The sequence below is a fragment of the Candidatus Eisenbacteria bacterium genome, assembly GCA_018831195.1.
GTDB lineage: Bacteria > Eisenbacteria > RBG-16-71-46 > CAIMUX01 > JAHJDP01 > JAHJDP01.
The window spans coordinates 1-115,343 of record JAHJDP010000012.1; the positions used below are offsets into that span (position 1 = coordinate 1).

General features: G+C 56.3%; 104 protein-coding genes, 6 tRNA genes, 1 other RNA gene and 2 pseudogenes (1 of these 113 running past the window's edge). 21 read left to right on the plus strand and 92 right to left on the minus strand.

The features are described 5' to 3' along the window. The coding region (locus KJ970_01425) for a hypothetical protein (protein ID MBU2689563.1) at positions 1-342 on the minus strand (342 nt) is incomplete at its 3' end. 288 nt (positions 343-630) lie between these two features. Next, a complete protein-coding gene (locus KJ970_01430) occupies positions 631-1,818 on the minus strand; it encodes a pyridoxal phosphate-dependent aminotransferase (GenBank protein ID MBU2689564.1) in 1,188 nt (395 codons plus the stop codon). 319 nt (positions 1,819-2,137) lie between these two features. On the opposite strand from KJ970_01430, the gene KJ970_01435 reads away from it, so the two are divergent. From KJ970_01435 to KJ970_01455, 5 genes are all read left to right on the plus strand, one after another. Continuing rightward, positions 2,138-3,250 carry a Gfo/Idh/MocA family oxidoreductase gene (locus KJ970_01435; protein MBU2689565.1) on the plus strand — a complete coding sequence of 371 codons (1,113 nt, stop codon included), beginning with the start codon at positions 2,138-2,140 and terminating at the stop codon, positions 3,248-3,250. Further along, positions 3,247-4,359, plus strand: coding sequence for a DegT/DnrJ/EryC1/StrS family aminotransferase (locus tag KJ970_01440; GenBank protein MBU2689566.1), 1,113 nt, complete (start codon positions 3,247-3,249; stop codon positions 4,357-4,359). Before KJ970_01435 ends, KJ970_01440 begins: the two co-directional genes overlap by 4 nt. 263 nt (positions 4,360-4,622) lie before the next feature. After that, a complete protein-coding gene (locus KJ970_01445) occupies positions 4,623-5,864 on the plus strand; it encodes a hypothetical protein (protein MBU2689567.1) in 1,242 nt (413 codons plus the stop codon). A gap of 14 nt (positions 5,865-5,878) precedes the next feature. After that, positions 5,879-6,718, plus strand: coding sequence for a hypothetical protein (locus tag KJ970_01450; GenBank protein MBU2689568.1), 840 nt, complete (start codon positions 5,879-5,881; stop codon positions 6,716-6,718). Positions 6,719-6,744: 26 nt separating this feature from the next. Beyond that, on the plus strand, positions 6,745-6,957 hold the full coding sequence (locus tag KJ970_01455) for a hypothetical protein (protein ID MBU2689569.1): 213 nt from the start codon (positions 6,745-6,747) through the stop codon (positions 6,955-6,957). On the opposite strand, the gene KJ970_01460 is transcribed toward KJ970_01455, so the two are convergent. Beyond that, positions 6,928-7,332, minus strand: a complete 405-nt coding sequence (locus KJ970_01460; protein ID MBU2689570.1) for a hypothetical protein — start codon at positions 7,330-7,332, stop codon at positions 6,928-6,930. The genes KJ970_01455 and KJ970_01460 overlap by 30 nt on opposite strands. A gap of 66 nt (positions 7,333-7,398) precedes the next feature. Between KJ970_01460 and KJ970_01465 the strand changes: the two genes are divergently transcribed. Together KJ970_01465 and KJ970_01470 are read left to right on the plus strand one after the other, a co-directional pair. Continuing rightward, positions 7,399-8,103, plus strand: a complete 705-nt coding sequence (locus KJ970_01465) for a cytochrome c3 family protein (protein MBU2689571.1) — start codon at positions 7,399-7,401, stop codon at positions 8,101-8,103. Positions 8,104-8,305: 202 nt separating this feature from the next. Next, positions 8,306-9,325 (plus strand): rhodanese-like domain-containing protein, encoded by a 1,020-nt coding sequence (locus KJ970_01470; protein MBU2689572.1) that lies wholly within the window; start codon positions 8,306-8,308, stop codon positions 9,323-9,325. Positions 9,326-9,463: 138 nt separating this feature from the next. Here KJ970_01470 and KJ970_01475 read toward each other — a convergent pair whose 3' ends face one another. From KJ970_01475 to KJ970_01550, 16 genes are all read right to left on the minus strand, one after another. Beyond that, a complete protein-coding gene (locus KJ970_01475) occupies positions 9,464-10,165 on the minus strand; it encodes a cytochrome c biogenesis protein CcdA (protein ID MBU2689573.1) in 702 nt (233 codons plus the stop codon). Next, complete coding sequence (locus KJ970_01480) at positions 10,155-10,601, minus strand: thioredoxin family protein (GenBank protein ID MBU2689574.1); 447 nt, start codon at positions 10,599-10,601, stop codon at positions 10,155-10,157. Before KJ970_01480 ends, KJ970_01475 begins: the two co-directional genes overlap by 11 nt. 105 nt (positions 10,602-10,706) lie before the next feature. Then, the gene (locus KJ970_01485; GenBank protein MBU2689575.1) at positions 10,707-10,940 is read right to left on the minus strand and encodes a TM0996/MTH895 family glutaredoxin-like protein; all 234 of its coding nucleotides are present in this window, start codon (positions 10,938-10,940) and stop codon (positions 10,707-10,709) included. Between the two features lie 15 nt (positions 10,941-10,955). After that, entirely contained in the window at positions 10,956-12,251 is a 1,296-nt protein-coding gene (locus tag KJ970_01490; GenBank protein MBU2689576.1) for a permease, read from the minus strand. Positions 12,252-12,314: 63 nt separating this feature from the next. Then, positions 12,315-12,635 (minus strand): metalloregulator ArsR/SmtB family transcription factor, encoded by a 321-nt coding sequence (locus tag KJ970_01495; protein MBU2689577.1) that lies wholly within the window; start codon positions 12,633-12,635, stop codon positions 12,315-12,317. Positions 12,636-12,851: 216 nt separating this feature from the next. Beyond that, positions 12,852-14,381, minus strand: coding sequence for an NADH-quinone oxidoreductase subunit N (locus KJ970_01500; protein MBU2689578.1), 1,530 nt, complete (start codon positions 14,379-14,381; stop codon positions 12,852-12,854). A 27-nt stretch (positions 14,382-14,408) separates the two neighbouring features. Beyond that, a complete protein-coding gene (locus KJ970_01505; protein ID MBU2689579.1) occupies positions 14,409-15,872 on the minus strand; it encodes an NADH-quinone oxidoreductase subunit M in 1,464 nt (487 codons plus the stop codon). A gap of 51 nt (positions 15,873-15,923) precedes the next feature. Beyond that, positions 15,924-17,954, minus strand: a complete 2,031-nt coding sequence (gene nuoL / locus KJ970_01510; protein MBU2689580.1) for an NADH-quinone oxidoreductase subunit L — start codon at positions 17,952-17,954, stop codon at positions 15,924-15,926. 47 nt (positions 17,955-18,001) lie between these two features. Further along, on the minus strand, positions 18,002-18,307 hold the full coding sequence (gene nuoK, locus KJ970_01515; GenBank protein ID MBU2689581.1) for an NADH-quinone oxidoreductase subunit NuoK: 306 nt from the start codon (positions 18,305-18,307) through the stop codon (positions 18,002-18,004). Then, complete coding sequence (locus KJ970_01520) at positions 18,304-18,804, minus strand: NADH-quinone oxidoreductase subunit J (protein MBU2689582.1); 501 nt, start codon at positions 18,802-18,804, stop codon at positions 18,304-18,306. The genes nuoK and KJ970_01520 overlap by 4 nt, the downstream gene beginning before the upstream one ends. 9 nt (positions 18,805-18,813) lie before the next feature. Further along, positions 18,814-19,464 carry a 4Fe-4S dicluster domain-containing protein gene (locus tag KJ970_01525; GenBank protein ID MBU2689583.1) on the minus strand — a complete coding sequence of 217 codons (651 nt, stop codon included), beginning with the start codon at positions 19,462-19,464 and terminating at the stop codon, positions 18,814-18,816. Positions 19,465-19,474: 10 nt separating this feature from the next. Next, entirely contained in the window at positions 19,475-20,476 is a 1,002-nt protein-coding gene (nuoH, locus tag KJ970_01530) for an NADH-quinone oxidoreductase subunit NuoH (GenBank protein ID MBU2689584.1), read from the minus strand. Between the two features lie 96 nt (positions 20,477-20,572). Further along, entirely contained in the window at positions 20,573-21,787 is a 1,215-nt protein-coding gene (locus KJ970_01535) for an NADH-quinone oxidoreductase subunit D (GenBank protein MBU2689585.1), read from the minus strand. Then, a complete protein-coding gene (locus tag KJ970_01540) occupies positions 21,744-22,223 on the minus strand; it encodes an NADH-quinone oxidoreductase subunit C (protein MBU2689586.1) in 480 nt (159 codons plus the stop codon). The genes KJ970_01535 and KJ970_01540 overlap by 44 nt, the downstream gene beginning before the upstream one ends. Before the next feature lie 54 nt (positions 22,224-22,277). Then, a complete protein-coding gene (locus tag KJ970_01545) occupies positions 22,278-22,811 on the minus strand; it encodes an NADH-quinone oxidoreductase subunit B (protein MBU2689587.1) in 534 nt (177 codons plus the stop codon). Continuing rightward, complete coding sequence (locus tag KJ970_01550) at positions 22,808-23,242, minus strand: NADH-quinone oxidoreductase subunit A (GenBank protein MBU2689588.1); 435 nt, start codon at positions 23,240-23,242, stop codon at positions 22,808-22,810. Before KJ970_01550 ends, KJ970_01545 begins: the two co-directional genes overlap by 4 nt. Positions 23,243-23,389: 147 nt before the next feature. Between KJ970_01550 and KJ970_01555 the strand changes: the two genes are divergently transcribed. Further along, a complete protein-coding gene (locus KJ970_01555) occupies positions 23,390-23,899 on the plus strand; it encodes an RNA methyltransferase (GenBank protein MBU2689589.1) in 510 nt (169 codons plus the stop codon). Here KJ970_01555 and KJ970_01560 read toward each other — a convergent pair. Both KJ970_01560 and KJ970_01565 read right to left on the minus strand, forming a co-directional pair. Next, positions 23,853-24,644, minus strand: a complete 792-nt coding sequence (locus KJ970_01560) for a protein phosphatase 2C domain-containing protein (protein ID MBU2689590.1) — start codon at positions 24,642-24,644, stop codon at positions 23,853-23,855. The genes KJ970_01555 and KJ970_01560 overlap by 47 nt on opposite strands. 174 nt (positions 24,645-24,818) lie before the next feature. Next, positions 24,819-25,097 (minus strand): hypothetical protein, encoded by a 279-nt coding sequence (locus tag KJ970_01565; protein MBU2689591.1) that lies wholly within the window; start codon positions 25,095-25,097, stop codon positions 24,819-24,821. Between the two features lie 190 nt (positions 25,098-25,287). Between KJ970_01565 and KJ970_01570 the strand changes: the two genes are divergently transcribed. Next, complete coding sequence (locus KJ970_01570; protein ID MBU2689592.1) at positions 25,288-27,270, plus strand: DUF3857 domain-containing protein; 1,983 nt, start codon at positions 25,288-25,290, stop codon at positions 27,268-27,270. Positions 27,271-27,280: 10 nt separating this feature from the next. On the opposite strand, the gene KJ970_01575 is transcribed toward KJ970_01570, so the two are convergent. The 4 genes from KJ970_01575 to KJ970_01590 are packed head-to-tail and all read right to left on the minus strand — an operon-like array spanning position 27,281 to position 34,941. After that, positions 27,281-27,811, minus strand: coding sequence for an O-acetyl-ADP-ribose deacetylase (locus tag KJ970_01575; protein MBU2689593.1), 531 nt, complete (start codon positions 27,809-27,811; stop codon positions 27,281-27,283). 2 nt (positions 27,812-27,813) lie between these two features. Beyond that, positions 27,814-32,448: an Ig-like domain-containing protein gene (locus KJ970_01580; protein MBU2689594.1), complete on the minus strand. Its 4,635-nt coding sequence runs from the start codon at positions 32,446-32,448 to the stop codon at positions 27,814-27,816. 4 nt (positions 32,449-32,452) lie between these two features. After that, positions 32,453-33,547 (minus strand): hypothetical protein, encoded by a 1,095-nt coding sequence (locus tag KJ970_01585; GenBank protein ID MBU2689595.1) that lies wholly within the window; start codon positions 33,545-33,547, stop codon positions 32,453-32,455. Beyond that, complete coding sequence (locus tag KJ970_01590; protein MBU2689596.1) at positions 33,544-34,941, minus strand: peptidoglycan-binding protein; 1,398 nt, start codon at positions 34,939-34,941, stop codon at positions 33,544-33,546. The genes KJ970_01585 and KJ970_01590 overlap by 4 nt, the downstream gene beginning before the upstream one ends. A 137-nt stretch (positions 34,942-35,078) precedes the next feature. Between KJ970_01590 and KJ970_01595 the strand changes: the two genes are divergently transcribed. After that, complete coding sequence (locus KJ970_01595; GenBank protein ID MBU2689597.1) at positions 35,079-35,423, plus strand: hypothetical protein; 345 nt, start codon at positions 35,079-35,081, stop codon at positions 35,421-35,423. Between the two features lie 64 nt (positions 35,424-35,487). On the opposite strand, the gene KJ970_01600 is transcribed toward KJ970_01595, so the two are convergent. The 9 genes from KJ970_01600 to KJ970_01640 are packed head-to-tail and all read right to left on the minus strand — an operon-like array spanning position 35,488 to position 44,946. Beyond that, on the minus strand, positions 35,488-35,655 hold the full coding sequence (locus KJ970_01600; GenBank protein ID MBU2689598.1) for a hypothetical protein: 168 nt from the start codon (positions 35,653-35,655) through the stop codon (positions 35,488-35,490). Further along, positions 35,652-36,362, minus strand: coding sequence for a cytochrome c biogenesis protein CcsA (gene ccsA, locus KJ970_01605; protein MBU2689599.1), 711 nt, complete (start codon positions 36,360-36,362; stop codon positions 35,652-35,654). Before ccsA ends, KJ970_01600 begins: the two co-directional genes overlap by 4 nt. 29 nt (positions 36,363-36,391) lie before the next feature. Then, entirely contained in the window at positions 36,392-37,081 is a 690-nt protein-coding gene (locus KJ970_01610; GenBank protein ID MBU2689600.1) for a heme exporter protein CcmB, read from the minus strand. Next, on the minus strand, positions 37,078-37,833 hold the full coding sequence (ccmA, locus tag KJ970_01615) for a heme ABC exporter ATP-binding protein CcmA (protein MBU2689601.1): 756 nt from the start codon (positions 37,831-37,833) through the stop codon (positions 37,078-37,080). The genes KJ970_01610 and ccmA overlap by 4 nt, the downstream gene beginning before the upstream one ends. Further along, a complete protein-coding gene (locus KJ970_01620) occupies positions 37,830-39,803 on the minus strand; it encodes a heme lyase CcmF/NrfE family subunit (GenBank protein MBU2689602.1) in 1,974 nt (657 codons plus the stop codon). The genes ccmA and KJ970_01620 overlap by 4 nt, the downstream gene beginning before the upstream one ends. 43 nt (positions 39,804-39,846) lie before the next feature. Next, entirely contained in the window at positions 39,847-40,287 is a 441-nt protein-coding gene (locus tag KJ970_01625; protein ID MBU2689603.1) for a cytochrome c maturation protein CcmE, read from the minus strand. Next, positions 40,284-41,123 (minus strand): PHP domain-containing protein, encoded by an 840-nt coding sequence (locus KJ970_01630; GenBank protein ID MBU2689604.1) that lies wholly within the window; start codon positions 41,121-41,123, stop codon positions 40,284-40,286. Before KJ970_01630 ends, KJ970_01625 begins: the two co-directional genes overlap by 4 nt. A 39-nt stretch (positions 41,124-41,162) precedes the next feature. After that, entirely contained in the window at positions 41,163-44,636 is a 3,474-nt protein-coding gene (locus KJ970_01635) for a DNA polymerase III subunit alpha (GenBank protein ID MBU2689605.1), read from the minus strand. Between the two features lie 49 nt (positions 44,637-44,685). Further along, entirely contained in the window at positions 44,686-44,946 is a 261-nt protein-coding gene (locus KJ970_01640) for a hypothetical protein (protein MBU2689606.1), read from the minus strand. A 59-nt stretch (positions 44,947-45,005) separates the two neighbouring features. Here KJ970_01640 and KJ970_01645 point away from each other — a divergent pair, with 59 nt between their 5' ends. After that, a complete protein-coding gene (locus KJ970_01645) occupies positions 45,006-45,440 on the plus strand; it encodes a hypothetical protein (protein MBU2689607.1) in 435 nt (144 codons plus the stop codon). 103 nt (positions 45,441-45,543) lie between these two features. After that, on the plus strand, positions 45,544-46,137 hold the full coding sequence (locus tag KJ970_01650) for a zf-TFIIB domain-containing protein (GenBank protein MBU2689608.1): 594 nt from the start codon (positions 45,544-45,546) through the stop codon (positions 46,135-46,137). 23 nt (positions 46,138-46,160) lie between these two features. Here KJ970_01650 and KJ970_01655 read toward each other — a convergent pair whose 3' ends face one another. From KJ970_01655 to trkA, 5 genes are read right to left on the minus strand one after another with little or no spacing between them, the layout of a single operon-like run. Continuing rightward, positions 46,161-47,186, minus strand: coding sequence for a hypothetical protein (locus KJ970_01655; protein MBU2689609.1), 1,026 nt, complete (start codon positions 47,184-47,186; stop codon positions 46,161-46,163). After that, on the minus strand, positions 47,186-48,448 hold the full coding sequence (locus tag KJ970_01660) for a hemolysin family protein (GenBank protein MBU2689610.1): 1,263 nt from the start codon (positions 48,446-48,448) through the stop codon (positions 47,186-47,188). Before KJ970_01660 ends, KJ970_01655 begins: the two co-directional genes overlap by 1 nt. Then, positions 48,445-49,689: a hemolysin family protein gene (locus KJ970_01665; protein ID MBU2689611.1), complete on the minus strand. Its 1,245-nt coding sequence runs from the start codon at positions 49,687-49,689 to the stop codon at positions 48,445-48,447. Before KJ970_01665 ends, KJ970_01660 begins: the two co-directional genes overlap by 4 nt. A 58-nt stretch (positions 49,690-49,747) precedes the next feature. Continuing rightward, positions 49,748-51,199, minus strand: a complete 1,452-nt coding sequence (locus KJ970_01670; protein ID MBU2689612.1) for a TrkH family potassium uptake protein — start codon at positions 51,197-51,199, stop codon at positions 49,748-49,750. Further along, positions 51,196-52,533, minus strand: a complete 1,338-nt coding sequence (trkA, locus tag KJ970_01675) for a Trk system potassium transporter TrkA (GenBank protein ID MBU2689613.1) — start codon at positions 52,531-52,533, stop codon at positions 51,196-51,198. Before trkA ends, KJ970_01670 begins: the two co-directional genes overlap by 4 nt. A 193-nt stretch (positions 52,534-52,726) precedes the next feature. Between trkA and KJ970_01680 the strand changes: the two genes are divergently transcribed. Genes KJ970_01680 through KJ970_01705 form a run of 6 tightly spaced genes read left to right on the plus strand, consistent with a single transcriptional unit; the run spans position 52,727 to position 60,822 of the window. Further along, the gene (locus tag KJ970_01680; protein MBU2689614.1) at positions 52,727-54,547 is read left to right on the plus strand and encodes a SurA N-terminal domain-containing protein; all 1,821 of its coding nucleotides are present in this window, start codon (positions 52,727-52,729) and stop codon (positions 54,545-54,547) included. A gap of 5 nt (positions 54,548-54,552) precedes the next feature. Beyond that, positions 54,553-55,827 (plus strand): glycosyltransferase family 4 protein, encoded by a 1,275-nt coding sequence (locus KJ970_01685; GenBank protein MBU2689615.1) that lies wholly within the window; start codon positions 54,553-54,555, stop codon positions 55,825-55,827. Next, positions 55,824-57,206: a polysaccharide biosynthesis C-terminal domain-containing protein gene (locus KJ970_01690; protein ID MBU2689616.1), complete on the plus strand. Its 1,383-nt coding sequence runs from the start codon at positions 55,824-55,826 to the stop codon at positions 57,204-57,206. Before KJ970_01685 ends, KJ970_01690 begins: the two co-directional genes overlap by 4 nt. Next, positions 57,184-58,209 (plus strand): GNAT family N-acetyltransferase, encoded by a 1,026-nt coding sequence (locus tag KJ970_01695; GenBank protein MBU2689617.1) that lies wholly within the window; start codon positions 57,184-57,186, stop codon positions 58,207-58,209. The genes KJ970_01690 and KJ970_01695 overlap by 23 nt, the downstream gene beginning before the upstream one ends. A 21-nt stretch (positions 58,210-58,230) precedes the next feature. Then, positions 58,231-59,436, plus strand: a complete 1,206-nt coding sequence (locus tag KJ970_01700) for a DegT/DnrJ/EryC1/StrS aminotransferase family protein (GenBank protein ID MBU2689618.1) — start codon at positions 58,231-58,233, stop codon at positions 59,434-59,436. A 12-nt stretch (positions 59,437-59,448) separates the two neighbouring features. Beyond that, the gene (locus tag KJ970_01705; protein MBU2689619.1) at positions 59,449-60,822 is read left to right on the plus strand and encodes a hypothetical protein; all 1,374 of its coding nucleotides are present in this window, start codon (positions 59,449-59,451) and stop codon (positions 60,820-60,822) included. Here KJ970_01705 and KJ970_01710 read toward each other — a convergent pair. The 7 genes and pseudogenes from KJ970_01710 to groL form a co-directional block, all read right to left on the minus strand. After that, positions 60,811-61,338 carry a LytR C-terminal domain-containing protein gene (locus KJ970_01710; GenBank protein ID MBU2689620.1) on the minus strand — a complete coding sequence of 176 codons (528 nt, stop codon included), beginning with the start codon at positions 61,336-61,338 and terminating at the stop codon, positions 60,811-60,813. The genes KJ970_01705 and KJ970_01710 overlap by 12 nt on opposite strands. Further along, positions 61,335-62,498: an NTP transferase domain-containing protein gene (locus KJ970_01715; GenBank protein MBU2689621.1), complete on the minus strand. Its 1,164-nt coding sequence runs from the start codon at positions 62,496-62,498 to the stop codon at positions 61,335-61,337. Before KJ970_01715 ends, KJ970_01710 begins: the two co-directional genes overlap by 4 nt. Position 62,499: 1 nt before the next feature. After that, positions 62,500-63,408: a pantoate--beta-alanine ligase gene (panC, locus tag KJ970_01720; protein MBU2689622.1), complete on the minus strand. Its 909-nt coding sequence runs from the start codon at positions 63,406-63,408 to the stop codon at positions 62,500-62,502. A 4-nt stretch (positions 63,409-63,412) separates the two neighbouring features. Then, positions 63,413-64,211, minus strand: a pseudogene (gene panB, locus KJ970_01725) (3-methyl-2-oxobutanoate hydroxymethyltransferase). Positions 64,212-64,290: 79 nt separating this feature from the next. Then, positions 64,291-64,980: a deoxynucleoside kinase gene (locus KJ970_01730; GenBank protein ID MBU2689623.1), complete on the minus strand. Its 690-nt coding sequence runs from the start codon at positions 64,978-64,980 to the stop codon at positions 64,291-64,293. Positions 64,981-65,028: 48 nt separating this feature from the next. Next, positions 65,029-65,550 carry a 2-amino-4-hydroxy-6-hydroxymethyldihydropteridine diphosphokinase gene (gene folK, locus KJ970_01735; protein ID MBU2689624.1) on the minus strand — a complete coding sequence of 174 codons (522 nt, stop codon included), beginning with the start codon at positions 65,548-65,550 and terminating at the stop codon, positions 65,029-65,031. Positions 65,551-65,751: 201 nt separating this feature from the next. After that, a complete protein-coding gene (gene groL, locus KJ970_01740; protein MBU2689625.1) occupies positions 65,752-67,350 on the minus strand; it encodes a chaperonin GroEL in 1,599 nt (532 codons plus the stop codon). A 443-nt stretch (positions 67,351-67,793) separates the two neighbouring features. Between groL and KJ970_01745 the strand changes: the two genes are divergently transcribed. Further along, on the plus strand, positions 67,794-68,399 hold the full coding sequence (locus KJ970_01745) for a lysophospholipid acyltransferase family protein (GenBank protein ID MBU2689626.1): 606 nt from the start codon (positions 67,794-67,796) through the stop codon (positions 68,397-68,399). A gap of 41 nt (positions 68,400-68,440) precedes the next feature. Beyond that, positions 68,441-69,721, plus strand: a complete 1,281-nt coding sequence (locus KJ970_01750) for a glycosyltransferase family 4 protein (protein MBU2689627.1) — start codon at positions 68,441-68,443, stop codon at positions 69,719-69,721. Between the two features lie 20 nt (positions 69,722-69,741). Here the strand turns inward: KJ970_01750 and KJ970_01755 are convergent, their stop codons facing one another. From KJ970_01755 to fusA, 6 genes are read right to left on the minus strand one after another with little or no spacing between them, the layout of a single operon-like run. Beyond that, positions 69,742-70,557: a type III pantothenate kinase gene (locus tag KJ970_01755; protein ID MBU2689628.1), complete on the minus strand. Its 816-nt coding sequence runs from the start codon at positions 70,555-70,557 to the stop codon at positions 69,742-69,744. Beyond that, a complete protein-coding gene (gene tatC, locus KJ970_01760) occupies positions 70,554-71,330 on the minus strand; it encodes a twin-arginine translocase subunit TatC (GenBank protein ID MBU2689629.1) in 777 nt (258 codons plus the stop codon). Before tatC ends, KJ970_01755 begins: the two co-directional genes overlap by 4 nt. An 11-nt stretch (positions 71,331-71,341) precedes the next feature. Then, entirely contained in the window at positions 71,342-74,962 is a 3,621-nt protein-coding gene (gene smc, locus KJ970_01765) for a chromosome segregation protein SMC (protein MBU2689630.1), read from the minus strand. 41 nt (positions 74,963-75,003) lie between these two features. After that, the gene (locus KJ970_01770; protein ID MBU2689631.1) at positions 75,004-76,992 is read right to left on the minus strand and encodes an SPOR domain-containing protein; all 1,989 of its coding nucleotides are present in this window, start codon (positions 76,990-76,992) and stop codon (positions 75,004-75,006) included. Positions 76,993-77,001: 9 nt separating this feature from the next. Next, the gene (gene selA / locus KJ970_01775) at positions 77,002-78,417 is read right to left on the minus strand and encodes an L-seryl-tRNA(Sec) selenium transferase (protein ID MBU2689632.1); all 1,416 of its coding nucleotides are present in this window, start codon (positions 78,415-78,417) and stop codon (positions 77,002-77,004) included. A gap of 54 nt (positions 78,418-78,471) precedes the next feature. After that, positions 78,472-80,538 carry an elongation factor G gene (gene fusA / locus KJ970_01780; protein ID MBU2689633.1) on the minus strand — a complete coding sequence of 689 codons (2,067 nt, stop codon included), beginning with the start codon at positions 80,536-80,538 and terminating at the stop codon, positions 78,472-78,474. Positions 80,539-80,661: 123 nt separating this feature from the next. On the opposite strand from fusA, the gene KJ970_01785 reads away from it, so the two are divergent. Beyond that, positions 80,662-81,423, plus strand: coding sequence for an energy transducer TonB (locus KJ970_01785; GenBank protein MBU2689634.1), 762 nt, complete (start codon positions 80,662-80,664; stop codon positions 81,421-81,423). A gap of 4 nt (positions 81,424-81,427) precedes the next feature. Here KJ970_01785 and KJ970_01790 read toward each other — a convergent pair whose 3' ends face one another. The 40 genes and pseudogenes from KJ970_01790 to KJ970_01985 all read right to left on the minus strand — a co-directional run. Beyond that, a complete protein-coding gene (locus KJ970_01790) occupies positions 81,428-82,549 on the minus strand; it encodes an ABC transporter substrate-binding protein (protein MBU2689635.1) in 1,122 nt (373 codons plus the stop codon). Further along, positions 82,542-83,078, minus strand: coding sequence for a gamma carbonic anhydrase family protein (locus KJ970_01795; GenBank protein MBU2689636.1), 537 nt, complete (start codon positions 83,076-83,078; stop codon positions 82,542-82,544). Before KJ970_01795 ends, KJ970_01790 begins: the two co-directional genes overlap by 8 nt. A gap of 18 nt (positions 83,079-83,096) precedes the next feature. Continuing rightward, the gene (locus tag KJ970_01800) at positions 83,097-83,609 is read right to left on the minus strand and encodes a bifunctional nuclease family protein (GenBank protein ID MBU2689637.1); all 513 of its coding nucleotides are present in this window, start codon (positions 83,607-83,609) and stop codon (positions 83,097-83,099) included. Between the two features lie 45 nt (positions 83,610-83,654). Next, positions 83,655-84,881 (minus strand): peptidyl-prolyl cis-trans isomerase, encoded by a 1,227-nt coding sequence (locus KJ970_01805; protein ID MBU2689638.1) that lies wholly within the window; start codon positions 84,879-84,881, stop codon positions 83,655-83,657. A 20-nt stretch (positions 84,882-84,901) separates the two neighbouring features. Further along, entirely contained in the window at positions 84,902-85,354 is a 453-nt protein-coding gene (gene rplI, locus KJ970_01810; GenBank protein ID MBU2689639.1) for a 50S ribosomal protein L9, read from the minus strand. A gap of 89 nt (positions 85,355-85,443) precedes the next feature. After that, positions 85,444-85,683: a 30S ribosomal protein S18 gene (rpsR, locus tag KJ970_01815; GenBank protein MBU2689640.1), complete on the minus strand. Its 240-nt coding sequence runs from the start codon at positions 85,681-85,683 to the stop codon at positions 85,444-85,446. Positions 85,684-85,697: 14 nt separating this feature from the next. Continuing rightward, complete coding sequence (locus tag KJ970_01820; protein ID MBU2689641.1) at positions 85,698-86,198, minus strand: single-stranded DNA-binding protein; 501 nt, start codon at positions 86,196-86,198, stop codon at positions 85,698-85,700. A 22-nt stretch (positions 86,199-86,220) separates the two neighbouring features. Next, complete coding sequence (gene rpsF, locus KJ970_01825; protein MBU2689642.1) at positions 86,221-86,754, minus strand: 30S ribosomal protein S6; 534 nt, start codon at positions 86,752-86,754, stop codon at positions 86,221-86,223. A gap of 90 nt (positions 86,755-86,844) precedes the next feature. Then, positions 86,845-88,929 carry a sodium-translocating pyrophosphatase gene (locus tag KJ970_01830; protein ID MBU2689643.1) on the minus strand — a complete coding sequence of 695 codons (2,085 nt, stop codon included), beginning with the start codon at positions 88,927-88,929 and terminating at the stop codon, positions 86,845-86,847. Between the two features lie 12 nt (positions 88,930-88,941). Then, positions 88,942-89,601 carry an aminoacyl-tRNA hydrolase gene (gene pth / locus KJ970_01835; protein ID MBU2689644.1) on the minus strand — a complete coding sequence of 220 codons (660 nt, stop codon included), beginning with the start codon at positions 89,599-89,601 and terminating at the stop codon, positions 88,942-88,944. A gap of 9 nt (positions 89,602-89,610) precedes the next feature. Next, positions 89,611-90,282 (minus strand): 50S ribosomal protein L25, encoded by a 672-nt coding sequence (locus KJ970_01840; protein ID MBU2689645.1) that lies wholly within the window; start codon positions 90,280-90,282, stop codon positions 89,611-89,613. A 77-nt stretch (positions 90,283-90,359) separates the two neighbouring features. After that, positions 90,360-91,292: a ribose-phosphate pyrophosphokinase gene (locus KJ970_01845; GenBank protein MBU2689646.1), complete on the minus strand. Its 933-nt coding sequence runs from the start codon at positions 91,290-91,292 to the stop codon at positions 90,360-90,362. Positions 91,293-91,384: 92 nt separating this feature from the next. Next, a tRNA-Gln gene (locus KJ970_01850) sits at positions 91,385-91,456 on the minus strand. Between the two features lie 155 nt (positions 91,457-91,611). Further along, on the minus strand, positions 91,612-91,881 hold the full coding sequence (locus KJ970_01855; GenBank protein MBU2689647.1) for a SpoVG family protein: 270 nt from the start codon (positions 91,879-91,881) through the stop codon (positions 91,612-91,614). Between the two features lie 135 nt (positions 91,882-92,016). After that, positions 92,017-92,928 (minus strand): 4-(cytidine 5'-diphospho)-2-C-methyl-D-erythritol kinase, encoded by a 912-nt coding sequence (gene ispE, locus KJ970_01860; protein ID MBU2689648.1) that lies wholly within the window; start codon positions 92,926-92,928, stop codon positions 92,017-92,019. Continuing rightward, positions 92,928-93,854: a decaprenyl-phosphate phosphoribosyltransferase gene (locus KJ970_01865; GenBank protein MBU2689649.1), complete on the minus strand. Its 927-nt coding sequence runs from the start codon at positions 93,852-93,854 to the stop codon at positions 92,928-92,930. The genes ispE and KJ970_01865 overlap by 1 nt, the downstream gene beginning before the upstream one ends. Beyond that, positions 93,806-94,654: a dTDP-4-dehydrorhamnose reductase gene (rfbD, locus tag KJ970_01870; protein MBU2689650.1), complete on the minus strand. Its 849-nt coding sequence runs from the start codon at positions 94,652-94,654 to the stop codon at positions 93,806-93,808. The genes KJ970_01865 and rfbD overlap by 49 nt, the downstream gene beginning before the upstream one ends. Positions 94,655-94,694: 40 nt before the next feature. Next, the gene (alaS, locus tag KJ970_01875; protein ID MBU2689651.1) at positions 94,695-97,298 is read right to left on the minus strand and encodes an alanine--tRNA ligase; all 2,604 of its coding nucleotides are present in this window, start codon (positions 97,296-97,298) and stop codon (positions 94,695-94,697) included. A gap of 50 nt (positions 97,299-97,348) precedes the next feature. Then, the gene (locus tag KJ970_01880; GenBank protein MBU2689652.1) at positions 97,349-97,852 is read right to left on the minus strand and encodes a recombination regulator RecX; all 504 of its coding nucleotides are present in this window, start codon (positions 97,850-97,852) and stop codon (positions 97,349-97,351) included. Then, positions 97,849-98,931, minus strand: coding sequence for a recombinase RecA (recA, locus tag KJ970_01885; protein ID MBU2689653.1), 1,083 nt, complete (start codon positions 98,929-98,931; stop codon positions 97,849-97,851). The genes KJ970_01880 and recA overlap by 4 nt, the downstream gene beginning before the upstream one ends. A gap of 3 nt (positions 98,932-98,934) precedes the next feature. Then, positions 98,935-99,552, minus strand: coding sequence for an RNA 2',3'-cyclic phosphodiesterase (thpR, locus tag KJ970_01890; protein MBU2689654.1), 618 nt, complete (start codon positions 99,550-99,552; stop codon positions 98,935-98,937). Beyond that, a complete protein-coding gene (locus KJ970_01895) occupies positions 99,542-100,810 on the minus strand; it encodes a CinA family nicotinamide mononucleotide deamidase-related protein (protein ID MBU2689655.1) in 1,269 nt (422 codons plus the stop codon). Before KJ970_01895 ends, thpR begins: the two co-directional genes overlap by 11 nt. A gap of 13 nt (positions 100,811-100,823) precedes the next feature. Then, a complete protein-coding gene (locus tag KJ970_01900; GenBank protein ID MBU2689656.1) occupies positions 100,824-101,327 on the minus strand; it encodes a phosphatidylglycerophosphatase A in 504 nt (167 codons plus the stop codon). Between the two features lie 112 nt (positions 101,328-101,439). Next, on the minus strand, positions 101,440-102,027 hold the full coding sequence (locus KJ970_01905; protein MBU2689657.1) for a gliding-motility protein MglA: 588 nt from the start codon (positions 102,025-102,027) through the stop codon (positions 101,440-101,442). A 97-nt stretch (positions 102,028-102,124) separates the two neighbouring features. Beyond that, entirely contained in the window at positions 102,125-102,616 is a 492-nt protein-coding gene (locus KJ970_01910; protein ID MBU2689658.1) for a roadblock/LC7 domain-containing protein, read from the minus strand. 96 nt (positions 102,617-102,712) lie between these two features. After that, positions 102,713-103,309, minus strand: a complete 597-nt coding sequence (gene recR / locus KJ970_01915; GenBank protein MBU2689659.1) for a recombination mediator RecR — start codon at positions 103,307-103,309, stop codon at positions 102,713-102,715. Between the two features lie 22 nt (positions 103,310-103,331). Beyond that, complete coding sequence (locus KJ970_01920) at positions 103,332-103,643, minus strand: YbaB/EbfC family nucleoid-associated protein (protein ID MBU2689660.1); 312 nt, start codon at positions 103,641-103,643, stop codon at positions 103,332-103,334. Positions 103,644-103,678: 35 nt separating this feature from the next. Further along, positions 103,679-105,352 (minus strand): annotated as a pseudogene (dnaX, locus tag KJ970_01925) (DNA polymerase III subunit gamma/tau). Positions 105,353-105,425: 73 nt separating this feature from the next. Further along, positions 105,426-105,691: signal recognition particle sRNA large type (gene ffs, locus KJ970_01930), an RNA gene on the minus strand. A 55-nt stretch (positions 105,692-105,746) separates the two neighbouring features. Next, positions 105,747-105,819, minus strand: a tRNA-Ala gene (locus KJ970_01935). Positions 105,820-105,825: 6 nt separating this feature from the next. Next, positions 105,826-105,915, minus strand: a tRNA-Ser gene (locus tag KJ970_01940). Positions 105,916-106,026: 111 nt separating this feature from the next. Continuing rightward, positions 106,027-106,113: transfer RNA gene (locus KJ970_01945), tRNA-Ser, on the minus strand. Then, positions 106,067-106,576, minus strand: coding sequence for a nucleoside deaminase (locus KJ970_01950; GenBank protein ID MBU2689661.1), 510 nt, complete (start codon positions 106,574-106,576; stop codon positions 106,067-106,069). Before KJ970_01950 ends, KJ970_01945 begins: the two co-directional genes overlap by 47 nt. Positions 106,577-106,597: 21 nt before the next feature. Next, a complete protein-coding gene (locus tag KJ970_01955; GenBank protein MBU2689662.1) occupies positions 106,598-107,344 on the minus strand; it encodes a hypothetical protein in 747 nt (248 codons plus the stop codon). A gap of 61 nt (positions 107,345-107,405) precedes the next feature. Continuing rightward, positions 107,406-107,479, minus strand: a tRNA-Arg gene (locus KJ970_01960). Between the two features lie 37 nt (positions 107,480-107,516). Further along, positions 107,517-107,603, minus strand: a tRNA-Ser gene (locus KJ970_01965). A 102-nt stretch (positions 107,604-107,705) separates the two neighbouring features. After that, the gene (gene mnmA, locus KJ970_01970) at positions 107,706-108,890 is read right to left on the minus strand and encodes a tRNA 2-thiouridine(34) synthase MnmA (GenBank protein MBU2689663.1); all 1,185 of its coding nucleotides are present in this window, start codon (positions 108,888-108,890) and stop codon (positions 107,706-107,708) included. A 118-nt stretch (positions 108,891-109,008) separates the two neighbouring features. Next, on the minus strand, positions 109,009-110,184 hold the full coding sequence (locus KJ970_01975; protein MBU2689664.1) for a tetratricopeptide repeat protein: 1,176 nt from the start codon (positions 110,182-110,184) through the stop codon (positions 109,009-109,011). A gap of 134 nt (positions 110,185-110,318) precedes the next feature. Further along, positions 110,319-111,053 carry a tetratricopeptide repeat protein gene (locus KJ970_01980; protein MBU2689665.1) on the minus strand — a complete coding sequence of 245 codons (735 nt, stop codon included), beginning with the start codon at positions 111,051-111,053 and terminating at the stop codon, positions 110,319-110,321. A 282-nt stretch (positions 111,054-111,335) separates the two neighbouring features. Continuing rightward, on the minus strand, positions 111,336-115,343 hold the 3' portion of the coding sequence (locus KJ970_01985) for a hypothetical protein (GenBank protein ID MBU2689666.1). It continues 813 nt past the right edge of the window; the window shows 4,008 of its 4,821 coding nt (coding positions 814-4,821); the start codon falls outside the window, past its right edge — the gene reads right to left on this strand; its stop codon occupies positions 111,336-111,338.

Here is a 115,343-nt window from a genome sequence, read left to right on the forward strand (position 1 = left end):
CAGCCAGCCGATGGTGCGGTCGATCTGGGTATCGATGCGGGCGGCGGTCAGAAGGTGTGAATGGAATTGCTGAGCCTCCTCCGGCTTCAGGCTTGTGCGGGTATTATAATGAGGGACCGGGTCGAGCAGTGCCTTGGGAAATAGAGCATCCCCGCGGTCGAGCCGGCGCTTGCGCTTGGGCACCGGATGCTTCGACGGGCTCACGCTGCGATCACTGGCGCGATCAACGCCGCGATCAACGCCGCGATCAACGCCGCGATCAACGGCGCCTTCAGCGAAGTCCGCCTGCCGGGTATCAGAATCGAGGTGGCCGATACTGAATGAAAAGTCCTCTCGGGTCATTGATTGTGGTCCTCAGAGATTTATGATACCGAACGTATGTATGGTATACTGCGGCAATGTCGAAAAAGTTTCAACCCCTAAAATCATTATTTTGAATTTTTTTTTATGGGCTCATAGGAAAAGGTACTATGTTGTCATTTAAGGGATTACGGATTTTACTGGATGTCCTGTTTGAATCGATATTCGAGGATTCACCGATGGAGGCGGGTGATCAGCAGGGGTTGGGTTGATTCGACTGGGTCCGGGCCGATTTGGCTCGGTTCGGATTCACCGACGCAGCCGATTTACCTACCCGGCCTCCATCCGACTCGCCAAACGTCGCACACCTTCGCGGGTCGCGTCGGGAGCCACACAGGTATAACAAAGGCGGACCCAATTCTCATATCCGGCGCCGCAGGATGACCCCGGGGTCAAAACAACCCCATCTTCCAGGCAATCCTCCAAGAATCCCCCAATCCCCCGGTCATCCAAATGGGGCGAGGCATCGAAGAAGAGAAAGGTCGATCCCTCGGGCCGCGGCAGGCTGAGGAGATCGGCCATCTCGTCGCCAATCTCCTGGTACTGCGCGCGGGCCCTGTCCAGCCACGCTCCCCCACTCTGAATCGCCCGCATCCCGGCGATCTGGCCGGCCGTCGGGGCGCTGTAAATGAGATGGGTTGAAACTTTGAGAATCGCGTCCATGATCACTTGCGGCCCGACAAGGTACCCGGCCCGATTTCCCGCCATGCCGTACGTTTTCGAAAACGAGAAAGCGGTGAGGGTGCGCTCGGGAGCGAAACGGGCGATCGAGATATGTGGTTTTGTATAAGCGAGGTATTCATAAACCTCGTCGGAGAAGATCCAAAGATTCTTTGCGGATGCCCAAGACGCCAGCGCCTGTAATATTTCTTCGGAGAGCACGGCCCCGGTCGGATTGTTCGGGGTCGACACATAAATCGCGGCGGTGCGCGGTGTGTACTTGGCCTGCACGGCGGCGAGGGCTTCATCCGCCGTTGAAATTTTATTAGCTGGTGGGCAGTCGCATACAATTCGGTCATAAAAAGGCACTTCGACAGGCGTCCCCCGAAAGGTGCGAACGATATTCCGGATGAGGGGCCAGAAGGGCGAGAGGATCAGGACCTCGTCCCCTTCGGAGATCGTCGCGCCGATTGCCGATGCGAGGGCGCCTGTCGCCCCGGCGGTCATAATGACAGAATCTTTTGTACAAGGGATCTTGTTTTCGGCGACCACCTTTGCAGCGACCGTCTCAATAACCTCCCTGATGCCGCGGGGGGCCGTATAACGGTGGAGACCATCGTGCTCGAGAGAAAGAAGGTTCTCCATCCGGCCGCCTTCGAACGGCTCCATCCAGGTGTCCCCAACATGCAGCGGGAATAGTGGCCCCTTGTGTTTCGCGAGCTTCTGCGCCAGGGGCGAGAATGTGAAACCGCTGGGGATTTGGGTGACGGCGGGTACGATCCTAGGGTAATGGGGCATGACCCATCCTTTCCTTCCAGAGTGATTCAAGATATCCCATCCTAACACTCCCTCAGGTGATCGCGACTACCGGCTGTGGATTCCGGTTTGTGGTGGAAGTCTCCAAAATGAGGTCCATCACCCACACGGCACTTCCCCACCTACCCCCAAACGACTATCATGAGTAGAACTGCGCGAAAATGAGTATCGGTTTCCAGCCTAAACCCGTTGCGGCCGGACACCTTTATTTCGCCCGGATCCGGGGACGATAATCGGAGCCAAGCGCTTACGATAATTCCTGCAAGCCCCCGCAGACCAGCAAACCCAGGAGGCCCGAAAAATGCCAAAAGAGCTGGGTGTCGCCCTCATCGGCTGCGGCAAGATCAGCCGCAAGCATATCCACTGTCTCAAAGCCGTCGATGGGTATCAGGTCCGCCTCGCCTGCGACTCCGATCCCGCACGCGCCCAAAAGATCGCCGCCGGCCTCGACAACTGCGACGCGACAACCGACTTCAACGCGGCCCTCGCCCGCCAAGACATCGACCTCGTCACCATCTGCACCCCCAGCGGACTGCACGCCTCGATGGCCATTGAAGCGGCCAAAAACAAAAAACACGTCATCGTCGAAAAGCCGATGGCGCTGCGTCTCGATGAAGCCGACGAGATGCTCGATGCCTGCGACAAGAACGGCGTCCGTCTCTATGTGGTGAAACAAAACCGCTACAACCGCCCCATCGTCAAACTGAAAGAGGCGATCCAAAGCGGCCGCATGGGCCGCCCCTTCCTCGGCGGCATCCGTGTCCTCTGGCAGCGCGATCAGGCCTATTACGATTCGGAACCCTGGCGCGGCACCTGGGCCATGGACGGCGGCGTCATCATGAACCAGGCGAGCCACCACGTCGACCTCCTGATCTGGATGATGGGCGATGTGATGAGCGTCATGGCGGCCTGCCGCCGCGTGAGCCATGAGATCGAGACCGAAGACACCGCCGTCGCCGTGCTGAAATTCCGCGGCGGCGGGATGGCGACCATCCAAGCCACAACCTGCATTCAACCTAAGGATTTAGAGGGATCTCTTTCCATTTACGGTGAGAAAGGATCCGTCGAAATCGGCGGCTTCGCGGCGAACGAAATCCGCCGTTGGGAATTCGCCGACGACGACAAATGGCACGACGACGTAAAAGCAAATTGGGCCGCCAATCCCAAAGATCTTTTCGCCTACAACCACCAGGAGTTTTACAAAGACGTCCTCAATACCCTTCAGAAGGGCGGTCGCGCCCTGATCGACGGGATGGAGGGGCGTAGAACATTGGAAGTGATCCACGCGATTTATGAGTCGTTTGAAACGGGTCGCGAGGTCTTTTTGCGTTTTCAACCACAGTGGTGCCGCTTGGGAGCGGTGCCTACCGAGACCAGTTCCTTTGGCCCGGGATCTAGAGGAGGTTGGCTGTGAAGATTCCCTTGGTTGATCTGAGAGCCCAGTACCATACTCTCCGGCCGGATATTCAAGAGGCCGTCACGGAGGTCATCGAATCGATGGCCTTTATCGGCGGGCCGGCCGTATCGCAATTCGAGAGGGCTTTTGCCGATTACTGCCAAACATCATCTGCCGTGGGCTGCAGCTCCGGCACCACCGCCCTGCATCTCGCCTTCATGGGCTTGGGAATCAAACCGGGCGACGAGGTCATCGTCCCCAGCCACACCTTTATCGCCACGGCGGAGATGCTCCCCCTCCTCGGCGCCAAGGTCCGCTTCGCCGAGATCGATGAGACAACGTACAACATTGATCCGAACTCGGTCCGCGAGCTGATCAACGAGCGCACGCGCCTCGTCGTCGCCGTTCACCTCTATGGGCAGCCGGCTGATATGGATTCCCTGCGCGCCATCTGCGATGAACACGATATCATGCTGATGGAGGATGCGGCCCAGGCGCACGGTGCGCTCTACAAGGGCCGCCGTGTGGGCGGCCTCGCGACACCGGCCGCCTTCAGCTTCTATCCCGGCAAAAATCTGGGCGCTTATGGCGACGCCGGCATCGTGACAGCGGCATCGGAAGAGATGGCGACGCAGATGAGCAATCTCGCCAATCATGGCCGGCGGGACAAATACCTCCATAATGAGGAGGGATTCAACTACCGGATGGATACAATCCAGGCGGCCGTGCTCCTCGTGAAACTCCGTCACCTCGACAAGTGGAATGAAGCGCGGCGTCATTGGGCGAGCCGTTACACAGAGAAACTCGCTGCGGTTGAAGAGGTGATCACCCCAAGAGTTTCCCCTGATGTCGAGCCTGTCTTTCACCTCTACGTGATCCGGGTACCCCGGCGGGATGCGGTGCTGGCTGAACTCCATCAGGCCGGTATCGGCGCCGGCATACATTACCCGGTACCGTTGCACCTGCAGCCGGCCTATCGGCATATTGGAATGCAGAAAGGTGACCTGCCGATCACCGAGCGCGTGGCCTCAGAGATCATCTCGCTGCCGATGTTCGCCGAGCTGGATGAGGAGAAAGTCGACAAAGTTGTAGAGGCGCTGAAGGCCGCCATCCAACGGACGAGCTGAGACAGGCTTATGGGTGGGACATTAATCCCAGTAATATACTGGGGATGAATGTTCCACCTGTTATATCCTTAAAGGCTCCAAATAAACCAAAACAGACGCAAGATTACGTATTCAACATAAACATTACTTTTTCCTACTGTTTTACTTCCGAAGAATTAGCCAAACTCATTTAACCTTGACAATTATTTATCAGCTTTGTTAACTAACTTATTGGCCGCTATTGAATGATCCACGACGTTTTAACCCATTCTACAGGAGTCAGAATGAACTTCAGACGGTCCATACTCATTGTTGTGTGTATCGGGTTACTCATCTATTTCCCGAAATCGTCTTTGGCCTCTGGCTCTTTGTCCGGTCATGCAGGCATCGTGACCTATTCCTATGGGGATACGGCGGAAACGGGACAATCCGAACTTCTCACCCAGCTCAGCTTCAAAGTCGAAGATGATTCGGGTTTCGCCCTCCGATTCAACGGCCGCATGCGAGAGCCCCTGACCGATGGCCCCATAGAAGATTGGAATCTCTACCGCGGCACGCTCGAGTGGGCATCCCATAGGAAGAGGCTCTCCATGACGGTGGGACGCCGGTTGTTGTACACCGGTATTCTGCGGGGGATTCAGGACGGCCTCGTCATTGAAATGCGAAGACTCCACCGGCCGACCGGCCTCAATGTGACGCTGGCTGTCGGCAAGGAGGCCTCCCACGGACTCGAAACCGGCCCGGCGGATAATCCGAATCCCTGGACCCTCGGAGTGATCGCCTCCGTTCATCCCCTCCGCACCCTCGATATAAAACTCAGCTCGCGATTCAACCTGGAGGATAAAGAAGAAGGCGCGGCCTTTTCGGATATTCTCGGCGTCTCGGCCGGATGGAGACCCGTGCGGACCCTCCTTCTCGACGGATTGTTGGAACATGATAGCACCCGGGAGCGCGTTGAGCGAGGCCAAACGAGGATCTCCTACTCCTCTGCAGATTATACATTATCCGCCGAGTATCTTTATGCCGCTTCTCCCTGGATCCCCGCGGATTCATGGTTCTCGCGATTCGATGAATTGATTGAATCCTATTCCCAATACCGCGTCGGTTTTGATGCGGGCGTGCCCTCCGTCGATTGGCTCTCCGCCGGTCTCTATTGGATTGCGCAAGAGGGTGATGAACGCAGTATCAACGGCTACTTCTCCGCCTGGCGGGATCTGACTCTGGGTTATCGATTCTCGGGTGATGGGGATACCCGCAAGGGCGGTGTGTACGGAAACGCAGGCCGCCATCTTACCGGCAAGATCCGCATCGACGCCGGGGCCGATTTCTCTAAATACAAAATCTACAGTCTCTATGATCAGCCCGCCTACGGTTCATACCTGCGGCTCGGATATGATCCGACCATCGCTTTGCATCTCTTCAGCGAGGTCCAATATCGGAAAGATCAGCTCATGGATAAAGACTTCCGCCTGCTCATGGGGGCAAGCTACCGATTCAATTTGTCATACGGGAACAGAGCCAATTAGGGGAGCGAGAGATCATGTCTGGATTGACCAAAGCCGGTACTCTTCTAGCGCTAAGCCTCACGTTTCTTCTCGTATCCCAGGAAGTGGCGGGCGTTGAGAGGTTGTCCTTCTCTCACCGCCTCCATATCGAGGATGCGGAGTTGACCTGCGCCGACTGCCACGCCATCAGGGGCGAAGGAGAATCGATGGCCGGATATCGCCGGGCGGGCATGCAGGCCTGTGCCAACTGCCACGATATTGAAGATGATGCGGGTTGTACACTTTGTCATTCCGATAAAGAGATATCCCCAAGTTATGATCTCCCCTCTATTCAATATTTTTCTCATGTGAACCATTCGGGTGATCGTTTCGACTGCGCCGCCTGCCATCCCGGGGTTGCCCAATCCGAAACGCTTGATGCTCTCCCCCTGCCCGCCTCCGGCGCCTGTGGAGATTGCCACGCCAAAGAAGGCATCAAACCATCGGATCACACCTTCGATTGGGAGCACCATCATGGCCCCCGGGCCACTTTGGATTCGCAATCCTGCGATCTTTGCCATCAGGAGCAGCAGGATTGCCTGACCTGTCATGAGGGCGACAATCTGAGCGCCGAAAAATCCCCGCACCCCCTCTCCTACCTCTACAGCCATGGCCCCGACGCAAGATTGGAGAGCACGCGCTGTGAAAGCTGCCACAGGGATCAGGTATTTTGTATGGAATGTCATGCATCCTACAGCGTCAAACCGCTGTTTCATGACAAGGCCGGATGGCTTTCGGGCGCCCACGGCGCCGAGGCGAGACGGGATTTGGGCCAGTGCATTCTCTGCCATGAAGAGGCGGAGGCCAGTGTTTTATGTGGGTCATGTCACAATTAGCGGCAGGCTCGGAAAGGATGAGACAGATGAACCGGATCCTCACTTCCTGGAAGCTTATGGGGATATCGCTTGTATTGATGGCGCTGGCGTGGGGTTGTTCCGAGCTGGCCGACCCACCGAACCGTCCCGGAGCCGGTGGCTCTCAGAATTGTATAAGCTGCCACACAAATGAGGCCGTCCTCATAGCGGTCGCCGAACCCGACACTTCATCAGGCGAAGAACCAACGGGCGAAGGGTGAGGCGGCGAAGTCACCCCGCTGGAAGCGTGGGAGAAGGTTGTTATTCAGGGTTCCAATGGTGATGCGTTCTTTGCCTCCATTCATGGGAGAATCGGTTGTATCGAGTGCCACGGCGGTACGACCAGTGGCTCGAAGGAAGAGGCGCACGAGGGCGTCGTCCGGGATCCATCGGAGGATCCAATCGCGGCCTGTGGCAACGCTGATTGCCACCCGAGTATCGCCGGCAACGCGGTCAATTCGATCCACTACAAGGTTTCCGGTATGAAAGGGAAAGTCAGCCGCAGAGCCGGTTGTCCGGTTGACGACAATGAGAATCTCAGCGCCGGTTTTAACGCCGCCTGTTTCAAATGCCATACCACCTGCGGCCAATGCCACGTCAGCCGGCCGACCTCGGTCGAAGGCGGATTCATCGCCAATCATAAATTCGACCGAACACCTTCAATGATCAATCAATGCACCGCCTGCCACGGCTCCAGGATCGGCGAGGAATACCGGGGCAAGCACAGGGACCAGATCCCCGGCTATAAATTTGATGTTCACTATGGGAAAAACGCGCAGCTCGGCGGCAAACATTGTGTGAATTGCCATACCGGCAACGAGATGCACAATGGCATGGGCGAGGAACGTTTCGCGGTGAGTGAGATGCCCCGCTGCGAAGATTGCCATGGATCCGTCAGTGAGGCGAACGTATACCATGAAGAGCACTGGGGCGAGTTGAGCTGCTCGGTGTGCCATTCGCAAGACTACAAGAACTGTAATTCGTGCCACCCACCTACAGGACTGGACACGCCATCTTATCTGAGATTCAAAATCGGCAAGAACCCCCTGCCGGATTCCCGGAGTTATGAATATGTCACCTTGCGGCATATCCCGATTGCGAAAGACAGTTTCACGGGATGGGGATTTCCGGACCTCCCGGAATTCAATGTGATGCCGACATGGAAATACGCTGTCCCTCATAATATCCAACGATGGACGGCGAGGACGGATACAACCGGTGGTGTGAGTTGTTCGGCCGTTTGCCATAATTCCCCGGCGACCCCGGAGGGCTTTTTCCTGAGGCAGGTGGATTTGAACCTCCTGCCGGATGAAGCGGCGGCGAATGCCCCCTATATTGTACCGGATACACCTCCGGATCAGTGGTAGGCGGGAATAGAGGTATTGCATACGGTGTCAATACGTGTGCATACTAAGCGGTTATGCCAGGGCTCTACCCGATCGATCGGGTACCGGCCTTGACATAAAGGAAGCACCTATCCAACCTCTTGGATGGGTTTTTGGGAGAGTCTCCCATGTTGGCACGGAGCAGCTGGGTGGGGGCTCGGACTTCATGAAGGAGGCAGAGTTAATGAGAAAGTTCACGGCATTCGCCATGGTTATGGCTGTGTGCATGATGGTTGTATTCTCGTTTGGTTGCAGCGATGACGATGACAACGGTGGAACCACACCGGTCGCGACCGAACTTGAAAAGTTGGTCGAATACATGACAACAAACAATCTCGATCTACCCGCCATGATGGCCAGCTGGACGATCACAGCTCAGTCCCTCATGGATAATGGGCCTGAGAATTACTTCATCATGGATATTCGTACGTCGGATCTTTATGGCCCCGACTCCTCGGGCGCCAACGGCGTGGTCGACTTTGAGGACGGGCACATCGCGGGCGCCCATAAGGTCGCCATGGCCGATGTCGTCACATATGAAGCGGCCAACAATACCACCAATCTCCCGGTTGTCGTCTATTGTTATACTGGACATACCGCCGGACACGCGGTGATGGCCCTCCGCCTGAGCGGCGAAACCGATGCCAAATCAATGCTCTGGGGTTTCAGCGCCTGGAACAGTGATTTTGATTTGTGGACCAATAACACCGGCAATGTCGCCTTGGATTATCCGGATGCCTGGGCAACGACGGCGCCCCCGGATCTCCCTTCCAATACCGGACATCCGACCCTCAACACCGGCGAAGCGACCGGCGCGGCAATCCTGGCCTATCAACTCAATCATGCCGTTCTGGATGGACTCAATGGCATCACCAAGACGGATGTCCTGTCCGCCTACGAAGACTATCATGTCATCTGCTATTGGGCCGAAGCCGATTGGACCCATTACGGACATATCACCGGCGCCTATCAGGTCACCCCGGGAACGCTGGGACTCGAGACGCTCAATATCCTCGATCCGGCCGGCGTCAATGTGATTTATTGCTGGTCGGGTCAGTCCGCATCCATGGTCGCCGCCTGGTTGAACGTTTTGGGTTATGACGGCAGAACACTGAGATACGGCGCCAACGGCATGATTTACGATGATCTGGAAACGAGCAAATGGAGTGGGTCGCTGGACTTCGATTATGTGACCGGTCCCTAAACTCAACGGCGAATATTAAGGATCGAATCATCGCAGGGGGCGGGATCTCATGATCCTGCCCCCTGCTTTAGATCCTGTTCGATCCATGTTCTACAAAGTTCTTCGATGGAAATGTAAAGAATCTCGCCTACTTTTCGATTACGGGGCCGTGTAGACCAGGTAGATCCCGCCAAGAATGACAAGCAGGCCGCAGGCCTGGCGTAGAAGCACAGCCCCGCGTGAGCCTTCGTGCCAATTCAAATAGCGTTGAACAAGCTGGGCCGAGGTGCCGGCCATGACGATGACCGAACAATGACCGATGCCGTAAAGAAGCAATAGCGCCACACCGTAGAGCCAGCTCGTTGAGGCGACCTTGAGGGTGACTCCCAGCATCGGGGCCATATAAGCGAATGTGCAGGGCCCCACGCCAACACCAAAAAAAAGGCCGAGGATAAACGCCCCCAAAACGCCCTTCCCGCGTGGCCCGGAAGGTCCGCCGCCCGTCCAGGGAATCGGCACAACACCTAGGAAGTGAAGCCCAAGGAAAAGAAAGATAAGGGCGAGCCCATAATTCACATAGCGGCCAACATCGCCGAGCATCCGCCCGAGGGCTGCCGTTATACCGCCGACGATCCCGATGGTGACCAAAATACCCACAGCGAAAACCACAGCGATGGTGAAGGCGCGTTGCCCGGAAGACTCACCCTGCTTGCCGATAAAGGCGACGACAAGCGGGATGCTGGCGAGATGGCAAGGACTCAGGATGATGCTGAGAACACCCCAGAGAAAGGCGGCGCTGAGGGCAATAGGCGCGGAGCCATGAACGGCAGTGGTGAGAGTAGCGAAAAGATCATCCATCAGTTGACCTCTTGCTCTGTGGAGTTTGAGAAGTCAACTCAACACCCAGTTCCTTCCACTGATCGAGAATAACCTGCTTGGCCATGAAACCCTCATGACGCACCCGTTCCGCACCCGAGGCGTCGATAAAGATCTGGGTCGGGATAACCCGGATTCCCCACTTCTGCCCGGCATCGGGATTTTTCCGGATATCGATAAACTCAACGATAAGTGAACCCTCATACTCCTCAGATAACTCTTCCAAAATAGGAGCCATCTTTTTGCATGGAATGCACTGCCCGGATCCGAGATCAATGAGGCGAGGCAAGGCCACCTGCTCGGATGGCGCCAAGACATGACCTGCATCCGATGCCGCATCCCGCCGCTGCGTCTCCTTCAGAACAAATACGGCGGCAAAGACAAGGATTGTGGCGGCAATAATTAGAGCTTTCTTAATCATGGGATATCTTTCTCTTCTATTATATGATGGTTTTGTTCAACCAATCGGTTGTCCCGCGTATGGTGCCACCGAAAGGGTGTTGAATCATACCCGTTCCCTGTGACGCTAATATAACAAGGCCTTGATCTCCTCAAGTGAAAGCACCTTGCCGCTGCTCTTGAGTTCTCCATCGATGGCGAGCCCTGGAGTCATCATCGCCCCCATGCGGGCGATCTCGTTGATGTTGGTGACCTTCACGAGCTCGTATTCGATGCCGAGGGTCTTGGCGGCGGCTTCGGCATTTTCCGCGAGCTTTTTGCATTTGGGGCAACCGGTGCCCAGGATTTGAATTGTTTTCATTGGTTGTCCTTTTATCTATATCAGGCCATAAAGGATTCCGCTGACGGTCGCCATGACCACAACGAGTGTGACGTACACAACGGTTTTTTTCGTGCCGATGACGCTCCGGATAACGAGCATATTGGGAAGGCTGAGCGCAGGTCCGGCAAGGAGCAGCGCCAGCGCCGGCCCCTTGCCCATGCCGTTTCCAAGGAGACCTTGGAGAATCGGGACTTCGGTCAAGGTGGCAAAGTACATGAACGCACCGGCGACGGAGGCAAAGAGGTTTGCACGAATTGAGTTTCCGCCGACGGCGGTGTTCACCCATTCGCCCGGAATGAGCCCCTCGTGACCCGGGCGCCCAAGCAGGACACCCGCGACGAGGACGCCTAAAAGAAGGAGCGGAAGGATCTGCTTGGCAAAGCCCCACGAGGAAGAAAACCAGTCATTGAGTTCTCCCACAGAGGTGCTGGTGAGGATAGCAAGTGAGAGAATAGCGCCCGCGAAAGGAATCATGGGCATGCGGGGGAAGAGCGCCGCAAGAATGAGCACGAGTGCGAATGAGAGGGCGATCTGCCACCAAGGTGTCCGAAACCAAGCGATGAGAATGACACCCAGCCCAAGGGCAAAGACACCTGTGATGAGCCAGCGCATAGCATAGATCAGGCTCCAAAGCCCCCCGGGTTCTGCTGGTCGCGCCCAATTGGCAAAGACCAGGATGCCGACCATGGAGGCGAAATATAGAGCGTCCTGGTAAAGGCTTCGCGCCGGCTTTTCATCTATGGCAACTTGGACATTTTTGACCCGCTCTTCTGGATCATTTCGGAAGATAGCGTGCATGAGGAGACCAATAACGACGCTGAAAACGATGGCGCCGACGGCCCGCGCGGCGCCCAGTTCAAGCCCCAAGACGCGCGCGGTCAGTATGATGGCCAAGACATTGATCGCGGGGCCGGAATAGAGGAAGGCGGTTGCAGGACCAAGCCCGGCTCCCCGTCGATAGATACCGGCAAAAAGGGGCAGCACCGTGCAGGAACAGACAGCTAGAATCGTTCCGGAGACCGCCGCAACGCTGTAGGCCAAGACCTTGTTGGCCTCTGCGCCGAGGTAACGCATGACGGAGGCCTGGCTCACGAAAGTCGCAATGGCCCCCGCGATGAAGAAAGCGGGGATGAGGCACAGCAGAACGTGCTCCTGTGCATACCACTTCACAAGGTGCAGCGCCTCCAATATAGAGGTGTCAAAACGGATGCCCCCCACGGGGAGCCAAAAGCAGGCAAGAAAGACCGCCACAATGACGAGGAGGGGCTTCCATTCGTGTTTCCAGCTCATCCCTTCTCCTGACTCCCTTATCCAGACTCAGAAGCAAAATAACCGATAATATAAACAAAAATGTTATCTTGCCAATTTCACGCTTTCTTTCGCTCGTGATTCCAGAATCGATTCAACACAGGCAAAAAAATTCAGCACGCAAGGGACAAGCAGCGAATAAAAAACCTGCGATCCCCGCTTATCATCCCGGACGATGCCCGCATTCTTAAGCACGGAGAGGTGCTTGGACACGGTCGATACATCGGCCTCCACCATCTCGGTAAGCTCGCAGACACAACGCTCCCCATGTGAGAGCTCCTCGACAATGAAAAGCCGTGTCGGATGCGCCATCGCTTTGATGATGGTCGCGCGGGCTTCGAATCGGGCCTTTTGTATAGCTTTCAAATTATCCTCCTCTTGGCTATTTGCCTATTATGCCAAATTGCCAAGAATTGTCAAGCTGAAGGGCTGCGGCATCGGCACAGTTTACATTAGGAAACAGCGCTAACTGCAATTATTTCTATGTTTTACACGATTACCTTATAAGCGGAAAAACAAGATGAGCCTGTCGTGAAGTGATCATCCATGGCGGACCCCGAAGTCACAGGTGCGACTGGCGGCTTAGAACAGGAACCCAACGCTCGATTCAACCCACCGTTGCAACGGCGCCCAATAAATTCCCAGCAGCACCGTTGGCACGGCCAGCATGACCAGCATGACCGAATAGAGTGGAATCACATGCGCCGACAAATGGGCGGGAGCCGGGGTCTCAATACCAGCCTCTTCATCTTCCGTGCGAGCAAGGAACATCGCCCTCAAGATCCTGGCGTAATAGAAAAGTGAAACAACGCTGTTGAGTACGCCGATCACAGCCAGTTTATAAAATCCGGCCTTGATAACCGCTGCAAAGAGATAAAATTTTCCGATGAAACCTCCGAAGGGGGGAACACCGGTGAGAGAGAAAAGGAAGACGCCCATAAGAATGGCGACCATGGGGAATTTCCGGCCGAGTCCGATATAGGATGTGATCTGATCTTCCGATTCAATCCGGTCGCGGAGGGAGATAATCACGAGGAAAGCGCCGAGATTCATGAGGAGATAGATCGCAAAGTAGAAGAGAGCGGCGAAAAGACCGTCATGATTCAGTGTCGACAACCCCATCAGGACGTACCCCGCGTGGGCGATCGATGAATAAGCCAGAAGACGCTTCATAGACTTCTGATGCAGCGCGACAAAGTTCCCCAGCGTCATCGTCACGATCGAGAGGAACATCAACACCCGCTGCCAGTCCACCGCGCCCAAGGCCGCCCCGCTCAAACCGGAAACGCCGAAGAAGACGAAACGGATCAGCAAAGCGAAGCCGGCGGCCTTCGAGGCAACCGATAAAAAGGCGGTCATCGGCGTATTGGCGCCCTCATAAACATCCGGCGTCCAGAAATGGAAAGGAACAGCGGAGATCTTGTATCCGATACCGACCAGCACCAGTGAGGTGCCGACATACATCGCCAGATTCGCACCCTCGATGAGGTTCTGCGTTAGGGCGAGGAGATCCAGCGTGCCGGTCAGCCCGTAGAGTATCGAGATGCCGAACAACATCGCGCCGGAGGACACGGAGCCGAAGAGGACATATTTCAGAGCGGCCTCGGAACCCTTCCGGTCGCCTTTGACAAAACCGACCAAAACATAGGATAGATAGCTCACAACCTCCATTGAAATGTAAAACATCAGGAGGTTCGTGCTGGATGACATCAAGAAAAGCCCCATGCAGAGCAGGAGCAGCAATCCGACATACTCACCCAGCCGGCGTCCTTTCAGCTCTGAGCTCTTCCAGCTCATCAAAATGGTGATGGCCGCGGTAGCGAGAAAGATAACTTTGAAGAAAACGGCTATCGGATCGGCGACAACCATCCCTGAGAAAAGGCGGACACCGGCGGAGCCATCCGCCGTCAACCGTCCCTGGCTCATGAGGGTGATCACAAGGACGCAGAACAGCCCAATGACGCCCACGGGACCCGTCCAGCGGGATTGTTCGCGCCCCATCGCCAGATCCATAAAGAAGACAACCAGGAACACTCCCAAAAGGGAGAGTTCGGGAAGAAAATATCTCAGGCTGTCCATCGTTCCGACACTATTGTAGACGAGTTCGCTCATCGTCTCCCTCGCATGGCTAGGATTTGGTTATGGTTGAACAATCCCGGCCAAGTGGTTAATGGTGACTTGCATCAGATCAAGAATCGGTTTGGGATAGACACCCAAAATGATCACGATGATTCCCAGGGGAACAAGCGTGAAAAGCTCGCGTCCGGTCATGTCCGGCAGATTCAGATACTTCTCGTTCGGCTTGCCCAGGAACATCCGCTGCAATGTCCAGAGGATATAGCCCGCGGTCAGAACAATACCGATCGCCGCGATGATCGCCGCCCAGCGGTAAACCGGGAAGGTGCCGAGGAAGACTAAGGCCTCACTGATGAAACTGCTCAATCCCGGCAAACCCAGGGAGGCGAAAAAGGCCAGCGAGAAGATCCCTGCATAGACCGGCATGATCGTCGCCAGACCGCCGAACCCATCGATATCGCGGTGATGGGCGCGGTCATAGATCACACCGACCAAAAGGAATAACATGGCCGTGGTTGTTCCATGGTTGAACATCTGAAGGACGCCGCCGGTGAGACCGGCGATTGACAAGGCCGCAGAACCGAGCAGCACATATCCCATATGGCTGACCGACGAGTAGGCGACGAGCTTTTTGACATCCTTCTGCGCCATAGCGCAGAGGGCGCCATAGACAATGTTGATGATCCCCAAGATGGCCAGCGGGATCGCATAGGATCGCGTCGCTTCGGGGAAGATCGAGAAGCAGACACGGAGGATGCCGTATCCGCCCATCTTCAATAGAACGCCGGCAAGGATAACACTGATGGCGGTCGGCGCCTCAACATGCGCATCCGGAAGCCATGTATGAAAGGGGAAGACCGGCACTTTGATGGCGAAACCGATGAAGAGGGCCGCCCAAACCCACATTTGGAATGTTCGGGCATATCCTCCCTGCTCCATGAGAACCGTCATATCGAATGTATGCGAACCTCCATAGAAGTAGAGGGCCAGGATACCCAGAAGCATCAGAACACTGCCGAGGAGTGTATAGAGGAAAAACTTGATCGCCGCGTATTCACGGCGGGGGCCGCCCCAAATCCCAATGAGGAAGTACATCGGAAGCAACATCACTTCCCAGAAAACATAGAAAAGGAAGAAATCGAGAGCGACGAAGACGCCGAGCATTCCTGTCTCAAGAAGAAGGAAGAGAGCGAAGTAGCCTTTGACGGCCTTATTGATACCCCAGGAGGCGAAGATGCAAAGGAACCCGAGAAGCGCCGTCAGGATGATCAGGGTGATGCTCAGCCCATCCACACCGATAAAGAAGTTGATATTGTACGATCCGATCCACACCGCCCTCTCGACGAATTGCAGCTCCGAGGTGGTGCGGTCGAATTGAAGAAAGAGGACCACGGACAGGATCAGGGAGATCCCCGTCGCGACAGCCGCGATAATCTTGATGAGCTGGTGCTTATCTCGCGGCACCAGAATAATCAACACCATCCCGATGATTGGGATAAACGTCAGCCAGCTAAGAAGACCGCTCATGTGCGACTGCCTCCTGCACTAAGTTTCAAAAACCCACGCCCTCTCTCCCCCCTAGAAGGGATCGAAGATCCTGAGCATCATCAGGATGATCGAGATGGCGATAAGACCAAGTGCGTAATTCTGGAACCGTCCCGTCTGAACCCTTCGAAGAACGCCTCCAAAAGCCTTAACAGAATAACCAACACCATTGACGAGCCCATCGATCACCTTGAGATCGAATCGACCGATGAAAAATGAAAGGACACGGGTCAACCAAGCGCTGCCGTTGACCATGCCATCAATAATCTTCAGATCGAACCGGCCCATCCCACGGCTGATCGCAAGAAGCGGTCTCACGAAGGCAACCGAGTAAAATTCATCAAAGTAATATTTCCGCGACAGCAAAATGTACAGGGGTCGCAAGCGTGCACCCCAGGCTTCCGCGGAAAGCAATTTCCGGCCGTACATGAGCCATGAGAAAAGAATGCCGATGAGGACAACGGCGATACCGCCGAACATCGCCACATAATGGGCAAGGTGCTCTGTGTGCCCGCCGGCATGGGCCGCCGCTTCACCGGCCGCCGCGCCGTGCGCCGCCTCTGTTATGGCATGCGCCGCGCCCTCTCCCCCCGCATACAATCCCATCTGCGGAACCTGAACCAACTTTTCAAACCACCCGCCCCAAGCCGAAACAATCGACAAGATGGCCAGCAAGGCCAGTGGAACCGTGATCACCCAGGGAGACTCATGGGCATGATCGTATTTCTTCTGATCCCGAGGACTACCGAGGAAGGTCAGGAAAATGATCCTGAACATATAGAAGGCCGTGATACCGGCTCCCAGCAGGAGCAGGATAAAGATGACCATATGGGCGGGGTTTTCAAGACCGAAGACCAGCGCCGCCGCCAGAATCTTGTCTTTGCTGAAGAAGCCGGAGAAGGGCGGGATACCGGAGATCGCGATCGTCGCAATCAAAAATGTCCAGAAGGTGATCGGCATCTTTTTGCGCAAGCCACCCATCTCCGGCATCTCTTGTGTATGCAAGGCGTGGATGACACTGCCGGATCCGAGGAAAAGGAGTGACTTGAAATAGGCATGGGTCATCAGATGGAAGAGACCGGCCACCATACCGCCCACACCAAGGGCGGCGATCATGTACCCCAGCTGGCTGATGGTCGAATAAGCCAGCGCCTTTTTGATGTCGGTTTGTACAATCGCGACCGTTGCCCCCAGCATCGCCGTGACGAGACCTATATAGGCGACGAGAAGAAGAGCATCGGGCGTCAGCATCGGGAAGAGACGGCCCACCATATAGACACCGGCGGCGACCATCGTCGCGGCATGAATCAAGGCGCTGACCGGGGTGGGGCCCTCCATCGCATCGGGCAGCCAGACGTGCAGCGGGAACTGGGCGCTCTTGCCGACTGCGCCGCCGAAAAGGAACATGCCGGCTACGGTGAGCCGGGTGCCGGAGATGGCGCCATGCGCCACGGCGTTGAAAATCTCATGAAAGTTAAAGGTTCCCAAGGATGAATAAATGATCATGATGCCGATGAACATAAAAACATCCCCGATGCGCGTCGTCAGGAATGCCTTTTTCCCGGCATCGGAAGCTGAATCCTTTTCATACCAAAAGCCGATCAAGAGGTAGGAAGAGAGGCCGACGAGTTCCCAAAAGACATAGAGGGCGATCAGATTATCGCAGAGAACAATGCCCAGCATCGAGAAAGTAAAGAGACCCAAATAACCGAAGTAGCGGCCGTATCTCTCATCCCCATGCATGTAGCCGATCGAATAGAGGTGGACGAGAGTGCTGACGACGGTGACGACCATCAACATGACAATCGTCAAGTTGTCGACCAGAAATCCCATTGCGACCTGCAAATCATTTAAATGGATCCAGCCCCAAGAATGAGTAAAGAGAAAATGGGGATCCATCCCACTTAGCATGCGCGCAAAGATGGCCGCTGAGAGGATCAACGAAACCGCGACCAATCCGGTGGACAGCCAATCCCCCTTCCTTGGAAGGAAGCGCCCGAAGAAGATCTGGATCCCGAAGCCAAGCAGCGGCAAACATAGGATCAAGATGAGTGTATTGGACATACTCCCCAGTTCCTCCCCGTCTTCTTCTTCATCCGCAAACCTCTGCCCTAGCCCTTCATCGAATCGACTTCATCAACATTGATATTATGATGGAGCCGGAAGATGTTGAGGATGATGGCAAGTGCGATGGCCGCCTCAGCCGCTGCAAGGACAATGACAAACAGCGCCACTACCTGGCCGTCGATCCCCGGGCCCAAATAGCGCGCAAAGGCTATGAAATTGATGTTGGCCGAGTTCAATATCAACTCGATCCCCATTAGAATCATGACGGCGTTTCTTCGCGTCAGGACCGTATAGACTCCCAATACGAACAAGATCGCGCCAACGCTGAGGTAGGATTGAAGACCGATCATGATTCTTTCTCCGTCCGGGCCAAAAGCGCCGCTCCCATCAGCACACCTAGGAGGAGGATGGAAACAACTTCAAATGGCAGCAAGTAATCGGTCATAATCTGCTTGCCGAGTTCCGGCGCCGTGGGCGTCCACACTTTCTCTTCCACGACAGACCATGGCGTTGCATAAATCATAACCAGCAGGATGGCCAGCAAGGCGGCGCAAAGAATCGCGGCGGGAAGCCTCTGCACGGCCGCGCCCTTCATATCGATCTTGCCGATTCGCTGGGTCAGCATGACGCCGAACAACAACAGCACGAGAATCCCACCGACATAGACCATGATCTGCGCACCGGCGATAAAATCGGCCTGAAGTAGAACGTACAATCCCGCCACGCCGCAAAAAGTGACCAGCAACGAGAAAACGGCATGGATGATGCGGGGCGTAAAGGCCACGACAATCCCGGAAAAAACAGCCAGGAGTCCGAAAACCAAGAAAATGATATCCCGTAGCTCCACAGCTCCCCCCTACTCAATCTTCCCACCGGCGCCCTCATCACCGCCGGTTTTCTTCGCCTGATCTGATGACGCCGGCGGAGATGTTTGCCCCTGCACCCTGGTAGCCGTTCCCTCTTCCTTCACTTCGGCTTCCGTGGCTGCTTGCGCCGCGGCCGCTTTGGCCGCCTTTTCTTTGGCTGCGGATTCGGCGTCGCGTTCGGCCGCCTGCTTATCGGCTTCGGTGGCGAAGTAACGCCACATCCCCTTCCGCTCGGGAACAGCGAGCTCAAAATCGTGACTCATCGTGAGGCAATGTGTCGGACAGGGTTCGGTGCAAAGTCCGCAGACCATGCATTCAGAATTATTCACGTCATACTGTATCACCCAAAGCTTAAGCGGCGTCCCATCTGATGCTTGCCCGACGTTTTCCTTCGCCCGCTTAACGGTTTGGATATGGATGCAACTGATCGGACAGGCCCTCACGCAGGCGCTGCACCCGGTGCAATCCTCAATCCGATTATGAAGAATGCCGCGGAATCGTTCCGCGATCGGCGGCATCACCTCTGGATACATCTCCGTCACCGGTTTTGTAAAGGCATTCTTCCCGGTGACCTTCATCCCGATGAGAGTTGAGGCAATAGCCTGATAAATGTTTGTGAAATATCTCTTCCCCGCACTCATATCGCCACCCTCAAAACACCAGCATTTGGAGGCCCACCGCCAACATCAGGATAAAGGAGGCGGGAATCAAAACTTTCCAACAGACATACATCAGTTGGTCCACCCTCAACCGGGGAAGGGTCCACCGCAACCACATCATTATAAGAATGAGGATGAAGGTCTTTATAAGGAAGTTGATCAATCCCGGAATGGGCAGAAGATGATGCGGGAGAATTCCCGAACCGCCGCCCAGGAACGCGGCCGCCGCTATTGCGGCCACAACGAACATATTCGCGAATTCCGCAAGAAAAAAGAGGGCGAACTTCATACCGCTGTATTCGGTGTTGTACCCCCCGACCAGCTCGGATTCAGCTTCCGGCAGATCAAACGGCGTCCGGTTAATTTCGGCCAGTGAAGCTATGAAATAGACAATCGCGCTCAGGAAAAGGAAGGGTGACCGGAAAATGTTCCATTTCCAGATCCCCCCTTCTTGGAAAGCCGACATCTCAGTGAGACTCAGAGAGCCGACAAACATAATCACTCCGATCAAACTCAAGGCGACCGGGATCTCATAAGAAACTATCTGGGAGGCGGCGCGCATGGCTCCGTAGAGGGACCATTTATTGTTCGATGCCCAGCCACCCATGATGATACCTACAACGCCGAGGGAGGATATCGCGAGAACATAAAAAACGCCGATGTTCAGGTCAGCCGCCGCCAAATTCGAACCAAAGGCGAGGGCTGCAAAGGAAGCAAAAGTCGCCGTCATGACAATGATCGGCGCGACTGTGAAGAGCAGGCGGTCCGCCTCTTTCGGAATGAGATCCTCTTTTGTTATGAGCTTGAGCGAATCGGCGATGGTCTGAGCCCACCCGAATTTGCCTCCGACATAGATCGGTCCGTACCGGCTCTGTATCCTCGCGGCGACCTTCCGCTCGAGCCAGACAAGATAGAGCCCAAGGAAAGCCAGCCAGGCCAAGAGAACCACCGCCCAAAACAGCATGGACAGGGCATAGACCAGATTCGGCGGCATGCCCCCGAAAATGGTGTAGGTGGCCATCAATTGATCAGCCCACTCTTTCACCCCGTTTGCTCCCTTCCCCTATCCTCTCCCGCGAAGGAGACGAACTTAACGATCGACATCCCCCAGAACAATATCGATAGAACCGATAATGGCCACCAGGTCCGCCAGCATCACACCCGGAGCAATGGCCTGAAGGATGGCCAGATTGGCAAAACTCGCCGACCGGGCTTTGCACCGGTAAGCCTTTGCCGATCCGTCACTGATGATGTAGTAACCCATCTCACCCCGGGGATTCTCGACCCGCACATAGACCTCGCCCTTCGGCGGCTTGATGATCTTCGGTATATTCTCCGCGATGGCCGCGCCGGCCGGAATACGCTCGATGGCCTGGCGGATGATTTTGCACGATTCCTTCATCTCGCGCATCCGGACGATGTACCGGTCCCAACAATCACCGAGCTGCCCCTGAGCGCCCGTTCCGACCGGGATATTAAAATCAAAACGATCGTATATTGAATAGGGATCATTCTTCCGCAGATCCCATTTCATTCCCGATCCCCTCAACATCGGTCCGGTGAGACCATAGTTGATAGCCATATCCAACGGAATGACGCCGACATTGGCGGTGCGTTCGATGAAGATTTTGTTATACGAAAGAAGGTTATCATAATCGATCAGCTTGGGTTCGAAGTAATCGACGAAGTCGCGGATCATGTCGATCATCTTCGGTGTGAGATCGCCGCTGACGCCGCCGATGCGATAATAATTGTATGTTAGGCGGGCTCCACAAACAGCTTCAAAAATATTTAAGATAACCTCCCGTTCACGGAAGGCATAGATGATCGGTGTCACGGCGCCCAAATCCAATGCATAGGAACCAAAGGAGACAAGGTGAGAAGCGATCCGGCCCAATTCGGCGATAATCACGCGAATATACTCGGCTCTCTCCGGTACTTCGAGTCCCATCAGTTTTTCCACGGCAAGCGCATAGCCGTGATTGCAATTCATTGAAGCGAGATAATCCATCCGGTCGGTGTAGGGCATGGTTCCGGGATAGCCGACCAATTCACTGCATTTTTCAAAACACCGATGTAGATAACCGATGAAGGGCCGGGCCTTTTTTATGATCTCCCCATCCGTAGTGATTTCCACCCTCAGAACGCCGTGGGTGGACGGATGCTGCGGGCCCATATTGATGAGCATCTCATCGGTTCCAAAATCCTCTGGGGATTGAGGAACCCGCGATGGGTTGAACTCCAAGGTCTTCGTATCAACCTTAGGGCTTGTTTGTGACGCCTCGATAGGTTTCCGGGGTAACATAATCCTTCCTTAACGGATGGCCTTCCCAATCAAAAGGCAACAGAATCCTTCTCAAGTCGGGGTGCCCTTCGAACATGATTCCAAAGAGGTCGTAGACCTCTCGCTCCTGCCAATTGGCAAAGTTATAGACCGAGGTCACGGAGGGAATCCTGGGATCATCCCTCGGGGTGTCAACCTTGAGAACGAATTTGAGATTATATTCGAAGGAGTAGAGATGGTAGACAACCTGAAGCATCTTCTCCTTGGGCCAATCGACACCCGCAAGATTCATCATCGACACGAAGCAGAGTTCCGGATCATCATGCATCAAACGGCAGACATCGACAATATGCTTGCTGTCGATCTTCGCCCATGGATCGAACGTATCCCCTTCGTAAGCCAAGACGGCTCCAGGGATTAATTGTTCTATCTTATCGCGAATCTCGTTCGGACCCATGCCGTGACCGCCTCCCCTCGCCCACAACAACAAAATATACTGCCGTCTTGACGGCTAGCCCTGTATGACCACCGGTTCGTATTTATCCCTGTCTCCGCGGCCGGAACGGACAAGCCCCATCTTCTTCACCATCTTCTGGAGTGTGAGAAGCCCGTCCAGGAGCGCCTCTGGCCGTGGCGGACAACCGGTGATATAAACATCCACCGGTATAATTTTGTCGACACCCTTCAACACGGAATAACCGTGATCGACATACGGCCCGCCTGAATTGGCGCAGCTTCCCATGGAGATGACATACTTGGGTTCCGACATCTGGTCATAGAGACGCTTGATTCTCGACGCCATCTGATGCGTCACCGTCCCGGACACAATCATGACATCGGCCTGTCTGGGAGAAGGTCGAAAGGGACCGGATCCGAAACGGTCAATGTCAAAACGGGCCATACCGGTCGCCATCATCTCGATGGCGCAACAGGCCAAACCAAACGTCAGCGGCCAAAGACTATTACCCCGTCCCCAACCTACCGCGGCTTCCAAGGATGTCAGCAGGACATTACCCTCAGTGCTTCTGAGGTCGGTTTCTCTCACAACCCAGTCACCTCACCTGCCCCCGCGTCGGGAACGGAGGGCCTTTGCCCCGGTCCGGTGATGGCCGGATCGGGTTTTACCCATTCCAGATCGCCCCTCTTCCAGACATAGGCCAGCCCGAGAAAGAGAAGACCCAGGAAAACCAACATCTCAACGAATGCGAAGAGCCCGAGAGACTTGAATGCGGTAGCCCAGGGATAAAGAAGCACAACTTCCACATCGAAAATAACGAAAATTAAAGCCACCACATAAAACCGGACATTGAATTTAACCCAGGGAGATCCGACCGGTTGCTCCCCGCATTCATAGGCGATACCCTTGAATTGCGCCGGTCGTGAAGGGCGGATGAGCCAGGAGAGAAAAAGAACACCACCGGAAAAAACCAGACCAAGGAGAATAAAAACCAAAGCTGTGGCAAAATTGAACTCCATACGCACCCCACACTGCGTGATCCCATCACCACTGTGTACCCTGCGGTTTCAGCGTGCCCCCACGACCTCAGGCTATGACGCCCCCGCAAAAGTGTCAACGTGAAGATCACTCCAAAAGAATCCAAGGAGGATGGAATTAAGAACTCCATGACCCGATCGATGCCGCCCATCAAGATACCATCGGAACGAAATCCCTTGTTTGTCGTGCTGGATAATATTCGCTCGGTCTATAATGTGGGTTCGATCTTTCGAACTTCCGATGCGGCGAGAATTTCCCATCTCTACCTCTGTGGAATGACGGCCTACCCCCCTCATCCAAAAATCGATAAAACGGCATTGGGAGCCATTTCTCATGTCCCCTGGTCGCATCATGTCGATGCGTGTGATGTTGTCCGGGAACTCAAGCAACAAGGTTTTCCGATTTGGGCCTGTGAGACAGGCGCCCTGTCACAAAATTATCTGGAGTCTCCCTACCCCAGTCCGCTGGTTCTAGTCTTCGGTCATGAAGTCATTGGAATCAATCCTCTGATCCTCACCTTGGCTGAGAAGCAAATAGAGATTCCCATGGCGGGACATAAAAGCAGCCTGAATGTCGCAACAGCTTACGGGATTATACTTTTTGAGGTTCTACGGCAGTACCGAAGTGAACCAGGATGACCGTGATGTTATCGGGGGCTCCCCGCTCATTGGCGATGTTAACCAGAGCCCGCGCCGCCTTTTCCGGCGATTTACCTTTGACAATACCGGCAAATTCCCTTGGATGGACGACTCGAATGAGGCCGTCGGAACAGATAAGGTAATCTCTCTCCTCCGCCGGCGCCGGCCCCAGATCCATGGTATCGACACGGGCCACATCTCCAGCCCCGATACTCCGCGTTAAAACATGACTCAACGGATGGGTTTCAAGATCTTCGCTGTCAATGACACCGGCTTCCATTTGCTCGTAAGCGAGGGTGTGGTCCTTCGTCAGACATGTCACCTGAGGTTCTGTATCGATTAAATTCAACGCGTAGAGTCGTGAATCGCCGACATGCCCTGCATACAAGTGATCCTGAGCCATGATAAGGGCGGTCAAGGTCGTACCCATCCCGCTGAGCTTGGGATCATCCTCCATCCCCTTCCGGATCATCGCATGAACTTCCTGAAATGTCTGTGTGATGATCGCGGAGGCTTCCCCGAGTGGAAAAATCTTGCAGGCCGTTAATATCTTTTCCAGACCTTTGACGGCGAGCCGGCTGGCCTGATCCCCACCCGGGTGTCCGCCCATACCGTCGGCTACAGCAAAAATGGCCTGAATGGGTGGCGCCGACTTGGTCGCGTACCAAGTTAAACAGGAATCCTCGTTCTTTGAACGAACCTGCCCGCGATCTGTATGGAAACCCCATTCGATTTTCAGCGCCATGCCGATCCCTGGACCAATCTCCTGCCGGAGAGTTTCAAAGGCGGAATTCTATGAATTATTTCAAGCGAACTTGATGAAAATAGCACGCGCCCGGTCGAATGTCCAACTCCGCTCGGCGGTCCTCTCATCTTTCACTCTTCCGGCATGGAGTCCAGCACAATGGGCGACTCTTCTCTAATCCGTCCCCCTAAGCTCATTATCACCCTCTTCCCACTCTTCATCCTCCTCATCAATCTCCCATTCTTCATCGTCGTCTTCGTCATCATCATCCCATTCTTCATCGTCGTCTTCGTCGTCATCATCCCATTCGCCGTCGTCATCATCCCAATCGTCATTCGGCTCTTTGTCATTGTCGACATCATCATCGAAATCCTCATCAAACCACTGATCCTCATCATCCTGCTTATCCATCGGCGATGCCGTTTTGAGAATCAACTCAACGGTCCTGGACATGAATTCTTCCTCCTATGTGGGCCACCCATTATTGACCCGGCCTCGTGATGTTCCCCCCCAAAAAAAATCCGCCGATAAATCGGGATTACAGCGATACCCCCCCCAGGTGTCAAGAATGAAAATCATTCTCTCAGCCTCTATCTAGATTCGCCCTCTTCTCTCTCCTATACTCCGCTAGAGGGAGGACCCAATGATTCGATTCAACCAGAGTCTATTGACCGGATTCGTGAGTCGCAACCCGGCTTTTCACAAGCCCTTTTTATCGCCCTTTCCGATGAAGCGCCGGCATTCGCACGCCGTCCTGATCGGCAGCCTCTGTCTGGCGCTCTTGGCCGGAGCTTCCGACCGGGCCCCGGCCTTTGACGATGTGGAAGTCGGGGCGATCCTAAGAAACCCCATTGAAGCTTCTGATTTCCCCGGTTACCCCGGCGTCATCATGGCGCATCAATCTTATCGGGAGATCACGGGCTCGGGTTCAGGGCTTTCCGAGGAACATCTCATCGGCCGGATCTTCGACCCGGAGGAGGCGGAATCGAGCCTCGGACAATGGTCGACTGATCTGGACCGCGAGTTGCAATTTATCGAGGTCGTCAGAGCGCGTATCTACAGAGGCGATGAGATCAAAGAATTGGGTCCGGACTCCTGGGACGAATCCCCTCTTCCCGGTGTTCCCGAGAAGGGGTACCCGAAACGAACCCGGTTTACCATCCACTTTCAAGATATCCGCTCCGGAGATCTTGTTGAGATTCATACCAAGATTCATATCACTCCCGACCCCGAGCGATACCCCGTAGCTTGGGGCGTCTATCCCTTGTGCCGGGAATTGCCGATTGTAGAGCGCCAGATCATACTCTCCGCCCCGGTCGCTTCCAAAATCATGACAAAAATCCAGAGCTGGCCTGGGCAGGTCGCCCGCACCTATAAGGGATCGATACTCCTCTATGGTTTTCATACGGGTAATTTACCGGCCCTCGGCAGCCTTGAAGGGACCATTGATCCGGAGGAAGGCCCCCCCTGTTTCATGTTCAGCAATATGGAGAATTGGGAAAGGGTCGGATTCATCCTCGCCCGGGAATTCGAATGGGCCACGACGACGGCCAGCGTAGGGATTCAGGATTCCGTCAGGGCTTTTACCAAGGGAAAGAGCACATCGAGAGAGCGCCTGCTGGCCCTCCTCGACCTCATGGACCAGAAGATCGGCCGGGCGCCCCTCCCCTCCGATCTTCTTCGTTACTGGCCCCGCTCAGCCGCGGCCACCTTTTCCTCACGTTGGGCCGATCCACAGGATTGGATCTGTCTGCTTCGGGCCATGGGCTCCTACGTCGGATTGCCATCCCAAGTCGAGATGATTGCCCCGAGAGCCGACTGGGTTCAGGAAGACAATGCCAATCCCCAACAGCTGCCGCATATCGCCTTGAAAATCCGGCTGCCGGATGAAGGCACGAATCTCCTGATCGATCCCCTTAGACGCCCCGCCGGTTTGGAGGTTTCGCCATTCCCCGGTTCATTCTATGGACTGGCGCCGATCCCCAAAAACCCCATCACGGAAATCGGCGAACCGCTTCCAGCGGACCGGACACGTTTGACCCTCGATCTCTCCTGGGATCCTGCCGGGGGATCCGATGAGTGGACCGGATCAGCGCACATTGAGGGTACAGGAATGGCGGCGGCTTGGATTGTACAAAATCTAGGAGGGTGGCACAGCGAATACGACGTTCCTCTGCCCGTGGGCGCCGGCTGGGAACCGATTTTGGATTCCACCCCCCCACCGACGCTGGTGGAAAACTGGGCGGCCTCCTCCGCAACGACCGAATTCCGGTGGCGTCAGCCGCTCCGAAGGGCCGGAGAGGATTCACCGGCCGTTCGGATTTTATCTCTCCTCCCCACTTGGCGGGATCTGCTGGAAACGACCCCCTCATCCAGCCTTCGACCCGAAGGTCCGATGACCTGGACAACCCGGCTGCAAATACCATCGGAATTTTGCCCCGGCGCTGGCAACAACACCTGGAATGAGACTTCGAAATGCGGATCGTGGAAGATTTCGATGAGCCTCGGGGAGGGATCGACCCTTCAGTTTGAAGAGGTTCTCGTTTGGGAGCCGGGAGAAGGATGTACGGGAACCTTGCAGGGATTAGAGGCGGCCCGCCGCAAAACCCTTGGAATAGAAGGGTGACCAAGCGGATTCAGTCGATCGATGCCAGGGCTTCCTCGAGCGCCGTTTGCGTTTGATTGTCAAAGGGGACAAGGATGACCTCCGCGGGCGCTTGATAACGTCTTAGATCCTCGAGGATCGTGGCTACGGCGATGCTTGAGGCCTGATCGACCGGATATCCATAGGCTCCGGTTGAGAGGGAAGGGAAAGCGATACCAGAGGCTCCGATCTCGCGCGCCCGCTTTAACGACTCGCGGTAGGCCGAGGCCAGCATCTCCGCCTCATGGGAGCCGCCCCCCTTCCAGATCGGTCCCACGGTATGGATCACCCACCGGGCCTTCAGATCCCCGGCCCCGGTCACCACGGCCTGCCCTGTGGGGCAGCCTCCGATCCTTCGGCACTCTTCCATAATGAGGGGTCCGCCCGCCCTATGGATCGCTCCATCCACACCACCACCGCCACGGAGGCCGGGATTCGCCGCATTCACAATCGCATCGATCTCCTGCTCGGTGATATCCCCCGGCGCTAGGCGCACCCGGCAGGCGCCGACAGATCGTTCCAAAATCACCTCCTGTTCGACATCTCAGAGGGCGGATCTTCACCGCCGGGCGGCGAAGCCGCTCTCCCCCTCGTGATGAAGGTAGAGGTCCAGCCGGTCGCCCCCCCGCAGGGCGTTTGATCGAGCGGTTCGCCATCTTCAGCAGTGACAGCGGTTGTGGCGACGATTTCATATTCCGTGTCGGGGATCAGAGGATGATCGGGTGTCAGGGTGAGAAGACTTCCGCCTTGCGAGAGTAAGAGCCCCGCCTCTATGGGCGATCCACCCGCGGGCTGCAGGAAGACCGTTCTTTTATTGAGACTGTCGGCAAGGGCCGGCCGGCTGAACCTCATTCGCACAACGGCCAGCGTATCGACCTGAACCGCTCCATCGGCCGGTTCGGCCCACAGGGCTCGGAAATCACAGAAACTGACACCGGTCGAATCGACAACCCCGAATCCCGAGTCATCATACAAGGTCGCGATAATATGATACGACTCGTCGCATCCGCCGGCTCCGGTCTCATCCGTCAAACCATCACCGTCATTGTCCAGCGAGTCACAACCCGCCACATCGGTGCAGTCATAAATATGCTCGGCGATCAACCCGGCCGGGGCGGCGAGGCTGTCGACGGAACCATCGCCCCAATCCCAAATAATCGAGAGGAGGTCGCCGTCCGCATCGGAGGAACCGGAAGCATCGACGATGACATGCGATGAATCCCCGATCCGGCAGATATTGTCCGACAGAACAAGCAGCGGCGGTGTGCCGACGGTAAAGCTCGACTGAAAGATCTGCACGCCGGGCGCTTCCAGATCCTGATCCAGTTCATTCCCCGCAAGGTCCCTGATCTCACTGCGCGCGCGAATCCTGTAGACCAATCCGTCGCGCAACTCATCAATAAGATTTATCTTCACAGTCCGTCCATCCCCGAGCAGTTGCGTACTGTAGTAGGCTGAGCCGGCCTCGGGTATTAGCTTAATAGTCGAATTATCAATCGTTGACGGATCCAACCGCTCGCTAAAGGTTAGGCTTATATCAGGCATTGGGCCGACACCGACCGTGCTGTCGGGCGGCTCAACGGAAACGACATGGGGCGGTGTCTCATCATCACCCGTCGCGAATTCCTGAATGAACGATTGATACCCGACGGTCGACGGATCCTGATCGAGAGGATTTCCCAGCGTATCCGTGACCGAGGGCGTCACACGAAATGTATAGGTTTCGTTCGGCAGCAGGGGATCCGGCGAAGGTATCGCAAAGGCCGTATCACCCGTCGCGGCCACGCTCAGAAGGATGCCGACTTCTGTATCATTGAGTAGAATATCAACGCCGCCCGGCGCGATCGTGGCAGGATCGATCGGCTCGTCAAAGATCACGGCCAGGGTTCCCGCCGGCGGGAACGGCACCGCGGGAAGGATGAGATCCAAAACCCTGGGTGACAGGGTTTCCGGGCTGGTTGTAAAGAAGGCCTCATACGGATCCAAATCATGCGTCCCCGGAATCTGATCGAGGGGATTGTCAAAGAGGTCGGTGAGACCGGTTCCGGCCAGCACGCGATGACGGGTGCTGAAATCCATATATTGGTCCTGGGGCAGCGACCAGCGCACCCGGGTATTGTTGTCCAGCAATTCCAGGCTGCCGGCCAGGGGATTCCCTCCTTCCGGACCGACCTGCACATTTGCATTTGTGACGCCCTGCGGATCGAGCGGCTCACTGAAGGTGAGCGTGACCTTGGCATAAACTTTGACGCCGCCGGCGCCGTTCTCCGGATCGATCGCTGTAACCCACGGCCCCAGCGTATCCGGAACTGTTGTGAAGACCGAATGAAAGGGCTGAAGCCCCTCGATATCCGGATCTTGATCCAAGAAATTCCCCACTCGGTCCATCACGGTTGTATCGACCCCGATGGTATACAGGGTCGCATGGGCGAGTGAGTCGGCCGGTTCGAATGTCCAGGTGAGACTATCGGCGCTCGCTGAGTATTGCCCCGCTACGACAGCTTCACCATGCAGCAGCCGGAAGGATGTCGTCAGCATTTCCGGACGGACCGGTTCACTGAAAGTGACCTGAGGGTGCGCGCCCCGCGGAATCATCATGGCCGAATCGCCGGGGGACCAGTCGGCCACACGGGGAGGAATCGTTTCCGAACGCGCCTGGAACCGGCTGACGAATTCCTGTTCACCGGGCAGATCGGGGTTCTGATCCAGCAAAACGCCGTACGGATTGGCGACAAAACGTGTCAGACGGAACCGGTAGACTCCGCCGCTGGCCAGCGAGTCATCCGGCGCATAGACCGCGTGCAGGCTGTCCGCCGAAACGGTGATTACGCCCTCAACCGGAATCGAGTCGGTCGGCGACAAGATTCGAATGAACTGGAATGTTCCACCATGAATTGTAGCGGGCTTGATGGGACGTTCAAAAACCACTTCAACACGGCTCGTTTCCGGGACACCCACGGCCCCGTTCGGCGGCGTCCACTCCGCCACCCTCGGCGGCGTGCTATCGATGACCGTTCTAAATGTGTAAGAAAATGACTCATGCTGCGGCGTGTCATAATTCTGATCCAGCGCGACGCCGTCGGCGGAGAGGATCGCTGTTGTCGCCCGAAGGATATACTGTTTCACAAAACCAAGCGGACCGTCGGGATCCAATCTCACCTCGGTCGCATTCTCATCAAGCGTAACGCTCGCGGGAACAACGGCGCTATCCTCCGCCCGCTCGAGATAAACCGTGCCGCCGTTGACGGTAGAGGGATCCAAAGCCTTCGAGAAGTCCAGAACAAAGACCGACTCGATGCCGACATTCTGGGCGACATTCGGCGTGTATTGTACAACGCGAGGGTTCTCTTCCGTCTCAAAGATGGAGATAAACTCCTGAAGCCCCTCTTGATGCAGATCCTGATCGAGCGGTATACCGTTGGCGTCTTTGACCGCCGTCGTGACGGCAATCCTGTAAACCAGCCCGCGCCCCAGGGGGTTGGTGGGAATGAACCCAAAAGTGATGCTGTCCCCCTGGCTGAAAATCCGTCCATCGATATCGGCATAAAAAGGGGGTTTCCGGATCACGAGGCTATGCGCATCAACCGTCAGGGGATCGACCGCTCTATCGAAAGCAATCAGGGCCTCAATGCCGACCGGAACATTCGTCGCGCCATTCACAGGCAGCACAAAAGCCACCTGGGGCCCCACCGGTTGATCCAGAATCCGAAAAGTGCTGGTAAAGGTATCGGGCGCGGCGGTGGCCGGATCCTGATCCAAACTCAAACCCCTGATATCCACGAGAGCGGGGGTGATCTCAAGTGTATATAACATTTCCCACGCCAGATTTTGCGAAGGCGTGATGGTAAGGGTAGTATCCTCCTCGCTGTAAACAACGCTGCGTCCCGCCGCGACGCCGAGGGTATCGGTCAGAAGCACCGCCGCCTCGACGGTTGAAGGCTGGGCCGGGCGATTCAATGTTACCGTGATGACCGGCCGCCGCCCGATATCATCCGTCCCGTCGGGCGGATCAACGGTCACGACCCGGAGCCGGATATACGAGGCCACCTGGAATTCCGAGGTGAAACCTTGCAGCCCTTCCGTCTCCGGTTCTTGATCGAGCGGGCGCAGGTCCAGATCACGCAAGGCGGTGGCGGCCGTGATGGAAATCCAGGTGTTTTCGGGAAGATAGGTCAGCGGAACGATTCGCAACCCGCGCCCGTCGGCATCTATCTCACGCGACACCTCGGCGATCTCTTCGCCGGACGCTCTTGCCTTCAACGCGATCGCCGGTCCTTCGAGATCGGCGGGCACCATCGGGATCGAAAAACGAAGATAAATCGAACTGGTGTCCGGGATAGCGCTGGCGCCGTCGCCCGGCTGCACCGAAACAACACGGGGCAGATTCCGCCAAACGCCGACAGGGACCGAGAGGTCGCCGCCGTAATGCCCCGTGATCCGCGGCGTCCGAGCCCGGACCCAGAAGGTCGCCGTTTCGGAATTCAGGGGGTTGATTTCTGACGGATCGATCGACGCATCAGGGGATAGGGCAAAGAGCTTCTGAACTTCGGCGAGGGCGAAGAGACGGGTCGTATCGGGTGTCGACCAGGAATAAAAATTCCCCGGCGTCCCTTCGGCGACGATATCGTATAAAGTAGCTTCCCTGATGCCGTCCCACCCGATGGTATAACTTATATCGCCCGGCGCGCCTTCCAGTAATTCCGGAGAGGTGAGGATCGACCAGATGGCCAGCGTGTCCCGGGTCGTTTCACCGGCTTGAATGTTAAAGCCCTTCGCTTCCCCGAGGTAGAGCCCGCCCCGGCGCATCGCCTCCGTATCCTGAGGATCGCTTCCCGCTGATTCAATCGTGACCGTGGCGTCATAAGGCCCCCCGGCCTGAAGATCAACCTCCAGACGGAAGCGCCCTTCAGCATCAATCGGAGCAACACCCCGCGCCATCGTTCGCCCGGCGGTATTGAGCACGATCAGACGGATCGAATCAGGGGCGCCGAATCCGCGCGATTTTCCGGCGCCGACGGAATCGATAAAGTGCGGGATGAGCTGGAGACGGCCCCATCCCTCGGGCGCGACCGGCTCATCGGGCGCGCATGTCAAATTCAGAAGGATCCAGCCGGTGAGAAGAAGCAGGAATCCCATCCTCAGCATCTTTCCTGTTCTCATCGGCTCATCCCCCCCATCCGGTCCCAGGCGCGCCGCCGGGCCTGAAGAAGAGGGTTATCCCCATTCGCAGACCTGTGAGTTTACCCCCGTTATCCAAGGTTCCCCACGTCGGCTCACATTCGAGCGAGAGGGCCGTGGTGGCGTTGAACCGCCGGACCCACTCCAAGCTCAAGGCCCAAGAATAGCCGCCATTGCGGCCGGTGGGGGCATCGGGGCTGGATACCAGATCCAGATCGACCCGGCCGAGCCAGGTGTTGAAATCCCGCAGGAGACCCAGGTTCAAGACCCAGAGATTTCCGGCCTCTATGGGGAGAAGACCGCCGGGCAGGGGCTCACTTTCCGCCGCGGCGTAGGCCCGCATTCCCAATCCGCCGTAAATCCGGTTCCGCCGCCATGGGGATTCGCCCCGCACCGAGAGGTCCAGCCGGCCCTTTGTCGTGAGGATCGTCCGGTTGTTAAGCCGGACATGCCCGCCGGTTGTCCAGGAGAGATCGGTGCGAAGGTCGGCATCACCCGTCCGCATCTGAAATCCGCCTGCGAACCGGATGTCGCTCACCGGTTCAAAATCTCCATGGAAGCCGGACGCATACGCCCCCCGCCGGGTCATGAGGAGCCCGGCGGTCACCGCCCCCACCGGAAGAGCGTAACCATAGATCGTTCCCAGGCGCAGTTCGAGACCCTTCCCATAGACCGGCACATCCCATCGGAGAACCGGTTCGGCCAGCAGGGTCGCCAGAAGATTCTCCTCTGCGGTCAGGGCGGGAGAGTCCATGGGGGTGTCCAGACCACCGAAGAGATGGAGTCCCTCTGGACCGGGCTGCCAATCACATTCGAACCGGACAGAGGAGAGGCCGGAGAGATCGCCATCCGCCCTCTTGCTGAGCGAGGAGGAGGAGTAGGATGAGTTGATCCACGTTTCAAGCGTGGGGTGCGGCAGGAGATGGATCCAAAAGGGGATGAGATTTTGCCGAAGCTCGGCCTCCCCGTCACCACCCGCGAGATGCCATTGGCGGGTCTCATAAGAGAGGGCCGCTTCGGCCGGCATCGCCCGTGCGAGCGTGGGGCACAGAAGAAGGAGGATCAGAAAGAGATGCTTCATGGGATCTGTCCCTCCAGAAGGAAGCGGCCATCATCACCCAGAATTTGAGAGGGCGAGAAGATCTGCCCCGGGAGGGTGGGTGAGGTGGAGCCGGGTAAGCCGGGTGAGAGGGCGCACCGCGCCTGGCGCAGCGCTGAGTCAAGATGAACGTGGTAGCGCGCCAGATTGGAAAACAGCTCCTCTTCCCGGCTCTGGACCTGCGACAGGGGAAGAAGCCATCCCTCGGCGCGCGCGACAAACTCCCATCCCCAATCGCGGTCGCCATATTGCGAGGCGAGGACCGCATAAACCTGCGCGCTCTGGACCGGGTCCTGCCCATCCTCAATAGAAAGCGTCTGGCCCCAGGCCTCCCATGCACTCGCCTCATTGGGGAGGCTCGCTCCCCAAATCCAGTTTTTTGTGGGATCCGATCGGTCCGGCTGGACACCGAGGGCACTGAGAGCGGCCGCCCATTCCTGCTCCCACCGGCCTTCCCTGAGCCAGCCTTCATGCGGTCCGGCCACAACCTCACCCGACGTGGCATCGAGAAGGGCCAGGGACCAGCGGTACCCGCCCTCATCCAAAGCCCGCAGGGTCCCCTCTAGAACCCGCGTCGCACCGGCTCGTTTGGAGGCGGTGGTGATGGCTTCAGGGGTCCAATTCATCGTTTCCCGCGAGAGCCAGGAGCTCAGCGCTTTCTGCAAGGCGACGGCCGTGACCGCGTCGGGCCGGCCGGTCGTTTCCAGCCCCATATCGGTCTGGAACTGAATGAGCGCCTGTCGAAGCGCCTCCTCATCGACTTTTTGAGAGGGTTCAAGGTAGGTCGCGGTGGGATTTTGCACCGATCCCAAGACGGATAGGGTCGCCGCCGCGCCGGCCGGCGTATGGGTCGGAGGGATAACGCCGCGGTGCAGACTGAGAGCCCGCTTATAATTCACCAGTTGGCGGGGGCCGAGGATGACCGGATCGATCGATCCCCTGAGGTACCTCACCATGACATAAGAGAGAGCGCGCGCTACAAAGGTTGTCTGAGGGGAGCCATCGAGCGGTTTTAGGGGCACGACAGCCCAGATCGGCGCCTCCCCGGTCTTATTCTCGCCCATCCCCTGAAAATCGAGTCGCGCCCAGCGGGCGGCGCCCAACCGCCACCATGGTTCCTCCCAGCGCGAGATGAGGGCGCCCTGAACCTTCCAAGCTTCCCACCAGCGTCCCTGAGCCTCCAAAGACCGGGCATTGAGGTAAAGCCACCGGGAGGTGGGGTTTTGCGAAAGGGCCGTCGCCAAGGCCTGATCCGCCTCACTCCATTGCTCTTGCTGGATAAGGTCGCGAACATGATCCGGCGATACCTCCCGGGGCGCCAGCGGTCCCCAGGGAAAGGTCACGGCCAGGAAGAGAAGCAATAGGGCTCCCGTCATCGGGTATCCCCTCCTTCCCGCTCCATCAGACCGGGAGGTCCTGATAGACCCTCTCCAGATAACCCCCTCAGCCGCCGAAGGATTGGAAAGAGGCTCCATAGCAGGGTTGTTCGATCCAAGAGAGAGGGTTGCAGATCATGGAAAACGAAAAATCGCCGCAAGTGATCGATCTGAGTTTCGACCGCGACCGTGAAACCTGGTATGTGGATCTTCAATCGGATGGGCGCCTCGATCTGACCCGGGATTCCCTGTCGCATCTGGTTCGCCTTTATAACAAAATCCATAGGGGTGATCCCCTGTATCTGTTTGATCAGGAGCGGTTGAACCAATTCCACAACTACAATCAGAGACTATCGCGCACCGTTCGGGATCTCTACCATTTCATTGACAAAGATCGCGAAGACCGGCCCCTTCAAAGGATCCGGCGGTGGTCCGCCGCTTTGCTGAACCATTTCTTCCCCGGCCGTCCTGAGGACCGCTGAGCCCTTCTTCTGAGGCCGACACCCGCCGGGCTGAGACCATTGCCCCTCGGGTCAAGGCATCCGCTCAATCGGGATCCACCGACCCTTGAGGATCCACCATTCCCAGGCGTTGCTTCAATCCCCTTAAGGTCTTTGCCACCAGCTCCAGACGGCGGCCCAGGCCCAGCATATAAACGGCGATGGCGGCCCAGAAGAGCGTATAAGCCAGCGCCAGATAGTGGAACTTCGTCATCGCCGCTGCTCCTCTATCAAATCTCTTGATGCTTCCACCAGATCCTCCGTTTCGATCCGCATGATCTCCAGAAGAAACCTTTTAACAAAAAGTGACAGGAAGAGGCAAAGCATCGCAACCGTGCAGACCTGAAGGCTCAGAGACATTGCCGGATGCATTTTCTCAGCCTGCGCAATGAACAGCTTCGGATGCTGTGTCGTCCACCAAAAAACGGAAAAATAGACAATGGGAACGTTTAGGGCGCCCATAATCCCCAAAACGGCGGCATAGCGCCTCATCCTCAGGTCGTCGGCCATGAGGGAACGGAGGATGAGATAAGCGCCGTAAATCAGCCACAAAACCAATGTTGATGAAAGCCTCGCATCCCAAGTCCACCAGGCGCCCCAAGCCGAACGGGCCCAAACCGGGCCTGTGAGAAGAACGAGCGTGGTAAAGAGCCAACCCACCTCCGCCCCCGCGAGGGCCATGGCATCGTACCGCCTCCGGCCCTTCGCCACATACAAAATGCTGCAGACGAGAACAAGCATGAAGCCGAGGAAGCCCATCATGGCGGCGGGAACATGAAAGTAGAAGATCCGCTGCACCTCTTTCATCGTCTTCTCGGCGGGGGCGTAGAGCAAGGCCATATAGAGCGCCACCGGAATCAGGACGATAGCCAGCGCATCCAATACGCGGGAGAGTCTCATCGCTTTGCCGCTAGAGTTCATGCGGGGTCTCCCGGGGCGGATTGTACATATCACTCCTCAAAAACGTACTCGAAAAGAATCAGTCCCAATACGAAAAATATCAGATCGTAGAGCCCCATGAGGCAAAGCCAACCCGAGGCTGAGGCCAGCGGACGGCCGTCAAGGACGAGCGCCATCGAACGGACCGCCGCCAGCAAGAGGGGGATCCACAGCGGATAGAGCATGATGGGGAGCAGAACATCGCGCGCCCTCGATGACCCCGCGATGGCCGATAGAAGCGTCCCTGCTGCGGCAAAGCCGGCCGTCCCGAGGAGGTTGATCAGAAGGATCGGCCCCAAATGCGGCAGCAGGCTGACCTGGAGAAAAATAGAGAAGACGGGGAGGGTGATCAATTCCACGGCCAGCATCAGGATGAGTTGGACCACACACTTGGCGATAAAGACTGAGCTCCGATCCACGGGGCAAAGCATCAACCCGGTTAGGCACCCGTTGTCCCGCTCCCGGCCAAAACTCCGGTTAAGACCCAGCACACCGGCGAAGCTGAAGGCGATCCATAGCATCCCCGGCGCCATGAAAGGCTGCACGGGGCGCGCTCCCATTGCAAATCCGAACAGCACAACGATGAGAATCGAGAAGAAACCGGTACTCTGCAAGGCTTCCCGCGTCCGGATTTCCATGAGAAGTTCTCTGCGGATCAACGCCGCCGTGGCGCGCCCATATCGCTCCAGCCCGCCGCTCATAACGGCCCATCCGACACGGCCAACCGATAGAAGGCGATGAGATCCTCAAGCTTCCCCCCGGGCTCGATGGCGCGTTCGGCTCGCACCCGGCCGCGGTGAAGAAGGATCACGCGATCGACAAGATCGGGTATCCGGTGCCATTCGTGGGTCGCGAGAAGAAGGGTCCCGCCCCCCTCTTGAAATCGCTTGAGAAGTCGCCCCAGACCCTCCGCCGCTTCCGGATCGAGCCCGGTGTGGGGTTCATCCAGAAGTAGAAGGTCGGGTTCGTGCAGGAGCGCCCGGGCCAGACTCAGCCGTTGGACCATGCCTCTGGAATAGGTGCGGACCGGGAGTTCTCCCGCCCATTCCAGACCGATCTCGCGCAACAGCCGGTCGATTCGGGCCCCGGCATCAGGGAGGTCATAGAGCTCTGCTGTGAACCGAAGATTCTCGCGGGCGGAAAGAGGGTCGTAGAGCATTGAATCATGAGAGAGATAACCCAGGCGCCGGCGGAAATGGGGATTTCGTCTTTGATCGCATCCATCGACGGCGATCCGTCCCGCGGTGGGCCGGATCAGACCGGCCAGGATGCGCAGGAGGGTCGACTTGCCGGCCCCGTTGGGACCCACGACCCCGACCGCCTCTCCCGGCCGAATGTGAAAAGTCACATCGGTCAGAACAGGGAGGGGCCCGTATCGTTTACAAACGCCCTCCAGACGCAGACGCATGGCGGCCGATGAGGCATCCGATGACTCGATCATGACGGACTTCATGAACCCCGTTTCCCCTGCGATGCAGGGAATGATTCTTCTCTTCTCCGCGCGAAAGGGGTCATGGCAAAGACAGCGCCGATCCCCATGACCAGACTCCCGATCCAAAAGAACGACACCAGCGGATTCAGAAAAACGCGAACAGAGACTTTACTCCCCTCAGATCCGGCGAAAACGGCATAGATGTCTTCTCTCAGGCGGGAATAGATCGCCACTTCAGATGTCTGTTGTTCACTCTTTTTATACCAATTCTTTTGAGGAAAGAGAATGGCGAGATCTTTGCCGTGCCGGCTTAATAAAAGATTGATCCCAACCTGCTCGACACGACCCAGGCTGTTCTTCTCCATGCCCAGGTAGGTCAATGTATAAGAGCCCAGAGTCGTCGTTTCACCGGGAAGCAGAAAGGCGTCCTTCTCAACTTTGAAAGCATTCCCTGAAAAGCCCAGGAAGACCAGCGCGACGCCGAAGTGTACAATACGTCCTCCATACCGCCTTCTATTGGCGGCAAAGAGCCTCAACAAGGCGACCGGCGCCGATTCCCGCGAACCGCGGCGGCGGTCTCTGGCTCCCCGGAAAATCGACTGAAGCACCGTCATCAAAACAAAGACGCAGAGAGCCTGCGCGGTCAGAGCCCACCCGGAACTGCCGGAGACCGCGGCAACCATGGCGCTCATCCCGGCGGCGAGGACAGGCAGGGCGGCGCCCCGGAGAAGATCGACGAGTCGTGTATTTTGCCCTGGCAGAAACGGCCCGACCCCCGTCATGAAGAGAAGGATGAGTCCCAAGGGGGTCATCATCCGGTTGAAATAAGGCGGCCCCACGGAAATCGACCGGCCGCCGAGCCTCTCCGTGATCATGGGTGATACTGTTCCCCACAGCACGGCAAACGCGGCGAGGAGCAGGACGACATTGGTCAGTAGAAAAAAGGCTTCGCGCGAGAGCAGGTTTTCTATCTGGTGGTCGCTGCGGAGTTTCGATAAGCGCACAAACAGGAGCACGATCGAGAAAATGATAAAGACCACCAGAAACCCCAGAAGGAAATAGCCGATATTCGAGCGGGCGAAGGCATGCACAGACTGGATCACCCCGGACCGCGTAATAAAGGCGCCGAGTATGGTGAGCAGAAACATGGTCATGGCAAGCACTATATTCCAGATCTTTAACATTCCCCGCTGTTCCTGCGCCATGATGGAATGCAGGTAGGCCGTCCCTACAAGCCAGGGAAGCAGCGAGGCGTTTTCGACGGGATCCCAGGCCCAATAGCCGCCCCAGCCGAGTTCCGCATAAGCCCAGCGCCCGCCGATGACGTTTCCAGCGCCGAGAAAGATCCAAGCCAGGAGAGCCCAAAAACGGCTTTTACGAATCCATTCGTCATCCAAGCGCCCGGAGATCAGAGCGCCGACGGCCATCGCATAGGGCACGGCCATGCCGACACAGCCGATATAGAGGCTCGGCGGGTGGATCATCATGGAGGGATGCTGAAGCAGGGGATTCAAACCATGCCCATCGGGCGGAACAAAGCCTGGAATACGCGCGAAAGGATTGGAGACAAAGAGGACAAGACCCAGGAAAAAGACCAGGATCATCAGCAGCGTCGATAGGACGGGAGCGAACCAATCCAGCGGATCCCGCCGATGGCGGATGACCGCACCAACGGTGAAGAACCCCAACAACAGCGCCCAGAAAAGAAGAGAACCCTCCTGTCCGCCCCAGAGGGCGCCGATTTTGTAGAAGAGGGACAAGTCACGATCACTATGGCTGTAGACGTAAGCCCATCGGTAGTCGCCGGCGATGAAAGCCGAAATCAATCCGGCCGCAGAAAGTGTGGTAAAGAATGACGCGGCGGCGGCGCCCCGGCGCGCCCATTCGAGAAGCGCGGGCGCTTTGCGAAGCCCCGCGGCCGCAGAGAGAAGGAATGCTATAGATCCCGCGGCAAAAGCGGCATACAGAGCCCACGATCCCAGCTGCGTCATTCCTGATGACCTCTTGCCGGTTCCTTAGGACTGGATTCTCGACTCAACGGGACTCCGGCGCCGGCGGATGGTCCCCCCCCCGGTTCTCCAAGGCTTCTGGATCCATCTCATATTTGCTGGGACATTTGGCCATAAGAAAATCCGCTACGAATCCGCCATCCGGCAGATAACGCCCTTCCACCGTGACCTCGCCCATATCCCCAAAGGTGTCGGGAACGATGCCGCGGTAAATAACGGGCAGGGTGGATTTGCCGTCGGTCATTTCAAACTTGAGAAAGTTATCGGCAGGCCGTTGTACAATACTGCCGGACACAATCCGGCCCTCAACTCGAAGTCCATCGACGGGGTCCTTATGATTGCGGCCGACAACCTCGTCCACCGTGAGGCTGTAGATCATCGTTCCTTTCAGACCCTGGCCGACCAGGAGCGCAAAGCCACATCCGAGGATGGCGACCGCGATCGATATCCGGACGCGGCGGTTCACTTTCCAGCCCTCGCCTTCAGCTCATCGATAACCGAGCAGGGAACCCGTATCGATCCCACCGGGCCGCTTTGATTCCAGGATGCTCTGTGAAAATCGCTGCCACCCGTCGCGATCAATCCCTTCCGGGCGGCCAGCGCCGCAAAAGCATGAATCTGTTCCTCGGTATGTGAGGGATGGTAAACCTCTATCCCGGTCAGCCCGAGCGGTTCCATGATGGGCAGAACCTTGTCCAGATTATAAAAACCAGGATGAGCCAAGACGGCGCACCCGCCCGAATCGATGATAACCGACATCGCCTCTTCGAGGGTGGCTGTTTCCTTCGGGATGTTCACCGGAGCATCCGTTCCAAGATATTTTGTAAAGGCTTCTTGAAATGATGAAACCTGCCTTCTTTTTAGAAGAGCCTGGGCTACATGGGGGCGGCCGATCGACGAGGTTTCGGGGGCCAAGGAGAAAACCGATTCTACGGTGATCGAGACGCCGAGCTCTTGCAGCCGGCCGACAATCTTTTCTATTCGATGCCGCCGGCGGATTTCCATCTCCTTCAGATAATCGGACAACTGCTCATGGTCGGGATCGATGTAGTAGGCCAGTATGTGCAAATCCCGGCCTTCGAAATTGACGCTCAACTCGACGGCGGGCACGAATCTCAGACCGTGGGCTTCTGCGATCGAGCGCGTTTGCGGCAGGCCCTTCACCGTATCGTGATCCGTCAACGCCACCGCTTCCAACCCCGCTGAGACGCAGGCCAGCACCAATTCCCGTGGTGAAAGCCATCCGTCGGAATAATAAGTATGAAGATGCAGGTCCGCTCCTGCTCGATGACTGCAGGTCACAATGTTCAAGCCTTTTCTCGCGAAGGAGAAGCCGGGGCGTCAGCTCAAGGTCGCCGCCCCCCCGGCCTCCTCCGGAACGGTGTCTTTTCTCTTCGGTGCGGCCGACCGGCCGCCGTTTTCATCTTTGATGCACAGCCGTACGCGGTCGACCCCTGAAATATCTTGAAGGGTTTGTAAAAGCTCCGGTTCCGGCCGAATGGACAAAGACCGGAGACGGATCAGAATCTGATGGCCGTCGCCCTGGTCGACGCGCAGAAAGACGGGAACGGGGCCAGGGTATTGCACCATGGCCCTCCTGAGCTCCTGCAGATCTCCCTCTTCCATCTCTGGATGCACCGCCAGATGGAGCGAAAGCGAATCACTCGAGAATATCTCTTCGAGCGGACTCAGCTCATCAATCGTGATGCGAAGCTCGGCCTCCTCTTCACTTCTGACTTTCCCTCTGATATGTATAGGACGGTCCGAAACGAGATATTCTCCCCAATCTTTATAGGCGTTGGCAAAGCATTGGCACTCGCATGTGCCGCTTCCGTCATCAATCTGAAAGAAGGCGATGGGTTGCCCTTTCTTGTCAATGCGATGTTGAATACCGGTCGCTATACCGCTGATTGTAACCTTCCGGCCCTGGGGCAAACCCTGCATTTGTGAAATCTGCTGAACACCCAGGGCACGGGTCAGATCCCCGAAGGCGTCGAGTGGGTGTCCGGTCAAATAAAAGCCGAGGACCTCTCTTTCACGCCGCAATTTCTCTTCCGGCGACCAATCCTCGACATCGGGCAGGGAAGGCACCCGGCCGCCCACGGCATTTCCATCTCCGAAGAGCGAGCTTTGACCGACTATCCTGTCCTTTCTGAGCCGCGCACCCCATTCCATGGCGATCGGCAGGCCCGCCATGAGTTGCGCCCGATTCGGGGATAGCGCATCCAGACCACCGGCTTGGATGAGACTCTCCATCGCCTTTTTGTTCAAGACGCCGGGATCGACATGTTCGATAAGATGGAAGAGGGATTGGAAGGCCCCTTCCCTCTCACGGGTATGGAGGATCCCTTCCACGGCCCCGTGCCCGACCCCCTTGACCGCTTCCAGACCGAACCAGATCGTTTCCCCCTCCACATGGAACCCCGACCGGCTTTTATGCAGATCGGGGGGACGCACCGTAATCCCCTGCCGGCGGCAATCGGCCAGAAGGATCTTGAGGCGGTCGGAGTTTGACATTTCGCTGGTCATACTGGCCGCCATGAACTCCACCGGATAATGGGCCTTGAGATAGGCGGTTTGGTAGGCGACGAGGGCATACCCGGCGGAGTGGCTCCGGTTAAATCCATACCCGGCGAAATGCGCCATCTGCTCGAAAATTCTTGTGGCCGTGCTGCTGGAGGTTTTTCTTTCAACCGCCTTTTCGACGAAGAAAGCCTTCTGCTCCTCCATGATCTCTTCTTTTTTCTTCGCCATACCGCGGCGGAGCAAATCCGATTCGCCGAGAGAATATCCGGCCAATTCCGATGCGATGCGCATCACCTGTTCCTGGAAGACAATGACGCCGTACGTATCCTTGAGTATCGCCTCCAGTTTGGGATGCTCATACCGGATCTCCTTGCGACCCCGCTTACGCTGAATGAAATCATCGACCATGCCGGAACGAAGAGGGCCGGGCCGGTAGAGGCCGTTCATGGCGATGAGATCTTCCAGGACCTCGGGTTTTAGTTTCCGAAGATTTTCCACCATGCCGGCCGATTCAAATTGAAAAACACCGACGGTATCACCACGTCCCATCAGTTGAAAAACAGCCGGATCCTCAAGAGGGATCCCGTCGATATCAATATCGACGCCCTGATTGTTTCTGATCAGTTCCAGGGCATCCTTGATCACCGTCAAGGTTCGCAGACCCAGCAGATCGATCTTGAGCAGACCGATCCGCTCCGAGGCGCTCATATCAAATTGCGTCGTGACTTCAGCCTCATTCGTTTTGTATAAGGGCACGGTCTCCAACAGGGGTTTGGGGGAAATCACGATCCCGGCTGCATGGGTCGACGCATGCCGGTTGGTGCCTTCCAGCACCCGGGCGATTCGCATGAGCCGGCCCAGCTGGGGATCCGCTTGAGTCGCCTGCGGCAGTTCCGGATTCTGTTCAAAGGCTTTTTCCAATGTCATACCGGGCTCGGCCGGTATCATTTTGGCGAGTTTGTCGACATCGCCGTAGGGGAAACCCAGCACGCGTCCCACATCTCGAATGACAGCCCGGGCCGCCATCGTCCCGAAAGTGATGATCTGGCTGACATTTTTCTCTCCATATCGTTCGACAACATAGCGGATGATGCGCGGCCGGTCCTTGTCGGCGAAATCAATATCGATATCAGGCATCGTGACCCGCTGAGGATTGAGAAAACGCTCGAATATCAGTCCATACTTGAGCGGATCGATATTGGTAATCCTTAAAGTATAAGCCACCAGTGATCCGGCCGCGGAGCCCCGCCCGGGGCCGACGGGGATTCCCTCCCGGCGCGCAAAAGCGATGAAATCATGAACGATGAGGAAGTAACCGGCGTAATCCATCTCCCGGATGACACGGAGCTCGTATTCCAAGCGCTCGAGCACCTCGCCCTCGCAAGCGCCGAAGCGCTCTACCGCCCCCTCGCGGCATAGGTGCGCAAGATACTCCTCCAGATTTTTGAATCCCTCCGGACAGGGGAAATGGGGCAGCTTCAAACGACCGAGTTCCAATTCCAGTGAACAGGATTCCGCGATCCGAAGCGTATTCTCCAAGGCATCGGGGTACGCGCTGAAAAGCTCCTGCATCTCCAGAGGCGATTTGAAATACATCTCGCTGGTTTGAAAGCGGAGGGTCCGGCGCGGGTCATCCAGCGTTTTCCCTGTCTGGATACACAGCAGGACATCATGGGCTTCAGCGTGATCCCGATCCAGATAATGACAATCGTTGGACGCGACCAGGGGAATCTTTAATCGGCGCCCCAGCTCAACCAGCAACGGAATGACCTCTTTTTGCTGCGCCATCCCATGATCCATGAGTTCGAGATAAAAACGGCCGTCAAAGAGTTCGCGATACTCCAGGGCCCGTTGCTCGGCCTCCTCGAGGCGGCCCATCCTGAGCAGAGTATTGACGTCGCCGGCAAGACATCCGCCCAGGGCCACCAAACCCTCCGCATGGGATTTGAGAAGCTCCCGATCGATCCGGGGCTTATAGTAGAAACCCTCAAGGTACGAGAGGCTCGACAGGCACATGAGGTTTTTGTAGCCGGTTTCATTCTGAGCCAGCAGGACAAGGTGACTCGGCCGGCTGCGGCGCGTCTCACTCCGGTCAAAACGTGATCCCGGAGCAACATAGGCTTCCATTCCGATAATCGGCTGGATCCCGTTTTTACACGCCTCTTCATAGAATGAAACCGCACCAAACAAGTTTCCATGATCCGTCATCGCTATCGAGGGCATTCCGAATTCTTTGGCCCTTTGAATGAGATCGGGGATTTTGCTCACCCCGTCCAAGAGGCTGTACATCGTGTGATTGTGCAGATGAACAAATGGTGAAGCCGCCACTTCGGCCCCCCTATCCTTTGTTGCCGGGATAAATCGATTCGGATGTTGTCGGGAGCTCACCGGATCCGCCGTGGCCACCCTCCCCGAGTTTATTGAGGAACGCCACACGATACCAGAGGAAGAGCAGGGTCACAAGAAGCGAAGATCCCACCCCACCCATCCGGCTTCCCCTTCCTGCCTCCGGGTCCCCGGCCTCCATGTCGAACCATCTGTAAAGCAGACACCCTATCTTATTATTAATATTCATGTTACTGGACTTGTTGACAGGCATCTCTCCAGGTCCCTAAACTGCAAAAGATCCTTGACCACAGTGCTAAGGGGGTAATCCCAATGTCCAATAATACCCGGGTGGCAACCCTGGCCCTCATACTGATATTTTTCATCGGGACTCTTCCCCTCGATCTCTTCGCGGCGCGGGCGGAAGAGCCGATGCTGACCATCACAAAAAATACTCTCTACGGAGCGCTGACCGGTTTGGTCTTGGGCGGAACCCTCACGTTGGTGGTCGATGAGGAGAAGCGGGATGACGTGGTCCGATGGGGTGTTGTTATCGGGACCTTCGGCGGATTTGGATTTGGGCTCTACACGGCAAGCCGCGGCGGCGAAGATTATCTGAGCCGCTGGAATCCACAGGAAACGGCGGACGTTTGTACAATACCCGGACCTCTGGCCCTGAGGCTCGATCCGCCCTTGGCTCGATGGACCGGCGCTTCAAACGAATCAACATCCGGAGTTCCAACTTCGGTCTCTGGTAGGAGGATGTGAAATGGCGAAAGCGCGCAAAGCCTCTAAGGCAACCTCCACGGACAAGAGCAAAGCAAAGAAAGCGCCTGCGAAAAAAAACGTTTCTGCGGAGAAGGTGATCCCAATGAAAAAAAAGGCCAAGGCCGCTCCTCCACCCAAGATAAAAAAAGGGGCATCGATGGACGGGAGTCAGCCGACGGTTGATCAATTGAGAGACAAACTCAGGTCGATCGAAGAGGATCACACCCGCCAGGCGGCGGAAACGGAACGCCTCCGGCAGAAAGGGGAACAACTCCTGCATCAATTGGAGGCGGCGCGGGAGACCATCTCCAACCTAAGGGGGCAATTGCACTCCGGCTCCACCACCGACGAATTGGATCTGGAACCGGTTCTCGAGGAAGATGATCTCTTGGATGCCGATGATCCCACCTACGATTTTGACAGCGTCGGTGAAGATTTGCATCTGCTGGAATCACGCCGGCGCGAACTGGACCAAGCCCGACTTGAACAGGAGCTGGAGCAGGAAGGGCAGACATTCTGGAATATCTGCCCCAAATGCGGTGAAGGCCTCGAGGAGTTTGAGTTCGGCGGCATCAAAGCCGATCGGTGCGAGACTTGCGGCGCGACTCTTTTCGAGCGCAGTGAGATTGAGCTGCTGCTCTCTGTTCGGCCGGCCGGAGAGATCCTGAACCGGCTGCAGATGCTGGCCCGTACCTAACCGAACTGTTTTCACAATACCCCTTAGGGCTTTCCATAGCTGGATTTGATGCGTCCCCAGGTAGAGGGTTTGACGGGTGTTATTTGCACATTCCAGGTATACGCGTCGGTACTCCAAACAACCGTTTCGGCTGAGCCCGCGGCAAGGAAATAGCTTCCGGTATGGGTGACAGATCTGAGATCCGCATGGGTGTATGAATTTTGAGCTTCCCAGTCCAGCCCCCCATTGATAGAGATCCAAATCGCGCCGGATGATCCGACGGCGACAAGGGGAGACGTCAATCCCGATTCAACGATATCGTATAGAACCGTGCTGGAATCAGGTGTCGCGACGCGGACCCAATCGGTCCCCGCTCCGGTCGCGCGCAGAATAACGCCCCCCTCGCCCACGGCGATATAATTCCCCAGCCATTCCCTGGCGACGCCATAGAGGTCTGTCGCCACAGGAGAGGCTACCAGCGTCCAAGCCGTGCCGTCCCGGCTCCCCTTGAGGATCGTGCCGTTTTCCCCAACAGCAACAGCATTGAGCGTCCCCTGGGCCAGATCCCATAAAGTCTCCGTGACCGGCGTCGCTTCTTGAACCCATCCCCCCAATTCCCGGGAAGTGGTTCTGACGATGGAGCCATTCACTCCCACCGCGCCGGCGCGCGTCACCGAGCTGGTAAACTCAATCACTCCACGCAAATCAGCCGACAGAAGCATGGGGCGGGTCGACCAGGCATTCCCCGTTGATGTATTCGAGATCAAAAGCGAATCGCCGGATCCCACGGCGATGTAGAGACTCACATCATCGATCCATGCCACATCCCATAGATCTTCACTCTCAAGAGACGTCGCCGCCTCGGAGTAGACCGTGTGAGGCGGAGGACTGAAGAGAATTTTTGGTCCTTCACCCACGACGACGGCGCCGCCGGCAAAACCCGCAACCCCGTTGAGTGTGCCCGCGGAGAGGCCGGTTGAAATAAAAAGAGTAAGGGTTACGGATCCGATCAATCCCAGCTCAACCCGTCCCCTGGATCCCGTTGACCGGTGAACGGATAGTGATTTCATTATTCCTCCTCTTCCTGCTGCGATGGCAGGACCATTTTAACAGAACGGAGGCCGAATCGATAGACATCCATGACTTCGAACTGAATATCTCGAAATGAAAAAACTTCACCCACCTTCGGTATCCGTCCGAATCGTTTGAGGACAAACCCACCAATGGTATCATACCGCTCTTTCGGTAACTGCAATTCCAGTTCTTCGTTTATGTCATCGATATCCGTGAGACCGTCGACAATCCAGGTGCGCGGGGCGATACGCCGGATCCGGCGCACTTCCGCCTCATGTTCATCCATCATCTCGCCCATGATCTCTTCAACAATATCCTCAATCGTGACGATCCCGACGCATGAGCCGAATTCATTGATGACGACGACCATGGGATTCCGGGTTCTTTGCATTTCCAGCAACAGCGACTGGATCGGTTTTGTTTCAGGAACAATCAGGATAGGCCGCATATATTCCTGAACCGAATCGCCTCCCATGGGCTGATAGAGCAGATCGAATATGTTGACGACGCCGACCATTTGATCGATCCGCTGTTCATAGACCGGCATGCGGGTGTACCCGTTGCGGCGCACCTGCTGGCGCCAGGTATCCAGCCCGGAACCACGCTCGAGGGCGACAATCTGTCGGATCGGGATCATCACCTCGCGCGCCACCGTGTCGCTGAAATCGAGGATTGAATGCAGCATCTTTTGTTCGCGCTGCATCGGACCCGCCCCTTCCCGAGCCTCGCGAAGAAGTTTTTTCAACTCCTCCCGGGATAGAACCGAACGGCGTTCAGACCCCTTGATCAGTTTCAAAATTCCATCCACATAGAGTGAAAGCCCCCGAGTGAGAGGGAGAAAAAAGAGATAGATCAGATCCAGGGCCCGGGAGGAGGAGATAAGGAGGCGATCGGGTCTCTGGCGGGCATAGACCTTCGGGACGATCTCGGCGATGACGAGAAGCAGGCTTGTCATACCCAGCGTCGTGACGGCGGTCGAAACCCAACCGGGTCCGAGGGCTCGCTCGACCAGAAATGTCGCCACGACGGCGGCGGTGATGCTGCAGACATTCAACCCCACTAGATTCGTCGCCAGCCGTTCATTTCTGTGAACCAGAATATTCACCGCTCTCCCCGCCGCTCCGCTGCCGCCGTGGTGCTGCCGCCGTAGGACGAACCGGTTGGCCGAAAGAATCGCCATTTCGGTCGCGGAGAAGAAGGCGCTGGCGGCGATCGCCAGGACCAAATAGAGAATAGCGAAGATCACGGAAAAGCTCATGAGGATCCCTCCTCATCCTGAACCGCAACCTCTCCGGTGCCTGGGATCACGAGCCGTACTTTTTGTACCCGGTGACGCCTGACTTCCAAAATGTGAAAAATCATCGACTCATACTTTATGCAGCTTCTCTGGTGGGGAATCCCTCCCTCGAGCTCGCAAAGAAAACCATTGAGAGTGACCGACTCGTTGATGGGGAGGTCGAGCCCCAGGGTTTCATTAATATCCTCCAGACCCGCGCCGCCACGGATGAGATAAACGCCCTCACTCTCCTCCACAATATCGGGGTCCGCCTTCTCATATTCGTCATAGATCTCCCCGACAATTTCCTCGATCAGATCCTCCCGTGTAATGAGCCCCATCGTTTCCCCGAATTCATTGACCACAATCACCATGCCCTTGCGGGATCGCTGGATCTCCCGGAATATCCGGTTGATCTGGGTCGTTTCCGGATAGAAAGAGACGGGCCGGAGCAATCGCTCCAGAGGACGATCCGGGTAGAGGAGAAACTCCTTCACATGCAAAAAGCCGAGGATGTGATCGACATCCTCATGATAAATCGGGATACGGGAATGTCTCGACTTCCGGACCCACTCGGTCAGCTGGCCACGCTCCATATCATCCGGGGCGCAGATCATGTCGATCCGTGGTGTCATCACCTCCTCAGCCGCCGTTCCCGAAAAACCGAGGATATTCTGAACCAGGCGGCTTTCCTGGTCGGTGATTTCCTCACCTGATTCAACCTCGCGAAAGACCTCGCGGACCTCTTTCGGCCCCGCCGCCTTTTCGTTGTGGCGGAGCTCTCCATGGATCCCGAGCAGCCGTAGAAGTCCTCTGGATGTTCCCAGAAAAACAGCGGTCAGCGGATTGAGGATGATGGCCGCGATCCGCAGAGGTATGGCCGATAGGCGTGAAGCCCTGAGAGGGAAGTTGACGGCGATGGTTTTGGGGCTCACCTCCCCGAAGACCAGCACGAGGAATGAGAGGACGACGATCGACCACTCCACCCCGCTTCTTTTGCCGAGGAGCTTAATAAAGAAAGCCGTTCCTACAACAGAAAATGCAACATTGACTATCGTGTTCCCGACGAGCAGCGTCGTCAGGAGCTCACTCGGTTTTTGTAAAAGAGCCCGGGCCCAGCGGGAAGAGATGCCCTTTTCACCGCGGAGTCTGCGGGATTGAATCGAATCTAATGTAAAAAGACCCGCTTCCGCTCCGGAAAAGAAGGCGGATCCCAATAACATAAAAACCATAAAAATCAACTGGCCTGACACGAGTCTGCTGAATCCTCCTCAATCCCACTCATCTCCGCCAGAATACCGGCGAAAAGAGAACAAGTATTGTATAAATTTCGAGCCTTCCCAAGAGCATGCAAACGGTCAATAGGATCTTCCCTAATGCCGGCAACGCCGAATAGGTTTCCGAAGCCCCGACGCTGCCCAATCCCGGGCCGACATTGCCAAGGTTGGCCGCCACCGCTGAGAAGCTGCTGATGAGATCCAATCCCATGACGGCAAGGATTAAAGATGATATCAGGAAAATTCCGAGAAAGAGAACGAAGAACGCCAAAATCTCGTTGACGATCTCATCATTCAGAACCTGGTTCCCAAGTCTCATCGATGTCACCGCATGGGGGCGGAAGATCTTATGAACCGCCGCCCAGCCGAACTTTATCAGAACGACAACCCTCATGACCTTCATCGCCCCCGCCGTCGATCCGGAACACCCTCCAATAAACATCAGGGTGAATAAGATCATCTTTGCAAAGGAGGACCATTGATCGAAATCGGTGGTGACAAACCCCGTCGTCGTGGCGATGGAGACGACCTGAAAAACTGATTCCCGGATACCCCGCCCTATCGAGAGACCCTGGTGGCCGAAGATCAGATCCAGCGCTATGAGGGCGCTGACCAGGCCCAGCATACCGACATAGGCTCTCCATTCCCGATCACCGAACAGGACGCCGGGCTGACGCCGGACGAACGGGCGGTAGAGAGCGAAGTTTGTCCCCGCCAGGACCATAAAGACAATGATGATCGCCTCTATCCAAACGCTATGAAAATCGCCGACGGAGGCCTGGCGTGTTGAAAATCCGCCGGTCGCCATTGTCCCAAAGGTATGGCAGCACGATTCCAACCAGTTCATCCCGGCAATCCGGAGGAGAAGAATCTCCACCGCGGTCAGCAGGGAATAGGCAAGATATAAAAAACGGGCTGTATCCTTGACCCGCGGGGTTACGGCATCCTTGACCGCTCCAGGTATCTCGGATCGGAAAAGATAACGCGCCCCGACCCCGAGATGGGGCAAGACGGCGATGAAGAGAACGATGATCCCCATGCCGCCGAGCCAATGGGTGAAATCACGCCAAAAGAGAATAGACCGGGGCAAACTCTCCACATTGTCCAATATGGAAGATCCGGTCGTTGTAAAACCGCTCATCGTTTCAAAGACAGCATTGATCGGATCGTGAATCGCTCCTGAGAGGATGTAGGGCAGGGCTCCCACCAGCGCCGCCAGAATCCACCCGAGACCCACGACGGCGAATCCTTCTTTCCTATGAAGACCGTCGTGTTCCCGATGTCCCGCAAAAAATAGGGTCCCCCCGAAGAGCAAACAAAATCCGATAGAGATCACAAGCCCATAGATGGCTCGATCCTCATGCAGACCTATCGCCCAAGCGAGCGGCAGAATCATGGTGGCGCCGAGGAAGACGCAGAGCGCTCCCAAAAAGCGGATAACCGATGTGTAATTCATGCTAGAAAAGTTTTTTCGAGGGCTTCGACATTTGCCTCAAAAGCAAAGACAAGGAGTGTCTGCCCCTTATTGATGGTGTCCGTTCCCCGTGGAATAGTAACTTTATCCTCTTCCACAAGAGCAGCGACGATGGTCCCCGCCGGCAACTGGAGATTCCGAATCGGCTGCCCCACGGCGGAGGATTCGGGATGAACCTTAACCTCATAAAGCCCGGCTCCGCCACCATGGAGCTGTGCCAGCGGTACCAGTTGATCGCGGGTGACATGACGGATGATCGTTTGCGCGGTCAGGATTCGCGGGGAGATCGCCTCATCGATATCAAGACGCTCCACGATCGGCATATAATCAGGCCGGTGAGTCAGCACAACGACCTTTGGCACGCCCAGTTCCTTGCAGAGAATCCCGGCGAGGAGATTCACCTCATCCTGCTTTGATAGAGCGGCGAAGAAATCAATCGATTCCACCCTCTCCGAGCGTAGGAGGCTCAAATCCGTACCATCCCCATGCAGGACGGTGGTTTGTCGCAGCAACCGCGACAGCTCGCGGCAGCGCTCTTCATCCCTCTCGATGAGGCGGACTTCGCACCCCTGTTCCTCGAGCATTTGGGCCACCATGAGTCCGACCTCACCACCTCCGACCAGAACAACCTTCCGGCGCCTGGATTGAGATCCGCCCACCGTCTTATCGAACTCCGCCATCGAATCTTTGCGGCCGACGACCATGACCTCATCCCCAACCCGGATCCGTTCCGTCCCTCCGGGAATGATGACATTGTGATCCCGGTTTATCGCTGTAATCAATAAATCCACCGGGATTTGAAGATCTTTGATCTTCTTCCCGCTGATGGGTGATTCCGGGAGAATGCGGATCTGGCGGACCTGCAGCTCACCCTCAACCAGGTGTTCAATCGCTACCATTCCTGGAGATTTGAGTGACTTTGTGATCTCCAAAGCCGTCAATATCTCGGGGCTTACCACCAGATCGATCCCCATAAGATTGCGGTAAAAGGCGCGGGTTCCCTCGAGGTAGATCGGGTCCCCGACGCGGGCCACGGTGCTTCTCGCGCCCAGTTCCTTGGCGCCCAAACAGGCTAACATATTGATTTCGTCTGAGTTAGTAACTGCTACAAAGAGGTCGCTTCCACCCGCCCCGATCTTGCGCAGCGCGGTCACACCAGCCCCGTGGCCTACAAAAGTCTCTACATCGAGAGCCTCCTGGAACCGGACCAGGGCCTCGGACTTCATATCGACAACGGTGATCTCATGTGAACGGCGGGACAAGACTGAGGCCAAATGGAATCCTACCTCGCCTCCCCCGACAACGATAACCTTCATAGAATAAGATTCCTTCCTTCTCTGCCCTGGGCCAGTCTAGGGGGGGGCGAGGCAAGGGGTCAAGATAGGCTCCATCCCACCCCAAAGAATCTTGGTGATGACTTGTAGCCCTGCCCCATGACGTGCTAGTCTCTGCATTTGTGCTCATCGAGATTACCCTGTGCAATCAGGGCGTTGGGGAGGTATCTGTATTATGGGGACAATGTCCGCACTTCGGAACAATACGAAGCCAATTATTTGGTTTACGGCCGTCGCATTTGTCATCGGTTTCATTCTCATTATGGGATCCGATATCTTTTCGGGACCCAGCGGTAACCGGACGGCACTCTTTATGGCGAAGGTCAATGGCGATCCCATTACGATTGAAGCATGGGAACAGGCTTTGCAGGAAGCCCGGACGAACTACCGGGATCAGAGGGGCACCAATCCTGACTCCGGTGACGAACTCCGCCTTCGAAATCAAACCTGGGAAGGTTTGATCCAAGATCTTCTCGTCCGCCAGGAAGCGGCTCGGATGAAGATCAAGGTCTCAGATAGTGAACTCGCCTATGCCATCCGAAACCAACCCCTTCCCGATTTCTTTCAGCATCCCAGTTTTCAGACAAATGGGAGGTTTGACCTAAGTAAATACCAGGCCTTTCTGGGCAGCCCCAATTTCGATCCCCTCCCCCTAGAGAACCTCTATCGCCGGACGATCCCCCTGCAGAAAGTGCAGGAGCGGATCATGCTCAGCGTTCGAGTCAGCGATGAAGAGTTATGGGAATCCTTCCGCCGGCGGGATGAAAAAGTCCGTTTTGAGCTGGTGCATTATACTATGGGAAGGATCAATGTGCCCGAGGCGGAAAGTGGTGTGGATGACGCGGTTCTGCGCAAGTTCGCCGAAGAGCATCCGGACCGGTTCGAGATTCCCGAGCAGGCGGAACTCCGTTTTGTGAAGATCGACAAAGTCTACAGCCGCGATGACAGTCTCGAGGCGTATGAGCACATCACGAATGCGCGCGATGAGATCAAGGATGGCGAAGATTACGGGATCCTTATCGACGCCTACTCTGAAGCGCCACCCAGCCGCCGCGGTGGTGACACCGGGATTTTCATGCAGCAGTCGCAGTTTACCCCGCCGGTTCTCGGCGACTCGATCTTCGCCATGGGTATTGGTGAAATCAGTGGGATTATAAAGGCCGTCGATGGGTTCCATATCGTCAGAGTCGACAGCATCAAAACCGAGGAAGGGATCGAGAAACGCAAGGTCGGCGAGATCTTCGTTCCGTTGCGCCCCTCCTATGACACCTTTGTCGAAATCCGGGATCGGATCCTCGCCTTTGCCGATAGTGCCAAGGCCGTCGGTTTCAACCAGGCGGCCGAAGCCATGGGGCTGGCGCCCGATTCGACCGGTCTATTCCCAAAAGACGGTTTCCCACGGAAAATCGGCCGGATTCAGGACGCCATCGATTTTGCTTTCTCCGGCGCCGTCAAGGAACTCAGCCGGCCGCTGGAAACGGCGGAGGCCTGGTATATCTTCCAGCTGGCTCAACACGATGTGCGTCATACTCCAGATTTTGAAGAGATCCGGGACCGTGTCCGCCTTCAGTGGATTCAGGATCGCCGCCTTGAGATCGCCAAGCAGAAAGCCCAGGCCCTGGCCGCCAGTCTCTCCCCTGGAAAAAGCCTAAAAGAGGCGGCGGAAGCCGACTCTTTGGCCGATTATCAGGAAGTCGGCCCGATCGCCCGCACCGGCTTCATCTCCGGAGTGGGATCGGATCCCGTTCTCATGGGCACCATCTTCGCCAGTGACACAACCGATGTGCCGCGGGCGCTGGGAACCGAGCGGGGCGGCTTTGTTATAAAGATTTTGGAGAAGACAAGCGCCCACCGGGATGTCTTCGAGAAAGATTTAGAGAATCTCAGGTCTCGGGCGCTCCAACAGCGGAGAAACGAGGTCCTCACGGCATGGTTGGAAGATTTGCGGGAAAAGGCCGATATCGAAGACAACCGAAGGTTCCTGTTCTCCAACTGAAGTCCATGACGATTCTCGGCATCTACTCCTGGACCCGTCTCTGGTCCATGGGCAGCCGCCGGGGCGCGGAATCATTTTCTCTGGCGCTGAAGGCCTTGCCCCGCTGGGGTCACACCTTGCATGTCGTGACCCCGCGGGAAAAGGGTCAACCCCGGCACGAGGTCTGGGATGGGGTTCATATCCACAGGCTCAGCACTACCTTTAACTTTCTCCCCGATCCCTTCCGCCGGTCCCGCTTCATCCGCATTGCTGAAAGAATCTTAAAATATGTATTATTTCAACTCTTCGCGGGTCTCGAAGCTCTACGGATCAGCCGCCGGATATATCCCACGGCCGTCGTAGCTTACGGGGCTTTCGCCGTTCCCGCCGCCTGGTGGGTTTCGCGGATGCGGGGCCTTCCCCTTGTCACACGCCTCTTCGGCCAATCGCTGAATCTCTGCCTCGGCCACCGCTTTAAATTTATGGGCAACTTCCCGGAGATTTTTGCGATGAAGATCCCTTCCTCCTTCCTCATTCTGCACGATGACGGCGCGGAAGGAGACAAGGTCGCCGGGCAGTTGAAGATATCGGCGTCACGATTCCGCTATTGGAAAAATGGGATTGATCCTGATCTTTATCGGCCGGATATGGACAGGTCGGCGGTGCGCCGGGAGATGGGTTTTGGTCCCGATGAGATTCTTCTCTTCGGCGTCGCCCGCATGGTCCTCGAAAAACACTTGGAACGGGTTGTCTCGCTGCTTCCCTCCCTTTTAATCGAAGAACCCAAGCTTCGTCTTTTCCTCGTCGGTGACGGCCCGAAGCGGCCCGAATTGGAGCAGCTTGTTCGTGAGCTGGGATTGGAGAGCAAAGTTTATTTCGCCGGCGCACAGCCACGGGAAGAATTGTATAAGTACTTCAATGCCGGTGATATTTTCTTCTCTGTCTCCGATCGGACCAATGGAGGCAATCCAACCGTAGAGGCGATGTACTGCAGCCGGTGCGTCATTGTCCTGAATACGGGAAGCACGGATAAGCTGGTCAAACATGGCGAGACAGGGATCATTGTTGAGCCGGATCATTTGGAGGAATTGCCGGAACGCATCTTGGAAGTGATCCGCGATGTTGGATACAGAGAGCGCTTGGGCCGGGCGGCGCGTGCGGCCATCGCCCGTCAGATCCCGACAATTGAAGAACGCCAGCGGATGGAGGTCGGTCTTATTGAACAAGCCGTGAAGAATCACGCCGGATCTCAGGGCGGGGCGACGCCGGATGAGGGGACCCGGAGCGGAGCCGCTCGGTGAGTTTTGCGCGTCAAAGCGTGACGACCTTCGCCACCCGGATTTTGATCTCTTTTATCAATCTCCCCGTGAGCATTATCATCGTCCGCACTCTCGGCGCCACCGGCCAGGGTATCTATTCAGCGACGGCCACATTAACGACGCTCTGGGTCATCTTCGGTCTCATGGGTATCGACGCGGCGCATACGTATCTCTTGGCGGGCCGCCGCGCTTCCATGGGGCAGATTGTCGCCAATTCCCTTCTGCTGACGGCGGTCCTTTCCATCATCCTCATTCCGGGGTTCATCCTTTTGGCGCCGCTGGCTGTCGGCGAAGAAGCCTCCGATTTCAGCCGGTATGTCGGCCTCGCATCGCTCGCCATCCCTTTGATTCTTGTCCGGTATTTTCTGCTTTCCGTTTTTCTCGGGCGCAGGAAAATCGGGACATTTAACATTCTTCACGCTCTATCGACACTCTCGCTCCTGGCCATGATCGCCTTATTCCTCACCTTCCTGCGGATGGGGCCCCGCGGCGCCGTGCTTGCCTATGTTTCAAGCGGACTTGTCTTTGCCGTGGGCGCCGCCGTCTGGGTGAGGCGGATGGAGCGACCGGATGAAGGCTGGGACCTACGGCCTTCGATGAAGCACTTCCGCTTTTCAATCATCTACGGACTCAAAGGACATTTCGCCACGCTTTTAAGTCAGTTCAATTATCGTTTTGACATGATCCTTGTGCTGCGCTGGCTCGGAACAGCATCTCAGGGGTATTATTCCATCGCCGTCATCCTGGCGGAGAAGTTGACGCACTTAACGGCCAGTGTACAACTCGTTCTCTTTCCTTATGTATCAGGAATGGACAAAGAAGACGCGAACCGGCTGACACCGCGCGCCTGCCGCCACACTTTGGTTTGGGTGGCCGTCACCGGCGCCGCCTTGATTCTTATCGGTCCCATCGTCATGCCTATCCTTTATACGGAGGACTTTGAACAAGCGCTGCCCGCCTTCCGCGTCTTGATACCCGGGATCATCGCCCTAACCCTGTCAAAACTCCTCAGCAGCGACCTTTCCGGCCGGAACCGCCGGGGCCTGCCGACGATCGCCATGGCGGTCGCCTTTGCGCTGAATCTTGGCTTGAATATAATCCTCATCCCGCGCCACGGGATTCTGGGGGCGGCCTGGGCCTCCACCAGTTCTTATACATTGCAGACACTGCTGACGATCATCTTCTTCTGCCGAGTCTCCGGCGTGCCGGCGATAGATCTCTTTCTCTGGCGAAAAGATGATTATCAGCTCTACGGAAGGTTGATGCGCAGAGCCCAATCCATGGCCGGCCGCACGCGCGGCCATGATGATTCCGACCCTATCCTTCCCGGCCCGCCGGTTGATCCGGATGGGCCGGCCTGATGAGGAGCGGCTGATGACCTGGTCCCGCCGAATCGACGATCGATCTTGGGACGACTGGCTGATCCATCAGGATGAAGCCACGATCTTTCATTCACGCTTGTGGGCGCGTGTCCTGAAAGCAGCCTTTCCGAAACTGGGAGATCGAAGCCTTTGCCGCGGCATCAATGACCCCTCCGCCGTCTTCCCGCTGTACGCTTGGACACGGGCCGCCGGATTGGTGACGCACCTCCATTCTTCCTTCCCCTTCCTCTACGGGGGGCCCGTTCCCTGGCCGGAAGGTTCCCCCCATCAATGGATCGATCTCATACCGGGCCGCGGTGTCAGCGCCTGGATCCTATCCAATCCCTTCGCCGGACCGTCCAGGAAATCCCCTGAACCGGTGCCGGCCGGCTGGACCCTCTCCTGGGATCGAACACACATTCTGACCCTTCCGGAAACGGTGGATGAATTCTGGGATGGAATATTAACAACACAGAAAAGAAATGATATCCGGCGCCTGACACGCAAGGGCGTGGAGATCGACTCTTCAACAGAGCCGAAAGATATTGAAACAGTCTATCAACTCTATTTGCAGAGGGTCCGCAGTTGGAAAGAGCGCCCGGGGATGATTTATCCCCGGGAATATTTTTCTGCGATGGCGGCGGTCGGTGGAGAATCCATCCGTCTCTACAGAGTCCGGTTTGAAGGGCGGCTCATCGGCGGGACCTTCGTCGCACGTTGGGGCGGCAAGGTGCACTACATCGCCGGATATTTTGATCACGAAGCCCGGAAACTCAGACCGAATGTCCTGGTTCAAAATCGGATTATTCACGATGCCATACAGGACGGCTTTCGGATTTATGATATGCTTCCCAGCGCGGGCCTAAGAAATGTTGAAGTCTTTAAGGAGTCTTTCGGCTCAAAGCCTGTACCCTTCTGGAAGCTGGAAAAAGAAGGGTCGCTTCAGCGATGGGCGCGGGGCATCCGGAAATTCGGCCGCAGGGCCCCTGAAAAAAAGGACTGACCCCGTCTTTTGGAGGTTTTTTTGAATTCAAGCCATGAAAAACTCGCACTTGAGGGCGGCCAACCGGTCCGGGATGACTTTCTGGTTTTCGGCAGCCCTGATATCAGGGAAGCGGAAATCGATGAGGTCGTGGCGACACTGAGATCCGGTTGGATCGGAACAGGTCCCCGCGCGGCCCGATTTGAAACGGATTTCCGCGATTATATCGGCGCTAAATACGCCGTCGCGTTAAACTCCTGCACCGCGGGAATCCATCTCTCTCTCATCGGGCTCGGTATCCGGCCCGGCGACGAGGTGCTGACCACCCCCATGACCTTCGCTTCCACCGCCAATGTGATTCACCATGTCGGCGCGCGGCCCGTCTTCGTCGACTGCCGCAAAGACACCCTCTGTATCGACCCCGATCTTGTCGCGGCCGCCATTACCGAAAAAACAAAAGGGCTGATTCCCGTTCACTTCGCCGGCCGTCCCTGCGACATGGGGAAACTCATGGCCACGGCCCGCCGGCATCAGCTCAAGGTGATCGAGGATGCCGCGCATGCAGTGGAAAGTGTCGCCCAAGGCCGCAAAGTCGGGACGATTGCGGATACAACCTGTTTCTCGTTCTATGTCACAAAAAATGTCATCACCGGCGAGGGCGGGATGGTGACCACGGAAAGCGAAGAGGTGGCTAATTGGATAAAAGTCGCCGGTCTTCACGGGCTTACAAAGGACGCCTGGAAGCGTTATTCCGACGAAGGATTCCGGCACTATGAAGTTATTTTTGCCGGTTATAAATATAATATGATGGACCTTCAGGCCGCTATCGGTCTGCATCAACTGAAGCGCGTTAATAAAAACTACAAGCGGCGCCAAAAACTCTGGGCCGAATACAAAGAGGCTTTCGCCGATCTCCCGATCGATCTGCCGCCGCCGGTGCCCGAGGGCGACCTGCATGCTTACCATCTCTTTACCTTATTGTTAAAGCTCGACGAGCTGCGTTGGTCCCGGGACAAGGTCATGGAAGCCCTCCACCACGAGGGAATCGGAACGGGAATCCACTACATCGCCCTGCATCTGCACCCTTTTTACCGGGATCGTTATGGATACCGCCGGGGAGAATTCCCGAACGCTGAGTGGATTTCAGACCGGGTGTTATCCCTCCCCTTCTCCACAAAGTTGACGGAACGGGATGCCGAGGATGTGATGCGGGCCGTCCGCAAGGTTCTGCACGCGGCACAGAAGTGAGCCGGGACTAAAATGAAGGATCTTTCCAAAGGCGCCGTTATTTTTGTCTCTCTGGCCCTGTGCCTCCACCTGCTTTTTTTCGCTTCTCTTCATTTCGGATTTCTGAATCCCCTCTATATCGAAGCGAATGAAGGGCACGGCCAGGCTTCTGATTTCTTCGGCATCTATCAGGCCGGGGCCAATCTTTCGGGCGGTTTCAGCATTTATGACTCGGATGACTACCGGAATGAAGCGCCCCGGGTCGTGCCCTTCTTTTACTATTACCGTTATCTTCCGCCCACCGCCTATGGGTTCGCCTTGATCAGCTTGATACTCCCTCCATGGTCCGCTTACTGGTTCTGGGTTATTGTCAATGAGATCCTCTTGGGTCTCATTATCTGGTCGGTGGTCGGCTGGCGGATCTGGCCCCTGCGGCGCCGTCTTATCATGGCCGGCCTCTGGCTTGGATTCTTCCCCTTCTATCTTGAGCAGAATATGGGGCAATTTTCGCTGACCATGGCGGCCATGCTGTGGTTCCTTTGGCGGTTCGACATTGAAGGAGCCCAGGGGAAAGACCTCGGACCAGAGCCTGCCTTCAGCTGGAGTGCCCTCTGGGCGGATCTAAGACAATACCGGTGGAAGCAGGATAGGTTCGGCTCACCCGCCGTCCTGGCTTCCTGGACCGCCAGCCTGGTCTTAAAGAGCTATACCATCTTCTTGGTTCTTCCCTATCTTCGGGATCGAATGTTAAAGAGGGCGATTCTCGGAGGAATTCTATCGGCGGCGGTCTGCGCGCCGTATTTTATAAGGCGACCCAATGATCTCGTCGAATTCGCGCGGCTGAACTTCAACCCGACGACCCATCGCATCCTAAAGGGGGCGCTCGGACTTCAAACCTTCATCATGGACGGATTGACGCGACTCCCCGGATCATGGAATAACCTTTTATTCACTGTTGGGCCCTTGCGCGTCACACCGGCCAAAGCCATTCTCGTGCTTGTTTCCCTTGCCGTCGTCGCCTGGGCCGCCCGGGCCACCCTCCGCCTGCATAACAAACCCCAGCGGCGGGCATATGACCTCGCCATCTGGTCGGCCGTCTTCTTTCTAATCTTCAAAACGGTTTGGGAATATCACTATCTGATGATTCTGCCCGGCCTCACCGCCGTCTATTTTGTTACGGGATCCCGTACGGTGCTCACACTCGGCATTCTGATGGGATTGCCCACCCTCTATGCCGCCTGCCCCCTCTTGACGGGAGTCGCCTCAGCCGCACCCATTTCAGAGTGGCCGGGATGGTTTAGGATGCTGCATTTTAGCGTGAAGAGCCTGCCGCTTTTACTGTTCTTTATCTGGTGTACACGAACGGAAAAACGGGCGGGAAATCGGGCGGAATTGTTAAATGGATGACCCGCCGGGGGAAGCGGCGTCTGAACCGAGGATGATGATCACGGCGGCCGGCGGATTCGCGACTTGATGATGCACGATCCTTCCAACACTCAACTTACTCTGCATAAAGTCGGCGACCTGTTGAACCAGGTCGATCCGACCGGTGAGATCGACAATGAGAGTTTCCGAATAATGGTAATCGTCGGCATCATCTACATCGATGACGTCAAAGCATCCGCCGTCGAGCAGCAGATCGCGTACATGTCCCGCCAATCCATTGACGCCGCAGCCATTCAGCACAATGACCGTTACGGAGGTCTCAATCGGGAATATGCTGTCAACGGCATGGACCGCTGCCTTGTCCCCGGCCTTGTCCTCGGGTTCCAAAATTCGCGTGGCGACGGAGACTCCGAAGATGATGAGGATGGCCATCATCGCCAGACCCCAGACCCATCGGATCAATACAGTGAATCCGCTGGGCCCGGTTTCCTTCCGGGGCCGGGGCCGGCGGGGACTGCGGCTTGAGGATCGGGTCACGCCTCTTCCTCCTTGAGGGCCCGCAGGATTTTACTCTTTGATTGCTGAAGCCCTTCAGGCACCAGGTTTGTTTTACCCGTGAGGAGCATGAAATTCGTATCCCCATTCCATCGGGGCAGCAGTTCCATTCCCAAATGCTCACTTCCCCCTGAATTGAAACCCGAATTCAACCCCTGCGGTTGATAGACCCGCTGCAGCAATTTCTCTCCAAGAATGACCAGCTCTCCGATCTCGCGGCGTTCATCGGCTGAAAGGGAGGCGAACCATGTCACATGACGGCGCGGCGTCACAATTAAATGGCCTGAATTATAAGGGTTGGGATGAAGACTCAGGATGGCGTGCGGCGTTTCTTTCAGAAGCAACGCCTCATACGATCTTTGGCAGTGGGGGCAGGCGCCCGGATCGTTTTTTGAGCGCAGAGCCATATTTTTACCCGCCGCTTCCAATTCCTGCGGTGTATTGATCCCCGAGATTTCAACAGGATCGGCGAGTCGCAAAGTTCCAACCCGGTCCCCCTCGCCGCGGAACCACTCAATGACATCCGTCAGATAGTACTCACCTTGAGCATTCTCAGTTCGGAGCGCTCTCAGGGCCCGGAACAGCTTGGGACATTCGAAAACGCCGATACCCGAATTAATTTCTGCGATGGCCCGCTCGACGGGCTTCAGATCGGCGTCTTCGCGGATAGCAAGAAAACCCCCATCGGCATCCCGAAGAATACGCCCGTACCCGCTGGGGTCCGGCATCTCGGCGGTCAGAATCGTCGCGCCATTCTTTTGTACAATATGTGTTTCCATCAAGGCCGCCAGCGTCCAGGGACGGAGAAGGGGAACATCCCCATAGAGAACCATCAACGGTCCATTCCATGTTTCAAGGTAGGGGGCGACACGCGCGACGGCATCCCCCGTTCCCAGCTGTTCTGTCTGGTCAACCCAGCTCAGCTCCTCGCTATGGAATGAGGCCTTCACCTGATCCGCTCCATGCCCGACGACCACAAAGAGCTTCTGCGGATCCAGATGGCGGGCGGTTGCGAGAACGTGCGCCAGAAGGGGGACACCCAAGACGGGATGCAGGACTTTCGGCAAAGAGGAGCCCATCCGCTTCCCTTTGCCCGCGGCCAGGACAACCACCGTCCAGGAGCTGGGGGCCGCCCATTCCATTTTAAGCCCCCCCTTGACGATGGCGTTCGGTGGCCATGCGCCCCGGCACCGTCACCGGAAGATTGTCTATTAATCGGGCCTCCCCGAAATAGGCGGCGACGGCCAGCAGGATCCTTCCCCGCAACGGATCCATCCCCTCCAGTGATTCGTGATCGACAGCCCGCGCATAATCAAGACGGGCCAGGGGTTCAGACTCGATCATTTCCTTCATGAGAGTCTCTATCGCTTCAACACCCGTCTCACCCCCGACAAGCATTTTTTTCTGCACGGCTCTCAGAGCCCTGCTGAGAACCGGGGCCTGACGGCGCTCTTCTTCTGAGAGATAGGCGTTCCGGCTGGAAAGGGCCAAACCATCCTTTTCCCGCACGGTTGGGACAATGGTCAACTTGGAATCCAGATTGAAATCATCAACCATCCTGGTAATGATCAATGCCTGTTGGGCGTCCTTTTGGCCTAAATAGAAACGATCGGGCCGGACAATTTCCAGAAGTTTCAGAACAACTGTGGCCACTCCGTCAAAATGGCCGGGCCGGCTTTTCCCGCAGAGTAATTCTCCCAGTCTGCCCACGGAGACTTTTGTGCTGAATCCGTCGGGATAGAGATCTTTCGTTTCCGGGATAAAAACAGCCCCGACCCCTTCATCCCGGCAGATATCCATGTCCCGGGGAAGATCCCTGGGATACCGGTCACAATCTTCATGAGGTCCGAATTGCATCGGATTCACAAAAATCGAAACGACAATCTCGTCATTCTGCTGTCGCGCCTTGCGAATGATGGCGATATGTCCATCATGGAAATAACCCATTGTGGGTACGAAGCCAATGCTTCGTCCCTGCTTCTGGAGGTTACGGCAATACTTCTTCATCGATTGCGGCGCTTGAAAACGGCGTGTCTTTTTTGACGCCGGCATAAGATTATTCCTCCGTGTAGCTTTCATCACGAGATGGGAAATCTCCATCACGGACGGCTTGCATATAACTCTCCACCGCCTCCTCCATAACTCGAGCAACGGAACCAAACCGTCTTACAAAGCGGGGTTTGAACTCCTCATAGAGGCCCAGCATATCGTGCAGAACCAGCACCTGTCCGTCGCAATGAGGTCCGGCGCCGATCCCGATTGTGAAAATCTTAAGGCTTTCGGTGATCTCTTTGGCGAGATCGCTGGGAACAGCCTCGAGAACGAGTCCAAAACATCCGGCTTCCTCCAAAAGGGCGGCTTCTTGCAGAAGCCTTTGCCGGGAACCTTTGCTTCTCCCTTGAACCCGGTAGCTTCCGAGCTGGAGTATCGATTGGGGCGTCAAGCCGATATGCCCCATGACCGGAATCCCGGCGGAGACAATCCGGCGCACACTTTCAAGGCGATCTCCGGCTCCCTCCAACTTGACCGCATCGGCGCCGGTTTCCTTTATAATCCGGCCCGCCGCTTCCACCGATTTCTCAGGACTGATTTGGAAAGAAAGAAAGGGCATATCCACAACCACCAGGGATTTGGTTTTTGCCCGCACCACCGCTTTAGCGTGGTGGATCATCTCCTCCATCGTGACGGGAATCGTTGATTCATATCCCAAGATGACATTGCCCAGGCTGTCGCCGACAAGAAGGATGGGAACACCACACCGATCCAAAATCCGAGCGGTCGAGAAATCATAGCAGGTAAGGACGGGGGATTTTCTCGTCCCGGCACTTGAACTTTAACAGTTGACGGACCGTCATGTGCTCTCCGGGAGTGAAACCGGCGCTTCCGGATGTAACTTCAGTCATCACATCTCTCCTATGGCAAAGATCCGCCGCCTTATTTCCTGTCGGATTTCCGCGAGATCTTGCGTCCCATGATCTCATCATCCTCAACCGGAGCGTAATAGGAAGTCCCGGCCTTCTGCTCCAGGATGCGGCCGGCCAGCTCCTCCACACTTTCGGAACTCTGAGTGAAATCAACATGATCTGTATTGACAATGAGCAGCGGAGCATCGGTGTAATGGATAAAGAAGTGATTGTACGCTTCCATAAGTGTTTCAAGGTATTCAGGCGAGATGTCCTTCTCAAACGGGCGTCCCCGCTTCTCTATCCGTTGCAAGAGAGAGGGCAGGCTCGCCTGGAGGTAGACAACGCGATCCGGCTGGGGGATTTCCCGCTCCAGCAGAGGAAGCACCTGGTCGTAAAGAGCCATTTCATGGTCATCCAGGTTGATGCTGGCGAAAATCTTGTCCTTTTGAAAAAGATAATCGCAGACGATGAGAGGCTGGAAAATATCTCTTTGCACGAAACCCTTGAGCTGGCGGTACCGGCTCAGGAGAAAGAAGAGCTGGGTCTGAAAGGCGTAGCGTCTCGGATCCTTGTAAAAATCCGAAAGAAACGGATTTTCCTCGACTTCTTCTTTGATCTGCTGCCCGCCCCAGAATTGAGAAAGGGCTTTCGTTAAACTGGTCTTGCCGACACCAATGACGCCTTCGATGGTTACATAATGTACAGGCCGATCACTCATGCCCCTCCATCCTCTGTCTCGAACCTAGTGTCCGAGCATCATGCCGCATTACCGGTTGGGCTCATCTCCGCCCGGCGCCGGGCATTTTTCAACCAGGTGGCTCCACTCACCGAGCGATTTCAAAAGCTGGCATACCGTCCGGCCTGTCTCTGGAATTGATAATCCGGGATCCAACTCACTAAGGGGGACAAGGACAAAAGCCCTTTCCACGATCCGTGGATGCGGAATCTCGAGTTCGGGATCGCGAACAATCTCCTGGCCCTCAATGCCGGACAATAGGATATCCAGATCCAGAATCCGGGGTCCCCACCGGGGACCTCCCACGCGGCCCGCATCTTTCTCAATCCTTTTCAAGAGAGGGAGCAGGTCTCCCGCCGTCCCCCCCCACAAGCCCCGGACCACCTGGTTGAGAAAACGGGGTTGGGAGCCCGATCCTTGTGGAACGGTAGAGTAGACTGAGGATACGGCCTCAGGCTGAAAGCCGGCTCCCTCGAGCTGGTTCAAGGCGAATTGGAGGTTCTCATTCCGATTCCCAAGATTGGAGCCGCTGCCGATCCAGACTCGTGTCATTTTCCCATCCCGTTTCCGGATCCCGTCATCAGGCGCCGGTGAGCCTCATCTGACGCGCCGTTCCACCCCCTCAGATTCAGGGTGGACGGCCCCAACCATAAAGAAGAAGACCTTCCCTTTCAAGAAGAAGGCCTGTTCGAAATAAAGAATGGGCCGGGGGATGCAACCCCCGACCCCTTACAATCCCTTTGAGGATGGGTTCTAATCCTCATCCGCCTCGTCTTCTTCCGGTTTCTCCGTCACCAGGACTTCAGTGGTGAGAAGCAACCCGCCGATGGAGGCGGCATTTTGAAGGGCGACACGAACAACCTTGGTCGGATCGACAATGCCGGATGCCGTTAGATTCTCATACTCGCCGGTTTGAGCGTTGAAGCCGTTCGATCCGGTTTGACCTAAAACCTTTTGAACGACGATCTCACCTGAATGACCGGCGTTTGAGGCGATGATCTTTGTTGGAACCGTCAAAGCCTTCTTGACAATCAGGACACCCAGGGCCTCATCCCCTTCCAATACGGTCTTCTCGAGCCGCTTTAAGCATCGCAGAAGGGCTGTTCCACCACCCGGAACGATCCCCTCCTCCACGGCGGCCCTTGTCGCGGAAAGGGCATCCTCAACCCGGCCCTTCTTTTCTTTCATCTCGATTTCCGTCGGCGCTCCGACCCGGACAATGGCGACGCCCCCTGTCAGCCTGGCCAGCCGCTCCTGTTGCTTTTCGCGATCATAGTCGGAGGTGGAGTCTGCGATAATTTTACGGATCTCTTTAATCCGCTCATCAATATCCGCCTTCTTGCCCCGGCCCCCGATGAGGGTGGTGTTGTCCTTGTCGGATACAACCCGGTTGACGCGTCCCAGATCACCGGTGGTGGCGTTTTCCAGCCGGACACCGATCTTTTCCGTAATGACGCGGCCGCCGGTCAGGGCGGCGATGTCGGCCAGCATCGCATCACGGCGATCTCCAAAGCCGGGCGCCTTAACGGCGCTGACGCTGATCGTTCCCCGCAACTTATTCACAACCAATGTGGCCAGAGCCTCACCATCAAGATCCTCGGCAATGATCAAGAGAGGCGATCCCAACTGCGCCACTTTCTCGAGAATGGGGAGAAGATCCTTCATGTTGGAGATCTTCTTGTCATAGATCAGCACATAGGCGTCGGCTAAGACCGCCTCCATTTTTTCCGGCTCGGTAACAAAATAGGGAGAGAGGTAGCCCCGATCGAATCTCATGCCTTCAACCACCTCAAGACTTGTATCGATCGATTTCGCCTCTTCCACGGTGATGACACCTTCCTCACCGACCTTCTCCATTGCATCGGCGATCAGATCACCAATAACGGAATCGTTATTGGCGCTGATCGTCGCGACCTGGGCGATCGCCTGCCGGCCGCGGACGGGCTTGCTTTGCGCCTTCAGCTCCTCCACCACAACGCTGACCGCTTTATCAATACCGCGCTTGAGTTTCATCGGATTGGCGCCGGAGATCACATGCCGGAGCCCTTCCGTCACAATGGCCTGGGCCAGGACCGTGGCCGTGGTTGTCCCATCTCCGGCAAGATCCTGGGTTTTCTGCGCCACTTCCCGAATGAGCTGGGCGCCCATATTGGCAAACGGTTCTTTTAGTTCGATTTCCTTGGCAATCGTCACACCGTCATTGGTGATGATCGGGGCGCCCCATTTCTTTTCCAAAATCACATTTCTTCCACGGGGACCCAGCGTGACCTTCACAACGTCAGCAATTTGCCGGACCCCATCACGGATCGAGTCCCGGGCCTCGGTATGGAAACTAATCTGTTTCGCAGCCATCTTCACAATCCCCCTTCTCACATCTATGGGCCGCCTTGCGGCAAGGATTTTTGGAAATCCGTCGATTAGCCAAGGCTAAAGAGGTAGCACCCCTGTGCCGCGAGTGCTATGAGAAGACTAGTGCCCCGAGACGCTCCGCGCAAGGATGGAAGTAGGCTCGTGGGAGCGGACTTGAGGCAAGGGGAGGAGAAAAAATCGCAGATCATTTCCCGGCATCGACGCCTGCGGGTCTCCGCCTCCTTCTTAAGATGGCGATGCTGAGCCGAACCTCATGGGGTCAAGCCCTCAGTCCCCTGATTCTTCTATCCCCAAAGCTCAGACGGGCCTTTCAAACGAATCACCGGATGCTGGCTCGCGCCGGTTCGGAAATCCCCACTTTGAAACAAACCGCGGACTATTATTTCCACTCAAGACGAAGCGCCTTGCGCCTCTTGGGAGGAGAGATGCCAAACTTGAGTTTCGAAGGCCGCCGCCATTTGGAGGATGCTCTGGATAGGAAGCGCGGGGTTCTTTGTGTTTCAGCCCATCTCGGGTCGATTGAACTTGGGGCGGCCGGAATGGCAAGATTTGGACGCGTTCATTCTGTGGCCGGCATACAACTTCATGGCCCTTGGACCCTATCGGTCCGATCCCGCCTTCACGCTTGGGGTGTCGATCTTTACCAGGGCCCCTGGTCATATCGCAGGATGGAACGAGCTCTCCGCAACGGGGGCCTAGCGGCGCTCCCCCTGGATGGGGATCAGGCCCTCGCACGGCGACCGGCGCCCTTTCTGGGAACGCAGCTCCATCTCCCGCTGGGACCGGCTTGGCTGGCTGCTCGAACCGGCGCCGCCGTCCTCCCCACGGCCTGTCTCCTCACCGAATCGGGTTGGAACCTCATCTTTCACCCACCCATCAAACCGGATGAATCTTCTGAGTCATCAGCGGCCGCATGGCATCTGGCCATCGCCCGAGCTGTTGAAGGATTGATTTTAGCGGCGCCGGATCAGTGGGTTCTGCCCTCTCCGCTCATCGATTATTCTTTCACTTCCCTTGCGGATTCCGGCTAAGCCTTGTTGCCTCAAACCGCATTGGAAGGGAATATTGGGGGATGAGACCTCTTCGCATCGCGCTGGTCAGTCAATCGTATCCCCCCTTTCATGGAGGAATCGCCGAACATGTCGCGCACCTCGGGGAGGCCCTCCGCGATCGCGGTCATGCGATCACGGTCATTACGGGGGGGCGGAAATTAGGGCGGAACGGCGGATCCGCCGATCTCGCGCGGCCGCCCTTTGAAGAGCCGGCCACGCCGAATCCCTCCGGGGGCCCCTCAATCGTTTCCTCAAATGTTCACACAAATGACCCCTCCCATGGAAGGATCCGTGTCTGCCGGATCGGTAGAACTTTGAGAATCCCCAGCAACGGCGCTTCCGTCTGTATAACATTAAGCCTCCCCCTTATCCGAAACGGCAATCCTTTGAGCCGGGAAGTCTTCGATCTTGTCCACCTGCATGCGCCTTTTGAACCAATCCTTCCTCTTCTCACACTCTTTCACAAAAACGCCCCTCTGGTGGCGACCTTTCACTCCGCCGGTCATCCTCATTGGGCTCACCGCTGCTTCCGGCCCATCCTGCGTGTGCTGAGCGCGAGACTGGAAGCCCGGATCGCCGTCAGCCAGGCCGCGATCGATTTTGTCGCCCCCGATGTGCCGGGCGACTATATCATTATTCCTAATGGCATTGATACGCGGCGATTCCGGTCGCAGCCCCTCCCCGATCCCTCGGAACCGCTGACCCTGCTCTTTGTGGGACGTCTCGATCCAAGAAAAGGGATTGAATGTCTCATCGACGCCCTCCCCCTCATTCACCGGGAGATCCAGCGTCCCTTGCGGTGTTGGATTGTTGGAGACGGTCCCCGCCGCCGGAGCTTGACCCAGAGGTCGAAACGATCGGATGTCCCGATACATTTCTGGGGAGCTGTATCCCGCAGGGACTTACCGAATTTTTATAGAGATGCGCACATGGTCATCAGTCCGGCGCTTCATGGGGAGTCCTTCGGTGTTGTTCTGCTCGAAGGGCTCGCCTCCGGCCGGCCGGTTATCGCATCGGATCTTCCCGGATATTCGGAGGTTTTAGGGACCCAACAGGGCTCGATTCTCTTTCGCACCGGCTCCGTCCCCGATCTGGTCCGCGCCGTTGTTAAAGCCGCACAGTCGGAAACGATGAAGCGGTTATCGAGTGAAGCATCCCGGGCGGCCGCCCCCTACGACTGGATGCGCGTCGCCGCGAAAGTGGAAAATGTCTACCGGAGGGTGCTGGGGCTCTCGGAATCTACCACGCCCGAATCATCTCGGGATTGCGCGAGACCTGCGGCGGAATTCATTTCAATATAGACAAGAAAAATCCATTCAGATCAGCGATTCAACAAGAGGGCATGATAAAGCCCGGACAGCGTCAACCCGGGACGAACCTCTTTAATCGTCTTTGAGGCTCCGGAAATTGTTGAAGCTAGACCTCCGGTCGCCATGACAAAGGCCTTCTTTCCGAGTTCCTTCTGGATACCGTTGACGATCCCATCGATCTGTCCAACCGCCCCATAGAAAAGACCGGACTGCAGACTTTCCTCTGTTGTTTTTCCGATGAAACGGCGTGGTTGTTTAATCTCAACCTTTGCCAGGCGGGCCGCGCGCCTGAAAAGATTCTCGGATGAGGTCTCAAGACCCGGCGCAATCACGCCACCCATATAGCTGCGCTGTTCATCGATCACATCAAATGTGGTCGCTGTGCCCATATCAACGACAATCGCCGGCAAGCGTCCTCTCACCACCGCCCCAATCGCATTTGCGATCCTATCGGCGCCGACGGAGGCAGGATCCACGACCCGCAGCCGGATTCCCAGCTTCAGCCGATGGTCGAGCACGAGCGCTTTCGCATGAAACAATCTCGCCACAGCCGCTTCATGCTCACGGGTCAGGGCAGGAACCACCGATCCGATAATCACCGCCCGGTCGCGGGCAAGATCGTCCAATTCGCGGCGCAACAACGGTTCGAGAATAGTCAAAAGCTCATCACCGGTGGCGCTGGGGCGGGATGCGAATCTCCATTGCTGTATCAATTCGCCGTCACGGAAAAATCCGACACCGGTATGCGTATTACCCACATCCAATGTTAATGCGGTACCGGGATGATCAACCATCTTTCCGGTAAGATCGGATTTTCTCTTGCTCATTCCTCGCCTCCGGGCTCATCGGGCAATCGCGATTTTAGTTTCTGTTTCCAGATCATCTTTGAGATGAAGATACTGACAAAATACAGGAGAATGACCGGCGCACCCAAAGCCAATTGGCTTGCCGCATCACTGGGTGTCAGAATGGCAGAAACGATAAGGATGATCACGACGGCGTGTCGCCATTTTGAAATTAAAAACCTTGGTGTGATAATCTCGGTTAGACTCAGAAGGGCCACAACAAGCGGGAGTTGAAACAACACGCCGCAGGCCAATGACATTTTGATAAAGAAATCCAAAAGGTAGGAGATTGAAAGATTCGCCACGATGTGGTCGGTGGCGAATCCAAGAAGGAATTTCACCATGGTCGGCGTTAGTAGAATGCTGGCGAAAGCCACCCCGACAAGAAAGAGCCCCGTTGAAGCAATGACCATCGGCGTGACGAGACGGCGCTCCTTTTTAAGCAGCCCGGGAACGATAAAAGCCCAGATCTGATAGAGAACAACCGGCAAGGAGATGATCAGGCCCAAAAGAAGGCTGATTTTTATGCGAACACCGAATCCCTCCATCGGACTCAGGAATTGCGCCTGGCCGACCGTGTGTGAAACCAGGAATTCGAGAATCCATGCGGAAGTGGCGTACACAAGGCTGGCGCCGACGATGATGGCCAAGGCTGCGCGCAACAGGACCGCTCTGAGTTCATCCAAGTGATCCCAAAGCGCCATTTCTCCAGACGCGGATTTTTGCTTTGCCGCCGATTTAAAAGGATTCTTCATGATTGGCGGTGCTAGGACGCCGTCTCGGGAGGCCTGGAATCGCCGTCGGGAGGTGAGGATTCGGGTCCGGGCGCATCGGACGCAAAGTCCTGAGCCTCACGCAATCTCACCGAAACGATCTTTGAGATTCCGAGTTCCTCCATCGTTACACCATAGAGGACATCTCCCGCCTCCATCGTTCTTTTGTTATGCGTAATCAAAACAAACTGCGTGCGATGACTGAAGTGGCGCATCATTCCAATGAAACGATTGGTATTGGGATCATCCAAAGGCGCATCGACCTCATCGAGGATGCAGAACGGGCTCGGCTTGACCAAATAGAGGGCAAACAATAATGCTGTAGCTGTTAAAGTTCTCTCGCCGGTAGACAATAGGCGAATGGATTCCAGTTTCTTTCCCCGCGGCCGGGCTTGAATATCAATTTCGGCTTCCAGAGGATCGTCATCCGCCAAGACCAGCCGGGCTTCACCACCGGGGAAGAGCGATTGGAAGGTGCCCTGAAAATGTTCTTGAACCTGCCCAAAAGTTTCGAGGAAGAGCTCCCGCGCCCGGGTATTGATCTTTTCAATCGCCTCAAGCAGACTGGCTCTGGCCGAATCCAAATCCTGCCGTTGATCGCGGAGATACAGAACATGTTTCTTTTTCTCATCATAGTCGGTGATGGCCAGTAAATTCACCGGCCCCAGCTGGTTCATCCTCAAACGGAGTCCCCGCAGGGATTCGTCGACCGCTTCTTCGCTCAGCGCGGTTTCTTCCTCCGACCATGGCAGAGGATCGGGCAGAGGTTTTCCGAGATCCAATTGATGCTCTTGAAGAACCGATTGACGGATCTGTTCTCTCTCGCCCTGAATCTGCGTCAGGCGAACCTCTCGTTCCCTCAATGTGTCTTGAACCTGCGTTAGATTGGAGCGGAGGGAGCGCATCTCTTTCTCCAATCCCATCAATTCATCCTGTGAGCGGCTTCTTTCCCCCCGATGATCGTTCAAGACCTTCACCTGGGATTCCCGGTCACGGATTAAAATTTCAATGGAGCGCGTCAGTTCTTCCAGCTCTTTGTGCGCCTCTTCCCTTTCCCGGTGGCACTCTACTTCTTCCGTCTTCATTGAAGTGAGAGAAGCTTCCAGACGTTCACATTCCTCCTCGAGACGGCTTACCTCGGAAGAAACTTCCCGAAGAACACCTTCACGACGCATCGTTTCCAGACGGTGCTCGGAGGCTCTGGATTGTTGGGCTTCCCGTTTATCCTCAAGTTCTCTCACAAGAGTGGAGAGATGGCCCAATTCCTCTTCGGCGTTTTTCTCCTGGCGTTTCAAAACCTCCCGGCGCGCCGCCAGGCCTTCAAGATCGTGACTCGTGGCCGCTACACCTTCTTGGAGTTCTCCTTCCTCGTTGGTTAGACGCTCCTTCTCTGCTCCGAGAATCCTCAATTCCAGATCCTGCTCGGAGACACGGCGTTCGGTGACGATGACCCGGCGGTCAAGATCGGCCAGTCTATCCTTCAATTCACGATATCTAACGTCTAGTGCCTTCACGTCCCGGTCTAACTGTTCCGTCCGCTCTTCCAGTGCTGTGCGTTCCACCTCTAATGCTTCAGTTTGCCGCTGCAACTCAATGATTGCCGGTCCCCGTCTCAAAATGTCTTCTCCGGGAACGGCGGCGCCGGCGGCCCGGATCCAGCCTGAGGCGCCATGCACGCGTCCTGTCGCCGAAATCCAAACACGACCCGCTTCCCGTTGCGCCGGCGCGGGAAGTTCCTCATCCGAATTCACACAACAGATCCATGTCCGGAGGAATGTCACGATCGGTCTTATTTCGGCCGAGGCGCTCAAGGCGTCGATCGGAAGGGAATCTTTCGAATCGAGTTCGGATGATGGAGAGCTGAGGGAATCCAGGGGCAGGAAAGTCACCGCGCCAAGACCCTCTTCCCGGAGCCATTCCATGGCGGCCGAAGCCGTTTTGAGATCGTCCACAACGATCCAACTGACCATCTCTCCCATGGCCAAACCGACGGGGCCGGCCCACTGCGGTGATACCGTCACCAGATCGCCAAGGGCGCCGCGAACACCGGGAAAGCGATCGGGCGCCGCTTCGAGAAGACGCCGGACACCGGTTAAGTGTCCCTCAAAGGTCCGCCTTTGTTCTTCCAGGAGATGGAGACGGCTGTCGGCGGCGGCCCACTCCCTTTGAAGCTCGGCGCTCCGTTGCGAAAATTTCTCTCTGAGGTCCGCCTGCTCCTGTTTCTGCCGGTCGGCGTCTTCAACATTTTCCTGAGCCGCCTCCTGCTCCTCCTTCAGTGCGCCGAGTTTCCCGGCATCCAATTCCCTTTCAGAGAAAATCTTGTCATACCGCTCCTGCAAAGCCGCGCGCTGCCTTCCGATATTTTCAATCGATTTGAGGAATCCCTCCTTTCTCTCAACGGTCTTCATCCACATTGAGCGCAGTTGGGCTTCCTGCTCTAATCCTTCCAAGCCCTTCTGCTGGCCGCGACCCAACTCAATTTTTGTTTCTTTGAGCTGTTTATCCAATGCATTGAGGATTTCCTCGGCCTGTTTGGCTTCCTTGTCGCGCTCTTTCCACTCCGCTTCAACGATCTCTTGGCGCGGCTTTAGATCTCCGAGCCGCTCCATCGCATGCTCTCTCCGGCGGCGTTCCCCCTGCATCCGCTCGCCGAGGGAATGAATCCGGCCGGACAGGGACTCGCCTCTTTCGCGAAGAATGAGAATTCGCTCACTCGAAGTTCGGACGCGCTCTTGTTGCTCATCGAGCGTCGACTGCAAATGCTCACCCTCACGATCCTTCTCGAGAAGCATGGTTTGGATCGTCTCCACGCGCGCATCCTTTTGTGAAATCTCAGCCTCGAGACTAATCCGGCGCCGAGCTTCCTCGCCGTGCGCATCCCCCATTCCCGCCTCGCGGTGTTGCAGGTCCTCCCACAACCGATGGGAACGGAGAAGGTCGAGACTGCGAATCCTGTCACGCAGCCGCTGATAGCGGCGTGTTTTACCGACCTGGCGCGCCAGAGAGCGCATCTCCCGCTCTTCAACATCGAGAATATCCTGAAGGCGCGTCAGATTCCTTTCCGTGGCGTCAAGCTTTAGAATCGTTTCGCGGCGGCGGGCTTTGTAACGCGTGATCCCTGACGCTTCCTCAAAGAGGTTCCGCCGGGCTTCATCCCGCTCAGAAAGTACAATATCGATCATGTCACGCGTAATGACGGAATAGGCGAAACTGCCGAGACCGGTATCGAGAAAAAGAGTCTTAATATCTTTTAATCGGCAGGCCGTCCCATTGATAAAGAATTGACTTTCACCCGAACGGAACACGCGGCGGCGAATCGCCACATGCTCAAATTCGATCGGCAACCGGCCATCCTGATTGTTCAAGGTGATCGTCACTTCGGCCATGCCGAGAGGGCGGACATCGCGGGTGCCATTGAAAATTACATCTTGCAGGGAATCCCCTCGAATCTGACGGATATTCTGTTCACCCAAGACCCAGCGAAAAGCATCGCAGACATTTGATTTGCCGCAGCCATTGGGACCGACAATGCCGGTCAGACCAGGGCTGAAGCGCATTTCCGTCTTCTGGGCGAATGATTTAAAACCGAAGAACTCGAGCTTTTCAACAAACACGAAAGCCTCCGTCGAAGATGCTTTTTATTTTATTTGTTATCCTAACGATGGCTCAGGGACCAGAGGATATTGCCCCGCCCGCCCCGGGTCACAATAAAAGCCTGCCCGACATCGGGATGTCCCTGTAACTCTTTCACCAGCAAGAGAGCCGCTTCAGGATTCCTGAAACTCCCCGTCACTACCCGGCAGTACCGGCCCTTTTCTGGAAGTGTGACCCAAAGCGTATCAGCCGGATACCCCAGGGCATCGAGCCTGTCCACCTCAAACAGCGCCCCATCCCCGCTCTGGAATGCAGCGACTTGTACAGTAAGGGGATAAAGTGAAGGATCCAACCCTGGAATCTGGTTTTCCGAAAGATTCTTCGTGTCCGGAGCCGGCGTTTGTTTACGATTGTCATCCCAACCTGGAAGATCAACCGGTAGCCCCTCATCCTCCTCAGTAATCTCAGGAACCCAGTCTGCCTTCAGGCTTTCGGCCGGTTCGCCTTCACTCGGCCGGCCTTCGGCCTCAGAATTCACGGCGTCTCCTGCAATGATCGGTGGTGGGATGACGATCCGCGTTTCCAACTCACGGGTTCGCTGCTCGCCGGCGGCCCAACTCTCATCTTCGAGAGTTTTCTGATCGATGGCCTTCCAATCCCGATCCTCCTCCCGGATCTTTTCGACCGGTATCTCCTCAGCCGATATCTCCTTGACCGGTATCTTCTCAGCCGGTATATCCTCAGCCGACTTCACCGATTCCGAAACGGCTTCCATTCGTTCAGGGCTTGCTTCCGGCGTCGATGGAGCCGGTGGTGTCACTTCCGGCGTCATCGTTGATCCCGACGGCGCCCCTGTTTCGGGTTCATCTCCATCCAACGGAGGAGAGAGTACGGCAGGTGGGGTCGCCTCCTCGGCGGCGGCGATATCTCGCCTGAAGGCGGAGACCGAATCGACCGAAACCGTCGATCCATTGAGGGTGGACGAATCGCCGGCCGCCCCCATCTCGCCACCTGTCGGAGAGCTCAAAATCGGCTTAAACTTTGTATAAGCAAACCCGCCGATGAGGCCAAGGACCAGGATCCAGGGCCATGAGCGGGCGATCCGCCGAACGATCTTCCGGCCTCTTGATTGCCCTGAGCTAAAGCGGGCCGCCCAATCAACCCTCACTACGGATTCACTACCCGAGGGGACCGGCGGCAATGGTCTCCGGGGTGGCTTTGGGATCTGCTTGGCCGGTGCGGGGGGGGGCGTTGGTATGGATTCCGGCCCGGCTGGTGGCGGAGACGGAGGCGGAGGTGGAGGCGCGGGTCTGGATCTTGCCGGGGGAGTTGAGGGAAGATCTTTGGAACCGTCGCTTGATCCCGCGGCAACAAGGCCTACCAGACGATGCCCGGCTGATCGGATCCGCTCCTTGGCCCACAAAATGTGAGAGAGAGGATGATCCCTGTAGGAGACAACCAATAAAACCGCATCAACAATATGAGAAGGTGGATTCCAACCCTCTTCCTCAACAGGCGATAGGACCAAGACAGCCCGGTTGCCCTTTTCAGGATCCCCCTCCGGCAGGTTCATCGTCGGAATGGGATCATCCGACTCCGGTGCGGGCAGGGCGCGGGAGACACCGGCGAGATCGCTTCGCCAAAATTGCATCGGCCGGCCCATCAGGTTGTCGACAAACGACTGAACCCCCTCATTGAGCCTCTCAACCGCCCCGGCCGGCGCCGGGAGATGCATATCCCCGACCTGAGCCAGTATCGCCCCTTCACTGATCGAACAGGCTGTCTCCGCTATTCCAACAGCGCAGGGCGCCTGCTCCCACGATCCGGGCAATGAGGCGATCCAGAGAACGGGCGGCCGGGCGGGATTTCCTAAGGTGTCGAGGATAGCATGATAGATGTGAGCCGAACGCATCGGGTCCAATGCGAATTCCCCGAGATGCCCGAGACGCTCCAGGAATCGGGATTCGGGTTCGAACTGGCCCAGCAGAGGAAGGCCACATTCCTCAGAAAGCTGTGCCGGGCTGGTCGCATATGGTTCCCTATTGACCATCCGGTCTCCTTATCCCTTCCGATCTTTTCTGACCGCGCCCGCCAGAACCTCGGGTAGCTCCTGTAAATCCTCCTCCAGAAGGGTGCGGAGGTCCAGGTGAAGCTGGTCCTCGACGATGCGTCCAATGATGGGGGGAGTGGCGGCTCTAAGACAAGCGGCGAGACGCTCGGCGCTCCAATCGGGATGTCCGATCTTCAGCGCGCGGCTGGGAAGATATTCACCCGGCAAGCTCCCACCCCCGACGGCGATATCCGTCACCGCCGTCTCTATCGACCAATCCTGATCGAGGTGATTCATCAGACGCTCCCGCAGCCGCCGGCCCATCGCCTCCAGCTCCTCGAGAGATCGCGCCATCACTTGCTGCAGAGGCAACCGGCTCCATCCCGGCGCTCCCAAAGAGATCGTCGCCAGCGTCGCCTCCAGGGCGCAAAGAAGTATCTTATCAAGACGGACGACTCGCGCGAGGGGATGCCGCTTGATCCGGTCGATGAGATCCGCACCGCCGAAGATCAATCCGGCCTGCGGCCCCCCGAGCAGTTTGTCCCCGCTCGATGTGACGAGATCGGCGCCTGCCTTTAACATATCTTGGATCGAGGATTCATTCCCCCGCACACCCTCCGGCTGCTGATCCAATGACCCGCTTCCCAGATCGAAAACAAATGGGATCCCGGCCGCCCGTGTGATCTGGGCGATATCGGCGGCCGCAGTGTCCTCGGTGAATCCCTGAATTGTATAATTACTGGGATGAACTTTCAGGATGAGCGCCGCTCCCCGTTCGATCGCCTTCGCATAATCTTCAATCCGCGTCCGGTTTGTGGTCCCCACCTCCATCAACCGCGCCCCGCTCGCTTCGATAATATCGGGCAGCCGGAATGACCCGCCGATCTCAACCTGTTCCCCCCGCGAAATAGCCACGGGGCGGTCCTTCGCGAAAATATGGAGAATTGTATAAACAGCGGCGGCATTGTTATTCACCGCCATCGCCGCGGGGGCCTGCGTTAAATCGGCCAGCATGGACGTAACACGGGAGAGACGGGACCGCCGGCGGCCGGTTTCGAGATCCATCTCCAAGCTGCAATAGCCGGCGATGACTTCATGCACCGCCTGTTGCGCCTGGAGACCCAGGGGCGCCCGCCCGAGATTCGTATGCAGGATAATTCCGGTGGCATTGATGACATGTCGCAATGTGCCGGACCACTTTTTGTCTAACCGCAGTGCCGCCTCCCGCGCCATCTCGTCGACAGAAGGAACGGAGGCCTGCCGACCGCGTTGCCGGATATGTTCACGGGTCTCGGCCAGGACTTCACGAATCGCGGCGACAACGAGACCCCGATCCCTTCGGGCCAGGACTTGCGATATAAGGTCCGTCTCGAGGATCCTATCCACACCAGGAATCCTTCGCAGGGACTCTTCAGTCCCTCCCATAGACCACCCTCCTTTATTCAGCGGATTCTTCCCTGATCAAGACCGAATCATGAACTAATATGATATATGCTTTGCTTCAGGATCCGACACTTCTTCGAAACGATCCAACATCATGGAGTAGCCGCCGCGTCCTTGGGTGACGCTTCGGAGATCGGTCGCATAGCCGAACATCCGCGCCAGTGGGACGCGGGCCTTGACGATCTGGAAGTTTTCCCGTGTCTCCGTTCCCAGAACACGCCCTCCACGAGACGCCAATCCGGTCAGCACGCTTCCCGTAAATTCCGTTGGATAGGTGAGTTCCAATCTCATATTCGGCTCGAGAAGGATGGGACCCGCTTTCTCGCATCCATCCCGAAGAGCCATCAATGTCGCATTGCGATAACCTAATTCGGATGAGCTGTTTTCATTGTGGGAACATCCGATCAATTCGACCTCGACATCAACAATGGGATAACCAAGGCGGATCCCGGATCCCAACCCCTCCCTCACCGCGCTCTCAATAACATTGATGAACGGCGCAGGGATTAGATCCTCGGTTATTGAGTTGATAAACTCGTTTCCTGTCCCCCGGGCGCGCGGGCGCAGCATCAGGGTGACCTCTCCAAACTGCTCGCTCCCGCCAAGGACTTTTTGGAAGCGCCCCTCGCTTTTGACGGTCTCGCTGATGCTCTCCCGGTAGCTGACCTGCGGCTTCCCGACTCGAATCTTGAGGTTGAACTCACGCACAAGTCGATCCTCCAGAATTTCGAGATGAAGTTCCCCCATGCCGGAAATCACTCTTTGCCCGGTCTGATCATCAATCCGAACAATAAAGGTCGGATCGTCCCTGGCCAGCGCCTCGAGGGCGGTCTGAATCTTCTCCTCTTCCCCACCATGCCGCGCCTCCAGCGCCGCGGAGACAACCGGTTCAGGAAAGATCATGGCTTCCAGCGCCACCGGGTAATCGGGATCGGTGAGCGTCTCACTGGTCGTACTGTGCTTCAAACCGGTGGCAACAACGATGTCCCCAGGAAGTCCCTCCGGGATTCTCTTGCGTTTGTCGGCCGACACGCGGTAGAGACGGGCGACACGGTCCTTTTCGCCGGCCCGTACATTGAGGATCGTTTGGCCCTCAACCATCTTTCCGGAGTAAATCCGGATAAAGCAACTCCGCCGCCTATCCTGATCGGTATGTGTTTTGAACGCCAAACCGCAAAAGGGATCCTGTACGGTAGGATGGCGGACGACAATCTCACCGGTTCGCGGATCGGGACCCCGGGGAGCCGGGACCTCATCAGGGGCGGGCAGAAAATCGACAATCCCGTTCATCACGGGTTGGATACCGGCGTCTCTGAGGGCCGCCCCGGAAAAGACAGGTATAAGGGTTCGATTCAATGTCGCCTTTCTCAGAACCCTGTAAATATCCTCCCATTGGAGTTCCTCGCCTGAAATAAACTGATCCAACATTGCTTCATCTTCACCGGCGACGGCTTCGAAGAGCTCTTGCCGTCCCTTCTCCACAATCTTTTCAAACGCCGCTGAAATCGGCGTCTCCAAAATCTCTCGTCCCCGGCTCTCCCTATCCCAACGGAGATGAGTGCGGCTCAGCAGATCGAGAACACCGTCGAATGTATCACCCGACCCGACAGGGATATTGAGAGGAATAGGAATAACTTCCAGCTTCTCCCGGATATCACTTAGAACCTTTTCAAAATCAGCGCCCTGGCGGTCCATTTTGTTGATCAAAATAATCGAGGGAACACGGTAATGTTGAGCTTGTCGCCAGACAACTTCGGTTTGGGGTTCAACACCACCCACACCACAAAGGACAACAACAGCGCCATCGAGAACGCGGAGACTGCGTTCAACCTCAGCGGTGAAATCCACATGACCCGGTGTGTCGACAATATTGATCTGATGGTCGCGCCACTGACAGGTGATGGCCGCCGATGTAATGGTGATCCCCCGCTCCCGTTCTTGCTCCATCCAATCGGTCGTCGTGGATCCCTCGTCAACCTCACCGATATGGTGGGAAACTCCTGTGTAAAAGAGGATTCTCTCCGTCGTCGTCGTCTTGCCCGCATCGATGTGGGCAATGATGCCGATATTCCGGATCCTGGAAAGTCGTGTCGGTTTAGCCATGTTTAATTACCTTATTCCCAAAAGGTTGAGGTTACGGCTCTTGAGCCGAGTCGTCAAGCTGAGGCCGACTTGTGGCCGGCTCTATTCGGGATTATTCTCAATGAGGGGTGAGGTATTGGGTCTATGATTCGAGCGGGACGTTACTACTGCGAAACCGATCCGCCATACCGGAAACGGCTCATCATAACTCTTGCCGCCGCAATCCTTCTCCATCTCTTTCTTGCAGCTCTGATCCCCCGGTCCTGGTGGGGTGGGGAGGAAGCTCCCCATCCGGCCATGATCGGTCCCGCCCGCCCCGCGCTGGAGATCTCTGAGCAGTTTCCCATTCACGCCAAGATCCGCAGGGAATCACGACCCCGTCTCACCGCGGGCGCCCTGCAAATGATCCATATCGAGATCATTCCCGACCCGTCCGATCAGCGCGCCCGGAGAACGGCACGGCCTGAACCTGAACTCATTCACCCAACGCCCGCTCCCGCAGAGAAGGATCCGACGCTCTTGGCTGCCCGCAAAAATCTGGAAATGGAGGGAGGTCTCAATCCCCGCCAAACAACGATCATTGAGCTGGGCGAGGATCTATCCCCCACCAGTTCATCCCCGCTAAGCGCTCAAAGTGAGGACTTCGCGATTTTACGAATGGTTCGGCCGGCTTATCCTGAAATTTCAATTATACAATATGTTGAAGGACGGATCCGGGTCCGGGCGCGCGTTGATTCCAAGGGAAGGGTCCTCGATGTTTGGGTTGTTGATTCCGAGGTCGATCTATTTTGTGAAAACTCCGTCAAAGCAGCCGTCAGGCAATGGTTATTCAAACCTCTTCAGAAAAATGGAAGGAACATATCCTTCACCGTGATGATCCCGTTCCGGTTCCAACTCGAAGACTAAATTCCTACCAGACACTCTTCACTACGCCGCCTTCAATCGATATGAGCTGCACGCGGGCCATTGTTTCAGGCGGATTCAGAACACGTTTGCGTCCGGGCTCCATCGGATCCCGGAGATTCTCCAGCCCCCCCTCCAGCGCTTCAATTGATTCACCGCTGGAAGAGATGATTTGATAGAGCAGCAGCATGCTCAAAAAACCGTGACGCGCAAAGCGATCCGCCGCTGTTCCAAACTGCTGCCGATAAACTTGGTCAAAAGCGTCGGGATTCTCACCGCCCGGCAGGGTTACCGCATAGGAATCGTCGGCATAAGCCGCCAGACAAAGACGCTCCTGGAGTAGATGTATATTTTCGTCCGTGCCCAATGTCTCCAAACCGAGATAAGGGCCGAGAAAGCCCTTTTGAGAAGCATGCGAAACCAGCGACAGAGTCTCCCGTGAGGAACCCAGCGCAATGATCGCATCGGCTCCGCCGGATAGAGCCTCTTCGACATCTTGTACAAAATCATGCTGGCCGGGTGTATAAGCGAACCGGCGGGGTGAAGGCATGCCGAGAGAAATCCAAATATCCGTAACGATATCTCTTAGAGCCCGCCCATCTTCGGCGTCAGAGTAAAACAGCGCCGGCCGTTTCACTTCGAGAGACTCCTTGGCATACACCAGCAGACGCTCCATCTGCCGGATCCTCGAAACAGCGAGGGAGTAGATCCCTTGACCGACCCTCCCCACAGCGGGATCGCTGGCCACCGGAGAAATCATTAGAACATCCCGCGCGCGGGCGACGCCGGCGACAGCCAGTGTTCGGGATGACCAAATTTCACCCAAAAGAAGATCCACATCATTCTGATCAAGAAGATTCAACGCCTTCTGGATCGCCTCCGCCTCGCCGCCGGAGGTGTCCTCCACGAAGAGACTCACATCAGCATGGCGACTCCGCGCTTGATAGGAGAGGGCCAGATCGACGCCGTTGGCCAAGGCCACGCCGACAGGGGCATCGGGTCCATTCAAAGGGGCAAGGATCCCCACCTTGACTTGAGCTTCCAGAGAAGTGATGGACAGAAGCATCACCAGCGCGGGGACCACCCGGATGGCGGAGCGGGATATAGCGCCAAGAATCGATTTATTCATGGACGCCATCACGATATTCCGAGGCGTAATCAACATACGTCCGAGCTGAAGCCCTAATCTTTTCCACCTCTTTTTCTTCCAGAGACCGCTTCACTCGCGCTGGGACGCCGAGCACAAGACTTCGCGGAGGAATGATCATATTCGGTGTTACGACGGCGCCGGCGGCGACAAGGCTCTCCCGCCCGATCTGCGCCCCGTCAAGGATCCTCGCGCCGATGCCGACGAAACAGCCGTCTTCAATCGAGCATCCATGAATGACGGCGGCGTGTGCGATCGTCACCTCATCGCCGATATTCAACGGATGAGTACCGGCGGATACATGCAGCACGCACTGATCTTGTACATTTGTCCGCCGGCCTATTCTCACATAGTTCACATCAGCGCGGATAATGGAATGAAACCAGACCGAAGAATCCTCACCGAGGATGACGTCCCCGACGATACAAACACCGGGCGCGAGATAACAACTCTCTGGCAGGATAGGCCGAATGCCGCGGAAGGGAAGGATCAGCGGTTTCAAGTTCGTCATGCGGCAATACCCGATCTATTAAAAGGAAAATTTGCCGAAGTCCTTTGGATTGAGATCTTCTATGAAACGGCGCAGATCTTCGGCCCGCCGCTCCTCATCCTCCTCGTTTTGACCTACCTGTTCAACCGTGGAGAAGAGACTGCCCACTTCTTCCGAGAAAAGCTGAGGATTTACGAATATTCTGGCTTTGGTCTTAAGGGCGATGGCGATCGAATCGCTGGGGCGCGCATCAATGCAAAGGACCTCGCCCTCCCTCTCTAAATAAATCTTTGCATAAAATGTATTTTCGACAAGCTCTGTAACTTCCACACGTTGAACATGAACGCCCATCCCCTGCAGAATAATCGCGAGGAGATCATGCGTCAGAGGACGTTGGAATTTCTTGCCGGCGATTTCCATAGCGATGGCGCTGGCCTCGGGGGGACCGATCCAGATGGGCAAACGTTTGGATCCATCACGGGTTTGTAGAATCACCACGGGATACTGGTTTTTCTCATCGATCGCCAGGCTCCAAACCTCAACTTCGACCATGACGAATCCCCTTCCCCTTTTCGATGGCCATCTAGGTTGTGATGCCTATTTGATGATGGCCGGTTTTTCGGTATCCGGCAAAGCCTCTCCCGGATGTTCGAGTATCCATTGGGATGAAGCAACCAATGCATCGCCGGGGAAACGGCGGATTAACTCCTCAAAGCTTTTGCGCGCCGCGTCCTTATCACCGAACTCTTCAAGATTAATATAACCTACCATGAAGAGAGCTTCCGGACAACGCGAGCTCTCGGGCATCCTGTCGAGAATTTCTTGATAGAATCGGATTTGTGATTTGGAATCCTTTGCTCTCCTGGCTTCACCGAGTAATTCCTCTTCGGTCATGAGAGAGCATCGATAATCCTCCAGCACATCCTCGTATACGGCGACATCCAGAGCCACATGCAGTGAATCAAGCACGGCCTGCTTATACGGCATCATATTCACTTTTTGCAACCGTTCGACAATCTGATCGCGCACCGACTCGAGAGGGCGCTTTGACTCCGGCCGATTCTCAGTGACCTCGGCGATATGCCAGCCCTTTTTCGTTTTGAAGGGCCTGCTGATCTCGCCGACCTGAAGACTAAAGACAACCCGGTTGAATTCGGGGGCTTTCCCCAGCGACATGATCTCGCCGTCCCGGGTCACCGCGCCGACTTTGCCGCCCTGGTGCCCGGACGGCTTATCAATTGAATATTCCCCGGCCAGTTTGTCCCAATTGCCGCCGTTCAACAGAAGATTGCGGACCTGATTCGCCTCATCCTCCGTCTCCGTCATGATATGCCGCACCATGACCCGCTCGGAAGTGGTGAAGAGAACTTCGTTTTCATTATAGAACTTGAGAACCTGTTCTTCAGTCGGTTCGGAGTTTTTAACAAAAACCTCTTGAAGCAGCAGATCGGCCAAAACATACCTTTTGGCGAATTCGACGGTCTTCTTATAACGCTCGGATTCTTCAAACCCGAGATTCTTGGCCATATCGACCATGCAGAGTTCCTGAACATATATCTTCAGGATTTCCCGCATCTGATTGTAGCCGGCCGAACCCTCCTCGGGAATCAGTTTCGGATACTGGATTCGCAATTTGTCATAGACATCACCGATTGTTATTTCTGAGCCGCCGACGCGGGCAATGACCAACTCGGATTGGGGGATATCATTCCCCAAGGTTCCATGGTCTTTGTCCTCAACGGTCCCGCTCCCGCCGCACCCGGCGAAAAGAACGCCGGCGGCGGTGCAGAGAATCAAACAGAGACGGGCGCCCCAGATTGACATTGTGCGACTCCTAGCGGGAGCTACGCTCCGGTTTGTGGACGAACCAGGACCTTAACCTTGGAATCAACCTCCGGATGAAGTTTGACTTTCACGGTATAAACGCCCAGAACCTTCAAGGGTTCCTCCAACTGGATCGTCCGACGATCAATCTCAATCCCCTCATCCGCGAGGGCCTGCGCGATATCGGCGCTGGTGACCGAACCGAAGAGCTTGTCATCCTCACCGACCTGGACGGCAATCTGAAGAGAGATCGATTTCAGACGGTCGGCCAGCTTCTGCGCATCCCGCCGGGCCCGGTTGACCTGCGCGATCCGCTGGCGATCCAGCTCAGCAAATTGACGAGCTCCTGTGCTGGTCGCCTCCAACGCTAACTTCATCGGAAAGAGAAAATTACGGGCATAGCCGGGAGCGACCTGCGTTTTATCCCCCTGCTTGCCCAAACCTTCTACATCCTGGATCAGGATAATGTCCATAATTCCCCCTAAAACGATCCCCGGCGGGCTCTTCAGAAGAGGTTCAGAAGGCCCGATGGAATCACATTTCGGTTCAAAAGCCTCGTTGATTACTTGAACGAGTCGCCCTGGAATGGCAATAGTGCCAATATCCGCGCCCGGCGTACGGCCCGAGTAATGAGCCTCTGATGCCTGGCGCAATTGCCTGAAACCCGCCGGGGTACGATTTTACCCCGATCCGTGATGGCCCGGTTGAGACGTTTCTCATCTTTGTAATCAATGTAATCAACCCGATCCAGGCACAGCTTGCAAACCTTCTTTCTGGGTCCTCGCGCCACTCCGCGTGCCATAATATCCTTACCTCCTATTTCAGATCACTCGAGCTTGCCCGTGAAGTCCTGATGGACCGGCCGGTGGTTTCCGAACCGGACACGGCTTCATCCGAGCATCCCAAATCCAATATCTCAAAGCGGCGGGCATGAATTTCTAGAATTTGCCGCCGCCCCCCAGCCCGGTCCTCAACAGTCCGGGCCTGCAGCACTCCTTCAATATCAATGAAGGCGCCGGTCGAAACGGATTTCCCAGCGGAGTGCGCCAACTCATTCCAGCAAACCACATCGACCAGAGCCGCCGGCGAACGTCGCGCACCGGAGGGCGGTTGGGTCGGTGCATCGGCGACAATCCTGAAAGTCGCGACCGCGCTTCCCGAAGGAGTATACCGGATGTCCGGGTTTTCGATACAGCGACCCGTCAGCAGCACTCGATTGATCGAAAGGCCGCGTTCCCCGCCTCGGGAGGTTGCTCCCGGCGGTGGGTCGCCCCGTAGGTCGCCCCGTGGGTCAACTTGTTCGTCAAGTGTGGACATCCGTTTGAAATCCGACAGGCTGTCAGGATTCCGTTGGCCCGCTCTCCGCTCGTATGGATGCCGGATCGCCCTCTTCCAAAGAGGCCATCGGCGGATTTTCCACGGCAGCGGCTGCGGATTCGGATTCGGGTGTTTCGGCAACCGGGGTCATCTCGGGTGATTCAACAGCTTCCACCGGGATCTTCAACTCACCCAGCTCTGACTTTTCCGACGGATGCTCCAGCGTCTCTGCTTTCTCGCCACCCTCGTCAGGTCCGCCTCTTAACGACTTGGGATGGGCGACCACCGTGAGATAACGCAGAACATTTTCATTGAGCTTGTAGCGCCGATCCAGATCTTTAACCGTTTGGGGCTCTCCAGAGTATTGTATAACAGTGTAGAGTCCCTCATGGATTTTCTGGATTTCATAAGCCAGCCGCTTCCGGCCCCATTTCTGAACGTCCAGAATCTGCCCATCGGCCTGGGTGATGATGTCTTTGACCTTTTGAATCTCCTCCTCGACTTTTGCGTCATCGAGGCGGGGATGAAGGACAAAGACCGTCTCATAATCTTTCATTCAGTCCTCCTAGCTACGATCTTTGGGTTCGGTCTCTGACAGCCGAACCAATCCCCCTAAGTTGATCATTAGATGGTCCATGAACCATCTTTAGAACAACCCGGCTACCAACTTGTGGATGCTCCAAATCAGAGGCGTAAAGACCAGGGATACAATCGCCATGAGTTTGAGCAAAATATTCATCGCCGGTCCGGATGTGTCCTTGAAAGGGTCACCGACCGTGTCACCAACCACCGCGGCCTTGTGGGCATCCGAACCCTTGCCCCCAAAGTGACCCGCTTCGATATACTTCTTTGCATTATCCCAGGCGCCGCCGGAATTAGCCAGCAGCAACGCGAGGGGTACGCCCGAGATCAGGGCGCCCGCCAGGAATCCGCCGAGGGTCTCCATGCCGAGGATCGCCCCAACGGCGATCGGAATAATGACGGCCAGGGTTCCCGGACGGATCATCTCTTTCAGCGCGCCGGCGGTGGTGATATCGACACACTTCGCATACTCGGCGCGCGCCGATGGATCCCCATCCTTGAGACCCGGGATCTCCCGGAATTGACGCCGGACTTCATTGATGACCTTGAATGCGGCCCGGCCCACCGCCGCCATCGTATCAGCAGCAAAGAGAAAGGGGGTTACACCGCCGAGAAAAAGCCCGACGAGAACCGGGATATCCATGATATTCATCTCGAGATTAAATCCTGTAACCACTTTCACGCCTTTTACATAAGCGGTGAAAAGGGCCAGGGCGGTTAGGGCGGCCGAGCCTATGGCAAAACCCTTTGCAATCGCGGCCGTGGTATTGCCGGCGGCATCCAGGCTGTCGGTGCGCTTGCGGATCTCGGGACCCAGATGAGCCATCTCGGCAATCCCCCCGGCATTATCGGCAATGGGACCGTAGGCATCAACCGAGACGGTCATGCCGGTAATCGCCAGCATTCCGATGGCGGCCAAGGCGATCCCCAGGGTTCCCCCAAGGTGGTAGGCGACGAGAATCGCTATTGAGAGGATGAAGATAGGCAATACCGTGCTGCGCATGCCGAGCCCAAATCCATGAATGATATTGGTGGCGGAACCGGTTTGGGAGCTCTCGGCAATCCCCTCAATCCTCTTGCCGGTTGTATAATACTCCGCGACAAGACCGACAATCGTGCCGGCGACGAGCCCGCAGACGCTTGAGAAGAAGTATCTCAATCCGGAAACCTCGCCAATACGGGGGAAAAAGATAAGGGTGACGGCCAAACCTCCTAGCATGAAGAGGAAGGCCGCTCCCAGTGTCCCGTTTCTCAAGGCGGCTGTCGCGTCTCCATCCTCCTTGACGCGAACGAAGAGAAGTCCAAGGAGTGAAGCGACAATACCCACCGAGACCAGACTCATGGCGTAGCCGATGATCGATCCCGCGAAGGGCCTATATGCATCAACAGCAAAGGCGATCACCAGGGCGCTGATGATGGCGCCGACATACGATTCGAAAAGATCGGCCCCCATACCGGCGACATCACCCACATTGTCACCGACATTGTCGGCGATGACGGCGGGATTGCGGGGATCATCCTCGGGAATACCGGCCTCCACCTTGCCGACGAGGTCGGCGCCGACATCGGCCGCCTTTGTAAAAATGCCGCCCCCGACACGGGCGAAGAGAGCAATCGATGACGCCCCAAGGGAGAATCCCGTGATAATGCTGGCCGCGTTCTGCAGTCCCAGAGAATGACCGAAAATGAGAAACAGAGCGGAAAGACCCAGCAGCCCCAAACCAACCACGGAGAATCCCATGACGGCGCCCCCCGGGAAAGCCACATTGAGGGCTTTGTTAAAGGATTCCTGTGCGGCATGCGCCGTGCGCGTATTGGCGCGCGTTGCGACACTCATCCCCACGAAACCGGCGAGCATCGAACAGCCGGCCCCCGCGAGATAGGCAATGGCCGTCCGCCAACCCAATCCCGCCAGGGTGTTCGACTTAATTCCCACCGAAATAATGAGCGCCATGGCCGCGATAAAGATGAGCAGGGTTTTATATTCCCGTCCCAGAAAAGCCATAGCTCCTTCATAGATCGCATCGGAGATCTCCACCATCCGTGGTGTGCCCGGATCCTTTGAGAGAACCTTCCAGCGCGCGATCCCCCAAGCCGCCGCAAGACTCACCAATCCCATCAAGAGTGCGACGATGACAGCCGTGGGCATCGATTCCATGGGTTACATACCTCCCTCTGACTCCGTATCCGTCAGTTCGCCTGGCCCGAGCGCTCCGTTATAAGCGTTCATGGCCGCTTCCAGCCCCTCCCCGATAGCCAAATGGACGGCTTCCGCCGCCCAGGGGAGAATCCGATTCCACATCTCTTCTTCTTCCGGCGACTCAACTTCTAAAACAAAGTCGGCGGGATCTTGGTTGGGTGGCGGCGCTCCGATCCCCAATCGCAACCGGGGAAACTGATCGGTCTTTAATGCCTCCACCAACGAAATCAAACCGCGGTGGCCACCCGAACCACCGCCGGGCCGAAATCGAATCCGACCCAAAGGCAAGTCAAGATCATCGGTCAGAACCAGGATTTCTTCAGCCCCGATACCGGCCCACTCCGCCCATTCCGCGACGGCCGGGCCACTGAGATTCATATAGGTGCGGGTTCGGACGAGTTCCACTTCACGACCGGCGAGGAAAATCGTTGTGACGCTGACCCGGCCCTGGCTGCGAAACTCATTTCCACCGGCCTTCCGACGGATCAACTCAAGGAGGCGGACACCCAGATTGTGTCGAGTCGACACATATTGAAGGCCCGGATTTCCCAATCCAACGATTGACTTCAAGAGCTCACGGCGATTCCGGGATTCTGCCTCCGCCGGTGCCGGCGTCGACACAAGACCGGTCTAGCTCGCCGAATCCTCTTTCTTGGCCCCTTCATCCGCAGCTTCAACCACAGCAGCTTCTTCAGCCGCCGCCGCTTCCGCCTCTGCCTCGGCCACTGTTTTCTCTTCGATCCTTTGACCGGTGATCGTCACGACGACCGCTTCCGCAGCATGCCGAATGAAAACCCCCTCGGGGGGTACGATATCCCTGACATGTAGAGCCTGCCCCTTTTCCAGCGCACTCACATCAACCTCGAGATACGAGGGGATATTGATGGGGAGGCATTCGATTTCCAGCACTCTGAGAACATGATCCTGGACGCCGGCCTGATCTTTGACGCCAATCGACAATCCGGTGAGATGAATAGGCACCGACAACTGTAAACGGCGCCCCGCCATCAATTCCTGAAAATCGGCATGGACCAGACGGGAATGAATGGGATTTCGTTGGACATCCTTTATCAATGTCTGAATCGAGCGCCCTCCCTCATCTTTGAGCTGGAGTTCCACAACGAGACTCGATCCCTCGCCACGGCGAAGCACCGACTCCAGTTCACGCGAGGATACAGAGATCATCAAGGGCAGTTCTCCGCCATAGATGATAGCGGGCACCTCTCCCCCGGACCTCATCCGGCGGGCCGGCCCCTTACCCGTTTCGGACCGGATGGAAGCGTCTAGGGTAACGGATTTCATGTCGCCAAACCTCCTTTAAAACCGGCTACTATGACAGATTTCTTATGATTTTGAGAAACCCCGTGTCTCGCCGGATACTAGATAAAAAGACTACTGAGGGATCGTTCCTCGTGAATTCTGCGGATGGCCTCCCCCAACAACTCATCAATAGACAACACGCGAATGCCGATCCCCTCCGGCACGTGCTCTTGCGGGATTGTATCCGTCACGACCAGTTCCTGGATATCCGAATTCCTCAAATTCTCAAAGGATTTCTCCGTGAGAATGGCATGAGTGCAGCCGGCATAGATCGTGCGAGCTCCATTTTCTTTCAAAGCCGCCGCAGCACGGGCCAAGGTTCCGCCGGTTGATATCATATCATCGAAAATGATCGCATTCTTGCCCTCAACCTCACCGATGAGATGCATGACAGCTGTTTCACCATCATCCGTCCGTCGCTTATCGACGAGAGCCAGATCGGCGCCGAGACGCTTCGCATAGGCGCGGGCCATCTTGGCGCTTCCGATATCCGGACCGACAACCACCGTATCCTTCATGGCCCGATCCCGAAAATACCCCAAGAGCACGGGCGCCGCGAAGAGGTGATCGAAGGGGATATCGAAAAACCCCTGGATCTGCGAAGAGTGGAGATCCATTGTCAACACCCGGTCGGCTCCAGCAACGGTCACAAGATTCGCGACCAGCTTTGCGCTAATGGGAGCCCGAGGGCGATCCTTCCTATCTTGACGGGCATACCCAAAATACGGAATGACCGCCGTCACACGGCGGGGTGAAGCCCGCCGGAGGGCATCGACAACGATGAGGAGCTCCAGTAGGTTCTCGGCGGGAGCCTGCGTCGGTTGAACGACGAAGACATCACAGCCCCGAACATTTTCATTAATTCGGACCCGGATTTCCCCATCGTTAAATCGGCTGACCTTTGCATCAGAGGGCTCGATGCAGAGGTATTTGCAGATTCGGTCCGATAGGGGCCGGTTGGCCGTGCCCGTGAAGATCCGAAGAGTATCCAACATAAATGCCAATCCCAGAACAAGGCCCCGGTGATGTTCCGGGACCTTGGGTTCTTTACTTCCTCTTAGAATCCAAGTAAGACCAGAAAACTCTGGGGCGGGAGGACTCGAACCTCCGGTAACAGGATCCAAAATCCTGTGTCTTACCACTAGACGACGCCCCAAGCCAGATGCACATCTTAGCGCACCTGGTTCTTATCGTCTAGTCTCCTGGACGAGGGCTAGAATCAAGTCCTTGTGGGAGACCGATCGGTTTTACCGATCCACATTGTTCCCCGAAACCATTGAGGCCACGATCCTTGACGGCCTCCACACTCTACTACGTCAGAGGAGCCGCTTCCAGCATCTCCAGGTATTTGGCGATAATCTGATCCTCCATCTCCTGCCGGGTTCCCCGGTTGATGGGATGCACCAAATCCTGGTAGGTACCGTCCGGCTTCCGCCGGTTGGGCATGGCGACAAAAATTCCCTTCGACCCCTTGATGATCTTCATCCCCCGGATCACAAAGCAGTTATTGAGGGTCATGGTGACGAAGGCTTTTAGCTTGTCGTCATTGCGCAGAGTGATGCGAATTTCGGTGATTTCCATTGAATCACCACCTTATGTTGGTCTGTTTAGGACCTACACAGTCCCCTGCTTACGCGGGCCTACAAAGAGACGACGCAAAATCGACTCAGATCAACGCTGCCAACAGGATAATACTTTATCCTTGGGACGTCACCCTTATCTCCAGACCCATCCCTTCTGCGTCGCCCGTACCAGCTCGATACGACACCCGGAATCCATGAAGGCCCTCCGGGTTTCCTGTACCCGATCCTTCGGAGCGGGCCAGAAAAAGAGTGCCGATCCACTGCCTGTCATCCGAACAATGGGATAACCTAGCTCTTCTAAACGATCCCTGTATTCCAAGAGCTTCGGCGCCATTGTTCGAGCGGCCGCTTCAAGGTCATTGTTAAGTAGATCCGCCAATTCCCTGGCATCTCCAGTTACTATCAATTGCTGTACCATCTTTGCACTTAGCGAGTTACGTGTCAAGCTTGGCTCAAAACACCCGTACACCTCACGCGTGGCCAGGTGGATCGGCGAAAGCAACAGCCCACACTCGATATCTATATTGGGGTGAAGGGGTTCCAGAATTTCTCCACGTCCTATGGCCCGGCAGGTCCCCCCTCGCAGGAAAAAAGGAATATCGGAACCGATCTCTGCCGCCAAGGACTCCAATTCCCGCAATTCCAGGGCCAGGCCCCACAGAACCGAACCGGCTGCCAGGGCGCATGCAGCATCGCTACTGCCGCCGCCCAGCCCCGCGCCCGCCGGGATCCCCTTCTTGATCTCCACCTCCATCCCCAAATTATTCCGCCCGACTTCGGTTCGAAGCCTATTCAACGCCTTCCAAACCAGGTTTTCCTCTCCATCCGGAATCCCCGGATCATCGCATACAACCCGAAGATGACCGGTACGGGAGGGTCGGAATTGGAGGGTGTCGGAGAGGTCGACGGTCTGCAGGATCGTGTCGATTTCATGATACCCATCGGGGCGCCGGCCCAGAACCCGGAGCCCCAGATTGATCTTGGCATAGGCTTCGGCGATGCGGGGCTCCAGCGTCTCCGCCGTCTGTTCTCTTCGCGGCGTCATCAGGAAGGGATGAGATAGAGGAAGGTGAGGACGGCGCCGAACCAGAGAATGATATTAATCAACAGCGGGCCGTCGGCCAGCAGCGCCTCGGAGGGGGCGCCTCCCTGCCCCTTTTTGAAAACCAGATAGAGATATCTGAAAATCCCAAAAACGACAAAGGGGACGGTATAGACCAATCGGGAGGTACCCAATCTTGCCTGTGTTTGAGGAGAGACCGTATATATTGTATAACCAAGAATCGTGGCGGCGGTAACAATGGAGATAAATTGATCCAAGAGCGCCGGAGGATATTCGGCCAGGATCGCCCGGTGGGATCCGGCGTTATCGAGGAGGAGGGTGCGTTCATGCCGGCGCTTGGCCACGGCGAGAAAGAGAGCCAGAAAAAAGGTGCAAACCAAAAGCCAAGGAGAGATTTCCGCCGGAGGAGATAAGACCTCAACACCGGCCACGGCGCGTATAACAAACCCGATAGCGATGATCATCACATCAAGCAATACCACTCGTTTCAACTTCCAGGAGTAGAGAAGATTCACAATGAAATAGGCCATGGCCAGAATTCCGAAGGATCGCTGCAGTTTAAAGGCCAATATCAATCCGGTGAAGGCCAAAACCAACGCAAGGACAAGAGCGCCCGTGATGGGGAACCGTCCGGCGGCAAGGGGGCGGTTTTTCTTTTGGGGATGGGCTCGATCCTGCTCGAGATCCGCCAAATCGTTAAAGATATACACGGCTGAAGAGAGCAGGCAGAAGGTGCCGAATCCGGCCAGAGCCCTGAGAAGACTCGCCGTGTGCGTGAATTCTTGGGCGAAGACGACACCGGCAAAGAGGACGACATTCTTGGTCCACTGGCGAACCCTCAGGAGATGTATCAGGGTTTTCATGATTCCGCCAACTCCCCGAGATACTCCCGTAATCCTGCGCGCCATGACGGCGGAGACCAGGAAAAGGTGTGCCTGAAATTGGAGGTGTCGAGGACGCTATAACGCGGCCGCTCTGCAGGCCGATGCGATTCCATCGTATTCAGGGGATGAAGCCGGGTCTCTGCGAGACCGGAAAGCTTGAGGATCTCTTGGGCGAAGTCAAACCAAGTGGTGGCCCCATCTGATGTCAGATGATAAATGCCATAGAGACCCGATCCGAGCAACCGATCAACCCCTTCCGCCACATGAGGGGCATAGGTGGGCGCCAGGATCTGATCAGAAACGACATCCAATCTCTCACCCAACCGAGCCTTCCGAAGAATCGTCTCGGGGAAGCAAGCGCCACCCACACCGAAAAGTCCCGAAATGCGAATGATGACGTGCCGTGCGACGATCCCGGCGACGGCCTCTTCGCCAAACGACTTGCTCCGGCCATAGACATTCAATGGATTCTTGGCATCATGCTCTCTATACGGCTCTTTAGAAGTTCCATCGAAGACATAATCGCTGCTGAAATAGATAAGATCCGCACCATACTTCAACGCCGCGGCGGCCACATTTCTCGCGCCCCAAGCGTTGATCCGGAAGGCCTTCTGCGGATCTGATTCACAAGCGTCAACATGGGTCCAGGCCCCGCAATGAAGGATCGTTTCCGGCCGGATATCACCAGCGACCGCGAAGACCTCTGCGGTCTTTTCGACATCCATCTCTTCACGACCGGTAATCACCACCTCATGGCGGGATTGAAGCCTCTTGATCAGAGCCCTCGCCAACATTCCCTTACCACCGGTGATGAGGATCTTCACAACGCTCGTCTCCCATTCCTATTTTGGGACCTCAACTGCTTTAAACCCTCAATTTCTCCCGCAGCCAGTTCCGGGCCGTCTCCAAAGTCTCTTCCAACTTTTCTGGATCACCCACACCCCCCAGCGCCATCCGGGGTTTCCCGCCGCCCCGCCCCCCCGAAACGGCAGCTGCGGTTCGAATCAGCTCATCGGCGCGCAGATCGATTTCGGAAACCAGATCCTGGGTGACAAAGGCCAGCAGAGGCATCTTGTCCCCGACCCTGGCCACGAGCAAACCGGCGCCGGATCCAAGGGCTTTCACAATATGGTCCCCTTGCTTTCTCAGAAGATCGACCGAAGCCGCCTCAGTCTGGCCCACAACAAACTTCCGGCCTCCGATCGACTCGGCATTCTTAATGAGATCTTCGAGATTGGAACTCGGTCTCTGCTCCAAGGCATTGCGGACATCCTTGCGAAGCTTCGCGATTTCAGCAAAAAGCTGATCCACCTTGGGCGCGATTTCATTTTGTGGAACCTGGAGTGAACGCCGGAGATGACGCATCGTCTCCTGCATCTCACGCCGGACGAGAAAGGCCTGTTCTCCCGTCACGGCCTCAATCCGGCGAATACCGGCGCTGATCGTGCCTTCCTCGAGAAGAATACACTGCCCGATCTCAGCTGTATTCCGCACATGCGTTCCCCCACAGAGTTCCCGGCTGGCCTCGCCGATCTCCACCCGCCGGACCCGGTCTTCATATTTTTCACCGAAGAGGGCCATGACTCCGGCTTCGATCGCCGCATCATAATCCGACCAATGAATATTCACAGGAATGGCCTGGAGGATCCTATCATTGATCCATTGTTCAACCGCGGCCAATGGCTCGGGCTCCACCGGTCCGTAATGGGTAAAGTCAAATCTTAACCGCGCCGGTGACACGAGCGATCCGGCCTGGGTGACATGAGTTCCGAGAACCTCACGCAGCGCGGCGTGAAGCAGATGTGTAGCGGTATGGTTTCGCGCGGTGGATATCCGGTTGGATGCCGAGACGGACGCCCGAACCGGTTTATCATTCCACCCTCCCCTGCTGAGTTTCACGCGATGGAGGATTTCGCCGCTGCGCTTTTGCGTTTCCAGGACTTCTGATTCCAGGCCGTCGTTGAAGAGAATCCCGATATCCCCGACCTGGCCGCCCGATTCGGGATAAAAGGGTGTTTCCTCCAGCACAACCCAATACTCACCCGGTTTGTCCGGCACCGGAGCTATCCGCCGAACCCGTGTTTCAATCTCCAGAGACTCATTTCCAACGAAACGGCTGCTCTCCCCTTTGGAATATTCCGTCCATTCCAAGGACTCTCCATCCGATTTCTGAAACGTAGAAGCACTGCGGGATTTTTCCTTCTGCCGCTCCATTTGCCTTGTGAATCCTTCTTCATCCACTTCCAGACCCTGCTCAGCAGCCATCTCCCGCACCAAATCAAGGGGAAAACCATAGGTGTCGTACAGCAGGAAGGCATCCTTCCCCGCGAGTCTTTTTGATTCCGAATCCCGCACTGTTTGGGCCAAACGCTCGAAGCGGTTCAAGCCGGCCTCCAGGGTTTCGGTGAATCTTTCCTCTTCACCCTTCAACGCCATCGAAACCCGGGGCAGAGCTTCAACTAATTCAGGATAGGCGGGGGACATGACCTCTGTCACCGTTTCAGCCAGCCGGTGGAGGAAAGGTTCCCGCAATCCCATGAGGTGGCCCTGCAGGGCGGCGCGTCTCAAAATTCTACGAAGGACATAGCCCCGTCCTTCATTGCTTGGCATGATCCCTTCGGCAAAAGCAAAGGTCAGGGCCCGGACATGATCGGCGACAATGTTCATCGAAGAGGCATGACCGGCATATGGCTTTTGTACAAACTCTTCCAAACGCCGGATAACCGGCTGGAATAGATCGGTGGCGAAAATCGTCTGCTGGCCTTGCAGAACCATAACAACCCGTTCCAGACCGATGCCGGTGTCGATGCCGCGATTCAGGAGCGGCGCCAGGCTGCCATCGGGCTGTTTATCAAACTGCGGGAAGACGAAATTGCCGATCTCCACCCAGCGATCGCAATCGCACCCCGGTCCGCAATTGGGATTGGAACACTCAAAAGACGGGCCCAGATCGTAGTAAACTTCCGACGAGGGGCCGCAGGGTCCTGTGTCGCCCGCCGGTCCCCAGAAATTATGTTCCTCCCCCAGGCGAAAGATCCAATCCTCCGGCAATCCAATCTCGTCACGCCAAATGGCGAAGGCCTCGTCATCATCATTGAAAACCGAGACGCGCATCCGCTCTTCAGGGATCCCATAAACATTCCGGAAGAGCTCCCAATTCCAGGAGATCGCCTCCCTTTTAAAATAATCTCCGAAAGAGAAGTGGCCCAGCATTTCAAAGAATGTACAATGCCGCGGCGTCCGCCCCACATCTTCCAGGTCGGTTGCCCGGAGGCACTTCTGGACGGAAACGGCGCGCCGGTATTCCGGATTTGCAGTGACCCACATCGATTTAAAGGGAACCATCCCGGCCGATGTGAAAAGCAGCGTCGGATCCCCCTGGGGCAACAATGGCGCGCTTTTACAAAAGCGATGGTCCCGCTCTTTGTAGAATTCCAAAAATATTCTACGGATGTCCGCTGCAGTCATAATCCATTACTCTCTCCGGCTGCGGGTTATTAGGAACCGAAGGATCGGTTTCAATCAAATCCCCCATCTGCCGGCGTTTCGACCTCCGCCATCTCTCCGGCCAAACGGCGGGCCAAAGAGAGCGGATAACCCTTCGTGCGCAACCACCGTATAAGAGAAACCCTCCGGCTCTTCAAATCACCGGAAAGGCTTCTCCACCGGCGCAGCGCTTGAGAACGCGCCATTTCCTCTTCGGGAAACTCGGCCTGGAATTCGCTCAAGACCCTTTGCCGGATCTCCAGAGCCACGCCGCGCGCCGAAAGTTCCCGATCGATCATCCTATATGATTTGGGACGAAGCCGGATCCGATCCCGAACAAAGAACGTTGCGAATCGTTCATCGTTGATCCACCCCCGAGCTTCATAGATGTTGAGCAGATCTTCTATGCGCTCGTTCGCATGTCCCTTTTGTTTGAGACGTCTTTCCAGCTCCTTGCGGCATCTTTCCCGGACTTTGAGAAGTCTCAACGCATCCCGCTCGAGGGCCGCATCCCGCGCCGGGACAGGGGGCTTCACGACTTACCGCGCCCCTTCCGCGAGCCTTTCCCAGACGTTACGATCGCCTCCACCGATTCGGCGGAGAGGCTCTTTGGAGTCGGCAGCTCAGCGGCCTGGCGAACCTCTTTTTCCAGCTTTGCCAGGAGCGCGGGCTGATCGAGAAGGGATTTTCGGGCGTTCTCCCGTCCCTGGCCGAGACGCTCTTCACCATAGGACATCCAGGTTCCCGATCGTGAAACAATGCCGAATTCAATACCCAGATCGAGGAGTTCACCGGTCGTGTTGATCCCTTCATTAAATAGAAGATCGAATTCCGCCGACCGGAAGGGCGCGGCAACCTTATTTTTAACCACCCGGACCCGCACACGGTTTCCGACAGCCTGTTCCTTCTCTTTGATGCTCGCGACCCTGCGGATATCCAACCGAACCGATGAATAGAATTTGAGGGCGTTGCCACCCGACGTCGTTTCAGGATTTCCGAACATGACACCGATCTTCATCCTGATTTGATTAATAAAGATAATGATGCAGTGGCTTTTGCTGATCGAGCCGGTCAGCTTTCGCAGCGCCTGGCTCATCAATCGCGCCTGAAGTCCCACATGAGCGTCACCCATCTCCCCTTCGATTTCCGCCCGGGGGACGAGCGCCGCGACCGAATCGATGGCGATAATATCAACCGCGCCACTTCGCACCAGTTGATCTGCGATTTCAAGAGCCTCCTCACCTGTATCAGGCTGGGAAACATGGAGGTTTTCGATATCCACGCCAAGAAGCCGCGCATAGGAGGGCTGGAGAGCATGTTCGGCATCGATAAAGACGGCATTGCCGCCGAGTTTTTGGGCCTGCGCCAGTATCGAAAGGGTCAGGGTCGTTTTGCCGGAAGATTCGGGTCCGAAGACCTCAATCACCCGTCCCCTCGGAATTCCTCCGACACCGAGCGCGATATCCAAACCGAGGCTTCCGGTGGGGATAACATCCAAGGCCTTCGGAGCCTTATTATCTCCCAGACGCATGATCGACCCCTGACCGAACTGCTTCTCAATCTGAGATACAGCCAATTCAAAAGCTTTGGCTCTTTCATTGGTGTCTGACGCCATCAGTTATTCTCCTTCATCAGGCGGCTCATTCCCGCGGGAGGGAGCCTCCACGAGTGTTGTGTACAGAGGTCCTTGGGGGCGTAGGATGCTACGAAATAACTGCATCGAACGAATCATAAAAGGCCCGGGGGCGGGTGTCAAACCGCCCTGGGAGCCCTCGAGAGCCGCCCCATCCAATTTTTCCCCACGCCGGACCCGGCCCAAAGTTAAATGGGCGCGGAAGGGTTTATCTGGAGGGCCAAATCCAAAATCCCTCAAACGGGCCTGAGTATCATCTATCAGAGGAGTGAGACGATTCTCGAGATCATTCAATCCCACCCATATAACCTGGGCCTTGCGGCTGGATGGAAAGGCTCCAAGCCCGCCCCAGGAGACAGGCACGGCATCCCAAGCGCCGGCCAACCTCTCGATGGCGCGCCGGGCCTGCATCAACCGGCCCTTGTTCAATCCGCCAAAGAAATAGATTGTCAAATGCAGGTTCTCCGGAGCCACCCACTTTACACATCCCCGCCCGAGCTTTTCCATCATCTGAGAGGAAAGTGCTGTCGGATAGGCGAGGTCCTCTTTTGAGAAGGTCAGCGCCAGAAAGCACCGGGTGATCCGCTCTCCCTTATCTTCCATCCCGAGACCTCCCCGGCTCTTCCTCGACGAGTCCTCTCATTAAAACGAGACGAAGCACGTTCAGTGCCGCCACAACCGACCGCTCGATATTTCCAACCCGGTGGCTCCTGAATTGGAACGGGAAAGCCCGGCAATGAGGCCCTTCCGCACATCCGACATAAACTAATCCAACCGGTTTCGCCGGCGTGGCGCCCGACGGGCCGGCGATACCCGTTGTCGAAACGGCGACATCACTCCCGAGTTTCCGGCGGACCCCCTGCGCCATGGCGCAGGCGACTTGGGGGCTGACGGCGCCATGTTCTCGTAGGAGTCCGGGATCAACGCCGAGGAGATCCTCCTTCGCCCGGTTGCTGTAGGCCACGATCGAGCCGAGAAAGTACCGCGAACTTCCAGGCTCACGGGTGATCCAGCTTCCCAGCGTTCCTCCCGTGAGAGACTCCGCGACACCGAGAGTGCGGGATGACGAGGACAGAAGTTTTCCCACAACACCTTCTAATGTGTCGCCATCCTGGCCATAGGCTGCATCGCCCATGACCTCGGCGACACGAGCCGTCACCGCGGCGAGGTTTCGTGAAAGCTCCGGTTCCACACCGCTCAATCCAAGGACGATATCGACGAGACCGGGTTGGCAGAGATAGCCGACCTCAACCTCTGGTGATAGCACCGGGAAAACTCTATTGACCACCTCCGTCTCCGGCAGGCCACAGGTATGAAGGGTCCGCCATCGGCGAAGCCGTTCCCCAGACCACCGCTCCAACAAACGCGTCGCATGCAATCCCCAGATGGCCTCCATCTCAGAGGGAACACCGGGCAGCGCGACCACAAGCGTCCCCCTCTCTTCGAGGGCAAAACCGGGGGCCAGGCCTTTGGGGTTTTCCAGGGCTTCCGCGCCCAGCGGCAGAAGGGCGGATGATTCTTCAGGGAGCCCGCCGGGACCCGATCGATGACGGAGCCGCCTGCGGATATTCTCAGCGGAGGCTTCGTGCAGGGCCAGCCGGCGACGGCATGCGCGGGCTACACCGGATCGGGTTTGGTCATCCGGCGTCGCGCCCAGACCGCCGGTCAGCACGACGAGTTCCGTCCTTCCCAGCCATTCATCCAGTGTATCCCGGATCTCCTCCGGATCATCGCCCACGCTGATCACACGTAGAATTGTGAAACCCTCCCGCGCAAGAAAACGGGTCAAGAAGAGGGCGTTTGTATTAGCATGCGAGCCGTCAAGGAGCTCGGATCCAATGGAGATAAGGCAGGCGTTCATGGTCGGACTCCGGTCATTGTGGTAGTAAGCCGAATGCGTCAAGAAGCCGTAAGACGATCTGAGCGTAGATTCCCGCGATGACATCGTCAGCCATGACGCCCCACCCCTTAGGCAGCGCCTGGATCTGGTAGGCTGGAGGCGGTTTAACAATATCCATGGCACGGAAGAGGAAAAATCCCAAGACCAGCACGACGGGCGACCAGGTAAATCCCCAGATGGTAATGAGAGCGCCGGCGACCTCATCTATGACGATCGGAGAGGCATCCCCGCCCCAGGCCTCTTCCCCCCGGCGGCTGGCCCAGACTCCAACGAGTGTAATAAAAATGATGACGCCCAAAAGAACGACGGGCGAGGGTGTATAACTCCACCCACCCGCCATGCCGAGCAGTAGATAGAGCACCAAGGTCGCGAAGGTCGCGGGTGCGAAAGGGAAAAACCCGGTCCCGAAAAAACTCGCCAACATCAATGAGGGCTTCCGCCATACAGCTCGTTTGTTATGGACTCTATTGAGCTTCACCTATCCCCTCCCTGATCGATCAACGGGGAGTGCTCATCACCGCATCACCCCTAAAGAATTGGAGTATGCCACAACCGCAGGCCGAAGCCGATGAAAAGAGTGAGTTTGGGGATTAGGGAGCGGGGGTGAGTTCGCGCAGCACCATTTTTGTCATCGTCTTGAGCGTTTCCAATACACCCCGGCCCTGATTGGCGACAGCGTGGAAGCAAGGATTCTCGCCGACACCGAGGCTGCGCCTCATGACCTGCTCTGGAGTTTTGGGGTCGAGATCCCTCTTATTCAGCTGAAAAACCTTCGGCATTTTTGTGAGATCCAGCCCCAATTCCACGAGATTCATCTCCAAGTCTTTCAGACTATCCTCATTGGCATGAAGCCGGTTGGGATGCGAATCAGCTACGAAAATGATCCCGTCGACATCGCGAAGCATCACCAGCCGGCTGCGCCGGAAGCGGACCTGGCCGGGAACCGTGTAAAGATGAATCCGGGTCTGAAAACCAGAGCCGGAGCCCAGATTGAGGGGAAGGAAATCAAAGTAGAGGGTCCGATCTTCCTCGGATTTCAAGGCGACCCATTGCCCGCGGAGATGCGGCGGGATGCGGTTATGAAGATGCATCAGGTTTGTGGTCTTGCCTCCAAACCCGGGACCGTAATAAACGATCTTCAGGTGGAGCTGACGCTGATCAAGATGGACTAGAGCCATATCCCCCTCCGGGGGGATGAAAGACAGCCGCCATGTTGTCTAGCCATCGATGCATCTTCCGAGGCGCTTATACAAATGGCAAACCCTTCTGGCTGGATTACTCGAACATCCTCTCGATGTCTTCCGAGATCTGCTCAAACTCTTCCTCCCCAAGCGCCCGCGTCATTGACTCGGCGGGAGGGGTTAAAGCAGCATGCAGCAACGGCTGAATCCGCGGACGTGTTTTGCGGATGGAATGGCGGACAAGACCGAGTGTCGTCGAACGATCGAACAAGACGGCCATCAACATCCCATCGCAAATCTGGGTGATATACACTCCATGACGTTCCCCTTGATGAAAGAGATCGTGAAAGGTCTCCTCACCGAGCAGCCTCGCCAGTTCACGATTCGCCGCGAAATCAGAGGCGCTCAAGCTGACAAAAGAGGTAATATCGAATTGGGGGATGACGGTTCCAACCATTGTCAGCAGCCGCCCCGCCGAATCCATGAGCATAGACGTCAGAGCGCCCGATTTCGTCAGGAACCGCCGCAATTCCGATTGCAGGGAAAGGATCTCCCCCTCTCCCCCATACCACTGCAGGTGAACCATCGGTTCCCCTCCCTTCTCATGGGATCAGATCGGGAAAGAGACTGTGCGACCAACTCAACCGAGTAAGGCGGAATTCAAGTGTAAGTCAAGGGTTTTCTATAGCTCTTTGCGGCCTTCCAGCGATCGCGTCAGCGTGGCTTGATCAAAAAGTTCGAGATCGCTGCCCATCGGAACGCCCCGGGCGATGCGGGTGACCTGGACCGGGTGTCCTTCTAGAAGGGATCGGATCAAGTGGGCTGTGGCTTCCCCCTGCGGAGTGGGGTTGGTCGCCACGACCACCTCTTGGAAACGCTCTTTTCGGACCCTGTCGATGAGGGCTTGAAGACCTATCTCTTCAGGACCCGCCCCATCGAGGGGCGACAAAGAACCCCGTAGAACGTGGTAGAGGCCCTTAAAGGCTCCTGTCCGCTCAAGGACAACGACATCGCCGGGCTGCTCTACAACGCAGAGCAAGGAGAGGTCGCGTTTATCATCCCGGCAAATATAACAAGGCTGAGTTTCAGAGACATTGCCGCAGGTAAGACAGGTTCCGACCTCGTCCCGAACACGAAGGATCGCGTTTGCCAGATCGCGGGCATTCTCATCGGGCACGCGGAGCAGATGAAAACCAAGCCGCTGGGCCGTCTTCACACCAATACCCGGTAGGCGGGCAAGACAGCCGATGAGAGTTTCAAGGTGTTGGGAGCTGTACAACAATGTCTCTTCCTCGAGAGTCTTAGCCGAAGAGGCCCGGCATCGGCAGGCCACCGGTCAGTTTGGACATTTCCTCTTTGAACATCTCTTCGGATTGCCGCTGCGCTTCATTGACGGCGGCGACAATGAGATCCTCCAGCATTTCCACATCCTGCGGATCAACAACTTGCGGGTCGATTTTGAGGGATAGGATTTCATGCCGGCCGTTGGCTTCTACGGTCACCATCCCACCACCGGCTGTCGCCGTGATCCTGCGTTCCGCCAATTCTTCCTTCAGCTCACTCAGTTGCGCCTGCATCTTCTGAGCCTGCTTCATGAGTTTTCCGATATCCATCCTAATAATCCTCCCTCAGCTGTGGCTGCGAACGCTTAGACCGGTCCTTGAATCTCGCCATCCATAAGGCGGGCGATTCGACGAACAGGATCCATTTTCTTTTCGGCTTCCGAGCCCGGGGTCTCCGGGGCGGGCGTCACCCTGCCCTCGACAAATCGACACCGCGTTGCCGGGCCGAAAACATCTTTGATCGCATCCTGTGTCAACCGGCGATGGACGGGAAGTGCCAACTGCTGGGCCATAAAGAGATCCCCCGCCTTCCTTTCAACGATCAATTCCCCATTTTCGAATGATTGGATCCGGCAGGAAGCCAAACATGTCGCCAAAGCCATCTTTTGCGCGCGGACCTGGGAGATCACCCGGCCCCACGGATCGGTCTGTAGATCGCCCTGTGGGTCAGCAGGGACATCGGCCCGGTCATCGGCCCGAACCTCACCCCTGCCGGCGGATGGTGGTTCTTGCCGTGGAGCGGGCTGCGTTTCCCTTACCCGCGGCGGCGCATCGACCTCGCCCAGGGATCCGGCCGGCGGTGCCGGGTTTCGATGGACCGATGAATCTTTCTTCGGCCGCTTGCCGCCGGTGGGTGTCGCATCCGACTCCACCCCACCGAGGAGGTTCAAGATTCGTGCAAGATCCTCCGTTCCCGGCAAAGTAGCACATTCCGCCAAGGCCAGCTCCATGTGAAACCGGGGAAAGGGGGAGCGCCGCATCCGTCCCGCTTCATCCATGAGAATTCTCAGGATTCGAAGAAGATCTTCCGGGGTGAAATGACGGACCTGTTCGCGGTAATGAATCCGCTCATCTTCGGTCGCCTCGAGCAACCCCTCTAATGTCTCATCGGTGGAGACGAAAAGCAGATTACGGACATGCTGGATCAATTCCTCCATGATCTCCTGCAAATTGAGTCCCTGCTGATAAGCGTCGTCCAATTTCGCCAGAACACCCCCGATATTTTTTTCAGAGATCCGCTGCGTCAAATCAAATGTTAAAGATCGGCCGCTGAGGCCGAGAAGAGCCTGAACCATTTTTTCATCGAAGGGGCCCTTCCCCGATGCCGCCACCTGATCCAGCAAGGTCAGGGCGTCCCGGACGCCTCCCTCCGCCCTCCGGGCGATGAGGGTCAGGGCGTCGCGGTCCATTTTAATCTCTTCGGATTGGCAGATCTTCTCGAGGTGTTGCACAATTTGAGCCACGGTCAAACGTCCGAAATCAAAACGCTGGCAGCGGGACATAATTGTCTGAGGAATCTTCAGCGGTTCGGTTGTCGCCAAAATAAAAACGGCGTGGGAAGGCGGCTCCTCTAATGTCTTCAACAAGGCGTTAAAGGCATCCGTCGTGAGCATATGGATCTCATCGATGATCGTGACCTTGGTGCGATAGCGCGACGGGGCGTATCGAACCGTTTCTTTCAATTCCCGGATATCGTCGATCCCGCGATTAGAGGCCCCATCGATTTCAAGAACATCCATGCAAGCACCGCGAGTGATCTCGAGACAGGCATCGCATTTATTGCAGGGCTCCGACGTCGGGCCCTTTTCACAATTCAACGCCTTGGCGAGGATCCGGGCCATCGACGTCTTGCCGACACCCCGAGGGCCGTTAAAGAGGTAGGCATGCCCCGTACGGTTTGTTTCAAGGGCCCGTTTAAGGACAAGGGAAACCGATTTCTGCCCTGCTACATCGGCAAAAGTCTGCGGGCGCCATTTAGAGCCAGAACGACATAGCTCATATTGGTTTTCCTAGTGTCTAAACGAAGGTTTAAACAAGCTGTGAAGTCATCGGCCGTGCACCCCTTCTCGCCCGCCTCTCCAACACCCCCCGTGAGCTGGTGGCTCCGGTCAGGTATAACTACGGCACGCGAGGGTGACCACTTACCGCTGCTACCTCCCGGTCCTGACGGGGTTCATGGGCCATCGCTGCGTAGGACCTGGCCTTCAATGCTCCGTGTCCCACGAGACATGTGAATCAGTCGATCTAAAAGGGGGATTCAACCCCGCATAAGGCGGATTTCGGGCTACAGGGCACCGCCAACTCCCCGTCTAGCACGGCCTAAAATGCTGTCTACACCAAACATGAGGGCGGACCCTCCCCTACGAGTCTCTGTGGAGATGAGCGGATTCGAACCGCCGGCCTCCTCGTTGCGAACGAGGCGCTCTCCCAGCTGAGCTACATCCCCAAAATCTGGCGGAGAGACAGGGATTCGAACCCTGGAAGGGCTTACACCCTTACACGCTCTCCAGGCGTGCTCCTTCGACCACTCGGACATCTCTCCGCAGGAACCGTGTTCAACCCAATCGGAGCCCGCCTGGCAAAGGTTACAACGGACGCCCGCGGGTCTCAAGCCATTACAAACCAGAATCCCTGATGGGGGATTTAAAACCGGCGGAGAGACAGGGATTCGAACCCTGGAGGGGCTCACGCCCCTAACGGTTTTCGAGACCGCCCGATTCAACCACTCTCGCATCTCTCCGCAGCATCTGAAAAAACTCCTGTACAAGGGATTGGGAGGCTTCCACCTCAACACCTCCATGAATCTGAATCCCCTGTGTCAAACCCTCTATTTTTGTTAAATCGGCGCGGCTCCCGCAGGCGCCGAAACGGGGTTCTGGAGCCCCATAGATAATCCCATCGACCCTCGCCAAACCGGCCGCCCCAAGACACATGGGGCATGGCTCTAAAGTCGTATAGAGCCACGCCCCATTAAGCCGCCAATCCCCCACCGTTTGACAAGCCGCTGTAAGGGCCAGCATCTCCGCGTGCGCGGTGGGATCTTTCAAGGCCTCCACCCGGTTGTGCCCGCGGCCGATGATCCGACCATCGCTCACAACAACGGAACCGACCGGCACCTCTTTCTCACCCAGGGCGATCCGCGCTTCATCGATGGCGAGTTTCATCCACCGCTTGATCTCATCGGCCTCCGGGAGATTTGGCATGGGTGAAACCACGGCAAGGTCCTAACGTGACAGAGATCCCAAGCTTGCGATCAATATCCGGACGACTTCCTCCGCTACAAATTCCTGCCGGGGTGGATCGGCTGTGACGGCGCCGGTGTGCGGCGCGACTGATTCTGCGGCTTCCGTTCCGAAACCCTCCGAAAAAACAGCCTGGCCGCCGGGCTCCTTTCTCAAATCCTCATGCACTTCCCAAACCCTGCGGCCATCCTTTGGATCAACAATAGAGAGCGACATGCCGACCCGGGAGAAAGAGGATTGCTCACTCTTCCAATCCGCCTTCTCTCTCTCCCAAGCTGAGATACTGGCATAGAGCAGCCCATCGACATGCAATATCTCGCAAAGCTCTTTTGCCTGATTTGGATCGACCTTCCTATGATCCATCCATACATCCTGGACCTTGGTAAAAAGATCCTCTCTCCCGGCCTTCTGCGCCGTCGTGCGCGCCTGCTGATCATTGACGATGAAAAACCGGTGCTGCTCGGAGGTGAGAAGCGGCACCAAATAGGCATTGACGATATTCTTTGCCTGATCATCCATCACACCGCTGTAGGTCCCGACAAAGACGAGACTCTCGATTTTGCGCTCCGTGAAGGACGGGTCGATGAAAACCTGCGAGGGGCCGCCAACCGTGCTGGCCTGCTGGCATCCCATTGAAGCCAGGATGAGTATGACAAATAAGGCCCGAAGAAACCCCGGGCTCACATTGAAACGGACCACGTGAATTGGACCCTTCTCTATCGCTAACATCTTTTCACTCCTGTCTTTAGTCGGAAAGGTCACGGCCCTCCAGATCCAGCCAAAGACACTGTACGCCCAGGAGGACTTGAACCCCCAACCTTCTGGTCCGTAGCCAGACGCTCTATCCAATTGAGCTATGGGCGCAAAAAACAAACCCCCTCATCGAGGAGATAAATCGCTGCGGAGAGGGGGAGATTCGAACTCCCGGTAGGCTTTCACCTACAACACATTAGCAATGTGCCGCCTTCGGCCACTCGGCCACCTCTCCACGTGGCTGGAATCTATCAAGGCCCCGAGAATGTGTCAAGATTGCACCCACCCGAGTTTAACGGAAACGGGTTTTGACACTCCTCTCTTGCAACAATCGGGCTTATTTCCCGCTCGACACACGCCGGTCCAAAGCCGTCAGGATCCGGCCGCCGCCGATGAGAAGATCGCCCTGGTAGAGCACCGCCGATTGCCCCGGAGAAACTGACTCAGCGGGCTCATTCAACTGTACTTGAAATTCGCCGCTGGGGTTCCATTCAACCGCTTTCACCGCCACCGGGTCATGATGAGCCCGGATCTGCACCTTCAGCTCTTCTCCCGCGAAGTAGGATGAGGGCGCCAGTCGATTGAAGGAATCACCCGCGAGCCCCCAGGCCTGCAGCTCAAGCCGGTCGCCGACCCAGAGCCCATTGGAGAGGGGATCGAGCCGGATGACATAATAGGGACGGCCGGTGGGAGAACTCAGGCCGAGCCCCCTTCTCTGACCCACCGTGTAATGTATAAGGCCCTTGTGCCGGCCGATGATTTCGCCGGCGCCGGTGCGGATCGGCCCGGTCTTGGAAAGGGGCAAATCCCCCCCGCTTCGCTCCCGGATAAAATCGGTATAATGGCCTTCCTTCACAAAACAGATATCCTGGCTCTCCGGTTTTTCCGCCGTCGGAAGCTGCATTTCAGCCGCCAAAAGGCGAACCTCCCCCTTCTCGAGATCCCCCAGCGGGAAAACAAATCTTTCAAGGAGCTCTGATTTCAAACCCCACAACACATAGGATTGATCCTTGAGCCGGTCACGCCCTCGCGCCAGGAGCCACTTGAAGCCCTCCTCCCCCGAGGTCAACAGGATCTTGCGAACATAGTGGCCGGTGGCGACGCCGTGAAACCCGATCTCGTCGACCCATTTCAGCAGCGTGCCGAATTTGACATAACTATTGCAGCGGACACACGGATTGGGGGTCCGCCCCATCGAATACTCGGCGACAAAATCATCGAGAACCGTTTCGCTGAAGCTCTCTTCCATATCCAATACGTAATGTTTCATACCGAGACGGTAAGCGCAGCGCCGCGCCTCCTCGATACTCTCTAGCGAGCAGCAGGTTTTGGGAGAGGATTCGGCATTCCCATAACAGAAAACTTTTAGAGTGGCGCCCATCGTCGGAACACCGGTTTCAGCGAGCAGACCCGCCGCGACGGAGCTGTCGACCCCCCCGCTCATCGCGACAAGGATCCCCTGGTCCCGGCCCCACCCTTTCGGCAAAAACCTCTGCGGATCCTTTGCCAGCCTTCCCGCCATTCCCAATCTCCTCTTCGGCCGGCGGCTTTCCTCCGGCATGGCCCCCTGCGGCATCGCAACACAAAAGGCCTCCCGGGGGAGGCCTTTTGTAAATTTCTCACCCGCTTCTTTTAATTGATTAACCCGCTGACGAGCTGGGGGCTTCCAGTTCCTTCTTTTGCTTCTCTTTATTGGTGATCGTCACGAATTGCTCCATTCGTTCGATCTCACTTGAACATTGCCGGGCACAGAATGATCCATTGACGCATTTTTCAAATTGGGTGATGGCATCCCGGAAAAAACCGACGGCCTCGTCATATCGCTCTGCGGCCTTGGCGTCTTTTGCTTTGGATTCATACACTTTACCGGAGGCGTAGTACAGACACTGATAAGAGGGATCCTGCCGCAAGCCTCTCTCAACGACATTGAGCGCCTTGTCATAGGCTTTCGAATCGTTATACATCAGCGCCAGATTGTAGAAGTTCTCCAGCTTCTCCGGTTCGTGTTCGGTGATATACTCGTACTCTTCCGCCGCCTCCATGGCGAGTCCGGCTTTTTTGAGACAGAGCGCCAGAATCTTGTGCTCGAAGAGGGAACTCGGACTTTCAGGCTCCGCTTCCAATACGGCTCGATAGATCGGGATAGCCTTTTCGGAGAGTTGAACCTGGAAATAGAAATAGCCCAGGATCCTCTGAATGGAAATATCCTCCGGCTGCTTCGCATAGAGCATTTCGTAAAGGTTCATCGCCTCCAGGTAGAGCTTCTTGTCGAGGGCGGTGCGGGCGGCCTGCTGCAACCCGACGATGTCGCTCGGATCGACCGACAGAACCATCTTGGCCATCATCAATGCTTCCGGCCAGGAACCCTGTCTTTCATAAAGATAGGCAAGATTTTTGTATATCCCATGCCGCTCGGGATCCAAATCCAAAATATCCTGATAAAGGCGGATTGATTTCTCCAGATCACCCGAGGCGCCGTAGGTATAGGCCAGCGCCTCTTTAATAGAGAGGTTCCGAGGCTCCACCTCCAAGGCCCTCTGGTAAATATCGATAGCATCCGGATATTTTTTCAGTTGCGTTAGAACGTGTCCGAGATTGAGGTAGGCGTCGATATGATCGGGGCATGTTTCCACCACAAGGGTGAAAAACTCCTCCGCATCCTGATACTTGAGATTCTTCTTGTACTCCATGGCGGTTTGGAAATTCTTCCGGCAGATCTCCTCGGTTGAAAAGACCTCGCTCTGAGCTTCCGCGGCTGTCCACCCCGCGATTGAAAATAGAAGCAGGAAGGTCCATCCCGCTGTCATGAGTTTCATATTGGCAATCCTCAAATGCGCCATCTTTATCACCCCACTGGTCACCCCGAACCAAACATTTCTTGAATTCAAAGTATCAGAGCCCCTTGGGAGGGTCAAGCCGCTCCGGGAGGATCCGAAACAGACGCCGCCGCTCAGTCGCCTCTCTTCATCACATTCCGGAGAACGCGGATATTATCTTGAGCCTGGCGGGCGGCATCTGATTTAGGATCGATCTGCGCCACCTGCCTCCACTCCCTGATCGCCTCTTCATATATACCCGCGTCGGCGAATGCCACTCCCAAATTATAATGGGCCAGCTGACTTTCCGGATCGATACTCAACGCCTTGGTATAGAGGTCCACCGCCTTGGCGAAATTTTCCAAGGAGTAGTAGGCCAAGCCAAGATTGCAGAGAGCCATTACATCATCCGGAGCGTGGGCAACCGCGTATTCCAAATGGAGGATGGCTTCTTCCGCCTTCCCTGTCTCATTCAGCACGACACCCAAGTTTACGCGTGATGGAAGGTGATCGGGATCTCTTCGGATCGCCTCTTCGAAGGCGTACCGGGCCAGATCCCTTTGACCTTCGTCGTAGTAGACATTTCCAAGTTCGTAGAATTTCTGAACACCGACTGTATCGGAACGCATCGCTTCCCAAGCGCTTTTATGCTCCTCGGTCTGCGGGGGCGGGAGATACGATGCATCCAGAACGCTGGGCCGCGGCTCGATGACGGTCATCGGCGGGGTGGAATCGTGAAATTCCGGGGGCTCCGCCTTCACGGGAGGCCGATTTTCCTGCTGGGCCGCCACCCCCCACTGAATGAGAACGATCAGTAAGACAGCTGATCCCAAAACCTGAACCCAACGAAACCTCTGAGACCTTTTCAATCTCCATCCTCCTCAGTTGGCGCGTTCTATCCCGTGTCGCCCCCATTCTGCGACACTCTGCATCGTGTGGCTTCCCAACCGGCATCGCCTTCCATCCTGCCGCAGGATCGATCCCTCTCCGGGCGACCTCATCATCGGCTGTGGAACGTAATCTTTGTCAGTCTGACAGAAGATTCTTGCCCAGGAAAGGGGGCAGACGCCGAAGAGGACCTCCTCTTCGGTCGACGCTGCTAACGCCTTGTTTTTTATAAAGATAGCCAGATGGCAGCCCTCTCCCCGCCCTTACCGAATCATGGTGACTCTCCGGACGATCGTCTTCGGTCCCGACACCCGTGCAAAGTAGATCCCTGAGCCGGCGGGGTGGCCGTTCTCGGTTTTCCCATCCCACAAAATGATCTGCGGATTCTCGAGCACCGGCCCGCGCCATAACGATCGAATCTTCCGCCCGGCCGTATCATAAATCGTCACCGTCACTGGGAGACCCGGCGGAGCCTGAAGCCGGAAGGTTGTGGCGCCCGCACAGGGATTGGGCGCCGGCTTTGAAAAATCGAGAAGAACTCGTCCCGGATTGAGATCAACTGCTCCCAGAATCTGCTCCGAGCCATCGGGAAGAATCATAACGAGGGCATACAGCAGGGCGACGTCGCGAGGTGGATCCGGATCGATAAAAGTACAGGTTGTGCAGACCGGAAGGGAGACGGATGTGAGCCGTGCCGGTTCGCCCTCGGGCCACTCACGGCGGTCGATATGGAGGGCCGGCGGATCGATATCATGCGCGATGAACCAGGTGAGTTGGACCCGCTTATCGACCCACTCTGCGTCGAGCCCCCACATGAGGAGCGGAACGGCGTCGCAACCGATCCCATAAGCCCCGATCGTATCGGGCCATCCTATGGCATTGTTAAAGGGGAGCGCGGGGCTCCCGGGACCGATACGGTAATCGCCGTTCTGGAAATCGCAAAAGAGAGGATCGGCGACAAGATTGGAGTCGGCCCAGTTGGGGAAATTATTCCTGATATCTGAAGAGACCCCGGATCGATAAAGGATATTCCCGGCGAAATCCGGTTCAATGGATTTGCTTTCTGTTATTTCAGCGGGATCTCCGCCGGAAGGCCTAATAGGCGGTCGTGACTGTATGTGGTGCTGGGTTTCGAGGAGCGTCGGCAGTGGGACACCTTCCCCCACATAGATCCCAACAAAGATATTCCCGGTCCAATGGATTGCCTGGTGAGGGTATTGCCAAATGTAACCCTCGCCGCCCAGGCTGATGAACGAATTGCGCTCGACGAGATCCCCTTCAGAAAACTCGCTTTCCGGGTAGCTGCTGTCAAAAAGATTCTTCAGGATCGTGCACTGGCCGCTGGTTCCCAGATCACCCGGCAAACCGGAATTGTTACTGAAGAGATTTCCCCGGATAAAGGACCCGGCGCGTGCGGACAGCCCGCCGATCCCGCCGAAATTCCAGCAATCATCATAGGGATCTACATTACTATAACTATGATTATTCCGAATTTTATTGCCGGTCACCTCGGAGCTCACGGCATAGATACCGCCTCCATTGGGCGAACCGTTATTCTGAATCAGGTTGCGCTCCAGCCCGGCATCGGAGCAGCAAACGCCACCGCCGCTGCCATGGTACGAATCGCAGGGATTCGTCGGCCAATGGCCGGGACTGATCTCAACGGAATGATTATTTTGTATAATATTGCCGATCACGCGGGAATGATTGTCGGCATAAATCCCGCCGCCACAGGGTGAATAAGATGAGGAATCACCCTCGGCCAGGTTGTTTTCTATGATACATCCTTGTACGAGCGCTGGGGCGTCACAACGGAGTCCTGCGCCGATCCGCTGCCGCCCACCGGTTAGAGTGAAACCGCCCAGTTCCGCAAAGGTGCCGCATTCTTCCTGAATCGTCACCACCCGCTGATTGAGACCTGCCGCCGTGATCGTCGTCACCTCAGGTCCGTCGGTGCTGAGAAGACGGATTGATTTCCCTTGAAAGCTTATACTTTCATTGTACTCGCCCGGTCCGACCAAAATTTTGACGCCATCCAGGGCGCCGTCAATGGCGGCCTGAATCGTCGGATACTCTTCCGGGACGCGTAGGATACTATAACCAAGAAGTGTAAAAGCCTCCTCCAACACCAGCAGATCACCGTTGGGATTCTGCACCTCCATGTTATATTTCCCGATGATCGCATCCGACAGATCAAAGAGGGCATGGATCGAATCGGGTTGCCAAATCGTCTGCTCGATGCCTGCATAGGATTCCCCTGTCGCAACGCACCGAAGAGAGGCCTGGCCATTCAGCAGGATCGGGTATCCTCGGATGCCGACCCGGACCGAATCAAAGGCGCGGCCGTTATCGGGTGTGATCGATGACAACGCCCCGGAAAGAACCCGCAGGCTTGATTTAAGCCTCTGTACGTCACCATTCTGATGGGTGGCTTCAAGATCATAGACGCCGGCCGGGGCGGCATAAAAGGGAGAGGGAATCTTGGCGCTGCGGCCGTCTGCACTGACAATAGGCTCCACGGGAAAATCAAGCGCATCGTGTTCGCTGGTGAAATGCCAATCCTGAATGGTCCCCAGCTCCCAACCGCTGATTGTGAGCGTATCCCGCCCCAGATAGTCCACCTCTCTCGGACTCACCCCGCTGACGACGGGATCATCACAACCGATCGAAACTCCGGCGATCGTGTCGCAATCGTCACCCATACCGGCCGTTCTATTTTCGGCGAGAAGCGGGCTCAGGGCATGCACGGAAAAATCACGCAACGTCATATCACAGAAAAGCGGATCCTCCTGAAAATTGCCATAGCTCGTGCGAATATGGGTCATCCCCTCACCGTAAGCGCCGGTATTCCAGAAATCATTGCAAGAGACTCTGCGCTCATCACTATCTCGAGCCGCGATCAGTGTATCGGCGCAGTAAAAGAGGTTATGGTTGATCGTTTGCCACACCGGATCCTTCACCCTTACCGAACGGGTGAAGATATTATCCACCAGTCCAATGCGGGGCGCGTTTTGCGCCTGAAGATCCGCCGGGGCGTTAAGGGTAAAACGGCACCTCATCACCGCATAGTAGGCGGCATCATCGACGTCGACCGCTGAACCCGAGGGGCTTTCCGCCTGATTCCCATGAAAGCGGCATCGCTGCAGAATCAGTGAATCCGCGCCGCTGGCATAGATCGCACCGCCGCACACGGAATCATCCCGAAGGGTTGACCTGTTTTGGAGAAAGGTGCAATCAGAGACAATGAGCGACACCCCTTCGGCGTACAACCCTCCTCCCCTTTCCGCTTCACCGCCTGTTATTGTTAAACCAGAAAGGAAGCAGGGCCGGGGCGCCGCCGGCGGAATCGTGATCACCGGGCGATGCCATCCCGCTCCAGTGATAATGGTTTCATCGGACCCCTGTGTTCCCTCCAACTCCAGGAACTTCCCCCCAAAATCAAGCGCTTCATAATAGGTGCCCGGCTCGATTTCAATCTTGACCCCGCTCACGGCGATATCGATCGCTCCCTGGATCGTCCCGGCATCCCCGGGCACGGTGAGCACCCGGCCGGCGGGGATCGTGAAGGCCTCCTCCATGAATAAATGATCCTGATTGGGATTTTCGATGTGGAGATTATATACCCCCAAAGAGGCCTGGGTCAGATCGAAGATCGCTTCGATGGAGTCGGGTTCCAGAACGCACATTTCAAAGGGTCTGAGAAGTTCACCGGTAAGGCGGCTTTCCAGCCACAGATCCAGACCGAGCAGAAAGGAACGGCCATGTATCGTGACCGGCACATGATTCAGAATCCAATCGGTGTCATAAACGACAGACGTAATGTTGCCTTGCACAACCTCAATCGAGTTCTCAAGTCTCAGCATCTCGCCTTCGAGCGTGGCGGCCTCTAATGTATAGATGGCGGGTTCCCGCCCATAGAATGGAGAGGGAAAGATCGCGGCACGCCCCGCTGGAAGCACGAGGGGATCAATCGGAATGGAATCGAATCCGGCGCTCGTAAGGGTCCAAGAGTCCAATTCATCAAGACGGTAACCCGCCACCGTGAGCTCTTCACGACCGGAATAGGTCAGGCGGGATGGAGTTATCGAAATGAGAACCACGGTGGTGCAGCCGGCTTCAAAATTGCCGATGGCTGAACAATCACAGCCCCGCGGATGATTCCCCGGCAGCAAGGGACTCAGAACATGAGCCGTGGGGGAGGCGAAGATCGGAACGCAGAGATGGGGATCTTCGCGAACCGTGCAGGAATCAAAGAATGCCGTTTCCATGCC

Bases quoted from the DNA above. Each gene is read 5' to 3' on its own strand.
- KJ970_01590 (MBU2689596.1), bottom strand. From the start codon at position 34,941: ATGACGGGAGCCCTATTGCTTCTCTTCCTGGCCGTGACCTTTCCCTGG.
- KJ970_01535 (MBU2689585.1), bottom strand. From the start codon at position 21,787: ATGTTACCCCGGAAACCTATCGAGGCGTCACAAACAAGCCCTAAGGTT.
- ccmA (MBU2689601.1), bottom strand. From the start codon at position 37,833: ATGAAGTCCGTCATGATCGAGTCATCGGATGCCTCATCGGCCGCCATG.
- KJ970_01595 (MBU2689597.1), top strand. From the start codon at position 35,079: ATGGAAAACGAAAAATCGCCGCAAGTGATCGATCTGAGTTTCGACCGC.
- KJ970_01865 (MBU2689649.1), bottom strand. From the start codon at position 93,854: ATGGCGCGCAGGATTACGGGAGTATCTCGGGGAGTTGGCGGAATCATG.
- KJ970_01580 (MBU2689594.1), bottom strand. From the start codon at position 32,448: ATGAGAACAGGAAAGATGCTGAGGATGGGATTCCTGCTTCTTCTCACC.
- KJ970_01795 (MBU2689636.1), bottom strand. From the start codon at position 83,078: ATGACGAACTTGAAACCGCTGATCCTTCCCTTCCGCGGCATTCGGCCT.
- KJ970_01785 (MBU2689634.1), top strand. From the start codon at position 80,662: ATGATTCGAGCGGGACGTTACTACTGCGAAACCGATCCGCCATACCGG.
- KJ970_01620 (MBU2689602.1), bottom strand. From the start codon at position 39,803: ATGACGCAGCTGGGATCGTGGGCTCTGTATGCCGCTTTTGCCGCGGGA.
- KJ970_01840 (MBU2689645.1), bottom strand. From the start codon at position 90,282: ATGAAATCCGTTACCCTAGACGCTTCCATCCGGTCCGAAACGGGTAAG.
- ccsA (MBU2689599.1), bottom strand. From the start codon at position 36,362: ATGAACTCTAGCGGCAAAGCGATGAGACTCTCCCGCGTATTGGATGCG.
- KJ970_01430 (MBU2689564.1), bottom strand. From the start codon at position 1,818: ATGCCCCATTACCCTAGGATCGTACCCGCCGTCACCCAAATCCCCAGC.
- KJ970_01435 (MBU2689565.1), top strand. From the start codon at position 2,138: ATGCCAAAAGAGCTGGGTGTCGCCCTCATCGGCTGCGGCAAGATCAGC.
- KJ970_01635 (MBU2689605.1), bottom strand. From the start codon at position 44,636: ATGTACAGCCTCTTGGACGGGGTGAGCAAAATCCCCGATCTCATTCAA.
- KJ970_01445 (MBU2689567.1), top strand. From the start codon at position 4,623: ATGAACTTCAGACGGTCCATACTCATTGTTGTGTGTATCGGGTTACTC.
- KJ970_01660 (MBU2689610.1), bottom strand. From the start codon at position 48,448: ATGAGCTTTTCCGTGATCTTCGCTATTCTCTATTTGGTCCTGGCGATC.
- KJ970_01975 (MBU2689664.1), bottom strand. From the start codon at position 110,184: ATGAAACTCATGACAGCGGGATGGACCTTCCTGCTTCTATTTTCAATC.
- nuoL (MBU2689580.1), bottom strand. From the start codon at position 17,954: ATGTCCAATACACTCATCTTGATCCTATGTTTGCCGCTGCTTGGCTTC.
- KJ970_01920 (MBU2689660.1), bottom strand. From the start codon at position 103,643: ATGGATATCGGAAAACTCATGAAGCAGGCTCAGAAGATGCAGGCGCAA.
- KJ970_01705 (MBU2689619.1), top strand. From the start codon at position 59,449: ATGAAGGATCTTTCCAAAGGCGCCGTTATTTTTGTCTCTCTGGCCCTG.
- KJ970_01670 (MBU2689612.1), bottom strand. From the start codon at position 51,199: ATGAATTACACATCGGTTATCCGCTTTTTGGGAGCGCTCTGCGTCTTC.
- KJ970_01645 (MBU2689607.1), top strand. From the start codon at position 45,006: ATGTCCAATAATACCCGGGTGGCAACCCTGGCCCTCATACTGATATTT.
- recA (MBU2689653.1), bottom strand. From the start codon at position 98,931: ATGGCGTCAGACACCAATGAAAGAGCCAAAGCTTTTGAATTGGCTGTA.
- KJ970_01750 (MBU2689627.1), top strand. From the start codon at position 68,441: ATGAGACCTCTTCGCATCGCGCTGGTCAGTCAATCGTATCCCCCCTTT.
- KJ970_01680 (MBU2689614.1), top strand. From the start codon at position 52,727: ATGGGGACAATGTCCGCACTTCGGAACAATACGAAGCCAATTATTTGG.
- KJ970_01610 (MBU2689600.1), bottom strand. From the start codon at position 37,081: ATGAGCGGCGGGCTGGAGCGATATGGGCGCGCCACGGCGGCGTTGATC.
- KJ970_01715 (MBU2689621.1), bottom strand. From the start codon at position 62,498: ATGGAATGGGCGGCCCCCAGCTCCTGGACGGTGGTTGTCCTGGCCGCG.
- rplI (MBU2689639.1), bottom strand. From the start codon at position 85,354: ATGGACATTATCCTGATCCAGGATGTAGAAGGTTTGGGCAAGCAGGGG.
- KJ970_01745 (MBU2689626.1), top strand. From the start codon at position 67,794: ATGCCAAACTTGAGTTTCGAAGGCCGCCGCCATTTGGAGGATGCTCTG.
- KJ970_01830 (MBU2689643.1), bottom strand. From the start codon at position 88,929: ATGCCCACGGCTGTCATCGTCGCACTCTTGATGGGATTGGTGAGTCTT.
- KJ970_01505 (MBU2689579.1), bottom strand. From the start codon at position 15,872: ATGAGCGGTCTTCTTAGCTGGCTGACGTTTATCCCAATCATCGGGATG.
- KJ970_01640 (MBU2689606.1), bottom strand. From the start codon at position 44,946: ATGCCTGTCAACAAGTCCAGTAACATGAATATTAATAATAAGATAGGG.
- KJ970_01895 (MBU2689655.1), bottom strand. From the start codon at position 100,810: ATGAACGCCTGCCTTATCTCCATTGGATCCGAGCTCCTTGACGGCTCG.
- KJ970_01820 (MBU2689641.1), bottom strand. From the start codon at position 86,198: ATGTCCACACTTGACGAACAAGTTGACCCACGGGGCGACCTACGGGGC.
- KJ970_01555 (MBU2689589.1), top strand. From the start codon at position 23,390: ATGACCCGATCGATGCCGCCCATCAAGATACCATCGGAACGAAATCCC.
- KJ970_01600 (MBU2689598.1), bottom strand. From the start codon at position 35,655: ATGACGAAGTTCCACTATCTGGCGCTGGCTTATACGCTCTTCTGGGCC.
- KJ970_01500 (MBU2689578.1), bottom strand. From the start codon at position 14,381: ATGAGCGAACTCGTCTACAATAGTGTCGGAACGATGGACAGCCTGAGA.
- KJ970_01855 (MBU2689647.1), bottom strand. From the start codon at position 91,881: ATGGAAATCACCGAAATTCGCATCACTCTGCGCAATGACGACAAGCTA.
- trkA (MBU2689613.1), bottom strand. From the start codon at position 52,533: ATGAAGGTTATCGTTGTCGGGGGAGGCGAGGTAGGATTCCATTTGGCC.
- KJ970_01790 (MBU2689635.1), bottom strand. From the start codon at position 82,549: ATGAATAAATCGATTCTTGGCGCTATATCCCGCTCCGCCATCCGGGTG.
- nuoK (MBU2689581.1), bottom strand. From the start codon at position 18,307: ATGATCGGTCTTCAATCCTACCTCAGCGTTGGCGCGATCTTGTTCGTA.
- fusA (MBU2689633.1), bottom strand. From the start codon at position 80,538: ATGGCTAAACCGACACGACTTTCCAGGATCCGGAATATCGGCATCATT.
- KJ970_01550 (MBU2689588.1), bottom strand. From the start codon at position 23,242: ATGGAGTTCAATTTTGCCACAGCTTTGGTTTTTATTCTCCTTGGTCTG.
- alaS (MBU2689651.1), bottom strand. From the start codon at position 97,298: ATGACTGCAGCGGACATCCGTAGAATATTTTTGGAATTCTACAAAGAG.
- KJ970_01525 (MBU2689583.1), bottom strand. From the start codon at position 19,464: ATGAGTGCGGGGAAGAGATATTTCACAAACATTTATCAGGCTATTGCC.
- KJ970_01650 (MBU2689608.1), top strand. From the start codon at position 45,544: ATGAAAAAAAAGGCCAAGGCCGCTCCTCCACCCAAGATAAAAAAAGGG.
- KJ970_01905 (MBU2689657.1), bottom strand. From the start codon at position 102,027: ATGGCTCTAGTCCATCTTGATCAGCGTCAGCTCCACCTGAAGATCGTT.
- mnmA (MBU2689663.1), bottom strand. From the start codon at position 108,890: ATGGCGGGAAGGCTGGCAAAGGATCCGCAGAGGTTTTTGCCGAAAGGG.
- KJ970_01455 (MBU2689569.1), top strand. From the start codon at position 6,745: ATGAACCGGATCCTCACTTCCTGGAAGCTTATGGGGATATCGCTTGTA.
- KJ970_01465 (MBU2689571.1), top strand. From the start codon at position 7,399: ATGATCAATCAATGCACCGCCTGCCACGGCTCCAGGATCGGCGAGGAA.
- KJ970_01955 (MBU2689662.1), bottom strand. From the start codon at position 107,344: ATGTTAGCGATAGAGAAGGGTCCAATTCACGTGGTCCGTTTCAATGTG.
- rpsR (MBU2689640.1), bottom strand. From the start codon at position 85,683: ATGGCACGCGGAGTGGCGCGAGGACCCAGAAAGAAGGTTTGCAAGCTG.
- ispE (MBU2689648.1), bottom strand. From the start codon at position 92,928: ATGACGCCGCGAAGAGAACAGACGGCGGAGACGCTGGAGCCCCGCATC.
- thpR (MBU2689654.1), bottom strand. From the start codon at position 99,552: ATGGAAGATAAGGGAGAGCGGATCACCCGGTGCTTTCTGGCGCTGACC.
- KJ970_01490 (MBU2689576.1), bottom strand. From the start codon at position 12,251: ATGAGCTGGAAACACGAATGGAAGCCCCTCCTCGTCATTGTGGCGGTC.
- KJ970_01755 (MBU2689628.1), bottom strand. From the start codon at position 70,557: ATGAGCAAGAGAAAATCCGATCTTACCGGAAAGATGGTTGATCATCCC.
- KJ970_01665 (MBU2689611.1), bottom strand. From the start codon at position 49,689: ATGTTATTGGGATCCGCCTTCTTTTCCGGAGCGGAAGCGGGTCTTTTT.
- KJ970_01910 (MBU2689658.1), bottom strand. From the start codon at position 102,616: ATGGTTCACCTGCAGTGGTATGGGGGAGAGGGGGAGATCCTTTCCCTG.
- KJ970_01485 (MBU2689575.1), bottom strand. From the start codon at position 10,940: ATGAAAACAATTCAAATCCTGGGCACCGGTTGCCCCAAATGCAAAAAG.
- rpsF (MBU2689642.1), bottom strand. From the start codon at position 86,754: ATGAAAGATTATGAGACGGTCTTTGTCCTTCATCCCCGCCTCGATGAC.
- selA (MBU2689632.1), bottom strand. From the start codon at position 78,417: ATGGGAGGGACTGAAGAGTCCCTGCGAAGGATTCCTGGTGTGGATAGG.
- KJ970_01540 (MBU2689586.1), bottom strand. From the start codon at position 22,223: ATGGGTCCGAACGAGATTCGCGATAAGATAGAACAATTAATCCCTGGA.
- KJ970_01470 (MBU2689572.1), top strand. From the start codon at position 8,306: ATGAGAAAGTTCACGGCATTCGCCATGGTTATGGCTGTGTGCATGATG.
- KJ970_01565 (MBU2689591.1), bottom strand. From the start codon at position 25,097: ATGTCCAGGACCGTTGAGTTGATTCTCAAAACGGCATCGCCGATGGAT.
- groL (MBU2689625.1), bottom strand. From the start codon at position 67,350: ATGGCTGCGAAACAGATTAGTTTCCATACCGAGGCCCGGGACTCGATC.
- KJ970_01655 (MBU2689609.1), bottom strand. From the start codon at position 47,186: ATGAAATCACTATCCGTTCACCGGTCAACGGGATCCAGGGGACGGGTT.
- KJ970_01770 (MBU2689631.1), bottom strand. From the start codon at position 76,992: ATGGTCAATAGGGAACCATATGCGACCAGCCCGGCACAGCTTTCTGAG.
- KJ970_01805 (MBU2689638.1), bottom strand. From the start codon at position 84,881: ATGTCAATCTGGGGCGCCCGTCTCTGTTTGATTCTCTGCACCGCCGCC.
- KJ970_01800 (MBU2689637.1), bottom strand. From the start codon at position 83,609: ATGGTCGAAGTTGAGGTTTGGAGCCTGGCGATCGATGAGAAAAACCAG.
- KJ970_01450 (MBU2689568.1), top strand. From the start codon at position 5,879: ATGTCTGGATTGACCAAAGCCGGTACTCTTCTAGCGCTAAGCCTCACG.
- KJ970_01480 (MBU2689574.1), bottom strand. From the start codon at position 10,601: ATGATTAAGAAAGCTCTAATTATTGCCGCCACAATCCTTGTCTTTGCC.
- panC (MBU2689622.1), bottom strand. From the start codon at position 63,408: ATGCCGGCGTCAAAAAAGACACGCCGTTTTCAAGCGCCGCAATCGATG.
- folK (MBU2689624.1), bottom strand. From the start codon at position 65,550: ATGACACGAGTCTGGATCGGCAGCGGCTCCAATCTTGGGAATCGGAAT.
- KJ970_01560 (MBU2689590.1), bottom strand. From the start codon at position 24,644: ATGGCGCTGAAAATCGAATGGGGTTTCCATACAGATCGCGGGCAGGTT.
- KJ970_01685 (MBU2689615.1), top strand. From the start codon at position 54,553: ATGACGATTCTCGGCATCTACTCCTGGACCCGTCTCTGGTCCATGGGC.
- KJ970_01570 (MBU2689592.1), top strand. From the start codon at position 25,288: ATGATTCGATTCAACCAGAGTCTATTGACCGGATTCGTGAGTCGCAAC.
- KJ970_01730 (MBU2689623.1), bottom strand. From the start codon at position 64,980: ATGAGTGATCGGCCTGTACATTATGTAACCATCGAAGGCGTCATTGGT.
- nuoH (MBU2689584.1), bottom strand. From the start codon at position 20,476: ATGCCGCCGAATCTGGTCTATGCCCTGTCCATGCTGTTTTGGGCGGTG.
- KJ970_01585 (MBU2689595.1), bottom strand. From the start codon at position 33,547: ATGAAGCATCTCTTTCTGATCCTCCTTCTTCTGTGCCCCACGCTCGCA.
- tatC (MBU2689629.1), bottom strand. From the start codon at position 71,330: ATGAAGAATCCTTTTAAATCGGCGGCAAAGCAAAAATCCGCGTCTGGA.
- KJ970_01950 (MBU2689661.1), bottom strand. From the start codon at position 106,576: ATGCCAAATCTCCCGGAGGCCGATGAGATCAAGCGGTGGATGAAACTC.